The organism is Tsukamurella asaccharolytica, assembly GCF_007858435.1.
GTDB lineage: Bacteria > Actinomycetota > Actinomycetes > Mycobacteriales > Mycobacteriaceae > Tsukamurella > Tsukamurella asaccharolytica.
This window is the reverse complement of sequence record NZ_VIGW01000003.1, coordinates 516,057-597,297: the sequence shown is the minus strand read 5'-3', so window position 1 is coordinate 597,297 and position 81,241 is coordinate 516,057. Positions and strand designations below refer to the sequence as shown.

Below are 81,241 nucleotides of genomic sequence, written 5' to 3'. Positions count from 1 at the left end.
CCTCCGCAGGCGCAGCGGCGTCCGAGCGCGCCCCTGCAGCGCCCGAGCGGGCCGATCCAGCGCCCGAGCGGGCAGGTGCCGCGGCCGAGCGGGCCCGTGCAGCGCCCGACTCCGCCGGGGCACCAGGCCGGTCACGGTCAGGGTGTCCCGATCCGGCCGATGCCGCGGCCGAGCGGTGCGATCGGGCGGCCCGTCCAGCAGGCACCGCGCCCGAGCGGGCCGGTCCAGCGTCCGAGCGGGCCGGTCCAGCGTCCGCCCGCAGCGCCCCCGCAGCAGGCGGCACCGTCGAACGGCGGCCGGCACTCCGTGCCCGAGCCCGACCCGATGCACCGCCCCGAGGTCTCGCCGCAGGCCGAGCGCGTGAGCCGCGCGCGGCGCCACCGCCTCGACGAGGACTGACCGTCACCCCGCCGTGACGATCGTGACCTCGGTGGGGGAGGAGAGCTCCGCGCGCAGGCCGGCCTTGCCGGCGACCTTGACCACGGCCCGCGCGTCCGCCGGCTCGGCGCGGCTGATCACCAGCGCCCGGGCCAGCAGGCCCTTGTGATGCTTGTTGAAGTGCGAGACGACGGCGCGTGAGCCGTCGGGCTTCTCGGTCACGACGGTGGCGGTGACCGCCCCCGGAACCCTGCCGAGCGCCGCGTAGCCGCCGGATCGCAGGTCCACGACGAGGCCGCGCTCCGCACCGGCGAGGGCCTCGGCCAGCGCGGGCTTCCACTCGGCGGCGAGCGTGCCCAGGCCCGGCAGCTTCGACCCCGACGAGAGCCGGTACGCCGGGATCGGATCGACGGCGCCGACGGCCCCGAACAGCGCCGACCCCACGGCCAGGCGGGCGTCGGCCTTCGCCCGCTGCGCCTTCGTCAGCCCGCGCACGTCGAGGGCGTCGTAGAGCACGCCCGTGTACTGCTCGATCGCGGGCCGCGTGGGCGCGGAGCGCAGCGCCCGGTTCCGTTCCAGCTCGTCCGTCTGCCCCTCCGACAGCCCCAGCGCGGCGCGGGCGCGCTCGTCGTCCTGGGAGAGCGCGACGAGCGCGTCGAGGAGACGCTCGCGGGTCGGCGTGAGCGACGGGAAGGTCAGCGCCCCGAGATCGAGGGGCGCGCCCGCGCCGCCGCCGGCTTTGGTTTCCGATGGGGGAAGCAGGATCAGCACACCGGACACACTAAGCTGTGGCCTCGTGATCACCCGATTCTCCCAGCTGTTCCTGCGCACGCTCCGCGACGACCCGGCGGACGCGGAGGTCCCCAGCCACAAGCTGCTCGTCCGCGCCGGCTACGTGCGGCGCATCGCGCCGGGCGTCTACTCCTGGCTGCCGCTGGGCCTGCGGGTGCTGCGCAACGTCGAGCAGGTGGTGCGCGAGGAGATGAACGCCATCGGCGGCCAGGAGATCCTGCTGCCCGCGCTGCTCCCGCGCGAGCCCTACGAGGCCACCAACCGGTGGACCGAGTACGGCGACAGCCTCTTCCGCCTGCAGGACCGCAAGGGCGCCGACATGCTGCTCGGCCCCACGCACGAGGAGATCTTCGCCCTCACCGTGAAGGGCGAGTACAACTCGTACAAGGACCTGCCGGTCATCCTGTACCAGATCCAAACGAAGTACCGCGACGAGGAGCGCCCCCGCGCGGGCATCCTCCGCGGCCGCGAGTTCGTCATGAAGGACAGCTACAGCTTCGACACCTCCGACGAGGGTCTGTCCGAGGCCTACGCCAAGCACCGCGCCGCGTACCAGCGCATCTTCGCGCGGCTGGCCATAGAGCACGTCATCGTCTCGGCCACGTCGGGCGCCATGGGCGGCAGCGCCTCCGAGGAGTTCCTCGCGGTGAGCCCCGTCGGCGAGGACACCTACGTGCACTCGACCGAGTCGGACTACGCCGCGAACGTCGAGGCCGTGACCACGCCCGCGCCGCCCGCGATCCCGCTCGACGGGTTGCCCGCCGCGCAGGTGTACGACACCCCGGACGCGCCCACGATCGACACGCTCGTGGCCTGGGCCAACGGGGGCGCCGACGGTGCCTCCGTGCTCGGCCGCGAGGTCGTCGCCGGCGACACCCTGAAGAACGTCATGGTCAAGACGCGGGCGCCCGGCGGCGACTGGGAGCTCCTCGGCATCGGCGTGCCCGGTGACCGCGAGGTGGACTTCAAGCGGCTCGAGGCGTCGCTGGAGCCCACCGAGGTGGCGCTGGTCGAGGCGGAGGACTTCGCGAAGTACCCGTTCCTCGTGAAGGGGTACATCGGCCCGAAGGCGCTGCTGGAGAACGAGGTCCGCTACCTCGTCGATCCACGCGTGGTGACCGGCACCGCCTGGATCACCGGCGCCGACGCGCCCGGGCAGCACGTGGTGAACCTCACCGCCGGCCGCGACTTCACTCCCGACGGCACCATCGAGGCCGCCGAGGTCCGCGACGGCGACGCCTCGCCCGACGGCAGGGGCGTGCTGAAGTCCGCCCGTGGCATCGAGATCGGCCACATCTTCCAGCTGGGCCGCAAGTACACCGACGCCTTCGAGATCGACGTACTGGGGGAGAACGGCAAGCCCGTGCGCCTCACCCAGGGCTCGTACGGCGTCGGCGTCTCCCGGCTGGTCGCCGTCATCGCCGAGCAACAGCACGACGAGAAGGGCCTGCGCTGGCCCAAGGGCATCGCCCCGTTCGACGTGCACGTCGTGATCGCGAACAAGGACGAGGGCGCCTGGACGGGCGCCGAGTCGCTGGCCGCCGAGGTGGACGCGGCCGGCCTGGAGGTGCTGCTCGACGACCGCAAGGCCTCGCCCGGCATCAAGTTCAAGGACTCCGAGCTGGTGGGCGTGCCCACCGTCGTCGTGGTCGGCCGGGGCTGGGCCGACGGTGTCGTCGAGCTCCGTGACCGCCTCACCGGCGAGTCCCGCGAGATCCCCGTCGCCGACGCCGCCGCGGAGATCATCGCCGCCGCGAAGTAGTCAGGAGAACACGAGGGGCCCGCACCGGATCGGTGCGGGCCCCTCGTTCGGCCGTACGTTCAGGCGAGCGGGGTGAGCACGAAGTTCGTGTCCAAGCCCCCGGACGCGAGCACGCCGATGCCGACGATCACGAGGATGACGACGAGCGCGAGCACGACGCCACCCAGGATGGTTCCGGCGAGCGCCATGCCGTGGCCCTGCTGGCCGGTCTGCTTGGTCTGCTTCATGGCCATCACACCCGTGATGATCGCGGCGATGGGCAGCGGGATGCTGAACAGGCCGATGAGGCACGCCAGCGGTATCGCCAGAAGTCCGCAGACGAGCGAGGCGATCGCGAGTCCGTTCGTGCCGGACTTCGGCTGCTGGCCCGGATAGCCGGGGTAGCCCGGGTATGCGGGGTATCCCGGTTGGCCCGGGTACTGCGGCGGCGCCCCGTAGGGATTCTGCTGTGCGGCGTAGGGATCCGCGGGCGCGCCGTACGGGTTCTGCTGTGCGGCGTAGGGATCCGCCGGTGTGCCGTACGGGTTCTGCGTGCCGTACGGGTTCTGCGCGCCGTACGGGTTCGGCTGCGCGGCGTACGGATCGGCCGGCGCAGCGTAGGGGTCCGCCGACGGCGGGTACGGCGTGGCGTAGGGATCGGGCTGCGCGGTCGGGTGCACCGTGGTCGCGGCGTCGGGATCGCCGCCGTCCTGTCCGGTGGGGGGTGCGGCGGCGTCGCGCTTCGTCAGGTCGGGCGCGGAGGGCTTCGGCTCGGCCGGACGCACCACCGTCGGGTCGTAGGTCCCGTCGCCGGGCTGCTGCGGATCGCTGGACGTCATCCCCCGAGTGTAGAGGCGTCAGGTACCGCTGCCGGGGAACGGCGTGGTCACGGGGGAGACGCCGAGCGCCGCGCGCCACCGCGCGCCGCGAACCGCGGCGCCGCCGAGGCCCGCCACCCCGAGGTGCCGGACACCGTCACCGTCGGCCTGGGAGAGAACGTTGCGGTGCGCGGCCGCGGCGTCGTCCTCGACCGCGGCGGCCACCTTCGCGGCGCTCGCGGGATCGGTGACCGGCTCGGGCGGGGCGTAGGCGGGCGCCGCGACGGGCACCTCGGCCCCGGCGGCACTGAGCACGCGGGCGAGGGCGTCGCGCTGCGCGCGGTGCTCCGCGGCGTAGGTCGCGATCTCGGCTTTGCGGGTCGGCGCGGCGTAGGCCTCGATGAGTCCGTACAGGTAGACGGCGGCGTACTCGGACTTCAGCGCGGCGGCCACGGCGTCCTGCGTGGGGGTCATGCGAGCACCACCTCCGCGTGCACGCGGGTCGCGGCGGCGACGGAACCGAGCAGTGCGGCCTGGTACCCGGACGCGGCGACCGCCGCGTCGCCGGCGTCCTTCGCCGAGCGGGTGAGTTGGGCGTGCAGCGCCTGCCGGCTCACCGGCGACGGGGCCACCGGCGTCGACGACGGTGCGGCGGTCACGGAGGTGGGCCGCTCGACGTACCGGGACAACTCGTCGGCCAGCGCTGACGCGTGCCGGCTGCGCTGATCGGCGATGATCCGCAGCTGCGGGCCCGCGGCCCCGTCGAGTACCGAGAGGCCGCGCGCGGCCTCCGCGTCGGCCTGGGCCTGGGCGGCGGCGGCCTGGAGCCGCACGGCCTGCGGATCATCGGCGCGGTCCTCGGCGGTGGTGCATCCCGCCAGCGCGGCCCCGCCCGCGAGGGCGCCGCCCGCGAGGAGGACGGAGGTGAGGACGGTGCGTCTGTCGATGCCGGAGCGCGACTGCGATTCGTCGCCGCGGCGCGGGGGTGGGGCGATCACGGGGCGAGTCTAGCGGCGCGCCCGGGTACACTGGCTGCAGCGTTCGACACCGGGCACGTCCGGTGACAATTTCACAGGGAGGCGCGTATGGCTTACGACGAAGCGGCGGTGACGGCCGTCATCGCGCCCCACCTGGACGCCGCCGGGCTCGATCTGGAGCAGGTGAAGATCAATAACGCGGGACCGAAGTCCTCCATCGCGGTCGTCGTGGACAGCGACGCGGGCCCCACGCTCGACGAACTGGCCGAGGTCGCCCGCACGTTGTCCGCCGCGGTCGACGATGCTGACGCGGTCTTCGGCGCCCAGGCGTTCACCCTCGAGGTCACCACGCCCGGCGCGGAGCGTCCGCTCACCGAACCCCGGCACTGGCGCCGCGCCCGCGGCCGGCAGGCGGCGATCGAGCTGACGGACGGGACGAACCTGCTGGCCCGGATCGGGCCGCTGACAGAGGCGGAGGCCGGACCGGGAGCTCCTACCGGGACCACGGTCACCGTCGTGCTGCCCGGGGCGAAGGGGGCTGCCCCGACGACCCGCGATCTCGACCTCGCGGAGGTGGCCTCGGCCGCCGTCCGCGTCGAGTTCCGCAGGCCGAACCCCCAGGAGATGAAGCTCTCGGGCATCACGCCCGGGCGCGTGGAGTCGGGTGCCGAACCGGAGGACCTGACGGGCGAGGACGCCGGTACGGCGCCGAGGAATGAGGACTAGATGAACATCGACATGGCAACGCTGCGGGCGATCGAGGCGGAGAAGGACATCTCCGTCGAGACCGTGATCGAGGCGATCCAGGTGGCCCTCCTCACCGCGTACAAGCACACCGACGGACACGAGCCGCACGCGCGGATCGACGTCAACCGCCGCACCGGCGAGGTGAAGGTGCTCGCGCAGGAACTCGACGCCGACGGCAACATCATCACCGAGTGGGACGACACCCCCGAGGGCTTCGGCCGCATCGCCGCGGACTCGGCCCGGCAGCTCATCACGCAGCGCCTCCGCGACGCCGAGAACGACCGCACGTTCGGCGAGTTCGCGGTCTACGAGGGCGAGGTCGTCTCCGGTGTGGTGCAGGCCGACGCCCGTGCCGCGGCCCGCGGCTTCGTCGTGGTCCGGATCGGCGGCGAGCGCGAGGGCCACGAGGGCCTGCTGCCGCCCGCCGAGCAGGTGCCGGGGGAGACCTACGAGCACGGCGACCGCATGAAGTTCTACGTGGTCGGCGTCAGTCGCGGCCAGCGGGGCACCCAGATCACCCTCTCGCGCACACACCCGAACCTCGTGAAGAAGCTCTTCGCGCTCGAGGTCCCGGAGATCGCCGACGGCAGCGTCGAGATCACCTCCGTGGCCCGCGAGGCCGGCCACCGCTCGAAGATCGCGGTGCGCACCTCCGTGGCGGGCCTCAACGCCAAGGGCGCGTGCATCGGCCCGATGGGGCAGCGCGTGCGGAACGTGATGAGCGACCTCGAGGGCGAGAAGATCGACATCATCTCGTACGACGACGATCCAGCGGTCTTCGTCGGCAACGCCCTGTCGCCGTCGTCGGTGGTGTCGGTCACCATCGTCGACGCCAAGGAGAAGGCCGCCCGCGTGGTGGTCCCCGACTTCAAGCTCTCGCTGGCCATCGGCAAGGAGGGGCAGAACGCCCGTCTCGCCGCCCGGCTCACCGGCTGGCGGATCGACATCCGCTCGGATGCGGAGAGCACCGACCCGCGGTGAGCGAGCCGGTCCGCACCTGCATCGGGTGCCGGCGCCGGGCACCCGCGAGTGCGTTGATCCGGGTGGTCGCCACCACCGCGGTCGACGGTGCGCGCACCGTCGTCGTGGACGCGCGGCGCCGGCTGCCGGGCCGGGGCGCTTGGCTGCACGACGATCCCGGATGTCGGGAGCAGGCCCGCAAGCGGAACGCCTTCCGCCGGGCACTGCGGGTGTCGGGCCCGCTCGACGACTCCCTCGCGTAAACCGGTTTGCCAGGACGCGCTATGATGATGAGCGGTCTGAAGACGGTCGGCCTTTCCCATGGCCGACGCACTCGGAGATGAAGGAATCGAGCTGAAGACATGAGCACACCGTGAAGCACGAGCGATGAACGGCAATCGGAGTAACTAACCGAGGTCGGCGGGACCAGTGATGCCCTCGACCTCACATTTGAGGAGAAGAGTGGCAGGCAAGGCCCGCGTGCACGAGTTGGCTAAAGAGCTCGGTGTCACCAGCAAGGAAGTTCTCGCACGGCTCAGTGAGCAGGGCGAGTTCGTGAAGTCCGCGTCGTCGACGGTGGAAGCACCCGTCGCGCGACGCCTGCGCGAATCGTACGGATCCAAGTCCGACGGTGGCGCGAAGCCGGGCCCCGCCCCGGCCCGCAAGCCCCGCCCCGCGTCCGCGAGCAGCCCGGCAGCCCAGGCGCCCGCGACGAAGGCCCCCCGACCGTCCTCGGCACGTCCCGGACCGCGTCCTGCGGCGCCGGCCGCCCCCGAGCCGACCCCGGAGCCCGCCGCGCCGGCGGCTCCTGCCGCCAGCGCCGCCCCGTCGGCGCCCGAGGCATCCGCGCCCGCCGCCCCCTCGTCGGCCCGCCCGGGACCGCGTCCCGCCGGCCCCAAGCCCGGCCCGCGTACCCCCAAGGTCGGGAACAACCCGTTCTCCTCGCAGGCCCCGGTCGAGCGTGCGCCGCGTCCGCAGCCGGGCCCCGGTGGCCCCCGTCCGCAGGGCGGTGCCCGTCCGGCTCCCGGCCAGGGCGGTCCTCGCCCGCAGGGCGGTGCCCGTCCGGCTCCCGGCCAGGGTGGACCCCGCCCCCAGGGCGGACCCCGTCCCCAGGGCGGTCGCCCCGCGGCCGGCCCCGGCGGCCCGCGTCCGACCCCGGGCAGCATGCCCCCGCGCCCGAACCCCGGTGCCATGCCCTCGCGCGCTGCGCGTCCGGCGGCACAGGGCCGTCCCGGCCCCGGCGGCCGGGGTGGGCCCGGCGGCCGTCCCGGTGGCGGCGGCGGTGGCTACCGCGGTGGGCCCGGCGGCGGCACCGGTACCGGCGCACCCGCGGGCGGTTTCCGCGGTCGTCCCGGTGGCGGCGGCGGTCGTGGCCGTCCCGGCGGCACCGCGGGCGCGTTCGGTCGTCCCGGTGGCGCTCCGCGTCGTGGCCGCAAGTCGAAGCGGGCGAAACGCGCCGAGTACGAGAACATGCAGGCGCCGATCGCCGGTGGCGTCCGGTTGCCCCGTGGCCAGGGTGAGACGATCCGCCTCGCCCGTGGCGCCTCGCTGAGCGATTTCGCGGAGAAGATCGACGCCAACCCGGCGTCGCTGGTCCAGGCGCTGTTCAACCTGGGCGAGATGGTCACCGCCACCCAGTCGGTGAACGAGGAGACCCTCGTGCTGCTGGGCGAGGAGATGAACTACGTCGTCCAGGTCGTCAGCCCCGAGGACGAGGACCGCGAGCTGCTCGACAGCTTCGACCTCACCTACGGCGAGGACGAGGGCGGCGAGGACGACCTCGAGCAGCGCCCGCCGGTGGTCACCGTCATGGGCCACGTCGATCACGGTAAGACCCGACTGCTCGACACGATCCGCAAGGCCAACGTCCGCGAGGGCGAGGCCGGCGGCATCACGCAGCACATCGGTGCCTACCAGGTGCTCACCGAGCTCGACGGCAGCGAGCGGCTCATCACCTTCATCGACACCCCCGGTCACGAGGCGTTCACCGCCATGCGTGCCCGTGGTGCGAAGGCCACCGACCTCGCGATCCTCGTGGTCGCGGCGGACGACGGCGTCATGCCGCAGACGGTGGAGGCCATCAACCACGCGCAGGCGGCCGACGTGCCGATCGTCGTGGCGGTGAACAAGATCGACAAGGAGGGCGCGCAGCCGGAGAAGATCCGCGGCCAGCTCACCGAGTACGGCCTGATCCCCGAGGAGTACGGCGGCGACACGATGTTCGTCGACATCTCCGCCAAGCAGGGCACCAACGTCGAGGCGCTGCTCGAGGCCGTGCTGCTGACCGCGGACGCTTCGCTCGACCTGCGGGCCAACCCCGACATGGACGCGCAGGGCGTCGCGATCGAGGCGCACCTCGACCGCGGCCGTGGCCCGGTGGCCACCGTGCTCATCCAGCGCGGCACCCTGCGGGTCGGCGACTCGATCGTGGCCGGCGACGCCTACGGGCGCGTCCGGCGCATGGTCGACGAGAACGGCGACGACATCACGGAGGCGACCCCGTCGCGTCCGGCACAGGTCATCGGCTTCACCTCGGTGCCCGGCGCAGGCGACAACCTGCTCGTGGTCGACGAGGACCGGATCGCTCGGCAGATCGCCGACCGGCGCGCGGCGCGCAAGCGCAACGCCCTGGCCGCGCGCTCCCGCAAGCGGGTCTCGCTCGAGGACCTGGATGCCGCGCTCAAGGAGACCAGTCAGCTCAACCTCATCCTCAAGGGCGACAACTCGGGCACCGTGGAGGCGCTCGAGGAGGCCCTGCTGGGGATCGAGATCGACGACGAGGTGCAGCTGCGCGTCATCGACCGCGGCGTCGGCGGCGTCACCGAGACCAACATCAACCTGGCGTCCGCGTCGAACGCGATCATCATCGCCTTCAACGTGCGCGCCGAGGGCAAGGCCACCGAGCTCGCCAACCGCGAGGGCGTCGAGATCCGGTACTACTCGGTGATCTACCAGGCCATCGACGAGGTCGAGGCCGCGCTCAAGGGCATGCTCAAGCCGGTCTACGAGGAGAAGGAGCTCGGCCAGGCCGAGATCCGCGCGATCTTCAAGTCGTCCAAGGTGGGCAACATCGCGGGTTGCCTGGTCCAGTCCGGCATCATGCGCCGCAACGCGAAGGCGCGCCTGCTCCGGGACTCGACGGTCGTGGCCGAGAACCTCACGATCACCTCGCTCAAGCGGGAGAAGGACGACGCGACCGAGGTCCGCGAGGGCTACGAATGCGGTCTGACGCTCTCGTACTCCGATATCAAGGTCGGCGATGTGATCGAGACCTACGAGCTGGTCGAGAAGCCGCGCGACTGATGTTCCTCCGGTCGGGTGCGGCCGGCGCGTTGTGCGCCGGCCGCACCCGAACCACTATCCCCGGGGCCGGGTGGCCCGATTCATGTTCACAGGTGTCATCGAGATAGATCTGCTCCTGGGCGATGTGCACTCGCTCAAGCACAAGCGTTCCGTCGTCCGGCCGATCCTGGCCGAGCTGCGCCGGTTCTCCGTCAGTGCCGCCGAGGTGGGGCACCAGGACCTGCACCGCCGCGCGCTTCTGGGCGTCGGCGTCGTCGGTCCGGACGCGGGCCACGTGATCGACGTCCTCGATCACTGCGAACGCGCCGCCGTCGGCCACCCCGAGGTGGAAGTGTTATCGGTGCGGCGGCGCCTGTGGGGCCCGGAGGACTGACCCGGCGACCGCCGGTCCGATGCGGGATTGAGCGTGGTGGACGCAGGTGCCGACCCCGCAGTGCCGCACCGGGATATGCTCTTTGTTCCATCGGTTGATCCACACCGTTTCACCGATTGATCGTTTCGACGTGTAAGGGAGGACAGGCCATGGCTGACCCCGCACGGGCCGCTCGGCTCGCCAAACGGATCGGGACCATCGTCGCGACCGCGATCGAGCACGACATCAAGGACCCGCGGCTCGACTACGTCACCGTCACCGATACCCGCGTGACCAACGACCTGCACGATGCGACGGTCTTCTACACCGTCATGGGCCCGACGCTCGACGCCGAACCCGACTACGAGGCGGCCGCCGCCGGCCTGGAGAAGGCCCGCGGCCAGCTCCGCAGCAAGGTCGGCGCTGGCACGGGCGTGCGGTTCACGCCGACCCTGCGGTTCGAGCTCGACGGGGTGCCCGCGGCCGTCGCGAACATGGAGGCACTGCTCGCCAAGGCGCGCGAGCAGGACGAGCGGGTCGCCGCCGTCGCCGCCACGGCGAAGCCCGCCGGCGAAGCCGACCCCTACAAGCACGACGACGAGGACCAGGACGCCGAACCGGACGGGGACGAGCGGTGACAGCTGCCGCAGCGGCGGCTGCGGCGGCACTGGACGGGGCGCGCAGTGTGGCGGTGTACTGCCACGTGCGCCCCGACGCCGACACTCTCGGCTCGGGACTGGCGCTCGCGCGGGTGCTCCGCGCGCAGGGCGCCCGCGTCACGGTGAGTCACCCCGGTCCGGACCTGCCGTCCGGCATCGGCCTGCTTCCCGGTGTCGACGGCTTCACCGCGCCGTCGGCCGACGCGGAGGTCGGCGTGGCCGTCGACTGCGCGAGCTCGGAGCGGCTCGCGGGACTCGAGGAGTCCTTCCAGGGCCACCCGGTGCGGGTGGTCATCGACCACCACGCCACGAACACCGGATTCGGCACCGCCGATCTGATCGACCCGGACGCGAACTGCACGACCGAGCTGGTGCTGGCAGTGATCGACGGGCTCGGCGCCGAGCTCGACGCGGGCACGGCCGACTGTCTCTACGCGGGGCTGATCACGGACACCGGATCGTTCCGGTGGGCCTCGCCCTCCGGGCACGTCATGGCCAGCCGGCTGCTCGCCGCGGGGGCCCGGGGGCGCGAGCTCGCGCGCGACCTGCTCGACAGCCACCCGCGCGCCTGGTTCAGCATGGTCGCCGCGGTGCTGGGATCCGCCACGGCGGTGCCCGAGGCCTTCGGCGGCCGCGGTGCCGTGTACGCCGTCTGCCGCGCGGAGGACCGCGGCCCGCTCGGATGGGACGCCGCGGAGTCGCTGATCGACCTGCTGCGCACCGCCGAGGACTGCGAGGTCGCAGCCCTGTTCAAGGAGAGTGACAGTGGCGAGTGGTCCGTCTCGCTCCGTGCGCGCACCGATCTGGACGTCTCCGAGGTCGCCCGCGGTTTCGGCGGCGGCGGCCACCGGCTCGCCGCGGGGTACTCCGCCACCGGCGCGGGCGACGACGTGGTCGCCGACTTCCTCGCGCGGATCTGATCGTCGGATCGTGACCCGCACCGCGTGAGCGAGACCCCCGACGTGCCCGCCGGGCTCGGCAGACGCATCGTGGGTCAGGCCCTGCCCGCGCTCGGGGTGCTTGCGGCGGAGCCCCTGTACCTACTGTGGGACACCGCCGTCATCGGTCGCCTGGGAGCGCTGCCGCTCGCGGGACTCGCGGTCGGCGGGCTGATCCTGGCGACCGTCTCGACCCAGCTGACCTTCCTCTCGTACGGCACCACCGCGCGGTCGGCCCGCCGCTACGGCGCGGGCGATCCGGGCGGCGCGGTCGTCGAGGGAGTGCAGGCCACATGGATCGCCCTGGCCGTGGGCGGCGTTCTGCTGGCCCTCGTGCAGGGCTTCGCCGGGCCGGTCACCCGCGCGATCGCGGGCCGCGAGGAGATCGCCGCGGCCGCCGAATCCTGGCTGCGGGTGGCCTCGTTCGGGATCCCGCTGATCCTCATCACCATGGCAGGTAACGGCTGGCTCCGGGGCGTCCATCGGCCCCGCGCGCCCCTGGTCTTCGTGCTCCTCGGCCTCGGCCTGTCGACGGTGCTCTGCCCCACTCTGGTCTACGGCTGGGCCGGCGCCCCCGCACTGGGCCTCGTCGGCTCCGCGTGGGCGAACCTGGCCGGGCAGCTCGTGAGCGGGGCGCTCTTCCTCGGTGCCCTGGTGCGCGCCGCCACCGAGGGCGGGAGCGGCGGCTTCTCAGCCCTGCGGCCGCGGCCCGACCTGGTGCGCGCGCAGCTGGTGCTGGGCCGCGACCTGATCGTGCGCAGCCTCTCCTTCCAGGTCTGTTTCGTCTCCGCCGGCGCGGTGGCCGCGCGGGCGGGCGCGCAGTACGTGGGTGCGCATCAGGTCGCGATGCAGCTGTGGAACTTCGTCGCGCTCGTGCTGGACTCCCTCGCCATCGCCGCGCAGACGCTGGTGGGTGCCGCTCTCGGGGCCGGCAAGACGGGCGCCGCACGGACTCTGGGGCGCCGCGTGACCGCGTGGTCGGCGGTCTTCGCGCTGGCCATCGCCGCGGCGCTCGCCGCGCTGCAGGGGATCCTGCCGCGCCTGTTCACCTCCGATGCCGTGGTACTCGACGCCATCACCGTGCCGTGGTGGTTCCTCGTCGGGATGATCCCGATCGCCGGCGTGGTCTTCGCGCTCGACGGGGTGCTCCTGGGCGCCGCGGACGCCGCGTACCTGCGGACCGCGACGCTGGCGGCCGCCCTCGTCGGCTTCCTGCCGCTGATCTGGCTGTCCTACGCCTTCGGGTGGGGCTTGGCCGGGATCTGGTCCGGTCTGGCGGCCTTCATGGTGCTGCGGTGCGCCGCCGTGGTGGTGCGGTTCGCGGGGCACCGGTGGGAGCGGGTGGGCACCGCACCGGGGTGAACGGCTTGCAATGTGGCCCCGAATACGATCATATGTTGCATATGTCATTCACTGTGATCACGAGCACGGTCGCGTTCCGTCGGACCCTCGCCGGCGCGGCGGTCGTCGCGGTGTGCGGCGCGGCAATGGCCTGCGCCCCGTCGCGGCCCGAGTCGGTGCCGTCCTTCACCGTGAACCCCTCGGCGGCGCAGAGTGCGCCCGCGAGTCCGTCCTCCGCGTCCGCGACTCCGTCCTCGGCGCCGGTCACGACGACGGTCCCGGCGCCGGCACCGGCGGTCACCGAGCAGCAGCCCGGCGGCGGGCAGTACGTCGCGCCGACCACGACCTACCCGGCGGCGGGGACCACCACGGCCGCGCCGACCGCCACGCAGCAGCCGTACCCCACTACCGTGGTGATTCCGCCCGTCGTCCAGCTGCCGCCGGGTGCGCCGCGCACCATCACGATCCCGCCCGGCCTGCCGATCCCGTACTGATCCGTCGGTGCCGGACCGAGTCGGGCACGCGGGATCAGCGCGCGGCGCGCGGTGCCCCCTGACCCGGATCGATCCGGGTCGGTCCGTCCTTGCCGGGCGTGACGTCGAAGTCGAAGATCGACGTCGGGATGTACACCGTGGCACAGGAGTTCGGGATGTCGACCACACCCGAGAGGCGACCCTCGATCGGCGCGGCGCCGAGCAGCAGGTACGCCTGCTCCGGGGTGTAGCCGAACGTGGTGAGGTAGTCGATGGCGTGCAGGCACGCCCGCTGGTACGCGAGGTGGCTGTCCAAGTAGCGCTGTTCGTCGTCGAGGGTCACCGAGGTGCCTGAGAACGCGAGGAACTGCTCGTACCGCGGGCCCACATCGCCGCCGGGCAGGAAGATCGCGTTCTCGCTGACGCCGTAGGTCTCCATGCCGCCCGAGATGATGTCGACGTGCAGGTCGATGAATCCGCCCATCTCGATGGCGCCGCAGAAGGTGATCTCGCCGTCGCCCTGGCTGAAGTGCAGATCACCCACCGAGAGGTTGGCGCCGTCCACGAACACCGGGTAGAAGACGCGAGTGCCCCGGGTGAGGTTCTTGATGTCCTGGTTGCCGCCGTTCTCGCGCGGCGGGGCGGTGCGGGCGGCCTCCGCGGCGGCCGCGGCGAAGGCGTCGCCGGTGAGGCTACCGAGGATGGCGTCGTTCGGCTCGGGAGGGAGCGCCAGCGGCGGCACCCGATCGGGGTCGGTCGCGATGAGCGCCGCCTCGCGGGCGTTCCACCGGGCCAGCAGGTCCTTCGACGGCGCCGTGCCCATGAGTCCCGGGTGGACGATCCCGGTGAAGCTGACGTGCGGCACGTGCCGCGAGGTGGCGGTGTGGCCGGTGAAGTCCCAGATCGCCTTGTAGGCGTCGGGGAACTGGTCGGTGAGGAAGCCGCCGCCGTTCTCCTTGGCGAAGATGCCCGTGTAGCCCCAGCCCTGGCCGGCCAGCGGCCCGCTGTCCTCCTGCGGGATCGGGCCCACGTCCACGATGTCCACGATGAGCAGGTCGCCCGGCTTCGCGCCCTCCACCGCGATCGGGCCCGAGAGGGTGTGCACCGTGGTCAGCGGTGCGTGGAGGATGTCCTCCGCCGAGTCGTCGTTGTGGATGGCACCGTCGAACCACTCGCGGCAGTGCACCCGGAAGGTGTCGCCGGGCTTGACGGTGACGGCCGGCGGGATGGCGTAGTGCCACCGGTTGTGGCCGATCTTCTCCTGGTCGGTGAATTTCCTACTGGAATCGAGTGGAAAGACGACGTCGGGCATGGAGCAGGCCTTTCTTCAGGTCTTCGTACGGTTTCAGGGCCGGGGCAGGCGTGCGTGCAGCGGGTTCGACGGTGCCGGCGCGCCCGCGTGGCGGGCTCGGCCCGCGGGCGCGCCGACCACCGCCGGCCGCTCGGCGGTCGCCCGGGTGGCGTCGAGCAGCTTCATCGCGCTGGACGCACCGCTGCCGAGCCGGGGCGCGGTGATGCCGCGACGCGCCGGGGATCCGCAGCGACATGCCGTGGCCGCGGGGACCTCGCGCATACTGAAGACGGCGTCGAAGGGTCCGCAACTGCTGCAGCGGAATTCGTAGGTGGGCATGACTGGACGGTATTCCTTTCGCCGGGTTCCCGAGGGGAAACTACCGAATCGGTATCGCTTGTGCTGAGTACCCGCTGAGTACCGTGGGACCGTGCCGCCGAAGTCCACTCCGCCCCGCGCGCAGACCCGCAAGGCCCGGATCGCCCGCCGCAGGGCGAAGCGCGTGGCCGCCGCCGACAATGACCTCACGGCGCCGCAGTGGGACGAGCTGCTCGCGCTGTGGGGCGCCTGCGCCTACTGCGGGGGAGCGGGCCCCTTCCAGAAGGATTGCGTCCTCCCGATCTCGCGCGGCGGCCGCTACACCCAGCAGAACGTGGTGCCCGCCTGTCGCGCGTGCAACGCGAGCAAATGCAACTCCGAGGTCACGGGATGGATGCGCCGCAAGAAGCTCGACGAGCGGGCCTTCCTGCAGGGGCACGCGGAGATCCTCCTCCACCTGCGTGCGCGCAGCACCGACGACGGTGCGCCGGCCCCCGCGGAGGAGGTCGGCGCACCGTCGGACACCTGAGGCGGGAGGCACGCCCCCTACTTCACCGGCGGATCGGCGGGCAGCACGTGCTCGCCCGACTTGTCCGTCGACAGCGCCAGCGAGCTGATGTACTGCTTCTCGCCGCCAGGGCCGGGGACTGCGGAGGCGACCATGTCGGGGCGCTCGAACTCGATTCCGGTGACGCAGCACAGGAGCCTCTCGCCCGATGGGTTGCCGTCGGCGTCGAACATCGGCAGGTCGATCCCGTCATCGCCGCGCCGCAGGTAGTACTTGCCGCGGGTGGCGATCGCGAGCACCGGCGGGAGCACCAGGGCGAGCACCAGGGCCACCAGCGGCGAGTAGGGCTGCAGGCCGGCGCCGAGGAGCCCGAAGAAGGTCGCGATCGACAATCCGCCGGCGACGATCAGGGTGACGACGCCGACCGGGTTGACGTTGTAGAGCATGCCGCGGCGGAACTCGGGGTCCTTGGGCGAGATCTTCAGCAGGTACTTGTTGATGGCGATGTCGCTGGCGACGGCCACGATCCAGGCGATGGCCAGATTGGCGTAGAAGCCGAGGATCGAATTGAGGAAGCTGAACATGTCGGCCTCCATGAGCACCAGGGCGATCGCGACGTTGAGCACCAGGAAGACGAGGCGGCCCGGATACGTCTTGGTGACCCGGGTGAAGCTGTTGGTCCACGCGAGGGAGCCGGAGTAGGCGTTGGTCACGTTGATCTTGATCTGGCTGATGACCACGAGGATCACGGCGAGGGTGATGGCGAGCCAGCCGGGCAGGAAGTCGGAGTAGATCTCGACGAACTGGTGCACGGGCTCGTTGGCGATGCCGGCGTTGTCGGCGGTCTGCGCGATCAGGTAGACGGCGAGGAACAGGCCCACGACCTGCTTGATGGCACCGAAGACCACCCAGCCCGGGCCGGCGGTCAGCATCGCGGTCCACCAGGCCCGCCGGTTCGCCGCGGTCTTGGGCGGCATGAACCGCAGGTAGTCGATCTGCTCGGCGATCTGCGCGATGAGCGAGAGGCACACGCCGGCGGCGAGCATGGTGCCGGCCAGGCTCACGCCGTGGCCGGCGGGCGTGGCGGACACGACGTTCCCGGCACCGTCGCGCACGATGTCCGTGCCCGAGTACGCGAAGAAGTCGCCGATCGCGCCCGGATGACTGAACAGCAGGTACGCGAACGGCAGCACCATCATCACGAGCCAGATGGGAGTCGTCCACACCTGCAGCTTGGCGAGAGTGTTCATTCCGTAGATCACCAGCGGGATCACGATCACCGAGCTCAAGAGGTACCCGACCGGGAGGGGGATCCCGAGGCCCAGCTTGAGGCCCTGCGCCATGATCGCGCCCTCGAGCGCGAAGAAGATGAACGTGAACGAGGCGAAGATGACGTTGGTCAGCACCGAGCCGTAGTATCCGAAACCGCTGCCGCGGGTGATGAGGTCGAGGTCGATGTTGTACCGCGCCGCGTAGTAGGACAGCGGCAGGCCCGTGGCCATGATGACGATCGCGAAGAATCCGATGCCCAGCAGCGCGTTACCCGTGCCGCCCGCGATGCCGATGTTGGCGCCGATCGCGAAATCGGCGAGGTAGGCGATGCCGCCGAGCGCCGACGTGGCGACCACAGCGGGTCCCCACTTGCGGTAGCTGCGCGGCGCGAACCGGAGCGTGTAGTCCTCGAGCGTCTCGCGGACGGCGGCGTCGCGGAGCGCGTTCGACGGTGCGCCGTCGGCCTCCGCGGGTTGCAATGCGGTCACGGTTTTCCCTTCCGGCCCGCGCCGTGCGACGCGGGGTTGGGGAGAATGGTGCGGGCGCGGCGTTCGCCGGGAGTGACTGCGCGGTAACGGCCCGGTTACGGGTTCGGGTGCCGTGTAATGACCGTGTTGCCCGGCTTCGCCATCTCGGCGACCTCCTTGCGCTGCACGGAATCGCGGATCTGGTCGATGTTTTCGCGCAGCATGTCGGCGACCAGTTCGTCGGTGCGCTCGTCGGCGAGCACCTGCAGCACCATCCGGAAAGTCGTGTCCACGATCAGCTGGATGATCTCGTCGTGGAACGGGATGTACTTGACGCGCCTGGTCTGCGGGTCGTTCTTGATGGTCTCGAGAATCATGCCGCTCATCTCGGCCTTGTTCTCCTCGAGCGCGGCGGCGATGTTCTTGGTGTAGTGGCCCGATTTGAGCACCTCGGTCACCTCGTCGAGGACGGCCACGGTGATCGGGCGCTTGACGGCGTCGACGACCGTGTCCGTTGCGCGGTTGACGACGGCCGCGGTGATCCGATCGCCGTACAGCCGGTCGATCGCCCGCGCCAGGCGCGCGAGGGCCACCACGATCCGGATCAGGCGGAACAGCCGGGGAGCCGGGCTCGGCACGATCGCCGCGGGAATCATGCCGAGGATCTCGTACCAGTTCATCAGGAGGAATCGACGGTGCCAGCCCACCTGCCGCCAACGCCAGAGGAACTCGGCGGCGAAGATCGCGCAGATCACCGCATCGACGATCAGCACCGTGCGCAGCGTCGTGGGCGAGACCGTGAAGAACGTGATCCACACGATGAGGCCGACGGAGACGAAGGCGAGCGCGACCATCGCCCAGTCGGTCCACAGGACGGGCGGTTTGCGCGGGTACGGAGCATGCGGTGCATCGGTCGAGTGGTTCATCGGATCCGACATTACTGAGCCGTCGCCGCCGCCGAGGACGGTCCGCGGGGAGCGCCTTCCGGGGCGCGTCAGGTCCCGCCGCGACGCCGCCCGGTAGCGTGGAGGGGTGTCGAACCTCTGGGCGATCAGCGACCTGCACGTCGGGCACCGCGGTAACGAGGGCATCGTCGACATGGTGCGGCCGCCCTCGCCGGATGACTGGCTGATTCTCGCGGGGGACCTGTGTGAGCGCACCGACCAGCTCGACGAGGTGCTCGCGGCCCTCGTGCCGCGGTTCGCGACGGTGATCTGGGTCCCGGGCAACCACGAGCTCTACACCACCTCGAAGGACCCGATGCAGGTCTTCGGCGAGGCCCGGTACGACCACCTGGTGGAGATCTGCCGGCACCACGGCGTGCTGACCCCGGAGGACCCATTCCCGGTCTTCGACGACCCGGAATCGGGTCCGGTCACCGTCGTTCCGATGTTCCTGCTCTACGACTACAGCTTCCGCGACGAGGGCGTGACCGCGCTGCAGGCGCTCGCGCGTGCGAAGGAGAACAGCGTCGTCGCCACCGACGAGTTCCTGCTCTCGCCCGAGCCCTACGCCACGCGTGACGCATGGTGCCGGGCCAGGCTGGAGTACACCCGGCGCCGGCTCGCGGCCCTGCCCACCGGCACGCGCACCGTGCTCGTGAACCATTGGCCACTGCGGCGCGAGCCCACCGACGTGCTGTTCTACCCGGATTTCGCCCTGTGGTGCGGCACCACCTCGACGCGGGACTGGCATGTGCGGTACGACGCCGAGGCAGTCGTATACGGGCATCTGCACATCCCGCGCACCACGTGGTACGACGGCGTGCGATTCGAAGAGGTCTCCGTGGGCTACCCGAGGGAGTGGCAGAAGCGCGGACTGCCCGAGCCGCTGCTGCGGCGGATCCTCCCCGCACCCGAGTACACGGAGAAGTCGCTGGGCCACTACGGCGTCCATTTCGACATCGACCCGGAGTACCGGGACGACCCGGAGAGGTTCGCCGCTGAGCGCGCGGCGGCGCAGGAGCGCCTGAGCGACCGCCGCGTCGCTGCGCGGGAACGGATCGCGGAGCGCCGGGCGGCGCGCGCGAAGGAGGGGGAGAAGTGATTCTGCAGTCGATGCTGCCGCGGGGCGTGATCGCGCGGGAGGCGCAGGCCGACGTCGACGCGCCCCTGCATCCCCGGGAGGCCGCGCAGATCGCGAAAGCCGTGCCCAAACGTCAGGCCGAGTACACGACGGTGCGCCATCTCGCCCGGGAGGCGCTGGGCGAGTTGGGCATTGGCGATGCGGTGCTCGTCAAGGGCGAGCGCGGCGGCGTGGACTGGCCGCGCAACGTCGTGGGCGCCCTCACGCACTGCGAGGGCTATCGCGGCGCGGTGGTGGGCTACCGCATGGGGGTGCGCACCATCGGTATCGACGCCGAGCCGCACCTCGCGCTGCCCGACAAGGTGCTGCCGACGGTCTCCGTGGAATCCGAGCGGGACGTGCTCGCCGCGCGCCCCGACGACGGGCTGCACTGGGACCGGCTCCTGTTCTGCGCGAAGGAGGCCACGTACAAGGCGTGGAACCCGATCACCGGGCGTTGGCTGGGGTTCGAGGACGCGGAGATCACGTTCGATCTCACCGAGCGCACGGACGACGCGGCGGCGGGCACGTTCCGGTCCCGGATCCTCATCGACGGGCGCACGATCGACGGCGGCCCTCCCGTGTCCTCCTTCGACGGCCGATGGAGGATCACCGATGGCCTTATCGTGACCGCGATCGCAGTGGTGTGAGATGACCACCGACAGGGGGTTCCTCGAACCCGACGGCGCGGGACTCGTCATCGTCGACAAGGCCGCGGGCCTGACCAGCCACGACGTGGTCGCGCGTTGCCGGCGCGCCATGAGCACTCGCAAGGTCGGCCACGCCGGCACCCTGGACCCGATGGCGACCGGCGTTCTGGTGATCGGCGTCGAGCGCGCGACGAAGCTCCTGGGCCATCTGGCGCTGACGACGAAGGCCTATACCGCCACGGTCCGGCTCGGCGCCTCGACGTCGACGGACGACGCCGAGGGCGAGGTCACGGGTGGCGCCTCCGCCGCCGGTCTGGACGAGGACGCGGTGCGCGCCGCGATGGCGCCCCTGACGGGCGACATCGAGCAGGTCCCGAGCAGCGTGAGCGCGATCAAGGTCGACGGCAAGCGGGCGCATCAGCTCGTCCGCGAGGGCGCGGACGTGCAGCTCAAGGCCCGGCCGGTCACTGTCGGCGAGTTCGCCGCGCACGGCTTCCGTCGCGATGGCGACTTCCTCGACGTCGACGTGACCGTCGAGTGCTCCTCCGGCACGTACGTCCGGGCGCTCGCCCGCGACCTGGGCGCCGCGCTCGGGGTGGGCGGCCACCTGACCGCGCTGCGCCGAACCCGCGTCGGGCCCTACGGTCTCGAGCACGCGATCACCCTCGACGAACTCTTCGAGGCGCCGAGGCTGTCGTACGGCATCGATGAGGCGATCGCCGCGGGCTTCGCGACCCGGGAGATCACCGCGGAGCAGGCCGTTGATCTCGCGCTGGGCCGGTGGCTCGATCCGATCGGCCGTCCCGGCGTGTACGCCGCGGTGACCACGGACGGCCGTGCCATCGCGCTGCTGCAGGAGTCGGGGAAGCGGGCGAGCTCGGTGTTCGTGGTGCGCCCCTCCGCCTGACCGCGTTACCCGTCGGGCCGGAGCCGGGTCCACGATTCGCGCGGCATGTCCAGATCCCCGAGCGTCGGCAGGGTCGGCCCCTCTGAGGAGAAACCGATCGCGGCGAGGGCGTCCCGGGCCCGGTCGTGCCGGTCGGCGAGTGCCACCGTGAGGCGCCGGGTGGCCTGGAGCTCCGCGGCGGCGCGGCACGCCGTGACGACGGCCGCCGCCCCGATCGCCGCCGGTGTATCGGCGTGCAGCCAGTCGATGATGGTGGTCGTCGAACTTCCTTCGTCGATGTGTATCTGCAGGGCGCCGATCGATTCTCCGTCGGCGGACACCGGATGGCGGCCGTGGGGGTCGGCTCCGAAGGTGATATCGATTCCGTCATCGGTGCGCGCCCGCTCCGGGAACGCTCTGACGGACGTGGCGCCGCGCGCACCGCGCCGTGCGCGTACGCGCCGCACCGAGATGCGCGCCAGGTCGATCGCGGAACGGGCGGGCGGCGGTGGGAGGCGACGGGCGGGCATCGCCTCGGGCGTCACCGAAGCGATGACGTCCTTCAGCCCGCGGCGCGACTCGGGGGTGTTGTGCATGACGTACACGGTGTGATCGGTGGGTTCGCCTGCGTACTCCCGGAGTGCTCGCGCGGTCTGCAGATACGTGAAACCGAGAGCCTTGGCCAGCATGAGTGAGCCGCGATTCTCCACCGGTTGCACCGCCAGCAACGCCGAGACCTGGGGATTCTGCACGAACGTGTCCAGGAGGTTCACCGCCGACATCCAGAGGGTGACCGGCTTCGAGGCGGGTAGGCCTGCGACCCAGGTGAGCGACTCGGCGTGGCCCGTCCGCGGATCGGGACCGCGCATCGACTGTTGGCCGACCACCCGCTGCTCGGCCCCGTCGTCGACGGTGAGAACGCGGGAGAGTAGGACGTCCTTCCCGTTCCGAGCGTCCCACCACTCCTCCGCCCAGGCTGCGGTGGAGCGCCGGGTGTTCCAGTCGGTGCCCGGGTCACCGAACGCCGGCCGCAGCCATTCCTCGTGGTCGAGATTCGTCTTGCGCCAGGACGCGGCGTCGGCGAGTCGCAGGGAGCGCAGGTCGACGATGTGGCCGCCGATACGGTATCGGCCTGCATAAGAAGGGAACGTCACGGCGGGTATGCTACTGCAAATGTTCACCGATGTAGCGAGCTGACGGGCGGATGATCTTGCCCTGCCGGACCTGCTCGAGCACGTTGGCGGTCCAGCCGACGACGCGAGCCACGCCGAAGGTGGGGGTGAACATCGAGGGCGGCAGGCCCACCTCGCTCATCAGGACGCCGGCGTAGAACTCGACGTTGGCATACAGCTGCCGGCCGGGCTTGAGCTCGTTGATCCCGGCCTCGATCTCCGCCTCGATGGCGCGGGCCTGGCGTACCAGCGGGGTGTCGAAGCGGCTCACGACGCCCTTGAGCAGTTCGGACCGCGGGTCGTGCGTGCGGTACACGGCGTGCCCGAAGCCCATGACCTTCTCGTCGCGGGCGATCTTCCCGCGCACCCAGTCGCGAGTGTTCGCGGGGTCGCCGATCTCGTCGAGCGCCGCGAGTGCCCGGCTCGGCGCGCCGCCGTGCAGGGGGCCGAGGAAGGCGCCGAGCGCGCCGAGCAGGCACGAGGCCATGTCCGATCCCGTCGATGCGATCACCCGGCCGGCGAAGGTCGAGGCGTTGAAGCCGTGGTCGATCGTTGCGACCAGGTAGGTCTGTAGCGCCGCGGCGTCCCCGTCGGACGCCGATCCGGTGGCCATCCGCAGGTAGTCCGCGGCGTGGCCGGCGCCCGGATCGGCCTCCACCGGCGCTTCGCCCCGCGCCAGACGGTGCGCCGCCGCGAGGATCGTGGGGGTCACCGCGGCGTACCGCAGTGCGGCGTCGACCCGCTCCTCCTCGCGGAGATCCATCAGGGGCCGGTCGCCGAGGCCGAGCGCCGCGAGCGCGACGCGCAGCGCGTGCATCGGCTCGGTCTCGGGCCCGACGGTGGCTCGCAGCAGGTCGAGCACTTCGCCGGGGAGCGGCCGGAGGGCGCCGACACGGCGTGCGAAGGCGGCACCGTCGGACGGGCCGGGCAGGGTGCCGAACAGGACGAGGTGCCAGGCGTCCTCGAAGGAGGCCTCGGCCGCGAGGCGCGTGGCGTCGTGGCCGCGGTAGTGGAAGTAGCCCTCCTCGCCGCGGACATCGCCGATCTCCGTGTCGGTCACGATGACGTTCTTGAGCCCCGCTGGGGCGATGAGCGGTGTGGTCATGGCTCGAGTGTGGCGATGTTGATCAATACCCGCAATGTTGATTCAATCAATTCGTGGACCGATGGATCACGACCTCGGAGGCCGCCGAGCGGCTCGGCGTCAAACGCGGCACGCTCTACTCGTATGTGAGCCGCGGAGTGCTCCATTCGCGGCGCATGCCCGGTCGTGCGGAGTCGCTCTTCGACCGCACCGAGATCGATTCGCTCGCCGCGGTCAAGCACGACGGCCGGCGCGAGGCCGACCGCCTGCTGCGCTTCCGCGCCGTGACCACCCGGGTCTCCGCGCTCCGGGGCGACGCGCTGCACCTGCGCGGGCGACCCATCGCTCGGATCTGCGCCGAGCTGGACTTCGCGGCGGCCGCCCGATTCGTTCTGGAGACGGACGGGTCCGCGCCACCGCCCGCGGTCGACCTGGCACTCGCGCGCACGGTGGCCCTCGAGCGCCGGATCCCGCTCGCCGTCGCGCTGCTCGCCGCGCAGGACCCGGTGCGGGCGGACCGGTCCCACATCGCCGAGCGCGCACTGGGCCTGCTGCCGATCCTCGCCGAGCTCGTTCCGGAGGTCCGCCTCGACCACCCCTGGGTCGATGCGCTCGCCACCTGCCTCATCGACAACGGACTGGCCGCGTCGACCACGGCTGCGCGGGTCGCCGCCTCCGCGCGGGCGGGCTTCTACGACGCGCTGCTCTCCGGGTACGGGGCGATGGCGGGTGTGCTGCACGGCGGCGCCCCGGCGGCCGCGTACGCGATGCTCGGGCGGGTCCTCGGCGGGGACGATGTGGACGCGGCGATCGCGGACGCCGCCTGGGGCGGGCACCTCGCGGGCTTCGGGCACATCGTCTACACCGGTGAGGACCCGCGGGCCACCGTCGTGCTGGGCCTGATGCGCGCGGACCGGCCCGACGCGCCAGCGCTGCGGGCCGTCGCCGACCTCGCGGAGCGCACCGGCCGGGCGGTCAACATCGACCTCGCCGGCGCCGCGGTCGCGCACTCGCTGGGGCTCCCGGCCCGGGCGACGGAGGTGCTGTTCCAGTACGGGCGGACCGTCGGGATGGCGGCGCACATCGCGGAGGAGTACGAGGAGGCGCCGCTGCGGTGGCGCGGCACGAACACGGGGGGCGTGCGGTGACGGCGCGCGTAGCATCGCGCGCGTGATGACGAGGTGAAACTGGTCGATCGGATCCGCGCCGAGCTGCGCGCGGCGGCGGACGCCGAGCGCGCGCCGAAGATGCAGGCGTACATGAAGTCCGCGATGCCCTTCCTCGGCGTCCCGGCGCCGCAGGTCCGCGCGATCACCGCCGCCGCGCGGCGCGATCACCCGCCCGCCGGCCTCGACGAGCTGCGGGCCGTCGTGCTCGCGCTGTGGGACGGCGCGCAGTACCGCGAGGAGCGGTACGCCGCGCAGAACCTGCTGCGCTACCGGTTGGGCCGGGGCGATCCCGCGCTGCTGCCGCTGCACGAGCACATCGCGGTGACCGGAGCCTGGTGGGACCACGTCGACGAGACCGCCCGGCACATCGCCGCCCTGCTCGACGCGCACCCCGAGGACACCGCGGCCGTCGTCCGCGCCTGGAGCCGCGGCGACGATCTGTGGCTGCGGCGGCTGGCGATCCTCGCGCAGCTCGGCCGGCGGGACCGGCTCGACACCGACCTCCTCGAGGATGCGATCGCGCCGGCCCTACCCGAGGCGGAGTTCTTCCTCCGCAAGGCGATCGGCTGGGCGCTGCGCGAGCACGCCAAGACCGATCCGGCGTGGGTCCGCGCCTACGTCACCGCGCACGAGGCCGAGCTCAGCGGTCTGTCCCGCCGCGAGGCGCTCAAGAATCTGCGCTCCTGACCCAGATCGCGTGCGCGGCCACGTCGCCCAGGTCCAGCGCGGCACGACCGTCGACGGTGACCGCGATGGTGCCGAGGAACTTCCGCAGCTCCACGACCTCGATCCGCGCGTCCGGCGCGATGCCGACCTCCTGGAAGTAGCGCAGCATCTCGGGGTCGGAATCGGAGATCCGGGCGACGGTGCCCGACTGACCGGCTGCGAGCTCGGAGAGGAGGCACGCGTCGGGGGTGGGCACGCTGCCGTCGGGCTGGGGTATCGGATCGCCGTGCGGGTCCCGGTCGGGGTGACCGAGCCGCTCGTCGAGGCGCGCGAGAAAGCGCTCGGAGACGGCGTGTTCGAGGACCTCCGCCTCGTCGTGCACCTCGTCCCAGCCGTAGCCGAGCTCCGAGACCAGGAAGGTCTCGAGGAGCCGGTGCCGGCGCACCATCGCCGTCGCGACGGCGCGGCCGTCGTCCGTGAGTGTGACCGCCCCGTACTTCTCGTGGTCGACCAGCCCCTGGTCGGCGAGTTTGCGGATGGCTTCGGAGGCGGTGGAGGCGGAGACGCCGAGCGCATCGGCGAGCGACTTGGTGGTGACCTTCACATCGGACCACTCCTGGGCGGTCCAGATCTGCTTGAGGTAGTCCTGGGTGACCGCGGACAGTTCACCGACGGGGCGCGGCGAATCGGGCAGGGGAGGCTTGGGCACGCACCCACCATAGGCCGTCGGATAAGGTGAGTGCGTGCTTCGCTGGCGAGGGCTCGATGACGTTCCCGCGGACTGGGGACGCTGTGTCGTAACGATCGGCGTGTTCGACGGTGTACACCGTGGACACGCCCAGTTGATCGCACGGGCGACCGCGGAGGCCCGCCGACGTGGCCTCCCCGCGGTCCTCATGACGTTCGATCCGCATCCCGCGGAGGTGGTGCGGCCCGGATCTCATCCGCCGCAACTGACCACACTGACCCGGCGGGCCGAGCTCGCCGAGGAACTCGGCATCGACGTCTTCTGTGTGATGCCCTTCACCGCCACCGTCATGGCCCAGCCGGCCGAGGACTTCGTGCACTCCGTGTTGGTGGAGCGGCTGCACGCCGCCGCGGTCGTCGTGGGCGACAACTTCACCTTCGGGCACCGGGCGCTCGGCAACGTCGAGATGCTCGGGCGGCTCGGCAACAAGTTCGGCTTCTCGGTGGACCCCGTCCCGCTGCTCACCGAACACTCGGTGACCTATTCCTCGACGTACATCCGCTCCTGCGTGGACGCGGGCGACGTCAAGGCCGCCGCCGAGGCGTTGGGGCGCCCGCACCGCGTCGAGGGTGTCGTCGTCCGCGGTGACGGACGCGGTCGTGAGCTGGGCTTCCCGACGGCGAACGTCGCGCCACCGATGTTCGCGGCGATCCCCGCCGACGGTGTCTACGCCGCGTGGTTCACCGTGCTGGGCGTGGGGCCGGTGGTGGGGCAGGTGACGCCGGGCGAGCGGTACCCGGCCGCCGTCTCCGTCGGCAGCAACCCGACGTTCTCCGGACGAACGCGCACCGTCGAGGCCTTCGTGCTGGACACCTCCGCCGACCTGTACGGCCAGCACGTGGCCGTCGACTTCGTCGACCGGCTGCGCGGCATGGCGCGGTTCGACTCCATCGAGTCCCTGCTCGAGGCGATGGGCGGCGATGTCGACAGGACCCGCGCGATTCTGGGAATAGCCTGATCCCTGGTAACGTGGTCGCTTGTGCCTGCTGCAGTTCGCGGCGGCGGCACGGAATTCTGACGACGCGATACTGGAACAAGGAGCCTCGCATGGCGCTGACCACCGAGCAGAAGAAGAGCATCCTGGCCGAGTACGGCTTGCACGAGACCGACACGGGTTCGCCCGAGGCGCAGGTCGCGATGCTGACCAAGCGCATCACCGACCTGACCGAGCACCTCAAGGAGCACAAGCACGATCACCACAGCCGCCGCGGTCTGCTGCTGCTCGTCGGCCGTCGTCGTCGCCTCCTGAAGTACGTCGCCACGGTCGACATCAACCGCTACCGTGCGCTCATCGAGCGCCTCGGCCTGCGCCGCTAAGAGCCTTCCCCTGAACGGCCCGCTCCCGGATCCCGGGGCGGGCCGTTCGGCGTTTCCGGCTCCGCCGGTCGCGGGGCGTCAGCCGCCGTCGCCTCGCGTGCCGCAAGTGAGCCGTGGATTCACAGCGGTAATGGGACGGACTGCGGCTGATCGGGTGCCGGCTCACCGCCGGCGGGCGAAGGTGCGGCTCCGTACCAGCGCCGCCACCCCGTCCTCGGTCGCGAACGCGTTCACCGGGGGCGTCAGCGCTCCTGGGGCTTGACGAACGGGAAGGCCAGTGTGGAGCGGATGTTCACGCCCGCCAGCAGCATGACGATGCGATCCACGCCGATGCCCAGGCCGCCGGTCGGCGGCATGGCGTAGGAGAGGGCGTCGAGGAAGGACTCGTCCAGCTCCATCGCCTCCGGATCTCCCGCGGCCGCGGCCATGGACTGCGTCGTGAGCCGCTCGCGCTGATCGATCGGGTCGGTGAGCTCGGTGTAGGCGGTGCCGAGCTCGGCGCCGAAGCCGACGAGGTCCCACTGCTCGGTGAGGCGCGGATCGTCGCGGTGCCTGCGTGCCAGCGGGGAGACCTCGATCGGGAAGTCGCAGTAGAACGTCGGGAACTCAGTCTGCTTCTCGACCAGCGCCTCGTACAGCTCCATCACGAGCTTGCCCGCGGTCGCGCCGCGCGGCACGGCCACGTGGTGGCGTGCGCACACGGCGGCCACCTCCTCGAGCGTCGACGTCGAGGTCAACGTCGTCCCCGCCGCATTCGACACCGCGGAGTGCACCGTGACGACGGGCCACTCGGCCGTCAGGTCCACCTCGCGCGTACCCCCGGCACCGTCGGGCCGCACGGCGACGGGCTTCCCGTTCACGGCGATCGCGGCGGCGAGGATCACCTCCCGCGTGAGCGTCCGCATCGTCGTGTAGTCGCCGTACGCCTCGTAGGCCTCGAGCGCGGTGAACTCCGGGTTGTGCGTCGCATCCGCGCCCTCGTTGCGGAAGTTGCGGTTCACCTCGAAGATCCGGCCCATGCCGCCCACCGCCAGCCGCTTGAGGTAGAGCTCCGGGGCGATTCGCAGGTACAGCCCCATGTCGTACGCGTTGATATGGGTGGTGAACGGTCGTGCGGCGGCGCCGCCGTGGACCGACTGCAGCATCGGCGTCTCCACCTCGGTGAATCCGCGGTCCACGAAGACGGCGCGCATCGCCGCGACGGCGCGTGAGCGGCGGTACAGCATGTCGACGGCGGCCTCGTCGGTGATGAGCTCCAGGGGGCGATTACGCGCCCGGGTCTCGTCGCCCAGCCGCGCCCGTGTCTTGGGGACTGGGGAGAGGCACTTGCCGGCCATGGCCCAGGAGGTGAGGAGCACCGACGGCTCGCCCGTGCGGGACCGGATCACTTCGCCGGTCACGGAGACCAGGTCGCCCATGTCGATCGACCTGCGCCACAGCGCCCGCACGTCGTCCGGGGTGCGGCCGTGCTCCGCGATCACCTGCAGCCGGTCGCCGTCCTCGTGGAGGTCCACGAAGGTGACACCACCGTAATCGCGCGCTGCCCGCACCCGCCCCGTCACGGAGACGACGGTGCCGGACGTGCCGCCGGGCTCGAGGCCGGAGGCCGCGGTCCGTGCCGCGGCGAGGTCGGACGTGCGCGGCACCGACGGCGGATAGGCGGGCATCCCCGCTTCCTCGAGCGCCAGCAGCTTGCGCCGCCGCACGCGCTGTTGCTCGGAGAGCCGCACGGGCGGCGCCTCGCGGCGCAGTAGCCGCTCCTCCTCGGCCAGCAGGCGGTCGACGAACTCCCGGTCGCGCGGAACCTCGTCGGGGATCGACGGTCCCGCCAGGAACTTCGGCCCGATCTGCGGCAGGAAGCCCTCCGCGGTGCCGACGGCGATGCCGGCGCGGACGGCGCTGAGCGCCGGGTCGTAGCAGAGGACCCGGGGCACCCAGTCCGGGCGGTACTTGTCGTTGGAGCGATACAGGGACTCGAGCTGATAGAACTTCGAGGCGAAGCTCAGAACCGAGTCGACCATCCGGGTGACGGGCCCCGCGCCCACCCGGTCCGCCTCGGAGAACACCGATCGGAACACCGCGAAGTTCAGGGAGATCCGTCGGATCCCGATCTCTCCGCAGTGCTCGATGAGCTTGGCGACCATGAACTCGTTGAGGCCGTTCTCGGCATCGCGATCGCGGCGCATCAGGTCGAGCGAGAGGCCGCGCGTACCCCACGGCACGAAGCTGAGCAGCCCCCGCACCGCCCCGTCGGCACTGTGCGCGGAGACGAGCACGCAGCGACCGTCCACCGGGTCGCCGATCCGGTTCAGCGCCATCGAGAAACCGCGCTCCGTCTCCTCGCCGCGCCACTCCTCCGCCAACGCGGCCACTTCGGTCAGCTCGGCGGCGGACAGATCGCCGTGCCGCCGCACCTGGAGCGTGTACCCCGCGCCGGCGACCCGGGTCACCGCCTGGCGGACGGCGCGCATCTCGCGGCCTTTGAGGGTGAACGTATCGACGTGGATGATCGCTTCGTCGCCGATCGTCAGGGTGCGCAAGCCGGCGTCCTTGTAGACGGCGGCGCCGTCGGCGCTCGCCGCCAGGACGGCGGGATAGAGGCTGTGCGACCGGCAGTCCTCGATCCATGCCGCTACTGCGGCGGGCCACGAGTCGCGGTGGCCGATGGGATCGGCGCTGGCCATCGACACCGGCCCGACGGCGCGGCAGGTCACCACCGCGCGCCGGTCCGGGGAGGCGATGACCGCCTTGTCGCGGCGGGTGGCGAAGTAGCCCAGGGAATCGTCCTCGCCGTACTCGAGGAGCAGCCGCCGGACCTCCAGCTCCTCCGGCTCGGTCATGAGCTCGTCGCCACGCCCGGCCCGCCAGAACGCCATGAGCGCGAGGATCAGTACGGACGCCGACAGCACGCCCGCGAGGGAGTAGAGCCACATCGGTCCGGAGTGCCCGTTGAGCATCACGTCGATCCGTCGCGGCACGGCCACGCCGAACGTGGATCGCAGGGACCACAGCAGGATCTCGACGGTGCCGTTCAGGCGATTCGAGCCCCGGCCCGGGAAGGTGAACGCGAGGCCGACCACCACGAGGTAGACGGTGACGAAGCCGCCGGCGAGGACGCCGAAGGCGGCGCGCCGGGAACCGCGCGCGAGTCTCGCGGGGTACTGCGGGCGGGCTGCGACGACGAAGGCCAGACACACCGCGCTGATGGCCGCGGTCAGGGCGGCGCCCGGCAGGGAGAAGCGCACGGATACGTACGCCACGATGAAGGACGGCAGGTGGCGTGTATCGCCGGGGTCGAGTTGATCCGTCGCGACGATCACCAGGGTCCCGATGTTCACCAGCACCTGGAGCGACATCATGATCACCGCGACGGTGTGCGCGGCACGGAGGCGTCGTCGCAGGGCGCCGAGGAGGACGGTGAGTGCCGCGACGGCCAGCAGGCTCGGGTGCGAGGGGATCCCGACGATGCCGAGGAGATCCGCTACGAGGGGGAGTACCCGCTCGCTCCGGATGACCACGCTGAGGAGCGAGACGATCCCCGCGGCCGTGATCATGTGCGCGAGCCACGTCGCCGTCAACTCCTGCACGCGCTCCCGGCTGCTCTGCGACACGGAAAATCCTCCTCGGGGCGGTGTGTACGGCGTGTGCGAATCACGCGGAAAAGACTCCCGATGATAGCCTTGTTGCAGGTCCGTCCGATGTCGGTGCCGGTAGAACCGGCTCCCGATTTCTGCGGTGCGCCGTCACGGTGTCATTCCCCGCGGGGTGGTCCTCGGTAGTGGTTGCCGGAAGCGCCGTCGTCACCGACGGGCGGGTCCGGCGGCTTCGATCGATGACCGCGCCCACGTCGCCCCGCCGCCATGTCGAACGACTCCGGCCGCGCGCAGCATGCGCGCCGCCAGGTGGGGACGGACCGCGCGAGGAAAGGTTTTCCCCTACTTCATGTCGGACAACACTCAGGTCGAATTCGACGACGACATCACCGAAGCGGTCGCCGTCATCGACAACGGTTCCTTCGGCACGCGCACCATCCGGTTCGAGACCGGCCGGTTCGCGCAGCAGGCCGCCGGCTCGGTGGCCGCGTACCTCGACGACGAGACGATGCTGCTCTCGGCCACGTCGCACAGCAAGCACCCGAAGGAGCACTTCGACTTCTTCCCGCTGACCGTCGACGTCGAGGAGCGCATGTACGCCGCGGGTCGCATCCCCGGCTCGTTCTTCCGTCGCGAGGGTCGCCCGTCGACCGACGCGATCCTCACCTGCCGCCTGATCGACCGGCCGTTGCGTCCGTCGTTCGTCGACGGGCTCCGCAACGAGATCCAGGTCGTCGTGACCGTCATGTCGCTCGACCCGCAGGATCTGTACGACGTGGTCGCGATCAACGCCGCTTCGGCGTCGACCCAGATCGCGGGCCTGCCCTTCTCGGGCCCCGTCGGCGGCGTGCGCGTCGCGCTCATCGACGGCCAATGGGTCGCCTTCCCGACCGTCGAGCAGCTCGAGCGCGCCGTCTTCGACATGGTCGTCGCCGGCCGCATCGTCTCGGGCTCCGGCAAGGACGCCGACGTCGCGATCATGATGGTCGAGGCCGAGGCCACCGAGAACGTCATCGAGCTCATCGCGGGCGGCGCCACCGCGCCCACCGAGGCCGTCGTGGCCGAGGGCCTCGAGGCCGCCAAGCCCTTCATCGCCGTGCTGTGCGAGGCGCAGAAGCAGCTGGCTGCCGGCGCCGCCAAGCCGACCGGCGAGTTCCCGCTCTTCCCGGCGTACCAGGACGACGTCTTCGCCGCCGTCGAGGCCGCGGGCGCCGCGAAGCTGAGCGACGCGCTGTCGATCGCCGGCAAGCAGGAGCGCGACAACGCCACCGACGTCGTCAAGACAGAGGTGCTCGAGGCCGTGGGCCCGCAGTTCGAGGGCCGCGAGGGCGAGATCGGCGCGGCCTTCCGCTCGCTGACCAAGAAGCTCGTGCGCCAGCGCATCCTCACCGACCATTTCCGCATCGACGGCCGGGGCATCACCGACATCCGCTCGCTCAGCGCCGAGATCGCCGTGATCCCGCGCGCCCACGGCAGCGCGCTGTTCGAGCGCGGTGAGACCCAGATCCTGGGCGTCACCACGCTGGACATGGTGAAGCTGGCGCAGCAGATCGACTCGCTGGGACCCGAGACCAGCAAGCGCTACATGCATCACTACAACTTCCCGCCGTACTCGACCGGTGAGACCGGCCGCGTCGGCTCGCCGAAGCGTCGCGAGATCGGCCACGGCGCGCTCGCCGAGCGTGCCCTCGTGCCGGTGCTGCCCTCGGTGGAGGAGTTCCCCTACGCCATCCGCCAGGTCTCGGAGGCGCTGAGCTCCAACGGCTCCACGTCGATGGGCTCGGTCTGCGCCTCGACGATGTCGCTGCTCAACGCCGGCGTGCCGCTCAAGGCCCCGGTTGCGGGCATCGCCATGGGCCTGGTGTCCGACAAGGTCGACGGCCAGGCCCGCTACGTGGCCCTGACCGACATCCTCGGTGCCGAGGACGCCTTCGGCGACATGGACTTCAAGGTCGCCGGCACGTCCGACTTCGTCACCGCCCTGCAGCTGGACACCAAGCTGGACGGGATCCCGTCGCAGGTGCTGGCCGGCGCGCTGGGCCAGGCGAAGGACGCGCGCACCACGATCCTCGAGGTCATGGCCGAGGCGATCGACGCCCCCGACGAGATGAGCCCGTACGCCCCGCGGATCACCACGATCAAGGTGCCGATCGACAAGATCGGCGAGGTCATCGGCCCCAAGGGCAAGACGATCAACTCCATCACCGAGGAGACCGGCGCGAACATCTCGATCGAGGATGACGGCACCGTCTTCGTCGGTGCCTCCGACGGCCTGTCGGCGCAGGCGGCGATCGATCGCATCAACGCGATCGCGAACCCGCAGCTGCCCAAGGTGGGCGAGCGCTTCCTGGGCACCGTGGTCAAGACCACGGCCTTCGGCGCCTTCGTCTCGCTGGTCCCCGGCCGTGACGGACTGGTCCACATCAGCAAGCTGGGCAACGGCAAGCGGGTGAACAAGGTCGAGGACGTGGTCAACGTCGGCAGCAAGCTGCAGGTCGAGATCGCCGACATCGACGAGCGCGGCAAGATCAGCCTGATCCCCGTTGTTGATGAGAAGGCGGAGGAGTCGGCCGAAGCCGCCGCTCCCACGGGCGAGGAGTAGGAACTGAGCAGCCTGACATCACGGGCTGCGCGGACGGGGGTATCCGGATCGGGTGCCCCCGTTCGTCGTAGCGTTCTGCCCGGCGGCCTGCGGGTGGTCACGGAGACGGTGCCGGGGTCCCGGTCCGCCGCCGTCGGCCTCTGGGTCGCGGTCGGCTCGCGCGACGAGCACCCTGCCTCCGCCGGCTCCGCGCACTTCCTGGAGCACCTGCTGTTCAAGGCGACGCCGCACCGCGACGCCGCGTCCCTGGCCGCCGAGGTGGACGCCGTGGGCGGCGAGATCAACGCCTTCACCTCGAAGGAGCACACCTGCTACTACGCGCACGTGCTCGACACCGACCTCGAGCTCGCGGTGGACGTGGTGACCGACGTCGTCCTCGGCGGCCTGTGCCGCCCCGCGGACGTCGACGTGGAGCGCGAGGTGGTGCTCGAGGAGCTCGCCATGCGCGACGACGACTCCGAGGACCTGGTCAACGAGGCGGCGACCGCAGCCCTGTTCGGCGATCACCCGCTGGCCCGGCCCGTGCTGGGCACCGAGGAGTCGGTGTCGGCGATGACCGCTGCGCGGCTGCGTGGCTTCCACCGTCGGCGCTACACGCCCGAGCGGATGGTGCTTTCGGTCGCGGGCAACGTCACGCATGCGCAGGTGGTCAAGCTGGCGCGGAGGGCCTTCGCGGGCCGGCTCGACGGTGCCGCCGACTCCGCCCCGGTGCGCACGGGTGTCCGCCGCCGACCGGGCGTGCCGACGCTCGAGGTGGTGAACCGCGACGGGGAGCAGTCGCACCTCGTCGCGGGCACGCGGGCCTACGGCCGGTTCCACCCGGACCGGTGGGCGCTGTCGGTGCTCAACACCGCGATCGGCGGCGGCCTGAGTTCGCGCTTGTTCCAGGAGATTCGGGAGCAGCGCGGTCTCGCCTACACGGTGTACTCGGCCGTCGACACGTACGCCGACACCGGGCTGTTCTCCGTGTACGCGGGGTGCTCTCCGGACCGCCTGGGCGAGGTGGCGACGGTCGCGCGGAAGGTCCTCGAGGACGTCCGCGACGACGGCCTCACCGCCGAGGAGCTGGCCCGGGCCAAGGGCTCGCTCCGCGGCGGGCTCGTGCTGGGGCTGGAGGACGCACAGTCCCGCATGCACCGCATCGGCCGCAGCGAGATCAACTACCAGAACCAGCGCACCGTCGCGCGGACGCTGGCGGCGATCGACAAGGTCTCGGCGGCGGACGTGAACCGCGTCGCGCGGGACCTGCTCTCGCAGCGCTTCGGCGGTGCCGTCCTCGGCCCGCACCGCGGGAAGCGCGGGGTCCCATCGCCCGTCCGGAACTGGCTGGGCTGAGAGAGCCCCGCGCGGCGGGACTGACGCCGCCCGCCGGGGCTACTTCGCGAACGCCCGGGGGAGCGGCTTACCCTCCGCGGCGAGCACGCCGCGCAGGCGCGTGGGGTAGTCGGTGATGATGCCGTCGACGCCGAGGGCGAGCTGGGCCCGCATGTCCTTCTCCTCGTTGACCGTCCACGGGATGATCTTCAGGCCCGCGGCGTGCGCGGCGGCGACGGTCTTGGCGTCCGACAGCTCGTAGTCGGGGGAGAGCACGTCGAAGCCCGCCGACTTCACCGCCCGCACCACGTCGCCGCCGGACTGCTCGTAGCTGACCGGGCCGAGCCAGGCCGAGCCCTTCTTCCACGTCGTCGCGTCGTAGAGCGCGACCAGCGGCACCGACGGCGCCTGCGCGCGCACCAGCGGCAGCGATCGCCAGTCGAAGCTCTGGACCGTGATCCGGTCGAGTACGCCCGCGCGCCGGGCCGCGCCGAGGATCTGCGCGACGAAGGCGGCCGGCTCCGCCGACTTCGAGCGCTCCTCGGCCTCGATCTTGGTCTCGATGTTGAACCGAACGGTGTTGCCCTTGTACTGCGCGGCCAGGTCGAAGAGCTGCGGCAGCGTGGCGATCCGATTCCCTTCGACGACCTTCGCCGCGGGGAAGTTCGCCAGCTTCTTCGCGCAGACCACTGTCTGCACCTGCGCGTAGGTGAGATCGTGGATCGTCTTGCCCACGTACGGGAATTGCGGGTCACCGGGCTTCGCGGGTGCCGTGTCGGTGCACTTGTCCGCCTGCACCGTCGGATCGTGCCAGACGAGGGGGACCTGGTCCTTGGTGAGCACGATGTCCAGCTCCAGAGTGGTCACCCCGAGCTCGAGCGACCGCGCGAAACCGTACAGCGATTCCTCGGTGTGCTCGCCCCGCCCGCCGCGGTGCGACTGCAGGTCGAAGGAGCCCGACGGTGCCGCCCAGACCGGGGCGGCGAGCGCCCCGCCGCCCAGCGCGACGGTGACGGCGGCCGCGAGGGCGGCGGCGCGGGACAGGATGCGGGAGCGGGTGGTCATGGCGGCAACGTAATCGCACACGATGAATCGCGGGTGAACGACGCGGAAGCTCCGGGCGGGACTACTTCTTGGGCGCGTCCTTGAGTGACCAGGTCGGCGCGAGATCGCCGCCCGTGTGCTCGAGCACCTTCGGCTTCACGGCGATCCAGCCGATCGCCAGGATCGCGACGAAGGCGGGGATGCCCAGGACGACGACGATGAGGTTCGTCTTGTCCCAGAAGCCACCGTCGGACTTGTAGCCCGAGTACGCCATACCGACGAGGACGAGCACCAGGAAGACCAGCCCGACGTAGCTCATGAACGGCGCCAGCGGGGCGCGGAACGGGCTCTTGGCCACCACGCCCGCGTCGGAGAGCTTCCGGTAGCGAATGTGGCACAGGAAGATCAGGCTCCACACGCCGACCACCGCGATGGCCGACGCCTCCAGTGCGATGTCGAATGCGTGGCCCGGGACGAGCGCGTTGAGGACGGCGCCGAGCACGTAGAAGATCGAGGTCACGACGATGCCGGTGGCGGGAACGCCCGACTTGCTCATCTTCATGAACATGCTGGGGGCCTCGCGGCTGGCGGCGAGGCTGCGCAGCATGCGGCCGGTGGTGTAGAGGCCGGCGTTGAGCGAGCTCATGGCGGCGACGATGAGCACACCGTTGATGAGGGCGGCCATCCAGCTGATGCCCATGCGCTCGAAGACGGTCACGAAGGGCGACTCGAGATCGCCCTCGGCGTTGCGGGTGCCGTACTGGCTGGTCGGCAGGATGCACACGAGCAGGAAGATCGAGCCGCAGTAGAAGACCGCGATCCGAAGGATCACCGAGTTGACGGCCTTGGGCACCTCGCGCTGCGGGTTCTGCATCTCGCCCGCGGCGATGCCGACCATCTCGATCGCGGCGTAGGCGAAGACGACGCCGGACATCACCACGATCGGCGCTATCCATCCGAAGGTGTCGCTGTGCGGCCAGAATCCGCCCGGATTCGACCAGAGGTTGGAGATGCCGGCCTTGTGTGCCTGATCGCCCTCTCCCACGGTGATCTGGCCGACCACGATGACGAGGCCGACGACGAGAAAGACGACGATCGCGGCGACCTTGAGCACCGATGCCCAGAACTCGAACTCGCCGAAGGCCCGGGCCGACAACAGGTTGATCACCAGGACCACCGCGAGCGCGATGATCACCGAGATCCAGTTCGGCAGTTCCCACCACTTCCTGATGTACACCGCCACGGCCGAGAGCTCGGCCACGCCGGTGAGCGCCCAGAAGATCCAGTACAGCCACCCCGCGGCGTACGCCGCCGCCTCGCCGAAGAACTCACGGGCGTAGGAGACGAAGGCGCCCGAGCTCTGGCGGTACAACACCAGCTCGCCGAGAGCCCGCATCAGGAAGAAGGCGATCACGCCCACGAAGGCGTAGCTGAACAGCAGGGCCGGGCCCGTGCTGTTGAGGCGGCTGGCGGAGCCGAGGAACAGGCCCGTGCCGATGGCGCCGCCGATGGCGATCATCTGCACGTGTCGCCGACCGAGGGTCTGCTTGTAGCCCTCCTGCTCGGCCGCGAACTTATCGACGGAACGCGTCATGGATGAGTCTTTCTCCTCGACGTATCGGTGCGCATGGGGTTGTGCGCTCGATGGGAATGTAGACCTCGCAACGCTTCCGCGGACGCGTTACCGAGAGATGACTTCGGTATGTCGTTCGATCTCGGCGTGTAAACATAGGTCCATGACCGACTTCTCGGACCTCGGGGAGCTGTTCGCGTTCCTCTCCGGGCACACTCCGTTCGACGGGCTGCCCGACGACGTTCGCGCACGTCTGGCCGCTGAATCGTCGATCAGCGAATTCCCCGAGGGCGCGACGATTCTCGACGGTTTGTCCGCTTCGCCCGATCACGCCTTCGTGGTCCTCGCGGGCCGGGTCGGAGTCTGGAACTTTCCGGCAACCTCGCTGACAGAGGTGAGCGACGTCGACGAGGTGGTCGGCCCCGGTGGCGTTTTCGGCTACGTAGTGATCCTGGTGGGAGCCAAGGGCGGGCCGCGCGCGGTCGCGCTCTCCGACGTCGTCCTGCTCCGACTGCCCGCCTGGGCGGTGGCCGACATGTTCTCCACGCCGGCCGGTGCGGCCTTCCTCGCCACTGAACTCGCCAGGCCCACTGCCCCGGTCGCCGCGGACGAGGCCCGCGAGCGGACGGCGGGGGAGATCGTGCGGCGCCCACCGGTCGTCTGCCCGCCGACTGTCAGCGTGCAGGAGGCCGCCACCGCGATGACCGCGGCCAAGTCCGGGTACATCGTGGTGGAGAACGCAGCCCGGGAGCCCCTCGGCATCGTCACAGACCACGACCTGCGCGCCCGCGTGATCTCCGTGGGGCGCCCCGTGACCGACCCCGTGACTGCAGTGATGACGGCGCCATTGGCGGCCGTCCCGGAGTCCGCGCTCTCCTCCGACGTGCTCATCGAGATGCTCGACCGGAAGCTGCATTACATGGCGGTGCTCGACGAGCAGGCCGCGGTGCGCGGAGTAGTGCAAGACGTGGACTTCTTGACGGTGCCCACCACCTCGACGTTCGCGCTGCAGCGCCGGATCGAGCGCGCCGAGGCGGCGGAGCTGCCCGAGATCGGCGCGACGATCCGGAAGATCTTCCCCGTGCTCTGGGGCCAGCAGGCACCGGTCCGGCACATCTCCGGCGTCGCCGCGGTCGCGATCGAGGCGATGGTGCGCCGCTGCATCGAGCTCGAGCTGCCGGTGCACCCCGAGCTGAAGACGAGCGATTTCACCTGGCTCTCGCTGGGCAGCGTCTCGCGTCGCGAGGTCGTGCCCAGCTCGGACGTCGACAGCGCGATCATCCTCAAGGACCTCCCCGGTGAGTCCGCCGTGGAGATCGAGGTGCGACGGTCCGCCGCCCTCGCCCTGGCCGCAGCCGTGCACGCGCGGCTCGAGGAGTGCGGAATCCCGTCGGACACCAACGGGGCCGTCGCCGCGCAGGCCCGCTTCTGCCGGACCGAGTCGGAATGGCTGTTCGCCGCCGGCGAATGGATCGATGCGCCGCTGTCGAACAACGCGATGATGATGGCGTCGCTGCTGGTGGACGGGCGGCCCGTCTGGGGCGATCTGACCCTGCAGCCCGTGGCCGGTGTCTACCAGCACCTTTCGGAACATCCCCGTGCCTTCATGCTGATGCTCCGCGAGGCCCTGACGGCGAAGGCTCGGCTGCGGTCCGTCCGCGACGTGATCTCGCTGCGCGGCGGCACCTTCGATATCAAGACGCACGCGTTGGTGCCGGTGGTGAACATCGCCCGGTGGGCGGCGCTGAGTCGAGGCTCGACGAAGCTGCAAACCCGCAACCGGCTGGCGGCGGGCGCCGATTCGCCGGTGCTGCCCGACGACTCCGCGGAGGTGCTGCGCGAGGCCTTCTCGATTCTCGAGCGGCTGCGGATGGAGCACCAGGTGCAGCAGATGGCGGAGGGTCGTACACCGGGCGACGTCCTGTCCATCCGGCGTCTGCCCTCTCTGGACCGCGGACTCCTCGAGCATTGTGTGCGCGAGGTGGCCGCGGTGCAGCGTCGCATGGCGAACCTCGCACAGTACTTCGACGCCGGCGAATGGTGAACCGTCGCCGGTGAGGCCGGCCTCAGGCGAGAACGGTCTCGGGCGCCGTCGATGCGATGTCCAGAGCCGCTCCGACCTCCGCGTTGAGGAGCGCCCCGTCGTGCGTGGACAGGCCCGCGGCGAGCGCCGGGTCCGCGGCGCACGCCGTCTTCCATCCCTGGTCCGCGATGCGCAGTACGTAGGGCAGGGTGGCTCCGGTGAGCGCGAACGTGGACGTGCGGGGCACCGCGCCCGGCATGTTGGCGACGCAGTAGAAGACGGTCTCGCCCACGGTGAAGGTCGGGTCGTCGTGCGTGGTGGGGCGCGAGTCGGCGAAGCAGCCGCCCTGATCGATCGCGATGTCGACGAGCACGGCGCCGGGGCGCATGCGGTGCACCAGCTCGGTGGAGACGAGCTTCGGCGCGGCGGCGCCGGGGATCAGGACGGCGCCGATCACCAGATCCGACGCGACGACGGCCTCCTCGAGTGCGAGCGACGTCGAGTAGCTGGTGTGCACGCGGCCGCCGAACTGGGCGTCGACGGCGCGCAGCTTGCGAACGTCCAGATCGAAGACCGTCACGTCGGCGCCCATGCCCGCCGCGATCTGGGCGGCGTTGACACCGGCGACGCCGCCGCCGATCACGGTGACCGTCGCGGGCGCGGTGCCGGGGACACCGCCCATGAGGACGCCCCGGCCCCCCTCCGAGCGCATCAGGTGGTAGCTGCCGACCTGCGGCGCGAGCCGGCCCGCGACCTCGGACATCGGGGCGAGCAGGGGGAGCGAGCCGTCGGGCAGCTGGACCGTCTCGTAGGCGATCGACGTGGTCTTCGAGGACAGGAGAGCGTCGGTGCACGGGCGCGAGGCCGCCAGGTGCAGGTAGGTGAAGATCGTCTGATCGGCGCGCATCCGCGCGTACTCGGGGGCGATCGGCTCCTTGACCTTGAGCAGGAGGTCGGCCTCGCCCCAGACATCGTCGGCCGTGGGGACGATCCGCGCCCCTGCCGCGACGAAGTCCTCGTTGGGGATCGCCGAGCCGAGGCCCGCGCCGTCCTCGATCAGGACGTCGTGGCCGCGGCGGGCGAGCTCGGCGACACCGCCGGGCGTGATCGCGACGCGGTACTCGTTGTTCTTGATCTCGGTGGGGATTCCGACGCGCATCGTGTGCTCCTGTCAGGCGATAGGTGGCTTATGTCACATAGTCTGAAGAAACACCGAGGAGCTAGCAAGGCAGCGGAAGATAATTCCGGAAGGTCGGAAGATGAGTGAAGGATATTCCCCCAGGGCGGCGAATCGCGCGCCGTCCTCGAACGATCGTCGAGCACTGCTCGACGATGCCGATCGGCGGATCCTGCTGGTGTTGCAGCGCGACGGCCGGGTCTCCAACGCCGCGCTCGCCGAGGAGGTCGGCCTCGCCCCGTCCACCGTGCACGCTCGGGTGCGGCGCCTCTCCGACGCGGGCGTCATCCGCGGCTTCTACGCCGACGTCGATCCCGCGGCCGTGGGTCGCCCGCTGCGCGCGATGATCGCGGTGACCCTGCGCTCGACCGCCCGGAACCGGATCCGGGAGTTCGTGGAGTCCGTGATCGATCTCCCGCCCGTGATCGACGCCTACTTCCTCGCCGGCGGCGACGACTACCTGCTGCACATCGCCGCCGTCGACACCGATGACCTGCGCCGCCTGGTCGAGTACCTCAGCGCCCGCGAAGAGGTCGCCGGCACCAACACTTCGCTGGTCTTCGAGCACGTCCGCGGTTCGGCACCGCTGTAGGCGGCCTAGGGTGGCGGGGTGAGCGCGAGCAGGATCGTCCCGGCCGCCGATCGCACGCATTGGCGCGGCGACGGCCTGTACACGCGGCAATCGATGCCGTTCACCGGCAAGTTCGACCTGGCGGCGAATGCTCATGGTCAGTTGCTCGTGCACAACGACGACCTCGTCGACCCCGGTTCGGGCGTCGACCGGCACTTCCACCGCGACGCGGAGATCGTCACCTGGGTGGTCACGGGCGAGGTGCACCACGACGACGACTCCGGTGCTGCGGGGGTGGTCCGCGCTGGCCAGGTGCAGGCGATGAGCGCGGGGACCGGAGTGAACCACCGCGAGCAGAATCCGCGCTCCACCGGGGTCGTGGCTCGGGTGATCCAGATGTGGCTGCCGCCCGATGCGCCCGGCGGTCAGCCGGAGTACCGCACCGCCGACGTCCCGCTCGCCGGGCGTGGCCTGGTCCTTGTGGCCTCCGGTATCGCGGGGCACTCACCGGCGGTGTCGATCGGCAACGACGCCGCGGCCCTGTACGCGGCCCGGCTGGCGGCGGGGGAATCCGTCGCGCTGCCGCCCGCGCCCTACGGGCATCTCTTCGTGGTGTCGGGTGCCGTCGACGTCGGCGACGACCGACTCGCGGAGGGCGACGCACTGCGCACCGTCGGTTCGGGGGAACTGCCCCTGCGCGCCGTGCAGGACGAAACCGAGATCCTGTTCTGGGAGATGCGCGCGCAGGCGGCGTCGGCGCTGTGACCGTTCACCGGACCCGTTCGGCTTCGACGCGGTCCACCTCCTGCGGCACGGTGCCCGGTGTAGGACGATTCTCTTGTGCAGAACACCGAGTCCACGGCCGAACACCGCCGCCTGGCCGAGAGCCCGGGCCCCGACGGGCCGTGGCGCCTGTGGGGCCCGTACCTCGCGGGGCGCCAATGGGGCACCGTGCGGGAGGACTACAGCAGTAGCGGCGACGCCTGGGGGAGCTTCGGCTTCGACCAGGCGCACCGCCGCGCCTACCGGTGGGGCGAGGACGGGCTCGGCGGCATCTGCGATCGCTACGGCTTCCTCAACCTGGCCGTCGGCCTGTGGAACCACAACGACCCGATCCTCAAGGAGCGCCTGTTCGGCCTCACCAACGCGCAGGGCAACCACGGCGAGGACGTCAAGGAGTACTGGTGGCCCATCGACGGGACGCCGACGCACAGCTGGATGCACTGGATGTACCGGTACCCGCAGGCCGAGTACCCGTATCAGCAGCTGCGCGACGGCAACGCCGCTCGTGGCCGCACCGAGCGGGAGTACGAGCTCGCCGACACGGGGGTGCTCGCGGACAATCGCTTCTTCGACGTGCACGTGCGCTACGCCAAGGCCGCGCCCGACGACATCTGCGTGGAGATCGAGGCCGTCAACCACGGCCCGTCGCCCGCGCCGCTGGACCTCGTGCCCCAGCTGTGGCTGCGCAACACCTGGGCGTGGGGCCACGACGAGCGCCGCGGCGAGATCACCCGCGTGTCGGCGCCGCAGGCGGGCGGGCTCGTGGCCGCCCACGTGACGCACCAGTGGCTCGGCGACTACCACCTCGCGGCGGAGGGCGGACCGCAGTTGCTGTTCTGCGACAACGAGACCGACGCGGTCGAGCTCTTCGGCGTCGCGGCCAACGCATCGCCCTACCCGAAGGACGCGATCACCAAGCGGGTGGTGCAGGGCGACGAGTCGGCGGTCAATCCGGAGCAGCGCGGCACGAAGGCGGCGTTCTGGTACCGCTTCGCCTCCGTTCCCGCGGGGGAGAGCGTGACCGTGCGGCTGCGGCTCTCGCGGCCCGCGCCCTCGCTGGACACCTTCGGCCCCGGCTTCGCCGCCGTCTTCGCCGATCGCCGTGAGGAGGCGGACGAGTTCTACGGGGCCGTGATCGATGAGGACGTGCAGGGCGAGGACCGCGTCGTCGCGCGCCGCGCCTATGCGGGCATGCTGTGGAACAAACAGCTCTACCGCTATGACGTGGAGTCCTGGCTGGAGGGCGATCCGGCGGTGGACCCGTCGCCGCGCGAGCGTGCCGACCAGGGGCGCCGGAACACCACGTGGAAGCACTTCTCCCTGGCCGACGTGATCTCCATGCCCGACGAGTGGGAGTACCCCTGGTTCGCCGCGTGGGATCTGGCCTTCCACTGCATTCCGCTGGCACACGTGGACCCGGAGTTCGCCAAGGAGCAACTTGTCCTGATGTGCCGCGAGTGGGCCATGCACCCGAACGGCCAACTGCCGGCGTACGAGTGGGAGTTCGGCGATGTCAACCCGCCCGTGCACGCATGGGCCGCCTGGCACGTCTACCGCATCGACGGCTGGCGCGACCAGGACTTCCTCGTGCGGGTGTTCACCAAATTGCTGCTCAACTTCTCCTGGTGGGTCAACCGTAAGGGGTCCGACGACGCCGGTGTCTTCGAGGGCGGCTTCCTCGGCATGGACAACATCGGCTTCTTCAACCGCTCCGCACCCCTGCCGCCCGGCTATCGGCTCGAGCAGTCCGACGCCACCAGCTGGATGGCCTTCTACTGCCAGCAGATGTTCAAGATCGCCATCGAGCTCTCCCGGCACGACCCGGTGTGGCAGGACTGCGCGACCAAGTTCCTCGAGCACTTCCTGCAGATCTCCAAGGCCACCTACAACTTCGGCTCGCACAGCCTCTCGCTGTGGGACGAGGAGGACGGCTTCTTCTACGACGTCCTCGTCCGGCCCGATGGCAGCGCGCTGCCGATGCGGGTGCGCTCGATGGTCGGCCTGCTTCCGGTGCTGGGCGCCACCGAGGTCCCGGCGTGGGTGGCGCAGGAGTGCCCCGACGTCACGGCGCGCCTGAACTGGCTGCGCTCGCGGCGCCCCGAGCTCGTGGAGCCGGTGCTCTCGGGCGTTGCGGCCGACGGGGCCGGTGACGGCCGGATGCTGCTCTCGCTGGTCGGCCCCGACCGGTTGCGCAGGGTGCTCGAGCGCATGTTCGACTCGGCGGAATTCCTGGCGCCCTATGGGATCCGGTCGTTGTCGAAGGCGGAGCAGCATGTGACCGAGGACGTCGACGGGAACACCGTCTCCATTCAATACGAGCCCGGTGAGTCGACCACGGGCATGTTCGGCGGCAATTCGAACTGGCGCGGGCCCGTCTGGTTCCCGGTGAACGTCCTGCTCGCCGACAAGCTACGGACCTACGGCAGACACTTCGGCGACGACTTCACCATCGCCATCCCCACCGGTTCGGACAACCTGTGCACACTGGAGGAGGCGGCCGACGTCATCGACGAGGGGCTCGTCGGCCTCTTCCGGCCCGTAGCGCGAGCCGACGGTGGCGGCGCCCGCCGCCCAGCCGATGCCGGGCGGATCGAGGGAAGTGACAACCCGCTGTGGGCCCAGCATCCCACGTTCTACGAGTACTTCGACGGCGACACCGGCGAGGGGCTCGGCGCGACTCATCAAACCGGCTGGACGGGCCTCGTCGCGCACCTGCACAATCCACGGCACCGGCGGTAGCCGCCAACCGTCCCGCGAGTCGGAGGCCCGCGAAGTCGGTGTAGTGCGCGGCCCGAACGATCTGTCCTCAAGTACGGTGTACAGGATCTTTCCAGGGATACGATCCGTCGAGGCGGATGCCCCAGCCACCGCCCCGGCTCCTTGGGAAGGGTGTGATCGTACGACGAACGCCAGAGACGACCACGACGTGGTCGACGTACTCGGCGTCGGATTCGGGCCCGCCAATCTGGCGCTGGCGATCGCCTTGGCGGAGTCGCCCGGCCGGATCGGCTCCGTGCGGTTCTTGGAACGCCGCGAGTCCTTCGCGTGGCACCCGGGAATGCTGCTCCCGGGCACGTCGATGCAGATCAGCTTCCTCAAAGACCTGGTGACGCTGCGCAATCAGGCCAGCCCGTTCTCCTTCGTCGCGTATCTCGGCGCGCGGGGCCGACTCGTCGACTTCGTGAACCGCGGCGTCCTCACCCCCGAGCGCGCGGAATTCGCCGACTACCTGGCCTGGGCGGCAACGCCCTTCGCCGATCAGGTGCGGTACGGCCGTACGGTGACCGGGCTGCGCCGCTGTTCGGACGGTCCGCGGTTCGCCGTCACCCACCGTGGCGCCGGCGGCGACGAGCAGGTGACCCGCGCCCGGTCCGTGATCGTGGCGCCCGGCCTGCGGCCCGTCCTGCCCGCGTGGGCGACCGGACTCGACCCGCGCCGCGTCTTCCACAACATCGACCTCGTTCCGCGGCTCGGCGCGCTGGAGCGTGACCTGCCTTCCGGGGTCGCGGATGCGCGCTTCCTGGTGGTGGGGGGTGGCCAGTCCGCTGCCGAGGTGGCGCTGCACCTGCACGACACCGGCGCCCGCGTCGACCTCGTCTTCCACGGCTTCGGCATGGCGGACGTCGACGAGAGCCCGTTCGTCAACCAAGTCTTCGACCCGGACGTGGTCGACGAGTTCGCCACCGCGACGCCGGAGGTGCGTGACGCGCTCCTGCACCGTCATGGCAACACCAACTACGCGGCGGTGGAACACGGACTGACTCGAGAGCTGTACGACCGGTGGTATCGCCAGAAGGTGATCGGCTCAGGTCGGTTGGGAGTGCACCGCACCAGCGATGTCGTCTCCGCGGCGGTGGCGGCGGGCGGTGGGGTCGAGACGATCGTGCGACGCCTCACCACCGGTGAGACGACGGCGATGACCGTCGACGCCGTGGTCTGCGCGACGGGGTTCCACCCCGGCGGGCTCACCGGGTTCGAGGGCGTCGCCCCGCCGGACGCCGACGTGCACATCGCCCGCTCGCACCGCGCCGTGATCGACGGGGCGGAGGTCCCCGGCCTGTTCGTGCAGGGTGCCGACCTCCCTGGACACGGGCTCGGGACCACGCTGTTGTCCAACGTCGCCGTCCGCGCGGGCGAGATCGCCCGCGCACTGGAACACGAGGAGTCGCCATGACCACGCGCACACCGGCGGGAACCGTGCTCTTCGCCGCGACGGACCGCACCCCGTACACGGTGTTCGTCGCGGAGGATCCGCGTGATATCGAACGCGCGCAAGCCCTGCGGTACGAAGCCTTCTCCACCGAGCTCGGCGCGCCGCTCCCGGGGGCGGTGATCAGCGAGCGTCTCGGCCGGCCCATCGACGTGGACCGGTTCGACGATCACAGCGCCCACATCCTCGTCCGGCACGACCCGACCGACGAGATCGTGGGCTGCTACCGCGTCATACTTCCTGCACCCCGCGGACAGCGGGAGGTGTTCACGACCAGCATGTTCCGCCTCAGCCCCGCGTTCGACGCGATGGCGGACGGGGTCGCCGAGTGGGGCCGGGCGACGATCGCCACGGCGTACCGGGGCGGCGTCGTGTCGGTCCTCTTGCGGATCGCCCTGCTGCTCTTCTACGAACGCTCCGGATTCCGGTACGCGATGGGCTGCATGTCCGTCCGCATGGAGGACGGTGTGCACCCCCGGGCCGCTCTCGTGCGCGCCGCCCTGGGCTTCCTGACCGACAACGAGGCACTCGCGAGCGGTGAGGTCCGGGTCGATCCGATCCGCCCGGTCTCCGTCGACGGAGTGCCGATCGAGGATCTGCCGCGGCCCGACGGCGCGGACGAGGAGCTGGTGCCGCCGACGATCCGGCTGGCCACCCGGTACGGCGGCGTGATCTGCGGTATGCCCTCGTACGATCCCGATTTCGAGATGGCCGACTTCCTCGTGCTGTTCGACGCGGAGCGGATGCGCCGGGCCGGCACGCTCCAGGAGATCCGCTCGTTCCTCGCGGCACTGTGATCACCCGCCTCACCCGCGCCGTCGCCGCGCGACCCCGCACCGTGCTCGCGGCGTCGCTACTCCTGCTCGTGGTGCTGGGGTGGCTCGGAGCGGGCGTCGGCGACGCGCTACGCAGCGGCGGCAGCACCGACCCGGCCGCCGAATCCGCGCGGGCGCAGCAGAGCCTGGAGGACGACTTCCGGCGCGGCGGCTCCTCGCTCGTCCTCACGGTGCGCGCGCAGAACCCCGAGGCGGCGTCCGCCGCCGCCGAGTACGGACGTGCGGTCACGGATGGCCTCCGGCGCACGCCGACGGTGCAATCCGCCGTTTCGCCCTGGTCCGACCCCGCGGCCGCCGCGCGCCTGACCTCGGCGGACGGCCGCACAGGGCTCGTCGTGGCGAGCCTGATCGGGGGTACGGGGGAGGCTCCAGACCACGCCCGCGCGATCGTGGACGGAATGCCGAGCCCGCCCGACGGGGTGCGTGTCGAGGCGGGCGGCGAGTCGATGACCTACCTGCAGATCAACGAGCAGTCGGGCGAGGACCTGGTCCGCGCGGAACTGATCGCCCTGCCGCTCACCTTCCTGGTGCTCGTGTGGGCCTTCGGCGGGCTCGTCGCCGCCGCGGTGCCCGTCGTCGTGGGGATCGCCGCCATCATCGCGACCTCGGGGTTGCTCCGGCTCGTGGCCGAGGCCACCGACGTCTCGGTGTTCGCGCTCAACCTCATCACAGCGATGAGCCTGGCTCTCGCCATCGATTACACCCTGCTGGTGGTGAGCCGGTACCGGGAGGAGGTGCCGGGCCGCGGCCGGGAAGAGGCCCTCGTCACTGCGATGGCGACCGCCGGGCGCACCGTGCTGTTCTCCGCCGTGACGGTGGGGCTCAGTCTGGCGTCGATGGTGCTGTTCCCGATGTACTTCCTGCGTTCCTTCGCCTACGCGGGCCTGGTGGTCGTCGCCTTCACGGCCTTCGCCACGCTGGTGGTGACGCCCGCGATCCTGACCCTGCTGGGCAATCGGATCGACCGGCTCCGCGTGGGCCGCGGCCCCCGTCCCACGGACGAGTCCCGGTGGTACCGGGCGGTGCGCGCCGTGCAGCGCCGTGCGGTCCTGCTCGGTCTCGCCGTCGTGGTGCTGCTGCTCGCGCTCGGTGCGCCCTTCTTCGGCGCCAAGCTGGGCTACCCCGACGACCGAGCGCTGCCGACCGCGGCGTCGTCGCACGTGGTCGGCGACGAGCTGCGTGAAGGATTCCGGCCGAATCCGGCCGCCGACGTGCTGATTCTGCTGCCCGAGGGCGCACCGTCGGGCACCGAGGACTACGCCCGAGACCTGTCGCGGACCGCGGGCACCGGGCCGGTCACCGGACCCGACGGGACGTGGCTGCGCGGCACCCGCGTCGCCGACGGCGATCCGACGGCACGGTCGGGGTTCGCACGCCTGGTGACGGTGGCGAGCGAGCACGACCCGCGGTCGGAGGAGGGTCGCGCCCAATTGGACGCGCTGCGGGCGGTGCCGGCGCCGGCCCCGACGCTGTTCGCCGGTGCGGCGCAGGCGGACCGGGACGCCGTGGACTCGATCCTCGGGGCGGTGCCGCGGGTGCTCGCGGCGATCGCGGTGACCACCTTCCTGCTGCTGTTCCTGCTCACGGGGAGCGTGCTGCTGCCGCTGAAAGCCCTGGTGCTCAATGTGCTCTCGTTGACGGCGACCTTCGGAGCGATGGTCTGGATCTTCCAGGAGGGGAACCTCGGCGGGCTCGGGACGACGGTCACCGGGTACCTCATCGCGGACATGCCCGTGCTGATGTTCTGCATCGCCTTCGGCTTGTCGATGGACTACGAGGTGTTCCTGCTCTCCCGGATCCGCGAGGAGTGGAAGCGCCTGCCCGGCCGGGACCGCGCCGCCAACGACGAGGCCGTGGCCCGCGGCATCGCGAGCACGGCGCGGGTGGTCACGGCCGCCGCGCTGCTCATGGCCGTGGTCTTCGCGGCGATCGGCTTCTCCGAGGTCTCGTTCATGCGGATGCTCGGGGTGGGGCTCGCCATCGCCGTGCTGCTCGACGCGACCCTGGTGCGGCTCGTGCTGCTGCCCGCGTTCATGCGGATCGCGGGCACGGCCAACTGGTGGCCGCGCGGGCATGTTTCAGGAGTTGAGGGACCAGACCGCGTAGTTGAGCGCGGTGGCGAACAGGATCCAGCCGAGGTAGGGGAGCAACAACACCGCGGCTGAGCGGCGGACCCGCCAGAACAGCACGATCGTCACCACGACGAGGACGTCGAGGAGCAGGATCACGGCGAGGGCCACGCCGCGCAGCTCCAGACCGAAGAACAGCGGCGACCAGGACAGGTTCACCAGCAACTGCAGCGCGTACACCTGGATAGCGCGGTTTCGCGGTGACGGATCGACTCGCCACACCAGCCACGCCGCGACGGCCATGAGCAGGTACAGCGCGCTCCACGCGGGGCCGAAGAGCCAGCTCGGCGGTGCCCACGAGGGCTGGGCGAGCTGCGCGTAGTCCGCTGCCGCGTCCGCCGAGGCGAGCCCGCCCAGCAGCGCCACCACCGCGACCGCGGCGAGCGAGACGAGCAGGGCGAGAGGGTGGAAGGACGGGCGGGAAACGGGCGAACCGGCCATGCGAAGAGCTTAGAGGTTGCGACGGCTCGGCCGCCGGTCGAGGGTCAGAGCCAGCCGCGGCGCTTGAACGCCGCGTAGAGCCCCCCGGCCAGGGCGAGCATCGTCAGCAGGCTCAGCCAGAAACCCCACTCCTTGCCGAATCCCGGATACGGCACGTTCTGGCCGAAGTAGCCGGTGATCGCGGTGGGGACAGCGATGATCGCGGCCCAGCTGGTGAGCTTCTTCATCACGGTGTTGAGCTGGTTGTCCACCAGCGCCAGGTTGGTCGAGCGGACCGATTCCACGGCGTCGCGCAGGCCCTCGGTCCAGTCCGCTGCGCGCATCGTGTGGTCGTAGACGTCCTCGGCGTAGGGCAGCAACTCGCGCAGGTCGGGCGCCACGGACACCCGTCGCAGGACCGAGCCCACGACGTCGCGCATCGGCAGCACGATGCGGCGCAGGGCGCCCACCTGCTTGTGCAGGTCGAAGGTGACCTGAGAGACGCGGTCGCTGGAGCGGCCGTCGAACAGGAAGGTCTCCACGTCGTCGAGACGTTCGTCCACCGCCGTGATTCGGGCCGTGTAGCCGTCGACGACCGCATCCAACAGCATCAGCTCCAGGGACTTCGGTCCGTACTGCAGCAGATCCGCGTTGTCCGAGATGGTGGCCGCGACCTCCTCGACGGGGAAGCCGTGGCCCAGGCGCACCGTCAGGACCCCGTGCTCGAAGAGGAACAGCGAGAGCCGGCTGGTGGTGCCGTCCTCGGTGATCGTGTAGACCGTGACGAACATGATCTCGCCGTAGCGCAGGGACTTCGGGCGCTCGTGCACGGTGAGAGCGTCCTCCACCGCCAGCTTGTCCAGCCCCATCGTCGCGACGAAGGGGGCGAACTCCTCCTCGGTCGGGTCGAGCACGTCCACCCAGACCAGGCCCGACCGTGCTGCCAGCGCCCGCGTGGCGGCGTCCGTCGCGGCGTGGTGGACGACGTCGAAGCAGGCGTCCGCGTCGCCGACGAAGGTCCGGATGGTCACGTCCATGCGCGCAACACTAGGGCCCGTCGGTCTCCGGACGCTCGACCAGCGCCGCCAGCGCGGCCGGCGCCTGCACGCAGTAGGAGTCGGTGAGCAGTTCGGCGACCTCGTCCCAGTCGGTGGCATGTCGACGAGGATCCCGACGGTGCTCTCGCCCCAGTTCACCCGGAAGTAGGGATCCCCGAGGTTCTCGAACGCCGGGACCTCGCCGTGCTCGGCCCGGAAGACGAGCCGGAACTGCTGATCCTCCCCACCGAAGACGTGGGCCACCGTCGCACCCCGGACCCGCCAGCGCGTGCCCACCCAGGCCCGGTCGGCCACGCATTCCGGGAAGGCCTCGAGGATACCGGCGAGGCGGTCGATCCATTCGTCGGGAACGTCTGGTCGGGCGGTCACGGTGCAAGGGTATCGTCGGGCGCATGCTGAACGTGGGTGTCCTGGGATCCGGCGGCAAGGTGGGCCGCGCCATGGTCGATGCCGTGGAGGCGGCCGACGATCTGACGCTGAGTGCGGCGGTGGACGCGGGTGACATGCTCACCGGCCTCCTCGACTCGAACACGCAGGTGGTGATCGACTTCACCCACCCCGACGTGGTGATGGAAAACCTGAAGTTCCTCATCGACAACGGGATTCACGCCGTCATCGGTACCACCGGCTTCACCGACGACCGCCTCGACACCGTGCGTGAGTGGCTCGCGGAGAAGCCCGAGGTGGGCGTGCTCATCGCCCCGAACTTCGCTATCGGCGCCGTTCTCACCATGCGCTTCGCCGCGCAGGCCGCGAAGTTCTTCGACTCCGTCGAGATCATCGAGCTGCACCACCCCTACAAGGCCGACGCACCGTCCGGCACGGCCAACCGCACCGCTGAACTCATCGCCGAGGCTCGGGAGGAAGCCGGGCGCGGCGCGATGCCCGACGCCACCTCCGCCGAGTTCGACCGCGCCCGCGGCGCCCGCGTCGACGGAGTCCGGGTCCACTCCGTGCGCGTCGCGGGCCTCGTCGCGCACCAGGAGGTCCTGCTGGGCACCCAGGGCGAGACGCTGACCATCCGGCACGATTCGCTCGACCGCAGCTCCTTCGTCCCGGGCGTGCTGCTCGGCGTGCGCGGCATCTCCTCGCGACCCGGCCTCACGGTGGGTATCGAGCCCTTCATGGACCTGTGAACGCCGTGGAACGCCGCGATCGGGGCAATCTGGGGCAGCTGCTGGTCATCGGGTTCCTCGCGGTCGCGATGCTCACGTACATCGGCCTGATCGGCGTGTGGGCGTGGATGATCGCGCGGCGGGGCGGGGGAGCGAACCTCGGCCTGGCCTTCGGCATGCTGCTGGTCGGCGTAGTGGGGCTGTGGATCCTGTGGTCCGTGCTTCGCAACGGCTACGCGCACCAGAAGCTGGCGGCGTCGGCGAAGGCGCTCGGCCGGGACCTCGACGTCTCGGATCTGCCGACGATGCCGTCCGGCCGCGTCCAGCGCGACGCCGCGGATGCGCTGTTCGCACAGGTCAAGGCCGAGTACGAAGCCGATCCGGAGTCGTGGGTGAATGCCTACCGGCTCGCCCGCGCGTACGACTACGCCGGCGATCGCTCCCGCGCCCGCGACTGGATGACCCGCGCCGTGTCGATGGAGAAGAAGTCCCGCTGATGGCCGTGCTCCTCGTGATCCACCACACGCCGTCTCCGCATTGCCAGGAGATGTTCGAGGCGGTGATCGCGGGAGCCACCGATCCGGACATCGAGGGCGTGGAGGTGGTGCGCCGCGCAGCATTGGCGGTCACCGCCTCGGATGTGCTGGCCGCCGACGGCTACGTGCTCGGCTCGCCCGCGAACCTCGGCTACATCTCCGGTGCGCTCAAGCACTTCAATGTCAAATACCCCTGTAATAGGGGGTCTGCCGATGTCAGCGCCTGATTCCGCCGCCCCGCACCGTCTCCTGATCGTGCACCACACGCCTTCGCCCCACTGCCAGGAGATGTTCGAGGCCGTGGTGGCGGGGGCGACCGATCCTGACATCGAGGGCGTGGAAGTCGTGCGGCGTGCTGCGCTCACGCTGTCGCCCGCCGACGTGCTGGAGGCCGACGGCTACGTGCTCGGCACCCCGGCGAACCTCGGGTACCTCAGCGGCGCGCTCAAGCACGGGCTCGACAACATCTACTACCCGTGCCTCGACTCCACGCGGGGGCGGCCGTGGGGCTTCTACGTCCACGGCAACGAGGGCACCGAGGGGGCCGAGCGGGCGGCCGATTCGATCACCGGCGGCCTCGGCTGGGAGAAGGTCACGCCCAACGTGGTCGTGTCTGGCAAGCCGTCGAAGGCCGACCTGGAGGCGTGCTGGAACCTCGGCGCGACGGTCGCCGCTCAGCTCATGTAGGGGTAGGACGGAATGACAACACGAACAGAGGCGCTTCGACGCCTACGTCGAAGGGCTGACTTTGGACTTACGTGACGGCGACGCTGCCGCCCCTGGGGGTGAGGCGCGGGCGAAGCGGTCTCTGGTGTGGGAGAAGCTTGCGAGAGTTGCCGAGTTGGTCCTGTACCTTCTCGGAGCCGCCGCGCTGGTGATCTGGCTGCTCAAGTTGGGTGAGGTATTGGATAACGGGCTGGACGCACTGGGCGTTCTGTCGCTGGGAATCACGGCGCTGGGCGCGGGTCTCGCGGTGACGATTTACCAGGCCCAGAAGCGTCAAGGAGAGCGCGAGAACAGACGGCAGAGGACCCTTCTTGACGCAATCTCGCGACGTACGACTGAGTCGGCGGTACTACTGCAGGAGATGCAGGGGGCTTTCGCCGCGTCTCAAGCCCCCGGTCCGGACGAGGCGCGTGACGGGAATGAGCAAGATTCTGCCGTCGATGATCTTGAAGTAGACGATGCAGATTCGACCGGCATCATCGAGATCGAAGAGCAGGGGGAGTACAGACTGCCGTCGGCGGTACCGCTGAAGGTCCTCGCGGATGTGGTGAATTGGTGGCGCGACGGCAACGCTAGCGGGTCCTGGACGGTCGGCAATCTTGTCGGGTCATTTCGGCCGTACAACAAGTCGGGCGGGTTGCAGGGCGTTCCGTGGATTCTGACTTTCAGGAGAACAAGCGGAGACCCCGCTGAATACCGGGTTTCCTACAGTGGGCGCAAGAAGGCCGGTGAGAGTACGCGAAAGCCGACTGTGTCCCTCTACTCCGCACAGGACCAGCGGTGGACTGACGGTAGGCCAGCGGGCAGTGAGATTGATATTGCGGCCAAGGGCAACGAGCCCGGCGTGGAAGGGTAGCGCCAGGGTAAGACTCGTGGCTCGTCGGTGACGCGCGACTAGGCCCAGAACTTCCACCACCTCCGTGCAGCCACGGATGGTTCGTCAGAGCCGTTCTCGGCGGGCGGTGTGTCGTCGTGAATCTGTTGAGGCATGGTCTCGTCAGTGCGCATCCAGCGGTACCCCGCCTCGTCCGTGAACTGGATGAGGACCCCCAGATCGACTACCCCCGCTGCTGCCTCGAAGGTCATGATCGCGGGCTGTTCGGGAATCAGGGTCCGGGGCCACACAGAGACCATTGACCCGGTCACCGCTTCGCGTACCCGAGCGGACATCTGCGGAGCCGCCGCGTTCGCCGCTTGGTCTGCCCGTGCTCCCATCGCTGCAGCGATAGGCCCCGATAGTCCGGGGCCAGACATTTGAATCGAACCCATGCCTGCGTTCATCGCGGACCGGATGATGGGCCGCACCATGCGCTCAATCGCTTGGTCCAAGCCAACTGCACTACTCTTTGTCAGGCCGTTTTCGACTTCCTTCCCGTCGGCGTCGAACGCGACCACCTGCACGCCCAGCTCTGTGATTGGTGCGCTGCTGCTGTTGACGACGCGCACCGTCCAGACGTTGGGGCCGAACATCTCCGCCGGGAAGACGGTGGGGACGATTCGGCGAGCCTGGGCCTCGATACGGTCGCGCTCAGCGCGCTGTAGCGTCGCGAGCTGCGTCTCGTACCGATCTCGGTCCTCACGCGCCCGTTCGTCGTCGCGCTTGCGGTCTTGGCGCATCTTGACATAGGTCAGGACTGCCACGGCCAGGGCGATCAACACGCCGATGGTCGTCGCGACCGATTGGGTGATCAGCAGCTCGACGGGTACCTGTGGTGCCTGCTGCGGCACGGGAACAGTAGTCGGGTCTCCCATGTTGACATCCTCGATCCGGGGCACCCGGCGGGCGCGCCTAGCGCGGAGTCTAGAGCTGCGCACTGACAAAACTTCTCGTCGGAAAAATCCAGAAATGCGGAGCCGCCCGCGTGCGTTCGCGCCGCGCGGTCAGCCTTCGTCGCGCAGCAGCACCAGCGGATCGAGCTGGAGGGTGTCGGCGATCTTCTCGACCGACCGCAACGTCAGGTTGCGCTCGCCGCGTTCCAGCCCGCCCATGTAGGTGCGGTGGACGCCGAGCACGTCTGCGAAGGCTTCTTGGCTCAGCGCCCGCTCGGCCCGATACGCACGCAAGTTGCGCCCGAGGGTGCGCTGTAGGTCGCCTTCCATAGCGCCATCGACTCTGCCGACCTGCTACTTGTAGGTCTACAGACTGATAAGTAGCATTCCGGCATGATCAAGAATCCGGTCTTGTCGGCGGTCGGCGGCTCGTTCCGAGGTGATGCCCGGTGAGCGAAGAGGTCCAGATTGATGCCGACGGTCGGCTTCGCTGTTGGAAGTGCGGCAGCATCAACCTGAGCGCGGGGCGATCCGGCGCGGGGATGATCGGCAAGGCCGCAATCGGTGCTGTGCTGGTCGGTCCCGTCGGCCTGATCGGTGCAGCGGCCGCGCGGCGCAAGCTCCGCTGCTCCGGCTGCGGGTCGGTGAACAAGCCGACCGATAGCCCGAAGCTGTGGGGGCCGCCGAGCGCACCGTCAGCGCAGGCACCGGTAGCGCAAACGCCACAGGCGCAGCAGCCCGCGAAACCTACCTCCCGCGCCCTTGTGCAGGAAAGCATGGAGCGCAAGGCGGAAGAGGCGCGAAACATCTCCGGTATGACGCCGGAGCAGGCGCGCGACTATGCCGAGGAGCTTCGAGAACAACGGGCCGCGCACAAGGCATCCCGAAATCGTTGGGCCGGTACGGCGGAGATTCGAGCGTGGCAGGACCGAGATCGAGAGCTCAAGCACGCGATCAAGCTGGCCGACAAGAAGGCTGAGACCGCGACCCCGATTGAAGTGGGAGCCCAGGACCAAGCCGAGGCCGTGCCAGCGTCACCGCCGCTTCCGCCGACGCTGCCACCCGCTGGTTGGCACGCGGACCCCCACGGCACGCCGGGGCTGCTGCGTTACTGGGACGGGACGCAGTGGACCGAGCACACCGCGCCGATTCCCCCGCCGCCGGGCGTGTAGGCCGTCGCTACAGCTTCCAGTCGGTCAGGCGTGGTGAGGTGACCTCGAACGTGCCCGGTACCGACCCCGCACGTATGGCGGCGAGGGCGTGCTCGCGCGCCTCGGGGTTGCGCTCACCGTCGGGGAGACCCAGCGCGGCGTCCACGTCGGCCTGGCTGATGGTCATCTCGCGGTAGAGCAGGCGGGCGAGCCCGTCGATGGCCTGCCACGTCGTCGCCACGATCCTCGGTACCTCGGCGGGGCGCGGGTCACCGGCGGCCACGAGGCTGGCGTGGTCCTGGTGGTTGCGGAGCAGCGTGTCGCGCACCTTGCGCGCGGTGGGCGGGCCACCGACTGCGGCGTAGGTCTCCGCGTACGGCCCCGCGTAGGTGATGGCGGGGTCATGCGCGGCTGGTAGGTCGTCGTACGAGCAGTGCCCCGCCGTGGCAGGATCGTCGGGCGTCAGGACAGCACGGTGGATGCGACCACCGAGCACGGTGGCGACCACCGCGTGGCCGACCTCATGGAATGCAGCCGCCCGTAGCCGGGGATCGACTCGCGCGACGGTGGGCGTAGGCACCCCGCCTCTGTACCGGCGCGCACTCGCGCCCGCCGCAGGTGCCACGTTGCGGCGCGTACGGTCCGCGCCGGGGCTGGTGCTCGCCCCCGCCTCGCTGGCGCGCGCGGTGGCGCTACGGGCAGGCGCGGCAGGCGTACGCGGCGGGGTTGCCACCGCGCGGTACTCGGGTCCGCTCGTGAACTGCATGGTCTTGCCTCCTGATCGGGGGTGGGGTGCAGGCGCGGGAGCAGGCGGCCGGTCCGAAACCAGCGCCGCCGGTTGTGAGACCGCGACCCCCGCGCCTGCTTCTCGCCGGGCGCGCTGCGTTGGCGACGGGCGGCCCGCCCAAAGGCCGCCCGCCCGTACGCGCGCTGCGCCGACAAGTTCTTGCGCCGCGCTACGCGGCGGTGACCGCGCCGAGGTTGGCCTCGTAGCCGACGACCACCGAGCGTTCCGCGATGACGGCGTACTCGCCCTCGCGGGGCTCCAGCGCCTCGCGGGTGACCGGCTGGTCGCGCCACCCGAACGTCTGCGAGGTGGCCACGAGGGTGCGGCCGAGACCGGCGACGTAGCCACCGCCCAGGACGTACGTGTGTCCGGCCGGGGACTTGGCGAAGCCGGAGCCGTCGCGCACCACGAGGTTCAGGTGCGCCAGCTCCGCGAGCAGCTCGGGGTTCAGGTGGATCAGGCCCAGGGTGTTCGTCTTGGCGAACAGGCCCTCCAGGTGCCCGATGGCGCGCACGAGGTCCGGCGCTGCCACCGGGGTGCCCGCGTCGATGAGCAGCCGGGCGGCGAACTCGCGCTCGACCAACGTCGGCTCGATGAGCCGGAGGTTCTGGAGTGCGCGGGCTTCGACCACCGACCGCTCGGGCTCGGTCATATCGCAGGCGTCCGCGTACGCCCAGACGGTCGCGGGCGTGAACGGGTCCAACAGGCCCGGTCGCTCGCCCTCCTTGCGCTGGGTGGGCGTCGTGTCGCACCACGGCGCATCCCAGATGCCCACGGACTCGCCTCCGCCGTAGTTGCCGATGCGCGGGCGCACCAGCACGCCGGACGCGAGCCAACGCGGCACCTCGGTGGTGCTGTCGGAGACGAACCTCGTCGCGGCGTAGAGGCCACCGGGCGCGGGGTTGAGCAACGGCGGGTCGAACTCGATGGGGAGCAGCGCCTGCGGCTGCGTGGGGGCGGTCATGGTGCGTTTTCCTCTCAGTGCGGCAGTGCCGCGTACGTGATTCTCGGGGTTCCTGCGGCGTCAGGCGGTGAGGTCTCGGTGGGCGATGCCGAGGCGGTCAAGTTCCGCGATCACGCCGGACATGTCTCGCTTGGGTGCGGGCTCGCGGCTGGGCAGGCTGGACCGCCAGGCTCGGGCGGTGTCGATGCTGCGCTCCAGCGTCCGCACCTCCCTGTCCACCGCCCGCAGCGCGTCGATCACAGCGTCCGACTCGACCGGTACCCGGGTGCGGTCGAGGGCGGCAGCGCCGAGAATCTGGGCCAGCGGTGTGCCCAGGGGTGCGACGAACTCGGCCAGCGACCCCGCCCAGGAACCGTCGCGCAGCTCGTCGTCGGAGACGACAGGGACGGGACGGCGCACCAGCTCACGGACGGCGCTGCGGGCAGCACCTCGGTTACCGACCGTTGCGGCGCGGCTACGGTGATCGGCAACCATGTCGCCCACCTCGCGTGCGAGCTGGTCCACGGCGGCGGCGATGGTCTCCACCGCCTCGCGCGCTGCGCCGCTGGTGGGGCGGGGCTCGCTGGCGAGGGCAGCGGCGACCGGCCCCACGACGGCGGTCACCTCGTCAGCGAGGTCGAACGCGCCGTCGAGGGTGTGCAACTGGTGGGTGCGCCGACGGTGGCGCTGCTGGTCTTGCGTGAGCGCGGCCGGTCGAACTTCCAGTGCCATCGGGCGTCGGCGGCTGCCGCGAATGACCTTCATGGTGGTTCCTTCTCTCGGATGATCGGTGGGCTTAGGCCACCAGGTAGGGGCGGACGCGGGGCTCATCGCGCGGCGGGATGAGCGAGTCGCCTATCAGCAGCGTTCGGGTGCCGACGTGAACGACGCTGGCGCGGTCGGTGCAGTGCAGGAACCAGATCGCGGCGCAGAGGGGCGCGACCCCACCCGGCGTACGGGATCGGTGAGGCGGCCGGGGAGCGTGCGGGCGAGGTAGGCGCGGTCGATCACCGCGTCGGGCGAGGCAGCGAGCGCGGTGAGGACGGCGGCCTTCGCCTCCGCGACCAGCTCGGGGGCGGGGTCGCTCGGGAACAGCGACGTGTCGATGTCGGTGGACGGGCTGCTGGCCGTGGTGCGGTGGTTCGTCGTGCTGGTCATGTCGTGGTGCGTCTTTCCCCGAGGCCCGAGGAGGTTGGCGGGGTGGAACAGGTGGAGCCACGACGTGCGAGGAGCGAGCAACGTGATCATGCGCGCCCCCGCGCGTCCGTGAGCAGCGCGTCGAGGTCGGCGCGTCGAAAGCGGAGCTGACCCCGCTTGGACGAACCGATGCGGTACCCGCGAAGGGCGCCCTCGCCCGCGTATCGTCGGATCGTCCACACGGAAGTTCCGAGGTACGCCGCCGCGTCGGCGGTCGAGTAGCGGGGGCTGTCGTCGTCGGTGGTCCCGTCGTCCGTCGTGTGCGGTGCTCGTTCCGTGCTCACGGTGCATCACGTTGCCACACTGATGGCCGTTCACACTACGGGCAAGAGTCGGTATTGTGCTGTGGCCGTGGGTAATTCACCGACACCGGTAGGGCATGTCTGTTTCACGTGAAGCGGTTGCGCGGCCCCGTCGGCGTGTGGGTGGTGTACCCCGCCCTAGCCGATCCGGCGGGCCAGCAGCCGGAGCGCGGCGGGGCCACTCGGTAGGCCGAGCGTCATGCCGCGCGCGGGCGCGAGCACGTCGTGCGCGATCACGGCAGCGGCGAGGCTATCGGGCTGGTGCTGCCCCCGCTGCCAGCGCAGCGCCTGTTGCTCGAACCGGGGCAGGTGCCCGGCGATCCGTAGCGTGCCGACCTCGAACGCCTGCAACATCGCACCGCTGCGGGCGAGCGCGTCGCCCATCGCGCCTCGACCCCGCTCAGGCCACATCGTGACCCGGATGGGTGCGGTGTCGGGGTGCCTGCGACGGTGCCGGTCGATGGCTTCCGACATGACGCGCCGGTACGTCTCTCGCGCCGAGAACGCCTCGACCGCGACCTCCGATGCGCCGACCTCCACCGCCAGCTCCAGCGCGGTCCTGGCCCAGGCGTCCGAGGTCATGGGTGCCGACCGGTCAGCGATGAGCGCGACCACGCCTTCGCCGGTCACGGACGCGGCCACGATGCCCGCGCTGTCGCCGGAGCCGCTGTCGCTGGGATCGACGGCCACGACGGTGCGGACAGGGTTCGACGGGGCGGCGGCGAGACGCCACGAGTCGAACCACGAACGCTGGACCAGGCCGCCCTCGGGCGCGGTAGGTACGCCCTCGTACAGGCTCCACCAGACGCGCTCGCCAGCGGTGCGGCGGGCGCTCGCGAAGTGCTCGGCGTCGAATCCCAGCGCGCTGGTGAGCGCCTGGCTGGGCGCGCGGCCGAGGGCGTCGGGTACGCCCGTCTCGGCCACGGCGGGGATGTTCGTGTGCCGCCACGCGCCCGGCTCGTCGGTGAGCAGCGAGCCGATGAGGTCGTGTTCATGCCACCTGGTGCCAACCACCAACGTGGACGCCCCCGCGTGCAGGCGCGTACTCAGCGTGGACCGGTACTCGCGGAGCACGCGGGTTCGGTGGGCCTCGGACTCGGCCTCGGCGGCGTCCTTGGTCACGTCGTCCAGCACGAGCATGTCCGCGCCGAAGCCGGTCACGCCCGAGTTGATGCCGGTGGCGAGCAGGCCCCCGCGCGCGCCCTCGATGCGCCAGCGACCGGCGGCGCTCTTGTCGGAGGCGACGGCGATGCCCAGCTCGGTGCTGTGCTCGGTGATGAGCTGGCGGGCCTCCCGGCCGTGGGCGGTTGCAAGTTCATCGCTGTAAGAGACCAGCACGACCTCGCGGTCGTGGTCGTCGGCCAGTGCCCAGACGGTGGTCCACACCGCCAGCAGCCGGGACTTGCCGGACCTCGGCGGGGTGCTCACGATGTCGCGCTGCGACCGCTCACGCACCGACCGCACGGCGAGGTCGGACAGCATCGCGATGGTGGGCGTGATGACGTACGAGGGATCGAGGCGGCGGGCGAGCTGCGCCGGTCCCGGTGCGGGCACGCGACGGCGTGCCGCTCGGAGCGCACGGGCGGCGATCAGGGCTCGGGTCCGGTCGATGGTCCGTGCGCTCATGAGTTACCCCGCTCGGTAGTTGTAGACGGTCTGACGTGCGACGTTGTACTCGCGAGCCAGCGCGGCGGGGGACTCGCCGCCAGCCAGACGAGCGCGCAGCTCGGTGGCCTGCTCGTCGGTGAGCTTGGGCGTGCGCCCCTTGTATGCGCCCCGAGCCTTAGCTACGGCAATGCCCTCCCGCTGGCGCTCCAGGATCAGCGACCGCTCGAACTCGGCCACCGCGCCGAGCATCGTCAGCATGAGGTTGTTCATCGGGGAGTCCTCGCCCGTGAAGGTCATTGCCTCCTTGACGAACTCGACGCGCACCCCGCGCTCGGTCAGCTCGCGCACGATGCGCCGGAGGTCTTCGACGTTGCGAGCCAGCCGGTCCATGCTGTGCACCACGAGGGTGTCGCCCTCACGAACGAAGCCCAGTGCCTCGGTGAGCGCGGGCCGGTCAGCGGTCTTGCCGCTGGCCTTGTCGGTGAACGTGCGCTCTACCTCGATGCCGTCGAGCTGGCGCTCGGTGTTCTGGTCGATGGTCGAGACTCGTTGGTAGCCAACGCGCATGGGTGCCTCCAGGTGCCGATGTGTACACCTAGAATCTATAGGGTTGCTGGACATGTGTCAATCAACCCCGATATGGACTTCATTTGTACGCCTCGACCGGGACCGGCTGGCGTCGAGTATGGGTGTACTCAAACTGGACGTGCGGCTGGCGGTCATCACGGCTCCCGGCCGAACAGCACTTCATCGACACCGAGGTGCCGGGCGGCGCGCGCCCGCGCCCCGCCTCGGCCCTCGAGCGTCCACTGCACGCGGCCCGAGCCGGTCGGCAAGTACCTCGTCGTGGTCTCGGCGTACTCGGAACTGGGAGCCGAAGTGGTGCTCGGCCAGTGGGTCGGCATCGCGTACGTCGGACGGCACCGCGTCCGGTGTGGGCGCGGGGTGAGCGTTGGACACCCCGCCCTGGCGCTGTGCGGGCCGCTGCGGCGTCGGAACGGCGTCGAGGTGCTCAGGCGCGGGTCGAGCGGTTCGGGACCGTAGGCGGCGCAACAGGCTCATTCGGTCACCCCGCTCAGTCCGGCGCGATACCGGTCGATGACAGCCTGAGCCGCCGCCTCGGCGTCGGCCAGCACGGACTCGGGAAGGTCGCCCAGGTCGTCGTCGGGTTCCGGCGCGGGCTCCACGACGCCGAGCAGTGCAACCGGCGCGGCCTCGTCTGGCTCGGTCGTCGGCGTCGAGCCCTCGGGTAGCTCCCCGCCGTTCTCGGCCCGCAGGCGCACGCTCAGCCACTCGCGCAGCTCGCCCGAGGTCAGGCCACCGGCGGCGATGAACTGGCGCGCCACGTCCAGGTGGAGCGACCAGAGCGGGTCGCCAGGTCCAGCTCCCACGGTGCCGAACTGGGACCGCATCGTCTCGAGCAGCTCGCGCTCCAGCGTGGCGGCGCTCAGCGTGCCCGCCGTCATCTCCGCTTGCACGTCGAACGCGGCGTTGACCACATCGGCGTCGTTCATCATTCGACTACCTCGGCTTCCAGGGGCTCAGGTTCGATGGCGGGGGCCGCGACCGCGATGCCCCCGCTCAGTGGGCGTCGGGCTTCCAGGGCCGCGAGCGCGGCATCACGTGCGGCGGCGAGTGCTTCATCCGGCGACCTACCGAGGGTCACGTCGTGCTTGTGGGTCTCAGGCACGGCGGTGCCGTTGAGCTTCGAGTGCTGGCCGTCGAGGGCTCGCAGCTCTTTGGCGTACCGGAGCACCATGTCGTCGTCGCCGTTCGCCACGGCGGCCACGAACCGAGTGGACAGCGTGGACTTGAGCACGCGCAGCATCTCGGTGGACGTGGCTCGGTCTTCTTCGAGGTTGACCGGACCCCGCGCCTTGATGAGCCGGGTCACCGCCTGCTCGGCCCCGCTCCGGGAACGGAACCCCAACGTGTCCGCGATCTCCTGCCAGGTCCGCCCCATCGAGCGCAGGCGCAGCGCCTTCTCGGCGCGGGCTCGGCTGCTGGCGTGACTGCCGTGAGGGCCAGGCTTGCCGGGTGGGTTGACCATGCTCAAATTCTGCACAGATTCTCTCGGCCTGTCCATATCGCCGACAGTGGTAGGCGTTGTACTACAACGGGTTCCGTGCGCTACACCGCCACCGCCACGCACACCGCTGCCTACCCCGCCTCGGCCGTGCGAAGCCGCGTCGCGGTCGATGCCCCCGCCCCCGTTGCTGACCCCGCCTCGGTCGCCCTGTCACCGTTCCCAGCCTCCGAGTGGGGGGGATCGCGATCACCTCCCCGTCGCTGTTCTGCACCACTTCGAGGCTCGTGGTCGCCGGGACGTTCGAGGTTCGTGGGGCCATAGGCCCCCCACGAACTCCACGAACTTGGTCCAGCGGTTCGTGGCGAACTTCCACGAACTCCACGAACTTCATTCCGGTGACGTTCATCATCCCAGGTAGAGGGTGATTTTCAGTTCGTGGACGACTTCCACGAACTTCCACGAACCGGCCTCGATCAGTTCGTGGAAACCGTCCACGAACTACCTCGAAATAGGGGGGCTTTCCACGAACCTCACGGCCCGGGTTTTTCGGGCGTCGGCCAGGGTTGAGACAGCTCTCCGAGGCGGGGTGGTACAACACCGACTCTGGTAGGAAATGTATGTGGTGCAACGCTATTCGGCGCATCGGTGCTTGTCGCTTCACCGAGTCTGATGTATGTTTGCCGTAGGTTGCCAGGCTTCGTCCGGCATAGGGCCGCACCACGCGACCCGGTTCCCGACCTCTCCACGCCACCGCTCCCGCCCACGTAGCCGCCCCGCGCCCGCTTCGAGGAACTCGTTTCCACCCGAGAGCGATTCATCGTGAGTTCCACTCCCACCACCCCAGCGGTGTCCGTCGAGCCCGTCAAGGACGACGACCAGCCCGGCCGATTCCTGTCCCTTGCGGAGGCGAAGGCGCGCATCGACGCCAGCCGCGACTTCATCATGGCGCGCGTTGCCGACGGCTCCCTGCCCGCCTACCGGCTCGGGCCGCCCCCTCGGGGGAAGCTCCGATTCCGGCCCGAGGACGTAGACGCGACTCTGACCCGAGTCGATCCCGCGTCCTTGAAGTCGTACCGCCCGAAGCAGGACGGCGAGCAGTGAGCGCGCCCGAGGCGGGGTCTACCCCGCTCGCTGTCAGCGCCCGCGCCGGTTCCGCAGTGCGAGCGGGGGAGACCGGATCGCGTGAGTGGCTGGCGGCCACCATGTCGGCGTTCACCGACGACGAGCTGCGCCGGGCCGGAGAGTTGTTCCGCAGTCTCACGCGCCGGTCTGACGGGGTGGGCGGCTGAGGCCCGTCCACGGCCCTCGCTCGCCCATCACCGTGCCGCACAACGCCGTTGGGTGTCGTCGCCGTGGCGCTGGCCCGAAACGCAGCAACGCCCCGTTCTCGGGGAACGGGGCGCTGCATCGGGGTTTCCAGCCTCCGCGACCATGCCTCCACCACAAAGGATGATCGTGACTCAGAATACCAGTTCCACCTCGGCAGACCGGGCCAGCGAGCCCGCCGAGGGCGCGGACGAGCCCAACCCGTTCGACAACCCCGAGACGGCGGAACAGCGAGAGGACCGCGAGCAGCGTGAGCGCGCCGCCGACGAGCGCGCCGCGCTGCGCGGCGCGTACGGCGATCTGTTGTCGCCGGTGGGCGCGGTGGACGACCCCGATGTGAAGGAAACGCTGGGGGACACGGCGTTCAAGGCGCTCACGGCGGTGTTGATCTACCACGCCAAGAAGGCACGGAAGGCCGGTAAGCCCGTCCCGGACGTGTTCCCTCTCTCCTATCTGTTCGACGCGGGCAAGAACGGCCACTACCGGCTGAGCGACAAGCAGATCATGGACGGCACCGCCGAGAAGGTGGTGGCGATGCTGCCCACCCTGTCCGCCTCGGAGTGGGAGGCCCGCGAGGCTGCGCGCGACTACGAGTTCCAGGTGTCTGAGCGGGTGCGGAGTAAGCGCGTCGACCGGGATGCACTGCGCCGACTTGCAGCGGAAGACGCCGCTGTCGCCGGTGATCCGCTGGAGTTCACCAGCCTGACCGACATGCTGCGAGAGCCCGACGTGGACGAGCCGTACGTCATCGACCAGCTCCTCAGCCAGAGCGGCAAGGTGCTGCTCGCGGCGCAGTACAAGGCGGGGAAGACGACGATGGTTGCGAACCTGCTGCGGTCGCTGGCGGACGGTACGCCGTTCCTCGGGCGGTTCGCCGTCGCTCCTGGGCCGCGCCGAATCGCCCTGATCGACAACGAGATGTCACGCCCGATGCTCGGCCGGTGGCTTCGTCGGCAGGGCATCGTGAACACCGACTCCATCCACCCCGTGACCATGCGCGGCCGCGCGGGCGAGTTCGATTTGCTCACGCCGCACGGGCGGGCCGAGTGGGCCGAGCGTCTACGCGGGTTCGACGTGGTGATCTTCGACTGCCTGCGGCCGGTGCTCGACGCGCTCGGGCTGTCCGAGGACAAGGACGCGGGCCGGTTCCTGGTGCAGTTCGACGCGACGATGCACGCGGCGGGGGTGAGGCAATCCATCGTGGTGCACCACATGGGGCACAGCGGGGACCGGGCGCGCGGCGACTCCGCGCTCCTGGGTTGGTCGGAGACCAATTGGCGGCTCATCCGGCGCGGCGACGAGAGCGACGGCGACCGCCTGTTCACGGCGTTCGGCCGCGATTCCGAGGTGCCGCCAGGCCTGCTGCGGCTCGACCCCGATACGGGGCACCTGGTGTACCTGGACGAGGCGACCAGGGCCGCCGAGACCGACCCCGCCGAGCGCGAGGCGCTGGCAGCGATGGTGCGCCACGTCCGCGAGCGCCACGCGGCGGGGGCACCGGCGAACAAGTCGCAGTGCGAGCTGTTCCTCCGCACCAACGGCCTCGCGATGGAGAAGGCTCGCGCGCTGCTGGAGCGCGCGGTCAGCGACGGCGCGCTCGTCACCACAGGCGGCGGCGGTCGGGGCAAGCAGACCCTCTATCACCCGCCGACCGACCCGCACGCGCCGCCGGAGGTCCAGGCATTCGAGTACCCCGCCGCGCTGGAGGAGAAGGTCGAGCGGCAGCAGATCGACCACGCCACGGAGGTCCAGCAGAAGCGCCGCGAAGCCAACCAGGCGCGGATCGCGGCCGAGGACGAGGCACAGATCGAGAAGGCCACCGCGATCCTGCGGGAGGTCGGGATGGACGGTCTCACGCTGACGGCGGCCAGGCGGAAGGTGCGCGGCCGTGACACCCGGCTCAAGTACAAGAACATCGAGGCAGCCTTCGAGCGTGCTAGCGACACCGGTCTCTGATTCGCCAATCACACACCAACACAAGGAGGTTCACCTGTCCGAGACCTGGCTGACTCGCTGGCCGGGGGGCGATACGCACCGACGCCGCCCACCTCGCGCCCTGAGCGGCCCGCTGCGCTGCGAACACCACGTCCCCCTCACTCGTACCGGGAGAGGGGGCCGTTCGGCGCTGTACGGCCGAGCTGGCCGCCGCGCTCACCGACGCCGGGGCTCGACGGTGATCCCCGCGCGCTTGTCGTGCCACCGGCCGCGCCCGATCCGCTCGATGCGGATGTGCAGGGTCGCCTTGATGAACTCGCGCTGGTCCGCCAGCGGCATACCGCGCCACTCGGCAACCGGGTCGGCGGCGGTGGCGAGGCTGCGCACGGCCGGGTCCGTGAACACCGGAGCTGCCGCCGCCTCGGCCTCCGCGATCAACGCCTCCAGCCGGGTGGCCGCGCGCGCTCCAGTGGACGCGGGCATCCGGCCCTCGATGATCTCGGTTTCCACCGCGTCGAGCCGCTCGCGTAGCTCGGCCAGCCGAGCGGGGGCGGTGGTGTCGGCCTCGGGCGTCTCGGCCAGCGCGGCCAGGGCGGCGGGGGAGGTCAGAATCTCCTCGACCACCTCGTGCACAGCCTCGTCCACCAGGTCCAGACGCCGGGCGGCGTGACGGCCGGGCCTGCACGTGTAGACCTCATAGCGGCTGCCGTCCTTCTTGGTGCCGCCTCGGCCCCGCCACACCTTCTCGCCGCAGACCCCGCACTCAGCGATGCCGGACACCAGGTACTTGACAGGCACCCCGCGCGGGCCGCTTTGCCGGGCGGCGAACAGCGCCACCAGGTCGTTGTGCTGGTCCTCGGTGAGAATCGGCTCCCAGGTGCCCCGGCCGTGGATCATGCGAGGCCCCCGCACGCCGTCCTTGACCTCCGTGTGCACGCGGAACCCCGCCAGCGTGGGGTTGATGAGCAGACGGCGCAGCTTGGCCGCGTCCCAGCGCAACGAGTCGTCCTGCTTCGCGATCCATCGGACGACCGATGCGAACGACTCGCCCGCCAGTACGCGCCGGGCCGCCTCCGCGATGAGCGGGGCCTGGCCGGGGTGCGGTTCGCGGCGCACGGGCTTGCCGGTCTCGGGGTCGCGGACGATGCGGTACCCGTACGGCACGCGGCCGTGCGGCTTGCCGTCGGCCAGGTTGGCACGGTGCGCACGCAGGATGCGGGTACGGGTCTGCTCGGCCTCTTTCTCGGCCAGCAGGGCGTCCAGACCGGTGGAGAACCGATCGTCGCCGTCGCTGAGGTCGTAGAGGCGTCCCGAGTACGACCACCGGACTCCGCGACGGGCGCACAGATCGCGCAGTTCCACGTAACGCTTGAGGTCGCGTTGCGCGCGGCTCGCCTCCCACATCACGAGCACGTCGCCGGGCTGGAGCAGCGCCTGGAGCCGGGCGTACTCGGGCCGGTCCTTGGTGGCGTACCGACTGGCGGATACGTCGTTGTCCACGAGCACGTCAGCGACCGGCCAGGCGTGCCGCTCGCACTCGGTCCGGCACTCGGAGACCTGCTCCTCGACGGAGCGCCCACCGGCGCGATCCGACGAGACGCGGGCGTAGATGACCGCCCGACCAGGGGCGGAGGCTGGAGTGCTCATAGTAGGGGAGTTTACGCCGAAATAACACGCCTTCGACACGATCTACTACCCGTGTCTGGACTCCACCCGCGACCGGCCGTTCGGGCTGTACCTGCACGCGAACGAGGGCGGCGAGGGCGCTGTGCGCGCAGTCGATTCGATCACTGCGGGACTGGGATGGCGGAAGGTGACACCGCACGTCGTGGTGTCCGGCAAGCCCTCGAAGGCCGACTTGGAGGCGTGCTGGAACCTCGGCGCGACGGCCGGCGCACAGCTCATGGGCTGAACCGGATGCTCGTGGGCGATGAGCGGTCGGCCACCCCGTGGGCGAAGGAGCGGGCGATGGTGTGCCTCCGGCTCGAAAACTTGTCGGTGGGCCGGCGTAGCGTCGGGTTATGGACGAAGACGCTGGTGTGGACGACGATCAACCACCCGATCCGGGGTCTGGCGACGGCGCGGCCGAGCGGCTGCGTTCGATGGAACGTCAACGCTGCCGGACGGTGTTCGAGCAGTACCGGTTGGCGGTGGAGCTGCTGCGGGAGCGGGTCTGCGAGCGGATCGCCGCCGGGTTGCCGCAGGACCGCTGGCAGCAGGGCGTCGCCGCGGAGGTCGGGCTGGCCTTGCACCTGTCGCCGCACACGGGCGCGAAGTTCCTGGCGCGGGCGGTGGATTTGGACAAGCACCTGCCGCACACCCTTGCCCGGCTGCGCGAGGGTGATCTGTCGCCGGAGGCCGTCCCGGTGATCGTGTCGGGGCTGTCGCATCTGGACGTGGCGGATCGGCGTCGCGCGGATGAGCAGTTGTGTGCCGATCCGGCGACGTTGGCGGGGATGGGGCTCACGCAGCTCGCCGCGAAGGTGAAGCAGGTCGCGTACGCGTTGGACGGGCGGGGCACCGTCGATCGGGACGCGTGGGCGGAGAAGGACCGGACGGTGACCATCCGCCCGCTGCCCGAGGGCATGGCGCGGGTGTCGCTGCTGCTGCCGGTGGCGCAGGGCGTCGGCGTGTACGCGGCGCTGCGCCGGCACGCGGACACCCTGATCGGGGTCGCCGGGGACCTGCGCACCCGAGGACAGGTCATGGCCGATACCGCGTTCGCCCGGCTCACCGGCCGGGCCGCTGCGGAAGGGCAGCCGGTGCTGGTGAACCTGACGATGCCCGCGACGGTGCTGCTCGGTGATCAGCCGGGGACGGCGCACCTGGACGGCGGCGGGACGGTCCCGGCGGAGATCGCCCGCAACCTCATCGGCCGCGCCACCGCTGCGGGGGTCGCGTGGGTCAAGCGCCTCTACCTCGCACCCGAGTCGGGTGCGGTCGTCGGGATGGACTCGCGGCAGCGGTGCTTCCCGCCCGGGCTCGCGGAGATGATCCGAGCCCGCGACCGGTACTGCCGCACCCCGTACTGCGACGCACCGATCAGCCACATCGACCACGTCGTGCCAGACGCGAAAGGCGGCCCCACTGAGTTCGCGAACGGGCAGGGCCTGTGCGCGGCATGCAACTACGCCAAGGAAGCCGCCGGCTGGCACAGCCGAGTCGTCGACGACCCGAGCGGACGGCACACCGTCGAAACAGTAACCCCCACAAGACATAAGCACCGATCCACGGCGCCGCGACAGGCGGCCTGAGCGCCGAGGCAATAGGGTCTGGGGGTGGCTGAATCACGGCTCGACCTTCTGCGCTGGCAGTTCGATCTGACCTGGGCGCTCGGCGAGGTGCACCTCGCCGAGCTGACGGCCGACGACTTCCGATGGGAGCCCGCGCGACCGTGTTGGACGATGCGCCGCAGCGAAGACGGCGCGTGGATCGCCGACTGGGCGGACGCCGAACCGGACCCGATCCCGGTCCCGACGATGGCCTGGCTGAGCTGGCACATCGGCTGGTGGTGGAGCACCGCCATGGACCACCTTCTCGAGCGGCCGGTACGGGAGCGCGAGTCGGTGCGCTGGCCCGGACCCGACGGCGCCGTCGCATGGCTCACGGCACTGCGCGACGAATGGTTGACAGTGCTCGACGGGCTCACCGACGGGCGTCTCGACGAGCCGTCTGCGTACCCGTGGCCCGAGGATGCGGGCCTGACCGTCGGCCACCAGGTGGCGTGGGTCAACGCCGAGCTGATGAAGAACCTCGCCGAAATCGGCCAGCAGCGGCTCGCACGCGCCGCCGCGCTCGCAGGCTGACCGGCCCGTGGCCTTCGCCGCGCCGTGAACAATCGTGTCAGTGGGCCGCTCTAGACTGAGCCTGTGATCGCGACGCCCTACGAAGACCTGCTCCGCGACGTGATGGAGAACGGTACGCACCGGCCGGACCGCACCGGCACCGGTACGCGCAGCGTCTTCGGGCGCCAGCTCCGATACGACCTGTCGCAGGGCTTCCCGCTCATCACCACCAAGCGGGTGCACATGAAGTCGATCGCGTACGAGCTGCTGTGGTTCCTGCGCGGCGACTCGAACGTCAAGTGGCTCCAGGACAACGGCGTCACCATCTGGGACGAGTGGGCGGCGCCGGACGGCGAGCTCGGCCCCGTCTACGGCGTGCAGTGGCGCAGCTGGCCCACCCCGAACGGCGAGCACATCGACCAGATCAGCAAGGCCGTCGAGACGCTGCGCACCAATCCGTCCAGCCGGCGCAACATCGTCTCCGCGTGGAACGTCGCCGAGATCGAGAACATGGCGCTGCCGCCCTGCCACGCGTTCTTCCAGTTCTACGCGGCCGACGGCCGGCTCAGCTGCCAGCTGTACCAGCGCAGCGCCGACCTCTTCCTCGGCGTCCCGTTCAACATCGCCAGCTACGCGCTGCTCACGCACATGGTCGCCGCGCAGGTGGGCCTCGAGCCCGGCGATTTCGTGTGGACCGGCGGCGACTGCCACATCTACGACAACCACGTCGCACAGGTCACCGAGCAACTCGGCCGCGAGCCGTACCCGTACCCGCGGCTCGAGCTCGCCGAGCGCCCCAGCATCTTCGACTACGAGTACGGCGACATCACCGTCCACGACTACGTGCACCACCCCGCGATCAAGGCCCCGGTGGCGGTCTAGTGATCGGCCTCATCTGGGCGCAGGCCCGCGGGGGAGTGATCGGCGCCGAGGGCGGCATCCCCTGGCACATCCCGGAGGACATGAGGTTCTTCCGCGAGACCACTGCGGGCGCCACGGTCCTCATGGGGCGTCGCACGTGGGACTCGCTCCCGCCACGGTTCCGTCCCCTCCCGGGGCGCACGAACATCGTGGTCACCCGGGACCGGTCGTGGCGGGCCGACGGCGCGGTGGTGCAGCACGACCTCACCCTGCCCGAGGGGGACCTCTGGGTCATTGGGGGTGGCGAGATCTACGCGGCGGCACTGCCGTTCGCGGACGTCCTCGCGGTCACGGAGGTCGACGCCGACATCGAGGGCGATACCGTGGCACCGTTGATTCCGAACGGCTTCGCGCTCGAGGACGACGCGGCCTGGCGCGAATCCTCGTCGGGCCTGCGCTACCGGCACCTGACCTACCGGCGTGAGCGATAGGCGTTCCGCGATCCGATAGGAACGATTGCGGAACGGGTGGGTAGCCTTAGCGCTTATGAGTGCGACCCCGGCGACCACAACGCCCACCACCCCCTTCGGCGCGATCTCCGTGGCAATGGTGACCCCGTTCAAGGCGGACGGCACGCTGGACCTCGAAGCCGGGCAGAAGCTCGCCGCACACCTCGCCGACCAGGGCTGCGACGGACTCGTCGTCGCCGGCACCACGGGCGAATCGCCCACCACCCAGCCGTGGGAGAAGATCCAGTTCCTCAAGGCCATCATCGAGGCCGTCGGCGACCGCGTGAAGATCACCGCGGGCGTCGGCACCTACGACACCGACGAGTCCGCCGTATTCGCGCGCGACGCTGCGGAGGCCGGCGCACACGGCCTGCTCGTCGTGACCCCGTACTACTCGCGGCCGCCGCAGGCCGGCCTGCTCGCGCACTTCACGACCGTCGCCGACGCCACCGACCTGCCCGTGCTGCTCTACGACATCCCGCCGCGCTCGGTGGTCGCGATCGAGACGGCCACGCTGCGCACGCTGGCCGAGCACAAGAACATCGTCGGTGTGAAGGACGCGAAGGGCGACCTCGGCGCCGGCGCCCGGCTCATCGCCGAGACCGACCTGCAGTTCCTCTCCGGCGACGACCCGCTGAACCTGCCCTGGCTCTCCGTGGGCGCGGTCGGTTTCGTCTCGGTCATCGGGCACGTCGTCGCGCCGCAGCTGCGCGCGATGCGCGACGCCCACTTCGCGGGCGATCATGCCCGCGCCAAGGACATCAACGCCTCCCTCGGGCCCGTCTACGAGGCCATGTCCGGCCTCGGCGGCGTGACCTTCTCGAAGGCGGCACTGGCCCTGCAGGGCCTCGATATGGGCGCACCGCGGCTTCCGCAGGTGCCGCCCACCGGTGAACAGCGCGACCGGCTCGCAGCGCTACTGACCCAAGCGGGGGTGCTCTAAACAATGACCGACGGTGCAGCAGGCGGTGCCCGACGGAGCCGGAAGGCCACCCGGCAGGCGGGACCGCCCGCCGAACCCAAGCCGGTGATCTCGACCTCGGCGGCGCGGGTCGTCGTGGAGGACAAGGCCCCGGCCGCGCAGGCTCCGGCGGCGGAGCAGTCGGCGCCGAAGGCCGAGGCGCAGCCCCAGAAGTCCGCGTCGAAGGGCGGCGGGAACCGCCGCGGCGGTGGGCGCCGCGGCGGTGGGCAGAAGGCACCGTCGGCCGCGGTGGAGCGGCTGGGCGCCCCGCCGAAGCTGCCCAAGGGCGGCATGCGCGTGGTCGCGCTGGGCGGCATCAAGGAGATCGGTCGCAACATGACCGTCTTCGAGTACGACGGCAAGCTGCTCATCGTCGACTGCGGCGTGCTCTTCCCCGAGGACCAGCAGCCCGGCGTCGACCTGATCCTCCCGGATTTCCGGTACATCGAGGACCGCATCAAGGACGTCGAGGCCATCGTGCTCACGCACGGGCACGAGGACCACATCGGGGCGGTGCCCTTCCTGCTGCGCCTGCGGCCCGACATCCCCGTCGTGGGTGCCACGTTCACGCTGGCGCTGGTCAAGGCCAAGTGCGACGAGCACCGGCTGCGGCCCAAGCTGGTCGAGGTCCGCGAGGGCGAATCGACCAGCCACGGCCCGTTCGAGTGCGAGTACTTCGCCGTGAACCACTCCATCCCCGACGCGATCGCGGTCGCGATCCACGCCGGTGGCCAGGTGGCCCTGCACACCGGCGACATCAAGCTCGACCAGCTCCCGCTCGACGGCCGGCTCACCGACCTCGCGGGCTTCTCGCGCCTCGGCGACGCGGGCGTGGACCTGTTCCTCGTGGACTCGACCAACGCCGAGGTCCCCGGCTTCGTGACCCCCGAGCGCGAGATCGGCCCGGTCCTCGACAACGTGATCGGGCGGGCCAAGGGTCGCGTGATCGTCGCATCCTTCGCCTCCCACGTGCACCGGATCCAGCAGATCGCCGAGGTGGCGATGGCGCACAACCGCCGGATCACCTTCGTCGGCCGGTCGATGGTGCGGAACATGGCGCTCGCGCAGGAGCTCGGCTACATGCACCTGCCCGAGGGCGTGGAGGTCGACCTCGACACCGCGGCCTCGCTGCCCGACCACCGCGTGGTACTCATCTCGACCGGCTCGCAGGGCGAGCCCCTGGCCGCGCTCTCGCGCATGGCCCGCGGCGAGCACCGCAACATCACCATCTCGCCGAACGACCTCGTCGTGCTCGCCAGCTCGCTCATCCCGGGCAACGAGAACTCGGTCTTCGCGGTGGTCAACGGGCTGTCCAAGCTGGGTGCGACGGTGATCACGCAGCAGAGCGCCAAGGTCCACGTCTCCGGGCACGCCAGCGCCGGCGAGCTGCTGTACCTGTACAACGCGGTGCGCCCGCGCAACGCGATGCCCGTCCACGGCGAGTGGCGCCACCTGCGCGCCAACGCCGCGCTGGCCGAGGCCACCGGCGTGCCGAAGGACCGCATCATGCTCGCCGAGGACGGCGTCGTGGTCGACCTGGTCGGCGGCGTCGCGAAGATCGTCGGACAGGTCCCCGTCGGCCACGTGTACGTGGACGGCAGCTCCGTCGGCGACGTCGGCGAGTCGACGCTGTCGGATCGCCTGGTCCTGGGCGAGGGCGGCTTCATCGCCATCACCGTCGCCATCGACGAGGAGGGCAACGCCGTCAGTAAGCCCGAGGTCTCGGGCCGCGGCTTCTCCGACGATCCGACCGCGCTCAAGGAGGCGGAGCAGATCGTCGAGGACGTGATCGCCGACCTGGCCGCCGAGGGGGTTAAGGAAGCGCACCGCATCGCGCAGGGTGTTCGACGGGCCGTGGGCCGCTGGGTCGACAAGGCCTACCGGCGCCGGCCGATGATCGTCCCCACCGTCATCGTGGTGGGGGAGTAGCCCACCGCCGTCGGGCTTCGCCGGGCACGCGGATCAGCGCGCGGTCTCGACCTTCTGGATCTGTGCGCGGAGGACCTGCCAGAAGCGGTCGGCGTTCGCCGGCGTCTCGCTCAGTCCGCGGACGAAGACGTTGACGGTGTAGCCGTCGACGTCGGCGGCGCCCTCGATCGCCGTGGCACCCTCCGCCGCGCCGTACGTGATGATCGCGGGGTTGTACCGCGCGAGGTCGCCGGGGACCGCGAGCTCGGCGACTCGACCCGAGCACGCCTGCGCCAGGCCCCGCCAGAGCCCGCCCTGGGCGGGGGAGAGGATGCCGGCCGTCATGAACGAGTAGCCGTTGCGTGCCGAGGCGGCGGCGGACTGCGCGTTCGCGGTGGCGCCGTTCAGTCGGTTCGCGGCGTCCTTGCACGGCTGGGGCGCGCTCGGCTTGAGCGAGATCGCACTGCCGCTCAGCTGGCCGGTGCGGTAGTCGACGGAACCCGCGGGGAACTGTGCCTGCGTCAGGACGAGCGACTTGTTCACCGGCGCTGCGGAGGCGGCGGGGGCGAAGGTCGTGCCGCCGGCCGCGAGGGCGGCGAGGAGAGCGGCGCCCGAGGCGAGGCGCGTACGGCGGGACGTCGACATTGAGTTCGCAATCATGCAATGAAGCATAGAACACTTCAGCGTGATCTCAGCACACGGTAAGGGACTGTGAGCGCGCCCTGCGGCGCACCCCGGGACGGGTCTAGGGTGGCCCGTGTGAAGCCTGCACGCAGTGAACGCGCCGCCCTCGTCGAGGCGGCGCGCGCCGCCGGACCCGACGCCCCCACGCTCTGCGGCGACTGGACCGTGCGCGAGCTGCTCGCTCACCTCATCCTCCGCGAGGGACGCCCCGACGCAATGATGGGCATTCTCGTCCGGCCTCTCGCCGGGTACACCGAGCGCGTCCAGGCGGGCATCGCCGCTCGCCCGTTCGAGGACCTGCTGGACACGGTGGCGGGTGGCCCGCCCCGCCTGTCGCCCCTGCGCCTGTTCGACGAGCAGGCGAACCTCGGCGAATACTTCGTGCACACCGAGGACATTCGCAGGGCCGCGGCGGGATGGACTCCGCGCGCTCTCGACCGGCGGGTGGAACGCGGCCTGCACGACGTGGTGGCACGGATCGCACGACTCACGCTGCGGGGCGCGCCCCTGCGGGTGAGCCTGACCACCGAATCCGGCACCGTCGTGACCGCCGGCCGCGGCCCCGACGTGGCGGTGATCGGCGCGATCAGCGAGGTCACCATGTGGGCCTTCGGTCGCGATGAGGCGCTGGTCACGTTCGAGGGGGCCGACCGCGACATCGATCTGCTCGGCTCGGTGGTCCGATCGCTGTAACGACCCGCCGCAGGTCCTGCTGTTACATGTGTGGCACTTGATACGGATGGGGTTAGTGTCGATAGACTGCCCCCATGGCATCGAAGACCACCACCCGCGCGCGCGGGTCCGCGAACTCCCGGTCCGGGGGCGCGCGCACCAGCCGCGCCGCGAGCCCGACGCGCAGCCGCCAGGCCGCTCCGCGCTCCCGCGGTAAGCAGGGCGCCGCGGCACCCCGGGCCGCCTCGGCCGCCGGTGGGGGAGTGGCGCGCGGCCTCGGTGCCGGATGGAAGTTGCTGGCCAAGGGGGTCGGGAGCGCCGTGCGCACCGGCAGTCGACCCGACGACGCCGATGCGACCGGCGCGACCGCCGAGGCCGTCGTATCGAAGCCGACGCACTCGCGGGACGGCCTCGCGCTCGTCCTGTTCGCCGTCGCGATCATTCTCGGTGCGGCCGTCTACTTCGACGCCGGCGGGCCCGTGGGCTCCTTCTTCTCGACGGGCGTCCGTGCGGTCGTCGGCTGGTTCACCGTGCTCGTCCCGCCGCTGGCCATCGTCCTCGGCGTGATCATGATGCGCCGCCCCGATAATCCGTCGGCCCGTGTGCGGCACCGCGTCGGCGCTGCGCTCATCGTGCTGCCCTTCCTGGGGCTGCTGCACATCGCTTCCGGCGGACCGTCGACCTTCGACGACCGCGCCGCGGCCGGCGGCTACCTCGGATACGTCGTCGGCGGGCCGCTCACCGACGGCTTCACGGCGTGGATCTCGGTGCCGCTGCTCGTCCTGGTCGCGCTGTTCGGCCTGCTCCTGGTGAGCGGGATGACGGTGCGCGAGATCGTCGACCGCCTCAAGTTCTACTTCGGCGTCGACATGAAGGAGCAGTACGGCGAGGCCGGCGAGGATCAGTACGACGACGCCGACGAGCTCGACTCGCCGTTCGCCGCCTTCGATTCCGGCCGCGCCGATGGCGCGACCCGCGCACTGACCCCCTACGGCGACCCGTACGAGAACTACCCGGCCGATCCCGAGCCGCCGAAGCGCGGACGCCGCCGCAAGGCCGCCGACGAGGACGAGCCGGCATCGTCGGACCAGGTGACCGCACCGATCACGCCCGAGCCGGCCCCGTCGGAGGAGCCGACCGTCGAGGTGCCGCCGGCACCGAAGCCGCGCCGCGCGGCGGTGGTCAAGGACCACACCCCGCCGCCCGCGCCGAAGGCGGCCGAGTTCACCGTCGCGCGGACCATCGACAGTGAGGACTACGTCCTGCCGCCCGCCGATCTGCTCATCGAGGGCGAGCCGGCCAAGGCGGGGACCAGTGCCAACGACGCCATGATCGACGCGATCAGCGGGGTGATGGAGCAGTTCAAGATCGACGCCGCCGTCACCGGCTACACCCGCGGCCCGACGGTCACGCGGTACGAGCTCGAGCTCGGCCCCGGGGTGAAGGTCGAGAAGGTCACCCAGTTGCACCGCAACATCTCGTACGCGGTGGCGACGGACAACGTGCGACTGCTGGCGCCGATCCCCGGTAAGTCCGCGGTGGGCATCGAGGTGCCCAACACCGACCGCGAAATGGTGCGCCTCGCCGACGTGCTGGCCGCCGACAACACGCGCAAGGACACGCACCCGCTGGTCATCGGCCTCGGCAAGGACATCGAGGGCGAGATGGTCAACGCGAACCTCGCCAAGATGCCCCACCTCCTCGTCGCGGGTTCGACGGGCTCCGGCAAGTCCAGCTTCGTCAACTCGATGCTGGTCTCGCTGCTGGCCCGGGCCACCCCGGACGAGGTGCGGATGATCCTGATCGACCCGAAGATGGTGGAGCTGACGCCCTACGAGGGCATCCCGCACCTCATCACGCCGATCATCACCGACCCGAAGAAGGCCGCCGCCGCGCTGGCCTGGCTCGTGGAGGAGATGGAGCAGCGGTACAAGGACATGCAGGCCTCGCGCGTGCGGCACATCGACGACTTCAACCGCAAGGTGCGCTCGGGCGAGATCACCACGCCGTTGGGTTCGGAGCGGGTCTACCGTCCGTACCCGTACATCGTGGCCATCGTCGACGAGCTCGCCGACCTCATGATGACCGCGCCGCGCGACGTCGAGGAGGCGATCGTCCGGATCACGCAGAAGGCCCGCGCCGCCGGCATCCACCTGGTGCTCGCAACGCAGCGCCCCTCCGTGGACGTGGTCACCGGCCTGATCAAGACCAACGTCCCGTCCCGACTGGCGTTCGCGACCAGCTCGCTGACGGATTCGCGGGTGATCCTGGACCAGCCCGGTGCCGAGAAGCTGATCGGCATGGGCGATGCGCTGTTCCTGCCGATGGGCGGCAAGTCGACCCGGATGCAGGGCGCGTTCATCACGGACGAGGAGATCACCTCCGTCGTCGACTTCGTGCGCAACCAGGCCGAGCCCGAGTATGCGAACGGCGTCACCGAGACGAAGGTCGAGAAGAAGGACGTCGACCCCGACATCGGCGACGACCTGGACGTCTTCCTGCAGGCCGTCGAGCTCGTCGTGTCCTCGCAGTTCGGCTCGACGTCGATGCTGCAGCGCAAGCTGCGCGTCGGCTTCGCCAAGGCCGGCCGCCTGATGGACCTCATGGAGTCGCGCGACATCGTCGGGCCGTCGGAGGGTTCCAAGGCGCGCGACGTGCTCGTCACGCCCGACGAGCTACCCGGGCTGATGGTCGTGCTGCGGGGCGGCGGCGAGGTGGCGCAGGAAGCGGACGAACCGGACTTCTGATACAGTCCTGCTTGCATGTGTGAGGGGAGTATCCCGCTCGCGGCGTGAACGTCAGCACGGTGGATCCACATCCACCCGGGCACGCTGGACCCGCTCGTCGGGTCGGGAGAGACCTCCGGATCTGTACCGGAGGTGTATGCAATGCAAGTTTCCGCGCTCGTCTGGATCGTCTCGATCGTCGTCGTCCTCGGACTGTTCGTCTTCGACTTCTTCAGTCACGTGCGCACGCCGCACGAACCTTCGCTCAAGGAATCCGGCTTCTGGTCGGCGGTGTACATCGGCCTCGCGGTCGTGTTCGGCATCGGCGTGTGGATGGTGTCCGGGTCCCGGTACGGCGGCGAGTTCTTCGCCGGCTTCGTGACCGAGAAGGCGCTCTCCGTCGACAATCTCTTCGTCTTCATCATCATCATGGCGAGATTCGCCGTGCCCAGGATGTACCAGCAGAAGGTGCTGCTGTTCGGCATCGTGATGGCGCTGGTGCTGCGTGCCGGATTCATCGCGGTCGGCGCGGCCGCGATCTCCGCCTTCTCCTGGGTGTTCTACATCTTCGGCGTCTTCCTGCTCTACACCGCGATCAAGCTGGTCAAGGAGGCGTCGTCGCCCGAGGGGCCGGTCGAGGACGAGAAGGAGCGCGAGGGCCGGGTGGCCGCGCTGTTCAAGAAGTTCGTCCCCACCACGGACACCTACGACGGCGACAAGCTGATCACCAAGGTCGACGGCAAGAAGGTCGCCACCCCGCTGCTGCTCGCGCTGGTCGTCATCGGCTTCACCGACATCCTCTTCGCGTTCGACTCGATCCCCGCGATCTACGGCCTCACCCAGGAGCCCTACCTGGTGTTCATGGCGAACGCCTTCGCCCTGATGGGCCTGCGGCAGCTGTACTTCCTGATCGGCGGCCTGCTCGACCGCCTGGTGTACCTGTCCTACGGCCTGTCGATCGTGCTCGGCTTCATCGGCGTGAAGCTGGTGCTGCACGCGCTGCACGAGAACACGCTCCCCTTCATCAACGGTGGCGAACACGTCGCGGTGCCGGAGATCACCACCGGCCTGTCGCTCTCGGTCATCCTCGGTGTGCTTGTGATCACCACCATCGCCTCGCTGGTCAAGTCCAAGCGCGACGAGCGCAAGGAGCTCGTCGACGACACGTCGGGCCCGGGCAAGGACTAGGGCGCGACGTCACGACGGCCTGACGCCCACGGCCACCGTGGCCTGCCGCTCGTCGTCGACCTCGATGTGCGTCTCGAGGCCGACGGTGCACAGCGCGGCCGCGGTGTACGGGGCCTGCTGCCGTGCGGTCTCGATGAGCACCCGGCCGCCGGCGCGCAGCCAGTGCGGCGCGTGCACCGCGATCCTGCGGTGCAGGGTGAGCCCGTCGGGCCCGCCGTCGAGTGCGCGGTGCGGCTCGTTGTCGCGGGCCTCGGGCGGCAGGGTCCGGATCGCGGCGGTGGGCACGTAGGGAGCGTTCGCGGCGATCACGTCGATGGTGCCGCGCAGCGCAGCGGGGAGCGGTGCGAACAGGTCCCCGACCAGGACCGTCGCCTCCGGGGCGTTGCGCGCGGCGTACCCGGCGGCGGTGCGGTCGATGTCCGCCGCATAGGTCGTGGCGGCGGCGGCCGTCGCCGCCACGGGCCCGGCGCCGCAGCAGAGCTCGACGAGGACGCCGCGGCCGTCGGCCAGTTCCGCCAGGAGTTCGGTGCGCCGGCGGGGTACGAAGACGCCGGGCCCGACGACGAGCCGACGGCCGCGGAACTCCACCCAGCCGAGCACGTGCTCCAGGGATTCGCCCGCGCACCGGCGCCGGACGAGGGCCTCGAGGTCGGGCCCGGATGCGGCGTTCTCGAGCAGTTCGGCTTCGCGTTCGGCGAAGGCGCATCCGGCCGCGCGCAGCGCACCGATCACGTTCACCGAAGGAGTCAATCACGATTGCCGTGATCGGCCGCAGGGGCGCGAGCCGTTCCCGCCGCAGTCGGCCATCTCGCCGACGCCGCGTACCGATAGGCTGATCGGCGTGAGTGCAACGGACGGCGTGCAACCTGCGAGCACACCTGTCTCCAACGTCAACGTCGCGAACGGGTTGACGGTGCTCCGGATCGTACTCGTCCCGGTCTTCCTCGCGGTGCTGTTCGTCGACGACGGGCAGTCAACCACGTGGCGGTGGATCGCCTTCGCGATCTTCGCGGCCGCGATGATCACCGACCGGATCGACGGCCAGATCGCGCGCCGCTACGGCCTGATCACCGACTTCGGCAAGCTGATGGACCCGATCGCCGACAAAGCGCTCACGGGCGCCGCCTTCGTCGGCCTGTCCGTGCTGGGCGAGCTCCCCTGGTGGGTGACCGTGGTGATCCTCGCCCGCGAGTTCGGCATCACCGCCTTCCGGTTCGCCGTGATCCGCGACGGGGTGATCCCGGCCAGCCGCGGCGGCAAGCTCAAGACGTTCCTCCAGACCATCGCGATCGGCCTGTACCTCATGCCGTTGCCGGCGTGGATGGACGTGCCCAGCCAGGTGGTGATGGGCGCGGCCGTCGTCGTCACCGTCGCGACGGGCGTCGACTACCTGGTGAGCTGGTGGCGTGGCCGCAAGTGACGCCGCCCTCCTGGTCGCCGCGCTCGCCGAGCGCGGTCAGACGGTGGCGTCGGCCGAATCGCTGACCGCGGGCCTGTTCGCTGCGACGATCGCCGACGTCCCCGGTGCCAGCGTCGTGCTGCGCGGCGGCCTCATCGTCTACGCGACGGACCTCAAGGCGAGCCTGGCCGGCGTACCGTCGGGCGAGTTGGAGCGCAACGGCCCCGTCCACCCCGACACCGCCCGCGCCCTCGCCGACGGCGCCCGGACGCGCTGCGGCGCCGACTGGGGCGTCGGACTCACCGGCGTCGCCGGACCCACCGAACAGGACGGCGTTCCCGTCGGCACCGTCCACCTCGGCCTCTCCGGCTCGTCCGGTACCTCGGTCACCACCCTGCATCTCGACGGCGACCGCGCCGAGGTGCGTCGGGCCGCCGTCGACGCCGCCCTCCGCGAACTCGCCGCGCGGGTTTCCGAGAATCGGGAACCATCCGGGCCCGCCCAGCGTTGACTGGACAGATACCAAGACGGAGGTGAGCATGGCTCTACTGCTTCGCGAGGCGATCGGCGAGAACCTGCGCAAGACCCGGGTGCGCCAGAGCCGCACGCTGCGAGACGTTTCCTCGGCAGCACAGGTCAGCCTCGGCTACCTGTCGGAGGTCGAGCGCGGCCAGAAGGAGGCCTCCAGCGAGCTGCTGG

General features: G+C 70.6%; 79 protein-coding genes and 2 pseudogenes (1 of these 81 running past the window's edge). 50 read left to right on the top strand and 31 right to left on the bottom strand.

Features of this window, described 5'->3' with window-relative positions; all coding sequences use genetic code 11:
• Window positions 1-399 (top strand): annotated as a pseudogene (locus FK529_RS20365) (MFS transporter); the annotation flags it as partial.
• Window positions 400-402: 3 nt separating this feature from the next.
• Here the strand turns inward: FK529_RS20365 and yaaA are convergent.
• The gene (yaaA, locus tag FK529_RS09095; protein ID WP_146560632.1) at window positions 403-1,149 is read right to left on the bottom strand and encodes a peroxide stress protein YaaA; all 747 of its coding nucleotides are present in this window, start codon (window positions 1,147-1,149) and stop codon (window positions 403-405) included.
• Between the two features lie 25 nt (window positions 1,150-1,174).
• On the opposite strand from yaaA, the gene FK529_RS09090 reads away from it, so the two are divergent.
• Complete coding sequence (locus FK529_RS09090) at window positions 1,175-2,932, top strand: proline--tRNA ligase (RefSeq protein ID WP_146560631.1); 1,758 nt, start codon at window positions 1,175-1,177, stop codon at window positions 2,930-2,932.
• A gap of 59 nt (window positions 2,933-2,991) precedes the next feature.
• Here the strand turns inward: FK529_RS09090 and FK529_RS09085 are convergent, their stop codons facing one another.
• From FK529_RS09085 to FK529_RS09075, 3 genes are read right to left on the bottom strand one after another with little or no spacing between them, the layout of a single operon-like run.
• Entirely contained in the window at window positions 2,992-3,750 is a 759-nt protein-coding gene (locus FK529_RS09085) for a DUF4190 domain-containing protein (protein ID WP_146560630.1), read from the bottom strand.
• An 18-nt stretch (window positions 3,751-3,768) separates the two neighbouring features.
• On the bottom strand, window positions 3,769-4,203 hold the full coding sequence (locus tag FK529_RS09080) for a DUF4439 domain-containing protein (protein ID WP_146560629.1): 435 nt from the start codon (window positions 4,201-4,203) through the stop codon (window positions 3,769-3,771).
• Entirely contained in the window at window positions 4,200-4,727 is a 528-nt protein-coding gene (locus FK529_RS09075; RefSeq protein WP_158635084.1) for a hypothetical protein, read from the bottom strand. Before FK529_RS09075 ends, FK529_RS09080 begins: the two co-directional genes overlap by 4 nt.
• 87 nt (window positions 4,728-4,814) lie before the next feature.
• Between FK529_RS09075 and rimP the strand changes: the two genes are divergently transcribed.
• The 9 genes from rimP (at window position 4,815) to FK529_RS20005 (ending at window position 13,500) form a co-directional block, all read left to right on the top strand.
• Complete coding sequence (gene rimP / locus FK529_RS09065; protein WP_146560626.1) at window positions 4,815-5,432, top strand: ribosome maturation factor RimP; 618 nt, start codon at window positions 4,815-4,817, stop codon at window positions 5,430-5,432.
• Entirely contained in the window at window positions 5,433-6,434 is a 1,002-nt protein-coding gene (gene nusA / locus FK529_RS09060) for a transcription termination factor NusA (RefSeq protein WP_146560625.1), read from the top strand.
• Window positions 6,431-6,676 carry a YlxR family protein gene (locus FK529_RS09055; protein ID WP_146560624.1) on the top strand — a complete coding sequence of 82 codons (246 nt, stop codon included), beginning with the start codon at window positions 6,431-6,433 and terminating at the stop codon, window positions 6,674-6,676. The genes nusA and FK529_RS09055 overlap by 4 nt, the downstream gene beginning before the upstream one ends.
• A 199-nt stretch (window positions 6,677-6,875) precedes the next feature.
• A complete protein-coding gene (infB, locus tag FK529_RS09050; RefSeq protein WP_146560623.1) occupies window positions 6,876-9,716 on the top strand; it encodes a translation initiation factor IF-2 in 2,841 nt (946 codons plus the stop codon).
• An 82-nt stretch (window positions 9,717-9,798) separates the two neighbouring features.
• Entirely contained in the window at window positions 9,799-10,089 is a 291-nt protein-coding gene (locus FK529_RS09045) for a DUF503 domain-containing protein (RefSeq protein WP_146560622.1), read from the top strand.
• Between the two features lie 149 nt (window positions 10,090-10,238).
• Window positions 10,239-10,706 (top strand): 30S ribosome-binding factor RbfA, encoded by a 468-nt coding sequence (gene rbfA, locus FK529_RS09040; RefSeq protein WP_146560621.1) that lies wholly within the window; start codon window positions 10,239-10,241, stop codon window positions 10,704-10,706.
• Window positions 10,703-11,647, top strand: a complete 945-nt coding sequence (locus FK529_RS09035; RefSeq protein WP_146560620.1) for a DHH family phosphoesterase — start codon at window positions 10,703-10,705, stop codon at window positions 11,645-11,647. The genes rbfA and FK529_RS09035 overlap by 4 nt, the downstream gene beginning before the upstream one ends.
• A gap of 24 nt (window positions 11,648-11,671) precedes the next feature.
• Window positions 11,672-13,027: an MATE family efflux transporter gene (locus FK529_RS09030; protein WP_146560619.1), complete on the top strand. Its 1,356-nt coding sequence runs from the start codon at window positions 11,672-11,674 to the stop codon at window positions 13,025-13,027.
• Between the two features lie 41 nt (window positions 13,028-13,068).
• On the top strand, window positions 13,069-13,500 hold the full coding sequence (locus FK529_RS20005; protein WP_158635083.1) for a hypothetical protein: 432 nt from the start codon (window positions 13,069-13,071) through the stop codon (window positions 13,498-13,500).
• A gap of 34 nt (window positions 13,501-13,534) precedes the next feature.
• Here the strand turns inward: FK529_RS20005 and fmdA are convergent, their stop codons facing one another.
• Window positions 13,535-14,791: a formamidase gene (fmdA, locus tag FK529_RS09020; protein ID WP_146560617.1), complete on the bottom strand. Its 1,257-nt coding sequence runs from the start codon at window positions 14,789-14,791 to the stop codon at window positions 13,535-13,537.
• A 33-nt stretch (window positions 14,792-14,824) separates the two neighbouring features.
• Window positions 14,825-15,109, bottom strand: a complete 285-nt coding sequence (locus FK529_RS09015; RefSeq protein WP_146560616.1) for an FmdB family zinc ribbon protein — start codon at window positions 15,107-15,109, stop codon at window positions 14,825-14,827.
• Window positions 15,110-15,200: 91 nt separating this feature from the next.
• Between FK529_RS09015 and FK529_RS09010 the strand changes: the two genes are divergently transcribed.
• The gene (locus FK529_RS09010; RefSeq protein ID WP_193559675.1) at window positions 15,201-15,617 is read left to right on the top strand and encodes an HNH endonuclease; all 417 of its coding nucleotides are present in this window, start codon (window positions 15,201-15,203) and stop codon (window positions 15,615-15,617) included.
• 17 nt (window positions 15,618-15,634) lie between these two features.
• On the opposite strand, the gene FK529_RS09005 is transcribed toward FK529_RS09010, so the two are convergent.
• Both FK529_RS09005 and FK529_RS09000 read right to left on the bottom strand, forming a co-directional pair.
• Window positions 15,635-17,356: a purine-cytosine permease family protein gene (locus FK529_RS09005; RefSeq protein WP_146560615.1), complete on the bottom strand. Its 1,722-nt coding sequence runs from the start codon at window positions 17,354-17,356 to the stop codon at window positions 15,635-15,637.
• Window positions 17,357-17,451: 95 nt separating this feature from the next.
• Window positions 17,452-18,261, bottom strand: coding sequence for an ion transporter (locus tag FK529_RS09000; RefSeq protein ID WP_193559674.1), 810 nt, complete (start codon window positions 18,259-18,261; stop codon window positions 17,452-17,454).
• A 106-nt stretch (window positions 18,262-18,367) separates the two neighbouring features.
• Between FK529_RS09000 and FK529_RS08995 the strand changes: the two genes are divergently transcribed.
• Genes FK529_RS08995 through truB form a run of 3 tightly spaced genes read left to right on the top strand, consistent with a single transcriptional unit; the run spans window position 18,368 to window position 20,956 of the window.
• Window positions 18,368-19,381, top strand: a complete 1,014-nt coding sequence (locus tag FK529_RS08995) for a metallophosphoesterase family protein (protein ID WP_146560614.1) — start codon at window positions 18,368-18,370, stop codon at window positions 19,379-19,381.
• Window positions 19,381-20,049, top strand: coding sequence for a 4'-phosphopantetheinyl transferase family protein (locus tag FK529_RS08990; RefSeq protein ID WP_146560679.1), 669 nt, complete (start codon window positions 19,381-19,383; stop codon window positions 20,047-20,049). The genes FK529_RS08995 and FK529_RS08990 overlap by 1 nt, the downstream gene beginning before the upstream one ends.
• Window position 20,050: 1 nt before the next feature.
• Window positions 20,051-20,956 carry a tRNA pseudouridine(55) synthase TruB gene (gene truB / locus FK529_RS08985; protein ID WP_146560613.1) on the top strand — a complete coding sequence of 302 codons (906 nt, stop codon included), beginning with the start codon at window positions 20,051-20,053 and terminating at the stop codon, window positions 20,954-20,956.
• Between the two features lie 5 nt (window positions 20,957-20,961).
• On the opposite strand, the gene FK529_RS08980 is transcribed toward truB, so the two are convergent.
• Together FK529_RS08980 and FK529_RS08975 are read right to left on the bottom strand one after the other, a co-directional pair.
• Complete coding sequence (locus FK529_RS08980) at window positions 20,962-22,089, bottom strand: GNAT family N-acetyltransferase (RefSeq protein ID WP_158635082.1); 1,128 nt, start codon at window positions 22,087-22,089, stop codon at window positions 20,962-20,964.
• A gap of 10 nt (window positions 22,090-22,099) precedes the next feature.
• Window positions 22,100-23,212: a citrate/2-methylcitrate synthase gene (locus tag FK529_RS08975; RefSeq protein WP_146560611.1), complete on the bottom strand. Its 1,113-nt coding sequence runs from the start codon at window positions 23,210-23,212 to the stop codon at window positions 22,100-22,102.
• A gap of 53 nt (window positions 23,213-23,265) precedes the next feature.
• On the opposite strand from FK529_RS08975, the gene FK529_RS08970 reads away from it, so the two are divergent.
• Window positions 23,266-24,339: a citrate/2-methylcitrate synthase gene (locus tag FK529_RS08970; protein ID WP_146560610.1), complete on the top strand. Its 1,074-nt coding sequence runs from the start codon at window positions 23,266-23,268 to the stop codon at window positions 24,337-24,339.
• A 33-nt stretch (window positions 24,340-24,372) separates the two neighbouring features.
• Entirely contained in the window at window positions 24,373-25,047 is a 675-nt protein-coding gene (locus tag FK529_RS08965; RefSeq protein WP_146560609.1) for a DNA alkylation repair protein, read from the top strand.
• Here the strand turns inward: FK529_RS08965 and FK529_RS08960 are convergent.
• Window positions 25,028-25,735, bottom strand: coding sequence for a metal-dependent transcriptional regulator (locus tag FK529_RS08960; RefSeq protein WP_146560608.1), 708 nt, complete (start codon window positions 25,733-25,735; stop codon window positions 25,028-25,030). The genes FK529_RS08965 and FK529_RS08960 overlap by 20 nt on opposite strands.
• Window positions 25,736-25,769: 34 nt before the next feature.
• Between FK529_RS08960 and FK529_RS08955 the strand changes: the two genes are divergently transcribed.
• Window positions 25,770-26,732 (top strand): bifunctional riboflavin kinase/FAD synthetase, encoded by a 963-nt coding sequence (locus FK529_RS08955; RefSeq protein ID WP_146560607.1) that lies wholly within the window; start codon window positions 25,770-25,772, stop codon window positions 26,730-26,732.
• Between the two features lie 89 nt (window positions 26,733-26,821).
• The gene (rpsO, locus tag FK529_RS08950; protein WP_146560606.1) at window positions 26,822-27,091 is read left to right on the top strand and encodes a 30S ribosomal protein S15; all 270 of its coding nucleotides are present in this window, start codon (window positions 26,822-26,824) and stop codon (window positions 27,089-27,091) included.
• Between the two features lie 242 nt (window positions 27,092-27,333).
• Here the strand turns inward: rpsO and lysX are convergent, their stop codons facing one another.
• The gene (lysX, locus tag FK529_RS08945; RefSeq protein WP_146560605.1) at window positions 27,334-30,702 is read right to left on the bottom strand and encodes a bifunctional lysylphosphatidylglycerol synthetase/lysine--tRNA ligase LysX; all 3,369 of its coding nucleotides are present in this window, start codon (window positions 30,700-30,702) and stop codon (window positions 27,334-27,336) included.
• Between the two features lie 331 nt (window positions 30,703-31,033).
• Here lysX and FK529_RS08940 point away from each other — a divergent pair, with 331 nt between their 5' ends.
• Together FK529_RS08940 and FK529_RS08935 are read left to right on the top strand one after the other, a co-directional pair.
• Entirely contained in the window at window positions 31,034-33,286 is a 2,253-nt protein-coding gene (locus FK529_RS08940; protein WP_146560604.1) for a polyribonucleotide nucleotidyltransferase, read from the top strand.
• Between the two features lie 3 nt (window positions 33,287-33,289).
• Window positions 33,290-34,621, top strand: a complete 1,332-nt coding sequence (locus FK529_RS08935) for a M16 family metallopeptidase (RefSeq protein WP_146560603.1) — start codon at window positions 33,290-33,292, stop codon at window positions 34,619-34,621.
• Window positions 34,622-34,660: 39 nt separating this feature from the next.
• On the opposite strand, the gene FK529_RS08930 is transcribed toward FK529_RS08935, so the two are convergent.
• The gene (locus tag FK529_RS08930; RefSeq protein WP_146560602.1) at window positions 34,661-35,665 is read right to left on the bottom strand and encodes a glycerophosphodiester phosphodiesterase; all 1,005 of its coding nucleotides are present in this window, start codon (window positions 35,663-35,665) and stop codon (window positions 34,661-34,663) included.
• Between the two features lie 61 nt (window positions 35,666-35,726).
• On the bottom strand, window positions 35,727-37,238 hold the full coding sequence (locus FK529_RS08925; RefSeq protein WP_146560601.1) for an amino acid permease: 1,512 nt from the start codon (window positions 37,236-37,238) through the stop codon (window positions 35,727-35,729).
• Window positions 37,239-37,380: 142 nt separating this feature from the next.
• Here FK529_RS08925 and FK529_RS08920 point away from each other — a divergent pair, with 142 nt between their 5' ends.
• Window positions 37,381-39,261, top strand: coding sequence for a putative nucleotidyltransferase substrate binding domain-containing protein (locus FK529_RS08920; protein ID WP_158635081.1), 1,881 nt, complete (start codon window positions 37,381-37,383; stop codon window positions 39,259-39,261).
• A 22-nt stretch (window positions 39,262-39,283) separates the two neighbouring features.
• Here FK529_RS08920 and ald read toward each other — a convergent pair whose 3' ends face one another.
• Window positions 39,284-40,399, bottom strand: coding sequence for an alanine dehydrogenase (ald, locus tag FK529_RS08915; RefSeq protein ID WP_146560599.1), 1,116 nt, complete (start codon window positions 40,397-40,399; stop codon window positions 39,284-39,286).
• A gap of 100 nt (window positions 40,400-40,499) precedes the next feature.
• On the opposite strand from ald, the gene FK529_RS08910 reads away from it, so the two are divergent.
• From FK529_RS08910 to FK529_RS08885, 6 genes are all read left to right on the top strand, one after another.
• On the top strand, window positions 40,500-41,009 hold the full coding sequence (locus FK529_RS08910; protein WP_146560598.1) for an Lrp/AsnC family transcriptional regulator: 510 nt from the start codon (window positions 40,500-40,502) through the stop codon (window positions 41,007-41,009).
• An 18-nt stretch (window positions 41,010-41,027) separates the two neighbouring features.
• Window positions 41,028-41,753 (top strand): pirin family protein, encoded by a 726-nt coding sequence (locus FK529_RS08905; RefSeq protein WP_231703001.1) that lies wholly within the window; start codon window positions 41,028-41,030, stop codon window positions 41,751-41,753.
• A 75-nt stretch (window positions 41,754-41,828) separates the two neighbouring features.
• Entirely contained in the window at window positions 41,829-44,510 is a 2,682-nt protein-coding gene (locus FK529_RS08900; RefSeq protein WP_146560597.1) for an MGH1-like glycoside hydrolase domain-containing protein, read from the top strand.
• Between the two features lie 187 nt (window positions 44,511-44,697).
• Window positions 44,698-45,945, top strand: coding sequence for a SidA/IucD/PvdA family monooxygenase (locus FK529_RS08895; RefSeq protein WP_146560596.1), 1,248 nt, complete (start codon window positions 44,698-44,700; stop codon window positions 45,943-45,945).
• Window positions 45,942-46,778, top strand: coding sequence for a GNAT family N-acetyltransferase (locus FK529_RS08890; protein ID WP_146560595.1), 837 nt, complete (start codon window positions 45,942-45,944; stop codon window positions 46,776-46,778). Before FK529_RS08895 ends, FK529_RS08890 begins: the two co-directional genes overlap by 4 nt.
• Window positions 46,775-48,982 (top strand): MMPL family transporter, encoded by a 2,208-nt coding sequence (locus FK529_RS08885; RefSeq protein ID WP_146560594.1) that lies wholly within the window; start codon window positions 46,775-46,777, stop codon window positions 48,980-48,982. Before FK529_RS08890 ends, FK529_RS08885 begins: the two co-directional genes overlap by 4 nt.
• Here FK529_RS08885 and FK529_RS08880 read toward each other — a convergent pair.
• Window positions 48,896-49,387 carry a TspO/MBR family protein gene (locus FK529_RS08880; RefSeq protein ID WP_146560593.1) on the bottom strand — a complete coding sequence of 164 codons (492 nt, stop codon included), beginning with the start codon at window positions 49,385-49,387 and terminating at the stop codon, window positions 48,896-48,898. The two genes, FK529_RS08885 and FK529_RS08880, sit on opposite strands and share 87 nt — an antisense overlap.
• 44 nt (window positions 49,388-49,431) lie before the next feature.
• Complete coding sequence (locus FK529_RS08875; RefSeq protein ID WP_205124370.1) at window positions 49,432-50,793, bottom strand: magnesium transporter CorA family protein; 1,362 nt, start codon at window positions 50,791-50,793, stop codon at window positions 49,432-49,434.
• 23 nt (window positions 50,794-50,816) lie between these two features.
• On the opposite strand from FK529_RS08875, the gene dapB reads away from it, so the two are divergent.
• From dapB to FK529_RS08845, 5 genes are all read left to right on the top strand, one after another.
• Window positions 50,817-51,560 (top strand): 4-hydroxy-tetrahydrodipicolinate reductase, encoded by a 744-nt coding sequence (dapB, locus tag FK529_RS08865; RefSeq protein ID WP_146560591.1) that lies wholly within the window; start codon window positions 50,817-50,819, stop codon window positions 51,558-51,560.
• A 68-nt stretch (window positions 51,561-51,628) separates the two neighbouring features.
• Window positions 51,629-52,036, top strand: a complete 408-nt coding sequence (locus tag FK529_RS08860; protein ID WP_166436400.1) for a hypothetical protein — start codon at window positions 51,629-51,631, stop codon at window positions 52,034-52,036.
• Complete coding sequence (locus FK529_RS08855; RefSeq protein WP_146560590.1) at window positions 52,036-52,302, top strand: flavodoxin family protein; 267 nt, start codon at window positions 52,036-52,038, stop codon at window positions 52,300-52,302. Before FK529_RS08860 ends, FK529_RS08855 begins: the two co-directional genes overlap by 1 nt.
• Window positions 52,289-52,762 (top strand): flavodoxin family protein, encoded by a 474-nt coding sequence (locus FK529_RS08850; protein ID WP_146560589.1) that lies wholly within the window; start codon window positions 52,289-52,291, stop codon window positions 52,760-52,762. Before FK529_RS08855 ends, FK529_RS08850 begins: the two co-directional genes overlap by 14 nt.
• A 124-nt stretch (window positions 52,763-52,886) precedes the next feature.
• Window positions 52,887-53,657 (top strand): hypothetical protein, encoded by a 771-nt coding sequence (locus FK529_RS08845; protein ID WP_146560588.1) that lies wholly within the window; start codon window positions 52,887-52,889, stop codon window positions 53,655-53,657.
• Window positions 53,658-53,695: 38 nt separating this feature from the next.
• Here the strand turns inward: FK529_RS08845 and FK529_RS08840 are convergent, their stop codons facing one another.
• On the bottom strand, window positions 53,696-54,553 hold the full coding sequence (locus FK529_RS08840; protein ID WP_146560587.1) for a hypothetical protein: 858 nt from the start codon (window positions 54,551-54,553) through the stop codon (window positions 53,696-53,698).
• A 129-nt stretch (window positions 54,554-54,682) separates the two neighbouring features.
• Entirely contained in the window at window positions 54,683-54,901 is a 219-nt protein-coding gene (locus tag FK529_RS08835) for a helix-turn-helix domain-containing protein (RefSeq protein WP_146560586.1), read from the bottom strand.
• 119 nt (window positions 54,902-55,020) lie between these two features.
• On the opposite strand from FK529_RS08835, the gene FK529_RS21040 reads away from it, so the two are divergent.
• Entirely contained in the window at window positions 55,021-55,743 is a 723-nt protein-coding gene (locus FK529_RS21040) for a DUF2510 domain-containing protein (RefSeq protein ID WP_438947183.1), read from the top strand.
• Window positions 55,744-55,750: 7 nt separating this feature from the next.
• Here FK529_RS21040 and FK529_RS08825 read toward each other — a convergent pair whose 3' ends face one another.
• The 9 genes from FK529_RS08825 to FK529_RS08785 all read right to left on the bottom strand — a co-directional run bounded on the left by FK529_RS08825 (window position 55,751) and on the right by FK529_RS08785 (window position 62,609).
• Window positions 55,751-56,302: a M50 family metallopeptidase gene (locus FK529_RS08825; protein WP_158635080.1), complete on the bottom strand. Its 552-nt coding sequence runs from the start codon at window positions 56,300-56,302 to the stop codon at window positions 55,751-55,753.
• A 376-nt stretch (window positions 56,303-56,678) separates the two neighbouring features.
• Window positions 56,679-57,473 carry a hypothetical protein gene (locus FK529_RS08820; RefSeq protein WP_146560584.1) on the bottom strand — a complete coding sequence of 265 codons (795 nt, stop codon included), beginning with the start codon at window positions 57,471-57,473 and terminating at the stop codon, window positions 56,679-56,681.
• Between the two features lie 60 nt (window positions 57,474-57,533).
• Window positions 57,534-58,217 (bottom strand): hypothetical protein, encoded by a 684-nt coding sequence (locus FK529_RS08815; protein ID WP_146560583.1) that lies wholly within the window; start codon window positions 58,215-58,217, stop codon window positions 57,534-57,536.
• 93 nt (window positions 58,218-58,310) lie between these two features.
• Window positions 58,311-58,700 (bottom strand): hypothetical protein, encoded by a 390-nt coding sequence (locus FK529_RS08810; RefSeq protein ID WP_146560582.1) that lies wholly within the window; start codon window positions 58,698-58,700, stop codon window positions 58,311-58,313.
• Complete coding sequence (locus tag FK529_RS08805; RefSeq protein ID WP_146560581.1) at window positions 58,697-58,933, bottom strand: helix-turn-helix domain-containing protein; 237 nt, start codon at window positions 58,931-58,933, stop codon at window positions 58,697-58,699. Before FK529_RS08805 ends, FK529_RS08810 begins: the two co-directional genes overlap by 4 nt.
• 156 nt (window positions 58,934-59,089) lie before the next feature.
• On the bottom strand, window positions 59,090-60,577 hold the full coding sequence (locus FK529_RS08800; protein WP_146560580.1) for a terminase large subunit domain-containing protein: 1,488 nt from the start codon (window positions 60,575-60,577) through the stop codon (window positions 59,090-59,092).
• A 3-nt stretch (window positions 60,578-60,580) separates the two neighbouring features.
• Entirely contained in the window at window positions 60,581-61,126 is a 546-nt protein-coding gene (locus FK529_RS08795) for a recombinase family protein (RefSeq protein WP_146560579.1), read from the bottom strand.
• Window positions 61,127-61,617: 491 nt separating this feature from the next.
• Window positions 61,618-62,073, bottom strand: a complete 456-nt coding sequence (locus FK529_RS08790; RefSeq protein WP_146560578.1) for a hypothetical protein — start codon at window positions 62,071-62,073, stop codon at window positions 61,618-61,620.
• On the bottom strand, window positions 62,073-62,609 hold the full coding sequence (locus tag FK529_RS08785) for a hypothetical protein (protein ID WP_146560577.1): 537 nt from the start codon (window positions 62,607-62,609) through the stop codon (window positions 62,073-62,075). The genes FK529_RS08790 and FK529_RS08785 overlap by 1 nt, the downstream gene beginning before the upstream one ends.
• Window positions 62,610-63,407: 798 nt before the next feature.
• On the opposite strand from FK529_RS08785, the gene FK529_RS08780 reads away from it, so the two are divergent.
• The 3 genes from FK529_RS08780 (at window position 63,408) to FK529_RS08770 (ending at window position 65,870) form a co-directional block, all read left to right on the top strand.
• Entirely contained in the window at window positions 63,408-63,689 is a 282-nt protein-coding gene (locus FK529_RS08780; RefSeq protein ID WP_205124369.1) for a MerR family transcriptional regulator, read from the top strand.
• Entirely contained in the window at window positions 63,686-63,877 is a 192-nt protein-coding gene (locus tag FK529_RS08775; RefSeq protein WP_146560576.1) for a hypothetical protein, read from the top strand. The genes FK529_RS08780 and FK529_RS08775 overlap by 4 nt, the downstream gene beginning before the upstream one ends.
• 166 nt (window positions 63,878-64,043) lie before the next feature.
• Window positions 64,044-65,870: an AAA family ATPase gene (locus tag FK529_RS08770; protein WP_146560575.1), complete on the top strand. Its 1,827-nt coding sequence runs from the start codon at window positions 64,044-64,046 to the stop codon at window positions 65,868-65,870.
• 195 nt (window positions 65,871-66,065) lie between these two features.
• On the opposite strand, the gene FK529_RS08765 is transcribed toward FK529_RS08770, so the two are convergent.
• Window positions 66,066-67,496 (bottom strand): recombinase family protein, encoded by a 1,431-nt coding sequence (locus FK529_RS08765; protein ID WP_146560574.1) that lies wholly within the window; start codon window positions 67,494-67,496, stop codon window positions 66,066-66,068.
• Window positions 67,497-67,521: 25 nt separating this feature from the next.
• Between FK529_RS08765 and FK529_RS08760 the strand changes: the two are divergent.
• From FK529_RS08760 to FK529_RS08730, 7 genes and pseudogenes are all read left to right on the top strand, one after another.
• Window positions 67,522-67,761, top strand: a pseudogene (locus tag FK529_RS08760) (flavodoxin family protein); the annotation flags it as partial.
• A gap of 109 nt (window positions 67,762-67,870) precedes the next feature.
• Entirely contained in the window at window positions 67,871-69,103 is a 1,233-nt protein-coding gene (locus FK529_RS08755) for an HNH endonuclease (protein ID WP_146560572.1), read from the top strand.
• 24 nt (window positions 69,104-69,127) lie between these two features.
• Window positions 69,128-69,655 (top strand): DinB family protein, encoded by a 528-nt coding sequence (locus FK529_RS08750; RefSeq protein ID WP_146560571.1) that lies wholly within the window; start codon window positions 69,128-69,130, stop codon window positions 69,653-69,655.
• Window positions 69,656-69,757: 102 nt separating this feature from the next.
• Window positions 69,758-70,516, top strand: a complete 759-nt coding sequence (locus tag FK529_RS08745) for a thymidylate synthase (RefSeq protein WP_231703013.1) — start codon at window positions 69,758-69,760, stop codon at window positions 70,514-70,516.
• Entirely contained in the window at window positions 70,516-70,986 is a 471-nt protein-coding gene (locus FK529_RS08740; RefSeq protein ID WP_146560570.1) for a dihydrofolate reductase, read from the top strand. Before FK529_RS08745 ends, FK529_RS08740 begins: the two co-directional genes overlap by 1 nt.
• Before the next feature lie 55 nt (window positions 70,987-71,041).
• Window positions 71,042-71,947, top strand: a complete 906-nt coding sequence (gene dapA / locus FK529_RS08735; RefSeq protein WP_146560569.1) for a 4-hydroxy-tetrahydrodipicolinate synthase — start codon at window positions 71,042-71,044, stop codon at window positions 71,945-71,947.
• A 3-nt stretch (window positions 71,948-71,950) separates the two neighbouring features.
• Window positions 71,951-73,894, top strand: coding sequence for a ribonuclease J (locus FK529_RS08730; RefSeq protein ID WP_146560568.1), 1,944 nt, complete (start codon window positions 71,951-71,953; stop codon window positions 73,892-73,894).
• 33 nt (window positions 73,895-73,927) lie between these two features.
• Here FK529_RS08730 and FK529_RS08725 read toward each other — a convergent pair whose 3' ends face one another.
• Entirely contained in the window at window positions 73,928-74,533 is a 606-nt protein-coding gene (locus tag FK529_RS08725; RefSeq protein WP_146560567.1) for a hypothetical protein, read from the bottom strand.
• A gap of 99 nt (window positions 74,534-74,632) precedes the next feature.
• Here FK529_RS08725 and FK529_RS08720 point away from each other — a divergent pair, with 99 nt between their 5' ends.
• From FK529_RS08720 to FK529_RS08710, 3 genes are all read left to right on the top strand, one after another.
• On the top strand, window positions 74,633-75,250 hold the full coding sequence (locus FK529_RS08720; RefSeq protein WP_146560566.1) for a TIGR03085 family metal-binding protein: 618 nt from the start codon (window positions 74,633-74,635) through the stop codon (window positions 75,248-75,250).
• Window positions 75,251-75,324: 74 nt separating this feature from the next.
• On the top strand, window positions 75,325-77,976 hold the full coding sequence (locus FK529_RS08715; protein ID WP_146560565.1) for an FtsK/SpoIIIE family DNA translocase: 2,652 nt from the start codon (window positions 75,325-75,327) through the stop codon (window positions 77,974-77,976).
• Between the two features lie 141 nt (window positions 77,977-78,117).
• The gene (locus FK529_RS08710; protein WP_146560564.1) at window positions 78,118-79,143 is read left to right on the top strand and encodes a TerC family protein; all 1,026 of its coding nucleotides are present in this window, start codon (window positions 78,118-78,120) and stop codon (window positions 79,141-79,143) included.
• 9 nt (window positions 79,144-79,152) lie between these two features.
• On the opposite strand, the gene FK529_RS08705 is transcribed toward FK529_RS08710, so the two are convergent.
• On the bottom strand, window positions 79,153-79,881 hold the full coding sequence (locus tag FK529_RS08705; RefSeq protein ID WP_146560563.1) for a putative protein N(5)-glutamine methyltransferase: 729 nt from the start codon (window positions 79,879-79,881) through the stop codon (window positions 79,153-79,155).
• Between the two features lie 103 nt (window positions 79,882-79,984).
• On the opposite strand from FK529_RS08705, the gene pgsA reads away from it, so the two are divergent.
• The 3 genes in view from pgsA to FK529_RS08690 are tightly spaced (at most 28 nt apart) and all read left to right on the top strand, a layout consistent with a single transcriptional unit that may run on beyond the window.
• Window positions 79,985-80,563: a CDP-diacylglycerol--glycerol-3-phosphate 3-phosphatidyltransferase gene (gene pgsA, locus FK529_RS08700; protein WP_231703000.1), complete on the top strand. Its 579-nt coding sequence runs from the start codon at window positions 79,985-79,987 to the stop codon at window positions 80,561-80,563.
• Entirely contained in the window at window positions 80,550-81,053 is a 504-nt protein-coding gene (locus tag FK529_RS08695) for a CinA family protein (RefSeq protein ID WP_146560562.1), read from the top strand. Before pgsA ends, FK529_RS08695 begins: the two co-directional genes overlap by 14 nt.
• Before the next feature lie 28 nt (window positions 81,054-81,081).
• Window positions 81,082-81,241, top strand: the 5' portion of a protein-coding gene (locus FK529_RS08690) for a helix-turn-helix domain-containing protein (protein ID WP_146560561.1). The gene runs 116 nt beyond the window's last position; 160 of the gene's 276 nt are visible here — the first part of the coding sequence; the start codon lies at window positions 81,082-81,084; the stop codon falls past the right edge of the window.

What these genes read in the sequence shown, in the direction of transcription:
- FK529_RS09085 (WP_146560630.1), bottom strand. Translation starts at nt 3,750, where the DNA reads ATGACGTCCAGCGATCCGCAGCAGCCCGGCGACGGGACCTACGACCCG.
- FK529_RS09080 (WP_146560629.1), bottom strand. Translation starts at nt 4,203, where the DNA reads ATGACCCCCACGCAGGACGCCGTGGCCGCCGCGCTGAAGTCCGAGTAC.
- rimP (WP_146560626.1), top strand. Translation starts at nt 4,815, where the DNA reads ATGGCTTACGACGAAGCGGCGGTGACGGCCGTCATCGCGCCCCACCTG.
- nusA (WP_146560625.1), top strand. Translation starts at nt 5,433, where the DNA reads ATGAACATCGACATGGCAACGCTGCGGGCGATCGAGGCGGAGAAGGAC.
- FK529_RS09045 (WP_146560622.1), top strand. Translation starts at nt 9,799, where the DNA reads ATGTTCACAGGTGTCATCGAGATAGATCTGCTCCTGGGCGATGTGCAC.
- rbfA (WP_146560621.1), top strand. Translation starts at nt 10,239, where the DNA reads ATGGCTGACCCCGCACGGGCCGCTCGGCTCGCCAAACGGATCGGGACC.
- FK529_RS20005 (WP_158635083.1), top strand. Translation starts at nt 13,069, where the DNA reads ATGTCATTCACTGTGATCACGAGCACGGTCGCGTTCCGTCGGACCCTC.
- fmdA (WP_146560617.1), bottom strand. Translation starts at nt 14,791, where the DNA reads ATGCCCGACGTCGTCTTTCCACTCGATTCCAGTAGGAAATTCACCGAC.
- FK529_RS09015 (WP_146560616.1), bottom strand. Translation starts at nt 15,109, where the DNA reads ATGCCCACCTACGAATTCCGCTGCAGCAGTTGCGGACCCTTCGACGCC.
- FK529_RS09000 (WP_193559674.1), bottom strand. Translation starts at nt 18,261, where the DNA reads ATGAACCACTCGACCGATGCACCGCATGCTCCGTACCCGCGCAAACCG.
- truB (WP_146560613.1), top strand. Translation starts at nt 20,051, where the DNA reads ATGACCACCGACAGGGGGTTCCTCGAACCCGACGGCGCGGGACTCGTC.
- FK529_RS08975 (WP_146560611.1), bottom strand. Translation starts at nt 23,212, where the DNA reads ATGACCACACCGCTCATCGCCCCAGCGGGGCTCAAGAACGTCATCGTG.
- rpsO (WP_146560606.1), top strand. Translation starts at nt 26,822, where the DNA reads ATGGCGCTGACCACCGAGCAGAAGAAGAGCATCCTGGCCGAGTACGGC.
- FK529_RS08940 (WP_146560604.1), top strand. Translation starts at nt 31,034, where the DNA reads ATGTCGGACAACACTCAGGTCGAATTCGACGACGACATCACCGAAGCG.
- FK529_RS08930 (WP_146560602.1), bottom strand. Translation starts at nt 35,665, where the DNA reads ATGACCACCCGCTCCCGCATCCTGTCCCGCGCCGCCGCCCTCGCGGCC.
- FK529_RS08925 (WP_146560601.1), bottom strand. Translation starts at nt 37,238, where the DNA reads ATGACGCGTTCCGTCGATAAGTTCGCGGCCGAGCAGGAGGGCTACAAG.
- FK529_RS08920 (WP_158635081.1), top strand. Translation starts at nt 37,381, where the DNA reads ATGACCGACTTCTCGGACCTCGGGGAGCTGTTCGCGTTCCTCTCCGGG.
- ald (WP_146560599.1), bottom strand. Translation starts at nt 40,399, where the DNA reads ATGCGCGTCGGAATCCCCACCGAGATCAAGAACAACGAGTACCGCGTC.
- FK529_RS08910 (WP_146560598.1), top strand. Translation starts at nt 40,500, where the DNA reads ATGAGTGAAGGATATTCCCCCAGGGCGGCGAATCGCGCGCCGTCCTCG.
- FK529_RS08890 (WP_146560595.1), top strand. Translation starts at nt 45,942, where the DNA reads ATGACCACGCGCACACCGGCGGGAACCGTGCTCTTCGCCGCGACGGAC.
- FK529_RS08880 (WP_146560593.1), bottom strand. Translation starts at nt 49,387, where the DNA reads ATGGCCGGTTCGCCCGTTTCCCGCCCGTCCTTCCACCCTCTCGCCCTG.
- dapB (WP_146560591.1), top strand. Translation starts at nt 50,817, where the DNA reads ATGCTGAACGTGGGTGTCCTGGGATCCGGCGGCAAGGTGGGCCGCGCC.
- FK529_RS08860 (WP_166436400.1), top strand. Translation starts at nt 51,629, where the DNA reads ATGCTCACGTACATCGGCCTGATCGGCGTGTGGGCGTGGATGATCGCG.
- FK529_RS08855 (WP_146560590.1), top strand. Translation starts at nt 52,036, where the DNA reads ATGGCCGTGCTCCTCGTGATCCACCACACGCCGTCTCCGCATTGCCAG.
- FK529_RS08850 (WP_146560589.1), top strand. Translation starts at nt 52,289, where the DNA reads ATGTCAGCGCCTGATTCCGCCGCCCCGCACCGTCTCCTGATCGTGCAC.
- FK529_RS08840 (WP_146560587.1), bottom strand. Translation starts at nt 54,553, where the DNA reads ATGGGAGACCCGACTACTGTTCCCGTGCCGCAGCAGGCACCACAGGTA.
- FK529_RS08835 (WP_146560586.1), bottom strand. Translation starts at nt 54,901, where the DNA reads ATGGAAGGCGACCTACAGCGCACCCTCGGGCGCAACTTGCGTGCGTAT.
- FK529_RS08820 (WP_146560584.1), bottom strand. Translation starts at nt 57,473, where the DNA reads ATGACCGCCCCCACGCAGCCGCAGGCGCTGCTCCCCATCGAGTTCGAC.
- FK529_RS08815 (WP_146560583.1), bottom strand. Translation starts at nt 58,217, where the DNA reads ATGAAGGTCATTCGCGGCAGCCGCCGACGCCCGATGGCACTGGAAGTT.
- FK529_RS08810 (WP_146560582.1), bottom strand. Translation starts at nt 58,700, where the DNA reads ATGATCACGTTGCTCGCTCCTCGCACGTCGTGGCTCCACCTGTTCCAC.
- FK529_RS08800 (WP_146560580.1), bottom strand. Translation starts at nt 60,577, where the DNA reads ATGAGCGCACGGACCATCGACCGGACCCGAGCCCTGATCGCCGCCCGT.
- FK529_RS08795 (WP_146560579.1), bottom strand. Translation starts at nt 61,126, where the DNA reads ATGCGCGTTGGCTACCAACGAGTCTCGACCATCGACCAGAACACCGAG.
- FK529_RS08790 (WP_146560578.1), bottom strand. Translation starts at nt 62,073, where the DNA reads ATGAACGACGCCGATGTGGTCAACGCCGCGTTCGACGTGCAAGCGGAG.
- FK529_RS08785 (WP_146560577.1), bottom strand. Translation starts at nt 62,609, where the DNA reads ATGGTCAACCCACCCGGCAAGCCTGGCCCTCACGGCAGTCACGCCAGC.
- FK529_RS08765 (WP_146560574.1), bottom strand. Translation starts at nt 67,496, where the DNA reads ATGAGCACTCCAGCCTCCGCCCCTGGTCGGGCGGTCATCTACGCCCGC.
- FK529_RS08755 (WP_146560572.1), top strand. Translation starts at nt 67,871, where the DNA reads ATGGACGAAGACGCTGGTGTGGACGACGATCAACCACCCGATCCGGGG.
- FK529_RS08745 (WP_231703013.1), top strand. Translation starts at nt 69,758, where the DNA reads ATGGAGAACGGTACGCACCGGCCGGACCGCACCGGCACCGGTACGCGC.
- dapA (WP_146560569.1), top strand. Translation starts at nt 71,042, where the DNA reads ATGAGTGCGACCCCGGCGACCACAACGCCCACCACCCCCTTCGGCGCG.
- FK529_RS08730 (WP_146560568.1), top strand. Translation starts at nt 71,951, where the DNA reads ATGACCGACGGTGCAGCAGGCGGTGCCCGACGGAGCCGGAAGGCCACC.
- FK529_RS08725 (WP_146560567.1), bottom strand. Translation starts at nt 74,533, where the DNA reads ATGATTGCGAACTCAATGTCGACGTCCCGCCGTACGCGCCTCGCCTCG.
- FK529_RS08715 (WP_146560565.1), top strand. Translation starts at nt 75,325, where the DNA reads ATGGCATCGAAGACCACCACCCGCGCGCGCGGGTCCGCGAACTCCCGG.
- FK529_RS08710 (WP_146560564.1), top strand. Translation starts at nt 78,118, where the DNA reads ATGCAAGTTTCCGCGCTCGTCTGGATCGTCTCGATCGTCGTCGTCCTC.